Below are 82,189 nucleotides of genomic sequence, written 5' to 3'. Positions count from 1 at the left end.
GTCTAGTTGCCTAGAAAAAATATTTATTCAATTATCAAGCCAGAATATTCAACTTCCAACTTTTTGGGTACACGTCAGCTGCGACTCTGCTGAATAGCTCTTATTTCTTAAATTCAATCGTACCGGCAATGCGCTGATCATGGAGTTTACGTTGCTCTTCCCAGTATTGGTGGTCCTTCGCCGTCAACTGACGGAGCACCCGAGTCGGATTTCCCACCGCGATGACGTTATCGGGAATATCCTTGGTCACCACTGCTCCGGCACCGACAATCACATTATCGCCGATCGTCACGCCTGGACAAATAACTACACTCCCGCCGAGCCAAACGTTATTACCAATCGTAATCGGTTCGGCCGTTTCCAAATCCATCGGGTCATTGCGAATAGCAGAATCCAGGGGGTGGCCAGCAGTATACAAGCTGACATTGGGAGCTAGCATCACGTTATCCCCAATTGTAATCGGCGCCGAGTCCAAAAACGTGCAATTAAAGTTGGCATAGAAACGCTTGCCAACATGAATGTTAGGACCATAGTCAATGTGTACCGGCAAGTCAATGTAGGCATCCATCGAAGGCGCATCAATAATCTTCTCATTTAATAACTTCTCGGCCTTGGCCTGGTCACGAGGCGGCGTCTGATTAAATTCATATACGAGCTGGTGCCCAGTGTCACGTTCCTTGGATAGTTGTTCATCTTTGGCGATGTAGGGCTGCCCTGCAAGCATTAAATCTTTTTCACTTGTCATAGAAATCCTCCGTAAGCGTTTTCTTAAATTCTAGCAGATCGCCTTGCTCTTTGCAAACGCTTGCACAGAAAAGGAGGATCACTTCCACCATAATTTGATCAGCGCCTGGGTTCCATCGTCACTATCTCCTTGCTGCATCAACTGTTCATAAAGCCGTTTTGCCTGATCAGTTGCCGGTAATTGCAGATGCATTTTTGCCGCCTCATCCAATGCAATCCGCAAATCCTTAACGAAGTGTTTAACAAAAAAGCCAGGTGTATAGTCGTCTTTTAAAATGCGGGGCCCGTAGTTAGCAAGACTCCAGTTTGCCGCCGCCCCATTATTAACGGTCGCCAGTACCTCATCCAACTTTAAATGCGCCGCTTTAGCATAAGCCAAGCACTCACACATCCCGGTCATTGTCCCGGCAATCATAATTTGGTTAGCCATTTTAGCGTGCTGTCCACTGCCTGCTGGGCCAAAGTAGCGAACAGTTTGGCCAAAAGCATGAAAAAGAGCCAAGTGTTGGTTGAGTTGGTCGCGGTCCCCGCCAACCATCACCGTCAAAGTCCCTTTTTGCGCCCCGATATCGCCGCCAGAAACTGGGGCGTCCAACATAAATGCACCGCGTTGAGTTGCTTTAGCTGCCAAATTCTGGGCCAGCGATGGTTTGCTTGTCGTCAAATCGATCAACAATTGGTTGGGCTTAACGGCTTTCATAACACCGTTTTGCCCACAATAAACGTCTACTACGTCTTGGGGAAAGCCCACCATCGTCATCACCACGTCCGAAGCCCTGGCGACTTGGGCGGGAGAATCAGCCCATTTAGCGCCTAAATTTAGTACATCCTTGGCATGCTCCTTGGTTCGGTTATAAACAACCAGATCATAATCGTGCTTTAACAAATTTGCAATAATGCCGCTTCCCATTACGCCAGTGCCGATAAAGCCAATTCTCATCATTCATCGCTCCCTATCTAAAAAAAGCCGCAGTCGTCATGACTACGGCTTGCTTTATTTAAAATTCATGGTCCTTATGGTGTAATTCATTTAACAGCTGGTCGATTCGGTTTCCGTAAGCAATCGACGGATCGCGTTTAAAACTAATCTCAGGTGTCTTGAAAATATTCAGTCGACCACCCAGAATGCTTCGAATCATCCCGGTTGCCTTATCGAGACCAGCCTGCGCTTTTTCACCATCAGAAGCCTTGTCTGAGAGAATGCTGTAGTAAATGGTGGCCTGCTGTAAATCGCCTGTCACATCAACGCCGGTAATCGTCACTCCCTGAACCCGCGGATCCCGGATCCGTTTTAAGAGAATGTCGTCTACCTCCCGTTTGATCTCTTGCGATAAGCGGTCCACCCGATAATGTTTATTTGGCATTATAATGCCTCCTACTTCTTGTCAGCAGGGACCTGCTTCATCTGGTACGCTTCGATAACATCATTTTCCTTGATGTCATTGTAATTTTCGATCGTCAAACCACATTCGTAGCCCTGCTTAACTTCCTTGACATCATCTTGGAAGCGCTTCAGACTGCCAAGCTCACCTTCGTAAACAACGACCCCGTCACGAACCAGTCGCACTTTGGAATCACGAGTGATCTTGCCCTGCGTTACCATCCCGCCGGCGATGGTACCAACCTTGGATGCGTGGTAAAGCTGACGCACTTCAACCTGACCAAGGGTTTCTTCCTTGTAAACAGGTTCCAACATCCCCTTCATGGCATCCTCAACTTCTTCGATGGCGTCGTAAATGACCCGGTGAAGCCGGATATCGATATTGCTACGATCCGCTTCAGATTTAGCAATCGGGGTTGGCCGGACGTTAAAGCCGATGATAACAGCGTTGGAAGCCTCGGCCAGCGTAACATCGGATTCGGAGATGGCACCAACGGCCTTGTGAATAATATCAACCCGAACACCATCCACCTTAATCTTTTCCAGGGACTGGCTTAGGGCCTCAACAGAACCTTGAACGTCCGCCTTGATAATCAGCGGCAAGGTCTTCATTTCACCCTTCTTCATCGTCGCAAAGAGGTTATCCAGCGTGACGTGAGAAGTCCGTTGTCGTTCTTCTTCCAATGCCCGTTTTGCCCGCTCTTCACCAGCAGCCCGCGCAGTCTTTTCGTCATTAAAGACAACGAACCGATCACCGGCTTCTGGCACATCATTTAACCCAGTAATTTCTACTGGCGTAGATGGGGTTGCTTCCTTGATAGCATGGCCGTTTTCATTGTTCATGGTCCGCACCCGGCCGTAGGTGTTACCAACCACGATTGGATCACCGACGTGCATCGTCCCCTGTTGAATCAGGAGGGTAGCAACTGCCCCCCGTCCCTGGTCAAGCCGAGCTTCAACAACGGAACCCGCCGCATTCTGCTTCGGGTTGGCCTTCAGCTCCATCACTTCCGCTTGCAGAAGAATATTGTCCAACAACTCATCAATGTTCTTGCCGAACTTGGCAGAGATTTGGACGTAGATAGTGTCACCACCCCAATCTTCTGGGATCAGACCGTACTTGGTCAGCTGTTGGGTAACATGGTCCGGATTGGCACCAGGCTTATCGATCTTGTTAACGGCAACGATGATCGGCGTTCCGGCAGCCTTAGCGTGGTTAATCGCTTCGATCGTTTGTGGCATAACCCCGTCATCAGCAGCAACCACCAGCACCGTAATATCGGTGATGTTAGCGCCACGAGCCCGCATTTCTGTAAAGGCCGCGTGCCCCGGCGTGTCAAGAAATGTAATCAATTTGCCATCATACTTGACTTGATAGGCACCGATCGCTTGGGTAATTCCCCCGGCTTCATGAGCCGTCACGTGAGTATGCCGGATCTTATCCAGCAGGGTCGTCTTCCCATGGTCAACGTGGCCCATAACCGTAACAACTGGTGGCCGAGGAACCATGTTTTCTTCGTTATGGGATTCTTCTTCAAAGAACTTGTCCAGGTCGGCAACGTCTACTTGAACCTTTTCCTTTGCCTTGATACCATAGTCAGCCGCCAGAATTTCAATCGTGTCCTTATCCAGGGACTGGTTTTGATTGACCATGACACCTAACATAAAGAGTTTCTTAACGATTTCGGCAGTTGAACGATGCAAAAGCTTTGATAAGTCCTGAGCATTCATCCCGTCAGTGTATTCCAAAACATCAGGCAATGGCCGGTTTTTACGTGCCGTCGGCTGCTTGTGCGATACCTGGCGAAGACGCCGGTTCTTCCGTTCCTGCCGCCGTTGCTTACGGTTACGTTTCTTATTCTTGCGGCCTTTCTTGTCCTCATTATTCAGGCTACCGCCAAAACGCCCATTATTATTTGGACGCTCATTTTGCTGCTTATTCTGTCGGTTCGGATGCTCTTGTTTGTTAGCTGACTGGTGGTTCTTCTGGGAATCACGTTGTTCCTGAAAACCGTGTTGGCTTTGGTGGTTTTTATGCTCCTGTTTATGAAGTGGTTGCTGTTTTTTTGCAGTAGCTTTTTTCTGCTCTTTGTGGTCATGCTTTGCTTGTTGACTCGGGGCTGCCTGCTCTTTGGCACCGCCTTTTGCAACCGAACGCAACTTGCCTGCTTCTTCCGGGGTCACAGAAGACATATGAGTCTTTACTGACATTCCCTGGCGCTTGGCCAAATCAACCAGTTTTTTACTCGGCATCCCAAGTTCCTTGGCTAATTCATAAATTCGTTCCTTGGCCATACGTCCACGCTCCTTTACTAATTTAACTAAATGGTTTCATTTTTGATCATTTTCTTCATCTTATTGGCAAAACCAGCCTGCTTGACGCCGATGACTTTCCGTGGCATCCCGATGGCAGAACTTAACTGCGCGGCAGTAAAGTCCTGCACGAGACTAACGTGGTAATAACGGCACTTATTTTGAAATTCTTTACTCGTTGCATTGCCCGCGTCACTGGCTAAGAAAACTAAAAATACCTTTCTCTGGCGAACTGCTTTGAGAACCATCCCTTCACCAGTCACAATTTGCTGGGCCCGTCGAGCGAGGCCGAGCAATGACAAAACTTGTTTATTTATCATTGTGGAACAGTTTCTGCCGTGCCTGTTCATGATCAGCATACTCGATCAACTGGTCATAAAACTGGTCGTCAAGACTGACTCCAAAGACCTTGTCAAAAGTCCGTTCTGCCTTGGCCTCTTTAGCCACTTCGACATCGACCGCTACGTAGGCGCCCCGGCCCGGCTTTTTACCCGTTGGGTCCAAGCTAACCTCGTTTTGCTTATTGCGTACAACCCGGATTAGTTCCCGTTTGGGCTTCATCGTTCCGGTCACAACGTCTTTTCGCATCGGTATTTTTTTCTTTTTCATTATTTCACCCCGCTGCTCTTTTAAAAACTTAGTCGTCTACGTCTCCATTATCGTCCGTTGAGTCCGGATTGTCATCCTCAAGATCATTATTAGGCTCATTTTCCATCTCACTAGCTGGTTTAATGTCGATCTTGTAACCGGTCAAACGGGCAGCAAGCCGCGCGTTTTGTCCCGCTTTCCCAATGGCCAGTGACAGCTGGTCATCCGGAACGACCACCGTGCAGGATGGGTGAACTTCTGGCGCATTCTCGTCTGAGGCATTTTCCTCATCATTTGCCGGCTTTTGCTCAGCTGGATCAGAAGCAAAGATTACATCCAGGACGTCAGCAGGGTTAAGGGCATTAGCAATGTAGTTAGCTGGGTTTTCGTCGTATTCAACAATATCGATGTTTTCACCGCCCAGTTGGTTGACGATCGCCTGGACCCGAGACCCCCGGGGACCAACACAAGTCCCGACCGGGTCAACATTCGGGTCCGTTGAGTAAACAGCAACCTTCGCCCGGTCACCTGGCTCACGAACGATCTTTTTCAGTTCAACCGGACCATCAGCAAATTCTGGCACTTCTTTTTCAAATAGCCGCCGCAACAAATCTGGTGCCGTGCGGGAGACGAAAACTTGTGGGCCACGGGTCTTTTCACGCTCAACCCGGGTAATGTAGACCTGGAGATGATCATGAACCCGGTAATGCTCATTAGGCATCCGGTCGTGCTTGTTCATCGCCGCTTCTGTTCCATCTTCCAATTCGACGTAAACGTAACGGTTGTCTTCCCGTGAAACAACCCCATCGACAATGTCATCACGCAGTTTGTCGTAGCGATCAAAAACCACTTGCCGCTCTTCTTCGCGCAGCTTTTGCATCACAACGTTCTTGGCAGTTTGAGCGGCAATCCGGCCAAAGTTGGCAGGGGTGACTTCCTTGTCCACTTCATCGCCCAGTTCGTAACCGTGACTAATCTGGTAAGCGTCCTTCAAACTAATCTGTTCGAGGGGGTTTGTTACTTCGTCTACAACCGTCTTCCGCGAATAGACGTGAAAGGCGCCGGTGTTTTTGTCAATCGTCACTTTGACGTTGGTTTCTTTGTCGTAATTGCTCTTGTAGGCCGTTTCGAGGGCTTGAGTTAAAGCGTCAATAATGACTTCTTTTTTGATGCCCTTTTCCTTTTCTAGAACGTCCATGGCTTCGAGCAATTCCTTGTTCTGCTTTTTGTTGCTCATAATCTAACTCCTTTTAAAACTTAATCGCTAAACGTGCTTGGGCCACCTGCTTGCGTGGAATGACGATCGTCTTGTGACGGGTCTTATCCAGGTAATCGAGTGTCAACTCTTCATCAGTCAAATCTTTTAAGGTTCCCTCAAAGATTTTTTGACCCTTCATCCCCTTTAAAGGAGCGTATAAGGACACATGAATGTACTGTCCGAGAGCTCGCTGCCAATCGCGAGGCTTTTTTAACGGCCGCTCGGCGCCAGGGGACGAAATTTCGAGAAAGTAAGCCTGCGGAATCGGATCGGGATCCTGTTCGTCAAGCTTTTCACTCAGGGCGTCACTCACCGTTGAGCAGTCTTCAAGAGTGATGCCACCGTCTTTATCGATGTAAACCCGCAGATACCAGTTACCGCCTTCCCGGACAAATTCAACATCGTATAGTTCAAAACCATGATCATCTAAAATGGGCTGAACTAAATCAGTCACAGTCTGAACAACGTTTGCCAAATGATCACCTCCAGCTAATTGATTGCAATAAAAAGAGCGAGCATTGCTGCTCACTCAGAAACGAGTATTAACAAGTCTTAGTATACCATCGATGCTGTTTAGACGCAAACTAGAACAGCGAGAGCTGATTCTGGTCTGGTAAACCATCCAACACGTGCTGGTCAGTCATAAAGTCGATTAGGGTTTGGGAAACGTGGCCCCGGTTGGCCAGGTCTTCCTTCGAGAGGAACTCCTGTTCTTCTCGGGCCGCCACAATTTGCTTAGCTACGTTTTCGCCTAAACCAGGAATCGCCGCAAAGGGAGCAATCAAACTGTCGCCATCAATCAACCATTTTAAAGCGTCAGACCGCTTCAAGTCGACCATCTTAAAGCGGAAGCCGCGCTCAAGCATTTCGTTAGCCAGTTCAAGAATGGTCCGCAAATTCTTATCCTTGGCTGTAGCCTCGCGATTCTTTTCTTTCTCGTTAATCTCATCGATCCGCGCCTTGACAGAATTCTTCCCCTGACTCATAGCGACGACGTCAAAGTCATCGGCCCGAACTGAGAAAAAGGCACAGTAGTAAACCAGTGGGAAGTAGACCTTGAAGTAGGCAATCCGTAGAGCCATCAAGACATATGCCGCCGCGTGTGCCCGCGGGAACATGTACTTGATCTTCTCACAAGAATCAATATACCACTTAGGAACCTTATTAGCTTTGAGTTCATCGTTGTATTGTTCGGGGATTCCCCGACCATGACGAACAGATTCCATGATTTGAAAGGCACTTTCTGACTTGAGGCCGTAGTGAATCAGGTCGGTCATAATGTTATCCCGACACCCGATCACCTGTGAAATATCAGCAATATGATTTTTAATCAGCTCTTCGGCATTGCCGTTCCAAACATCAGTGCCGTGTGACAGCCCAGAGATCTGGAGCAGCTGCGAGTAGTTCTTAGGATGCGTCTCTTCCAGCATTCCACGAACAAAGCGCGTCCCAAATTCAGGCAAGCCCAATGTCCCGGTCTTGGAATTGATCTGCTCCGGGCTGACCCCGAGAGCCTTCGGACTTGAAAAGAGACTCATGACTCCTGGATCATCCATCGGAATCGTCTGTGGATTGATTCCGGACAAGTCCTGCAGTTCCCGGATCATCGTCGGGTCATCATGCCCCAAAATATCCATTTTCAGCAAGTTATCGTGAATCGAGTGAAAATCAAAGTGTGTCGTTTCCCAATCGGCATTCTGGTCATCGGCCGGATACTGCACAGGGGTAAAATCATAAATTTCCTTATCATCCGGTACGATGATAATACCCGCCGGGTGCTGACCAGTCGTACGTTTAACCCCCGTTGCCCCTTTAGAGAGGCGATCCTCCTCGGCTTTGCGAAATTCTCGGTTGGTCTCCCGTTCATAGGCTTTGACATAACCGTAGGCTGTCTTATCGGCAACCGTTCCAATCGTCCCCGCTCGGTAAACATTCTTTTCCCCGAAAAGGACTTTCATGTAGTTATGGGCAATCGGCTGGTAGTCCCCTGAGAAGTTAAGGTCAATATCTGGCACCTTGTTGCCTTTGAAGCCCAGAAAAGTTTGGAAAGGAATATCATGGCCGTCTTTGACCATTAGGGTCCCGCATTTCGGGCATTTCTTATCAGGCAGGTCATAACCTGAACTGTAGGAACCATCCGTAAAGAAATGCGAATACTTGCATTTTGGACAGCGGTAGTGCGGTGGCAAGGGGTTAACTTCAGTAATCCCCGAAAGGGTCGCCACCACTGAACTGCCGACCGAACCCCGGGAGCCCACCAAGTAGCCGTCCTTGTTAGATTTAGCCACCAGACGTTGAGCAATGAGGTAGTGGACCGCAAAGCCGTTCTTGATGATACTGTCTAATTCCAGTTTGACCCGGTCCGCCACTAGTTTAGGTAACGGATCGCCGTACCAGTCCTTGGCAGTCTTCATCGTCCGCTCCTCAATTTCTTCGTCTGCACCTTTCATGTGAGGAGCATAGAGCTTATCAGCAACCGGCGCGATCTCGTTCACTGAATCAGCCAGCTCTTGGGTGTTGGTGACCACGATCTTCTTGGCAACATCCTCACCTAGAAAATTGAACTCCTGCAGCATCTCATCAGTCGTCCGAAAGTGCACATCAGGCCGCTTAGTATGGTTAAGCGGGTTGGCCCCACCCTGGGAACTGATCAGGACTTTGCGATAATCTGCATTCTCTGGATTGAGGTAGTGTACATCCCCAGTCGCTACCACTGGTTTGCCAAGATCATCACCCAGCTTGACCATGTTGGCAATGATCGATTCCAAACGTGCCTGCGAACTGATGAGCCCTTCCTCCAGCAACGGTGCATAGTTTGCTTTCGGCTGCACTTCGATATAGTCATAAAACTTAGCTTTTTCTTTGGCTGCCTCGTAACCCTTCTGCATCATGGCAGTAAAGACTTCACCACGGAAACATGCCGTTCCAACCAGCAAACCATCACGAAACTTCATCAAAAGCGAACGAGGAACCCGCGGAACCCGTTGGAAGTACTTAACGTTTGACAAAGAGATCAGCTTATAGAGATTTTTGAGTCCTTGCTGAGTCTTTGTCATCAAGACAGCATGGAAGGGCCGCCCGTGACGCCAAGCCCCGTTGTCAGTCATATGATCATTCAACTGGTCGACAGTGGTGACATTCAGACGTTCTTCCGCATCCTTTAAGAAGTGGTGTAAGAGATGACCCGTAGCTTCGGCGTCGTAATTGGCCCGGTGGTGGTGTTCCAGACTAACCCCAAAGGTCTTACTCAATGAGTCCAGCCGATAATTGCGACGATTCGGGTACAAAATCCGCGCCAGCGGCAAGGTGTCAATTACCGGAGCACTGATTTCTGGCATGTGGTGACGTCGGTAACCAGTGTTCATAAAGCCCATATCAAAGGAAACGTTATGACCAGCAATCAGGCAACCCTTGCAAAAGTCGCGAAACATTTGAAAGACTTCTTCTTCCGACTTCGAACCGCGAACCATATCGTCTGTGATGCTGGTCAAGTTGATCGTCGTTTCTGACAAAGGAAAACCAGGATCGATGAACTGGTCGAAGTGATCCAGTACCTCGCCCTGCTTCATCTTCGTCGCCGAGAGTTCAATCACTTTATCGTAAATTGCCGACAGACCGGTTGTTTCAACGTCAAAAATGACGTAAGTGGCGTCAATCAAGTTGTCATGATTCGGGTTGTAGACAATTGGCACGCCGTCGTCAACCATATTGACCTCGACGCCATAGAGCATCTTAATGTCAAACTTTTTAGCTGCCTTATAGGCTTCGGGAAAGCCCTGCACATCAGCATGGTCGGTAATCGCAATTGCCGGCATCCCCCATTTATGAGCCTGACCTGCTAAATCAGTAATCGAATTGGTAGCGTCCATTTGACTCATCTTGGTATGAGCATGTAGTTCCACCCGCTTTTCACCTTCTGGCGCAGTATCTTGCCGAGCTTGGTGACTGACTTGGTTGATGTCATAAGCCATCATTGTCAAGTCGTGCATGTAGGTATCTTCCTGAATTGGTCCCCGAACCTTGATCCAATCACCCTCGTTGATCGCCGCAAAAAGGGCTTTTTCCTGGTCATTCTTGGAAAACTTCTTGATGGCAAAAGATGAAGTATAGTCTGTCACTTCCAAGACCAAAATCTGCCGACCGCTCCGGATATCCGTTACTTCTTTATTGAAGACATAACCTTCCAAGACCACATTGTTTTCTTCTTCAGTGATCTCTTCCATCCGCCGAATTGGTAATTTCGGATTAATCTTCTTTCCGATGATGATTGGTCCGGTCGGCACTTCTGCCTGGTGCTTCTGCTTTTTTGGTTGTTCTTGTAACTTGGCCATTGCTGCCTTGACTAATTCCTGATCATGGGCCGCCTGCTTAGCGTGCATCTGACGCTGTTTTTCCTGGGCCGCTTGCTGATCGACTTTGACCTTCATTGAAAATGAGGGAAATCCGCAATTGACATAGTTTTTGACCAACTTAGCTCGCAAATTATCGTCGAAATACTCCCCACTCTTTTCGGTGTTTACAATTAGGGTTACCTGGTGTCCATCGACGTGGGGCATCGCTTCAGCTGCTGCTTCCATTCCGAGGGGCGAATTGCCGATGGTTACTGAAGCTACCTGATTCCAATAAGCATTAACTTCTTCATCATTGAGTTCATCACTAGGTGTCGCGACCTTGAGAACAACTTTGGCAATCGGTGCGAAGGCCGTCTGCATTGCTTCCTGAATATCAGAGTACAGCTGGAACGGTAAAACATGCTTAAAGGTCAGGTGAAACTCCCATTCCCGTGATTGCTGGTGGACAATCACCCGCCGGATTTGCCCGCTTTTGAGGACAGGCTGAGCCGTGTCCTTCAACTTGATTTGCTCTAGCAACTTTTCAAACAATTCATGATGATTTAAAGCCACTTTTTATGCTCCTTCATAGCTGAAAAGGCGGTCCTCCGCAGTGAAAAGCACGGTGAACCACCTCTTTTTATTCCTTACTTGTTAACTGACTGTTCATCATTGGCGGCTTGCTTCAGCAAAATTCCGACCGTGTTAACAATCTCTTCTTTTTTCACTTCAATCGTTTCCCCGGTGCGGCGCAGCTTCAGTTCGACAATACCATCCTTGGCCTTGTTACCGACAGTGACACGCAACGGAATCCCAATCAAGTCTGAATCAGCAAATTTCACGCCGGCCCGTTCCTTTCGATCATCGATCAGAACATCGTAGCCTGCGTCTTCGAGTTCAGTCGTGATGCTGTTAGCTAGTGACATCTGCTCATCCTTCTTAACATTGACAGGAATGACGTGGATATCAAATGGTGCAATCGATGTTGGCCAAACGAGGCCGTTATCGTCCGCATTTTGTTCGACCACAGCGGACAGCAACCGGGAAACACCAATTCCGTAACAACCCATTACGACGTCGGTCTGCCGGCCTTGGTCATTTAAGACCTGAGCGCCCAGGATATCAGAGTAGAGAGTCCCCAGTTTAAAGATGTGGCCAATTTCAATCCCGTTGGTGAACTTAATTGGCATCCCGTCCGGAGCTATTTCACCTTCCTGAACGTTCCGGAAGTCGCCAAATTGATCAACCCGGAAGTCACGGTCGATATTGGCGTTGATGTAGTGATAGCCATCTTCATTAGCACCTAACGCCATGTTAACCAAGACCTTAACGTAATTGTCCGCCAAAATCTTAACATCCTTACCAACCCCAACTGGGCCAAGTGAACCAGGATGGGCGCCATTCAAGAGCTTGCTAATTTCCTCGTCGGTAGCTAAACGCAAATCATCAGCATCTAAGGCGTTCGTCACCTTTGTTTCGTTGACTTCGTCATTGCCGCGCATCAAAACCATCACTGGCTCGGGCTCATCCTCGCCGTCCTTGGTGGCCATGAAAAGCATGCTCTTCAGAATCTGCTTTGCATCAATGCCGAGGCTTTCAGCAGCTTCGTCGACCGAATGTGCTCCCGGTGTTGCCATCTTGGTTAATTCTTTTTCTTCGGCGATCTGCTGTTTGCCGTTGAACTTGCTCGTAGCCTTTTCCAGGTTAGCAGCGTAGCCGCCGTCAGTGTAGACAATCGTATCTTCACCAATCTTCGCCGGAGCAGAGAATTCCTGACTGCCGGTCCCACCGATGGTCCCAGAATCAGCAACGATCACTTTGTAGTTCAGACCCATCTGATCAAAAATGTTGTGATAAGCCTTGGCCACATTTTCGTATTCAGCGTCCAAGCCGGCACGGTCAACCGTGAAGGAGTAACCATCATACATGATGAACTCCTTTGTTCGCAAGAGGCCATACCGTGGCCGATCTTCATCCCGAAACTTATCCTGGATTTGGTACAACAGCAACGGCAGCTTTTTGTATGACTTAATGCTATCACGAATGATTTGGGTGTAGGTCTCTTCATGCGTCGGACCCAGCAACATTTCGTGCTTACGCCGATCCTTCAGCCGGAATAAGTTGTCCCCGTAAGTGTAGTAACGCCGGGTTTTTTTCCAGAGGTCAGCTGGCAAAAGAGCGGGCATCGTCGTTTCAACAGCGTCAATTTTGTCCATTTCGCGACGGATAATGTTGTTGATCTTATCCAGCACGCGCTGTGCCAATGGCAGGTAAGCCCAAATTCCGGCAGAAACTTGATAAATATAACCTGCCCGCACCATCATCTTATGGCTCAGCGCTTCGGCATCACTCGGTGCCTTACGTAAAGTTGGGATCAACATTCTTGATTGTTTCATCGTTCTATAACTCCTTTAATGTACAAAATATCTTTGAATATCATTCCAGGTGACAAGGATCATCAACAGCATCAGCAAAGCGAAGCCGATGAAATTGACAATGGCCTCAGTTTGTTCTGGAATGGGCCGCCGAATCACAGCCTCGATAATGTTTAACAGCAGTTTTCCCCCATCAAGTGCCGGAATTGGCAGCAGATTAACAATGCCCAAGTTAATGGACAACATTGCCAAAAACGATAAAACCCCGTTGATACCTAATTTTGTTGCTTGCGAGGTTCCCGCATACATGGCTACCGGACCGCCAAAATCATTGACGTTAAAGCCATGAGTTAGCATATGACCCAAGACTTGGAAAATCAAGGCCCCTGACTGGGTAAATTGACGCCAGCCAAATGATAAACGAGCTGCAGTACTGGTGGTTGTTTCCTCAACGATGCCAAGCCGGCCAACTTGCTGCCGGCCACTCCTAACACTCTGCGGGCGCAAAGTCAGGCGATGTTGTTTGCCTTGCCGTTGGTAGGTTATGCTGATCTTTTTGTCCGGATGTGAGCTGATTTGCGTCGAAAGTTCCTGCCAATTGCCAGTATGGTGACCATTAACGGCTGTAATTCGGTCGCCAGCCACCAAACCTGCCCGTTTAGCCACCCCGTTGCTAGTAACCTGGCCAATTTTGTTGGCCCCAGTCGGCACAGCGCTCAAAGTAAAGCCAAGCAGCACAAACACCAGTAAAGACAGGATAAAATTGTTAAATGGCCCGGCAAAATTCGTGAGCATCCGGTTGCCGAGACTGGCCGACCGAAATTGGACATCTCGCGGTGCAATTCGCACCTGGGTGCCGTCTTCTTCAATCAAAGTCGCATCATGGTCAACTGAATACTTTTGAACAGTCGATTCATCACCGTTAACGTAGCCTTTCAGCCACAGGCCATCCACCAGATCATGTCCCGTTAGCTGCAATGGAATCCCCTGAAACAAGGTTGACTGCGAACTAGCGTTAATCGTTGTGACCTTTTGCTGATCGTTCAACTGAAGACTAACGGCCGTTCCCGGACGCAATGTTTCTTCATCTTCATCATCACTACCAGCCAAGCGGACATAACCACCAAGTGGCAGAATCCTGACCGTGAAAGTGGTGCCGTTTTGGCCGCGATGCCACCATACTTTAGGCCCCATCCCGATTGAAAATTCTCGAACTAGGATTCCCGCTCGCTGAGCAAAAAAGTAGTGGCCATATTCATGAACCAAAACAATCACACCAAAGACGATGATGAAGGTAATGATTGTAACTAACAAATAATCGCCTCTTTGCTTCGCTTAGATAATCCCGATCAACTGCATCAGTGGCATCACAATTAACATACTGTCAAAACGATCCAAAATCCCACCGTGTCCCGGAAGAATTTTACCTGAGTCTTTGACACCATAGTGCCGCTTCAATGAAGACTCAATCAGGTCGCCAAATTGCCCACAAATTGACAGGACCAGTGTCCACAGAACCATCATTGGCCAGCTGTAGCCCACCGGGAAAAACTTCAGATAAATCGCACAGATCACGACGGCCGAGAGACTCCCACAGATAGACCCCTCCCAAGTCTTGTTAGGACTAACTCGGGGAGCCAATTTGTGTTTACCAAATTGACGGCCAAAAATGTAGGCCCCGCTGTCCGTAATCCAGACTACCAGCATCCCATACAATAAGGTCTGGAAATTAACAGCCCGCGCAGCAATAAAGGCGTTAAAACCGAAACCAACGTAGAGCATGCCCAAGGTGAGAACGCCAACATCATCAAAACTGAACTTGTTGATGTCGAAGACTGTGTACAGCAGCAATAAAATCACTAGAACATAAAAGGCTTCGAGCCGGTTAATTCCGTGTGGCAAAAATTTTAGCCAATTCTGTGGCAAAATTAATAAAATAACACCCAGAAAACTGATTAAAGCTGGAAAAGACGTCACAAACATCTTTTTCATCGTCGTAATTTCGCCAACTGCAACGATCCCTAAGACCAGCGCAGCAATCGTTAATGGCCAACTGCCAAAGATAATCAGCGGAATAAAAATGGCTAGTGCCACGACCGCTGTAATCACTCGTGTTTTCACTTTAATTACACACTCCCTACTTATTAATTAAGCCGCCAAAACGTCTTTTCCGCTGTTGAAACTTGATAATTGCCTTTTCCAAAGAATTCGCGTCAAAATCCGGCCAGAATTGATCCGTAAAGATAAATTCGGAATAAGCAATTTGCCACAGCAAAAAGTTGGATAATCGCAATTCTCCACTGGTCCGAATCAGCAGATCTGGATCAGCAAGCTCCTTTAACGGAGCCGTCATCAAATAATCATCAACCGTCTTCGCAGAAATTTGATCAAGATTTAGGCGCTTATTAGCGACGTCCGTGGCAATCCCCCGGACCGCCCGAACGATTTCGTCGCGGCCACCATAATTCAAGGCAAAGTTAAGAATCATTCCATCACAATCAGCGGTATCGTTAATAGCATCCCGCACCGCTTTTTGTGTCGCCTTTGGCAACTGACTCGTATCGCCCATTACCATTACCTTCACATTGTGTTTAACCAAATCTGGCACAAAGGTACTGAAAAAACGGATTGGCAACTGCATCAGGTAGCTGACCTCTGTCTTCGGTCGTTTCCAATTTTCGGTCGAAAAAGCATACAAAGTCAACACTTTAACTCCTAAATTGCTAGCCGCAATTGCCACCTTCTTGACGGTGTTCATCCCTTCCTTGTGCCCAGCAACCCGCGGAAGATGTCGCTTTTTAGCCCAGCGTCCATTGCCATCCATAATGATAGCGATGTGGTTAGGAATGCGAGATGGATCTAATTGCTCATTGAGCTCATTCTGCTCTCTATCCAAAGTAATTCCTCCAGAGAAAACATTCGGTATAATTATTATTTCCTTGCAACAATTGTTTGATTAAAAAATACATACCTCTCACATTCTAACAAATATTTAGCTTATTCTCTACCGACTCCCTTAAGAAGGCAATAAAAAAGAGTTGGGGAACGAACCCATCTGGAACGTTCGCCAACTCATGATCAAGTCGGAAATTAATTGTTCATCAAATCTTTTTCTTTATCGGCAGCAATGTTGTCCAAATTTTTGATCCCTGCATCGGTTTCCTTTTGGACTTTGTCTTCCAAATCGTGGAATTCATCGTCATTAAAATCGCCATCTTTATGGCCAGCTTTTAACTTATCCATCGCTTCGCGACGAACATTGCGCACTGCTACTTTAGCTTCTTCGGCCTCGTGTTTGACGTCTTTGACTAATTCCTTCCGCCGGTCTTCGGTCAGCTGTGGAATCACAATCCGAATGGCATCCCCGTTCTCCTGAGGAGTCAGCCCCAAATTAGCGGCGTAAATTGCCTTTTCGATGTCTTTGAGTGTTCCCTTATCATAAGGGGTAATCAACAGCTGCCGTGCTTCGGGAATTGTGATGGAGGCCATCTGGTTAAGAGGTGTTGGACTACCATAATAGTCGACCTTAACCGGATTGAGCAGGCTCGCGTTAGCCCGGCCCGCTTGAATGTCAGCCAAGCGCCGCCGCAAAGCGTCACCCGACTTTGCCATCTTATCTTTTGCTTCGCTTAAAATTTGTTTGCCATTAGCCATCGATTAATCACCTTCGATTGTAGTACCGATTTCTTCGCCCTTAACTGCCTTCAAGATGTTGCCAGGATGATTAAAATTAAACACAACCAATGGAATGTGGTTGTCCATCGATAAGGAACTAGCAGTAGAGTCCATGACGTGAAGATGCTTTTGCAGAATATCCATATGCGTCAGATGAGTATACTTCTTAGCCGAAGCATCTTTTCGCGGATCGGCAGAATATACACCATCAACGCCATTTTTGGCCATCAAAATTGCATCGGCATTAATTTCGGCCGCCCGGAGCGCAGCAGTAGTGTCAGTCGAGAAGTATGGACTACCCGTGCCCCCGGCAAAAATCACAACACGCTTCTTTTCCAGGTGACGAATAGCCCGCCGCCGGATATATGGCTCAGCAATTTGCCGCATTTCAATTGAGGTTTGAACCCGAGTTGGGACTTTAATTGCTTCCAGAGCGTCCTGGAGTGATAGGGCATTCATAATCGTCCCGAGCATCCCGATGTAGTCAGCCTGGGCCCGTTCCATTCCTAACTGTTCACCAGTTACACCACGCCACATGTTGCCACCACCGACAACAATGCCGACTTGGACACCCATGTCATAAATCTGTTTCAGTTCTTTGGCGACAACTTTAATTTCAGGAGGGTTAATCCCGAATTTTTGGTCACCTGCCAATGCTTCGCCGCTAAGTTTCAAAATAACCCGATTGTATTTAATATCTGACATCTTGTCCTCCTGTTTGGTAGTTAAGCACTTCTTTTGCAAAAGGACGTACCGTCACAGTACGCCCTCCACATTAACTACTTCAGTTGATCTTGAACTTCTTGGGCAATGTCGGATTGCTTCTTTTCAATCCCTTCCCCAACTTCGTAGCGAACAAAGCTCTTCAGCTTGCCGCCCTTTGATGCCACATATTCAGCAACTGTCTGATCAGGGTTCTTAACAAACTTTTGGTCAGCCAGGCAAATTTCGGACAAGAACTTGTTCAAACGACCTTCAACGATCTTGTCAACAATCTTAGCCGGTTTGCCTTCGTTGAGAGTTTCTTGCTTGAAGACTTCCTTTTCGTGGTCAAGACGTTCTTGGGAAACATCTTCCTTAACCATGAATTCTGGGTTGATTGCGGCAACGTGCATTGCGACATCCTTAGCAGTAGCTTCATCAGCCCCTTGAAGAACAACCAGAGCAGCAATCCGCCCACCTTGGTGCAGGTAAGGTCCAAAGACATCCCCGTCTTCCTTCTTAACGATTTGGAAACGACGAAGGCTTACCTTTTCACCAGTTTGTTGAGTCGTCGTGGCCAGCGCTTGCTTAACCGTTGTCCCATCATCAAACTTCAAAGCTTCAACCGCTGCAACGTCAGCCGGTTGTTCTTTAACCAGCAATTGTGCCAGCTTCTTCAGCAAATCCTTGAACGGATCACTAGCAGCTACAAAGTCGGTTTCAGAGTTCAATTCGAGGATAACAGCCGTATTACCAACTACTTCGATGTCGGTCAGACCTTCGGCCGCAACCTTATCACTCTTCTTAGCGGCCTTAGCCATCCCCTTTTCACGAAGATAGTCCATTGCCTTGTCCATGTCGCCATCACTCGCAACTAAAGCCTTCTTAGCTGCCATAATCCCAACACCGGACTTGTTACGTAATTCCATTACTTGTTTTGCACTGATTGCCATGGTTAAGTAACTCCTTTAAAAATATTTTTAATAAAAAAGGCTGTTTTGCACTCAGGCCAAAATGGTCGTCCTGCAAAACAGCCCAAGCGATAACTATTTATTCTGCGTCCTTGCCTTCAACATTCTTCTTCAGATTCTGAAGGTCTTCTGAAGAAACAGTCTTGTCGGCATCAGCGTCATCGTCAGTAGCTTCTTCTTGTTGAGCTGCGACCGCTTGTTGGTCGTCCTGGCCCTGCTTACCCTCAATGATAGCGTCTGCCATCTTAGAAGTGATCAGACGAACGGCACGAATAGCATCATCGTTAGATGGAATGATCACATCGATGTCGTCCGGGTCAGTGTTAGTGTCGACCATGGCAACAATCGGAATGTTAAGCTTTTTAGCTTCGTTAACAGCAATTGTTTCCTTGTGAGGGTCAACAATGTAGATGACGTCAGGAATATGTGGCATGTCTTCGATGCCGCCCAGGAAGTGTTCCAACTTTTCGCGTTGCTTCGTTAAAACAGAAACTTCCTTCTTTGGCAGACGGTCAAAAGTGCCGTCAGTTGACATCTTCTTCAATTCCTTGAGGCGAGCGATCCGTGACTGGATAGTCTTCCAGTTAGTCAGCGTCCCACCAAGCCAACGGTGGTTAACGTAGTAAACACCGGCGCGAGTTGCTTCTTCTTCGATGGAATCCTGTGCTTGCTTCTTCGTCCCAACAAAGAGTACAACGCCGCCCTTAGCAGCAACATCCTTCATGTAGTTGTAAGCGGAGTTGATCATCTTAACTGTCTTTTGCAAGTCAATGATGTAGATTCCGTTACGTTCAGTGAAGATGTACGGCTTCATCTTTGGATTCCAGCGACGAGTCTGGTGACCGAAGTGGACACCGGCTTCAAGTAATTGCTTCATAGTTACAACAGCCATAAAAAAACCTCCAAATAGTTTGTCCTCCCTGCTGTTCAATTGCAATAGGGACCAATTGGCACCGCCTATTTCATCGCAACAGGTGTGTTTTGTGCATTAGACACCAGCTAATAGTATACAAAAATGATGCCTAAGTCGCAAGTCCTACTTAGGGGATTTCATCAGCTTTTTTTGGAAATAACTCAACAAAACACCATGTGCTTTTAAAAAGGCTTCTTTTTTCTGATGGGTCTGATGCTTGAAATGATACTCAGCACTCAAAGCTGCATGCTTCGTCGTAAAGCGCTGATAAAAAGCCAGCTGTAGCGGATGGCGTGACTTCACCCTGGTATATTTAGCACCTTTATAATTCTGGTGTGCCGCAAAACGGCGGTGAACATCATTGGTAAAACCGCCATAAAGAGAGCCGTCAGCACAATAGAGCACATAAAAGAAATAATCTTTGCTAGCCATGGAGCATCGCCAGAACTTCCGAAGTATAGTTCCCGTTACTCTGCCCTACAATTAGTGGGGGCACAATCTTCAACCCCGCTGCCTTACCATCTTTGATGGTATCTATCACGACCATATTTGCATCAGTCCCGGGTTTGGGATACACAAATTGAATCCGTTTCGGAACGAGTCGGTGTTGGACCAGCGAGGCCATTATTTCTGGCAAGCGATCTGGACGGTGAACCAAGTAGCCATGTCCATTCATCTTCAACAACCCACTCATGCGGTCAAGGACAGTCGTCAAATTAGTTTTGATCTCGTGACGGGCGATCGCCAGGTAAGGATTAGGATTTTTTACGCTGGTCGTGCTGGTCGGAAAATATGGTGGATTGCAGACGACAACATCGGCACTATCTTTGGGAATCTGTTGGTACACGTTGGCCAAGTCATCATTAATCACCACGTAACGCGACGAAAGCTGATTCAACTGAATGCTTCGCTGGGCCATGTCAGCAAGGCGTGATTGAATTTCAACTTCGTAAAATTTTCCACCCAATTTATTATGGAGAAAAAGGCCAACCGCGCCGTTTCCTGCACAGAGATCAACCGTTTTAAGCCGGTGGCGATGGTTCGGACGAACAAAGTTTGCCAACAAAACCGCATCGAGTGAAAAGGCAAATACTGTTTTGCTTTGAATGATCTTAATATTCTGACTTGCTAATTCATCAATCCGTTCATCCGGGAGCAATTGAACTTTTTTTTCCATAAAAATCTCTCACCCTTGCAACTTAGATTAAAATTCGTCATACTAATGCCATGAACCACAACAATTAAGGATGATCATAATGCTCTATAATTTTCTCGTTCATATTGTGAACCCCTTTTTAAATTTAATCAACGGTCGATCAGAGATTAAACACCGCGACCGTCTGCCGAAAGGCAACTACATCCTGGTGGCTCCACACCGAACTTGGATGGATCCGGTGCTTCTCGCACTGGCTGTTTATCCGAAGCAATTCTCTTTTATGGCCAAAGAAGAACTCTTTCAAAATAAACTCGTTGCCTGGTTTTTAAAAACATTACACGCTTATCCAGTCAACCGCAAACACCCCGGCCCGTCTGCAATTAGCAAACCCGTGCGGCTTCTCAAAAAAAGCCCCTATTCAACTATTATTTTTCCCAGCGGTTCCCGTTATTCTGCCCAGTTAAAGGGTGGTGCGCTGTTAATCGCAAAAATGGCGGGGGTACCAATTGTTCCAGCTGTTTACCAGGGGCCGTTAAAGTTCAACCAGATGTGGTCACGGAAAAAAAGACGGATTGCCTTCGGTCAACCCTTTTTGGTTGACCGGCGCCAACGTCTTGATGAGGACACACAGCATATGTACGAGCAAAAGATGCAATCTGCTTTTGATCAATTGGATAAAGAACTGGACCCATCATTTAAATACGTGATGCCAGCTAAACCCAAAAATGATAACTTTTAAAAATAAAACCTGCCGGGATTGGTTGCCCAATTCCAGCAGGTTTTTCATCAGAAATGAAGCTTGCTATTTGGCTTTTTTGGCCTGAGCCTTCATCGTTTGCATCATCTGATGCAGTTTGCGTTCAGATGGTTTTTGCCCCATCTGCATCATCATCGTCCGCATCATTGACTCAGTAATCGGCGGGTTCTCGCGAATGTACTTTTCCATGTAGTGGCGAGCACCAAAATAGCCGATAACAATCCCAACTAATAATGCGATGATAATTAAAAAAATGGCTAAACCGGACACGATTCAGTTCCTCCTTGATAAACGTTTACTCAACCTATGTTACACATCTTCGTGACTTTGTGCAAAGCCTATTTAGCGCAAACCCTTTTTGCGTTGAACATCCTGCAGCTTTTTTGGTGTAACTTCTTTACCCTGCTTGTCATAAATACGCATGTGTTCAACATTGCTGCGAAAGGCTTCGCGAAAATTTTTAAGATATTCATCACGCAATTTTTTGCGCTCAGCTTTTTCTTCCGCTGTTAAACCCTCCGACTTATTTTTTTTTGCCAATTCATTAATGCGTTTGAGCAAACGGTCTTGTTCGTTTTCTGCTGCCAATCTCTTCACCCCGTTTTTCCCTAAGTTTACAAAAGCACTAAGCAGATTGCAAGAATGGCAAATCATTCGAACGTATGTTTGCAAGAAGAAGTTACATATGTTATAGTGGATTAGTATCAATAAAAGGATCCATGAGGTGTCACTAATGCCAAAATCAGCTTATAACAAACGAATGGCTGTCCTCAGCTTTATTAATCGTCAAGTCAGTGAGCATGGCTTTCCGCCAACTGTGCGTGAAATTTGCACTGCCGTTGGTCTTTCGTCGACCAGCACCGTGCATGGTCATATCACTCGTCTCATTAAAGAAGGCTATCTTCAAAAAGACCCTGCTAAACCACGGGCTTTAGAGATTACTCCGCAAGGCTTAGAAGTCTTGGGGATCCATCCCCAAAATGATAAAATGCCTTTACTCGGTGAAGTGGCAGCCGGCGAACCTATTCTGGCCGAGCAAAATGCCACTGACTATTTCCCGATTCCACCAACACTTAACAATCATGATGACCTGTTTATGCTTCAGATTCATGGTAATTCAATGATCAACATGGGAATTCTCAACGGTGACAAAGTGATTGTCCAACGGCAAAGTACAGCCGAAAATGGTGAAGTAGTGATCGCAATGACCGACGACAACGAAGCAACCTGCAAACGTTTTTACAAAGAAAAAGACCACTACCGCTTGCAACCAGAAAATGATCACATGGATCCGATCATTTTAGAGAAAGTCACTATTCTTGGCAAAGTCGTCGGTTTACTTCGCGACGACATTGAATAATTTCAGATAACGAAAATCTAAAACAGGTGTCCAACTAGCATTTGCCCCTTTACCTTCTGCATCATCCTTGATATAATACTGATGTTGCTTTATGGAGAGTTGGCAGAACGGTAATGCATCGGACTCGAAATCCGACGAACCGGTTAATCCCGGCGAGCAGGTTCGACCCCTGTACTCTCCTTTTTTAATGAATCTTGAACAAAATTCAAGAATAACAAAAACACCCTGAAATGTTGATTTAACAGCGTTTCAGGGTGTTTTATTGTTTTACTAAAATATTGAAAAACAACATAAAATAACAAGGTTGGCACACATTTGGCACACAAAATCACACATAAAAAGCCCTGCAAGCACGAGGCAAGCAAGGCTGACAACGTACATCTGATTGAGTGGCTAAGTTCAATCTTCTGCACATTTACGTTCATGTTCTTTATAGATAAATAACTGTGCTGAAGTCTTTAAGTACTTTATTAATAGAGTACTTGCATTTGTTTGACATCTATTTTACTATACTAATGTACAAAAAAAGTAACCACGCTTGTCTGTGACGTGATTACTTGACGTTAATAATTTTCTGTGTATCATTGCGTCTGCTGTACTGTCTAGCTTTTTAATAAGCCATTGGTTTTAAACTAATGGCTTTTTCTTTTTGGGTAAATATGGTCGAGATAGGCAATGCCAAAACGGTAAAGCAACACAATCATTACCAATACAACCAATAAAATACCCATGTTTACGATAATAGGCAGACCATGCATAGCCATAATAACTTTGGCAAAACCCTGCATCAGGTCTGGAATGTGCATAAGCATGTCCTTTGTAAATATTCAAAGAACGTTCAATTACTAAACGTACACACTTAGATACGCTCATGATAACCACGTCCTTTCTGTAGGTCCTTAGTTACAAGAAAAAGACAGTACATTTAGACGCTTAATCATTAACGACTCTCTGAGTATATCACATTTTTATTAAATTTATGAGCAAAAAACGCACCAGTTCCAGTATAAGAAGTTTTTCGCATCAAATGTGTAAAACACTACTTGCCAAAAAAAATGCTGAGAATGGCTGTCAACTGTCAATAATGAAGAATGGCTTTAAAAAAACTGATCCTACGAAAAAAGCCCCTGACCAGCATTTCTGCCGATCAGGGGTGTTGAAAAAATCCTTGTAATTCTTGCTTTAAGTCATTCGGCTATTGCGACAACAGTAACTTTTCTCGTCCATAATCGCCCCCTCCAATCAAGGAGGTAAAAGCACTAAGGAGGCGGTTAACTACCCCCCCACATAGGTGGCGACAATCTTTTCCAAATTACCAACTGAACATTCATTCAACGCTTTTATACGCCATTTGACAATGTCACTATCAATAAAAGTGTTAGCTGGAATTTTTGCCGTAATGGTTTTTATTAGTGTCTTACCCTCCACGTAGTTAGGCTGCATATTAGGCAATGTAATTGGAATATCTCCCTTTTCATCACTGTGGAAGATTAACTTGCTGTCGGTAGAACTCAAATATGAGACGCTTGAAACAGTGATTGATAAAGTAATCGGAACACTCATCTTAGGTGGGACTGCAACTATTTGAAAAGGCACGTCTGTATCTGATGGGTCTTCACCATCCAATTTGGATATGCCTAAGTGAACTGGCTTGCCACCCAGCAAGTCAGTCCCACTCGGAAAAGCAGGTGGCGTTACTAGCTTAGTCATATCTGCCAGTGTCAGAGTTTCCGTTTTGCCGTAACGCTTGCGGAAGCCGTCAGCCAGCAATTTCAGTTGTTGTGAAAGTGTAACCATGAACTCACTCCTTCCTATATAGAAAAATTTCCATCCTATCGAATGACACTTCGTTTACCATTTACCATTGAGAATTGCGTTTTCGATCCACTGCTTGATAGCGTCTTGGTCTGCTTGGGTCCAGTAGTCTTGTCCTCTTATCGGTGACTTGCCATCTTTTCCAGCAGGCCCCCGAGCCGGAACCTTTAAGTCGATGTCGCTAGGCAATTGATTGTCTGCCATAGGACCACCTCCTTAGTTAGTGGATCCGTCAGGGTTTACTAGCTTGATGTGCCAATTGCCATCGTCAGCGATGTAGGGTTCGTAAGTGAAGCCAACCGGTCCACGTTCACCGGTTGGGCCTTGTGCACCTGTAGTTCCCGGAATCCCTTGTTCGCCTTGAGGGCCTTGGTCACCCTTATCGCCTTTGATACCTTGTGCACCAGATAAGTCCGCCAAGAATTTCATCGTATCGTTAGACCGAATATAAAGTTTAGCGTTATCAGGGTCATCAACGTTGCTGGCGATCATTGCCATGTCGCCCTCTTTGATGTCATCGGCAAAATGGGCGTTCATTTCAGCAACCGAAGGATAAGTCTTATCAACATTGAATCCTTTACCGGCTGGGCCTTGTGGACCCGGAACCCCTTGTTCCCCTTGCTTGCCTTGAATTCCTTGCTCACCTTGAGGGCCTTGCTTACCTTCGGGGCCTTGAGGTCCGACAGGGCCAGTTTCACCCTTTGGTCCACGTGCGACAACGCCTAAATCAATATCTGCTTGTAATGCCATAATTAGTTTTCCTCACTTTCTGTTGGTTTATCTAAAAGTTTGATATGCCAGTGTCCATCGGTTGCAATGTAAGGTTTCCAGCTATCGCCATCTTTTCCTCGTGGAATGTGATAGTTAATCGTCACCGTTCCATCGTCAGCAGTTACCATCTCAACCGATGCTGGTTGATCAGGATCAACAGTGGTAACCTCGCCGGCTTTGAACTTCGGCGATTCAAAAGTGCCGGTTGAAATATGCTTAGCTAGGTCGGTAAACTGCTTTTTGAACTCGTCTAGTGTCAGTGATGAAACTTTACCTGTTGGTAAGTCCAGCGTGTTGTAAAGCACTTGAAACTTGAAGTCACGATCAGATGGAAAGATAGCGTGAATCGCATCGTTGATCATCTCATAGATTTCGAGCCGATAAACGCCTGCTGGCAAATCAAGAATCTGGTCAGAATCAAACTCGATTAATTCTTGATTAATTTTCATATCGACCTGCTTAACCAAAGAATCAGAAGTCGCAAAAGAAGCGACATACCGATATTTATCTTCTGGAAAAGCCGGCCGGTTATTTTGCATAAGTTGAAAGAGATAAGTCTGTACACCTTCAGTGCGCTTTTGGATTAGCGGTGACAATGCTTTAACGTCATTCATCTAGTCACCTCCCATTGTTAGCTAGTTCTTGCTTCACTACCTCTTGAATGTACGGTTTAAGATCGTTTTCGATTGCCTGACGATCAGCGTCTGACAACGTACTCTTTTTCACTGGGTTAGGATTTGGTTGAACCGGCTGTTGTTTTTGTCCTTGCAAAGATCCATTGTCTGCAAAGACATACTCAACGCCGTCAATGGTCTGTTTCCCAGTGACCGCCCAGCAGTTGCTCTTGTCGAAGTAGTATTTCTTGCCGTCGCATTCCTGCCAGCCAGTTAGGGCAGCACCAAAGGTACCATCATGTTTCGGATTCAAGTAGTACGTGTGACCGTTGATTACTTGCAAGCCGGACATCAGCCAAGCATTTTTGGTGTCAAAGTAGAACCAGCGATCGTCTAACTTCTGCCAGCCAGTAGCACACCAGGCATTCGTAGGGTCCATGTAGTACCATTTGTTATTAATGTTTTGCCAACTGGTTAAAGCACTGCCGTAGGCACCATCATGTTTATCATTGAAGAAGTACCAATGATCATTGATCTTTTGCCAACCTGTCTGCGCATTACCGTTGCCATCAAAGTGGAACCACTTGCCGTCAATCTTGCGCCAGTCGCTTTTAACTGCTGCACCTTTTTCATAGTATTGCCAGTTATCGCCAGAGCCTTGCCAGCCTGAATTGCCAGCCGGGTTAGCCAAGCGATTCCATTCTGTCGCATTAATGAAAAAGATTGACCGGTCCATATCACCACCGGTATACTGCCAGCCAGTCAAAGCGGCAAAGGCTCCGTGGGAAACGTTCATATTTGGCAAAACCCAACTGTTCCAATTCATAGAAGCATATTTTGCTACCCACACACCGCAGATGTTGGCACAATTGGCAACTTGCCAGAGCGCGGACTCTTGCACGTAGATCAGTGGCCAAACACCGGTCAAACGATGAACTTCATTCACAAAACGATAAGCCCAGCTGGTGTTACCCCAACTAGCGTTTTGGTATGATTCCCAGTCAAGAATCAGAATACCTTTGCCAACGTAGTTCTTGGTGTTATTGATGAAATACTGCGCTTCGCTCTCTGGATTGCCGCCACCAGCATAGTGATACAGACCACGTAGCTTGTTTAGAGAACCAGCTAAGTCCCACTGATGATTACATGCTGGATTGACATAGCCTGTCCCTTGAGTCGCCTTGATGATCACGCCTTGCGCGTGACTGTCACGAATAATACTATCGGAGCTTCCGGAATAAACATCTACTGTACAGATTGACATGACTGCGCCTCCTTACTAATATCATTGGCTCGGTTTGGAGCTGTCTTAATGGCTTCCAACACTGGGTCTTTTCCAGCTTCTGGTGTAGCCGTTGGCGTCAGTGGTGACTTTTCATAGGCCGCTTGTACAGCTGCTTCGATCTGCTTAACATCCACAGTTGTGAAGCCTTGTTTCTTAAGCGCGTCCTGGACCAGCTTCGTAGCATCTTCGAACTTCTGATCACCGGCCTTATCAGTACCCACCAGGGACGTCACAGCTGTTTCGGATACCTGATCAATAAATGACCAAAGTTCCTTTGACTGCACCGTTTTAGCGTGTAAAGCCTTGCCATGTACGTAAGTGCGAACATACTTAATTGCAAAAATAAAAACCGCTGAAATAACGGCGGTTAGTACATACTCCGGAATGGCATTGATAATTTCATTCATCATTAATTTCCTCCTCAGTTTTCTCTTCAACACGTGACAGCTTATTGACCTTTTGAATCAATGATTTGATTTGTTCATGTAGCCGATCATTCTGTGCTTGCAAAGTTTCTACTTGAAGTTGAAGATGATTAATCGTCGTTGTCTGCTGACTAATCATCTCATTTTGCTGATTAATCCGATCTACTAAGGTTTGGCTATACTTTGCGTATATGCCCTCCCGATCAGTAGCGTTCTTGCTTGATGTGCCGTAAAAATTAAAAAGCGCAGTAATCAAGGCACCGACACCAGCAATTAGTAGATCTTGAATGTAATTACCCACATTTACCGATGCCCCCTCCAATCATCACTAAACCAGGCAACCGTTAAAATCTCCACAAATACACCAAACGACAAAATTGTGGAAATTTTTAACTGTTCAAAGTCTAAATCGGCAATAAAAAAGGCTACCGAGTACAAGAACCATAACGCGCCTGCAAATATCAGGACATATGACATGAATCTTGTGCTACTGTAGCCAACTAGTGCTAAAGCAATAATCGCTGCTCCAAAAATAACCATTATTGCGGCCCAATTTGTGCCATTTAATTGGTGCATTGCATGAACCGCTGGACTGCGAGGGTCATCACGCATTGCCATATGGTCAAGGAACATATAGAAGCCAATTGCAATTGTCTCTATTCCGATCTCAATAAGATACACAGTTCTCCTCATAAGAATCATCCCTTAGGCGGTCGTGATGTAAGTCTTGTGCATGGAAAGCTCAGCATTAGCATATAGAGTATTGGTATCAGAAGTGCCAGCATTACCAAAATAAACCCAAACATTGTGGCCTGAAGGACCGTCCCAGTCGTCAAAGTAAGTTGCATTTTCACCTGCGAAGTACCAGGAGTGGACACGAGTATCAGGCTTGATGATATCTGGCCACTGTACAGCTAGAATTTCTTGCCCCTTTGGAATTGTTTTGTTAAAAGCAATGTGGACATTAAGTTCGACAAGCTTGAAACTGCCAAAATCAACGTAACGATAACACGTGTTAGCACCAGCTGTCCCGTGGTCCCAGTCATAAGCACCATTTTCGAAGGCAATACCATCTGTCATCCAGCCTGTAGCGGTTGGCATCATATTACTGGTAACAAGGTTACTCGGTTTGTTTTGCAAGATATTCCAGTCAGAAGCTGGGAGCAAAGTGTCGCCGCTATCATTTTTTAAGTAAACATCTTTATCAGCCATAATTTTATCTCCTTATCTGTTTCGATTACGATTAATCTGGTTTAGTTGATTTTCAATGTTTTTCAACCTTTGATTGATCGTTTTGAGTTGAGTGTCTAAGCCGATTACTGAAGCAGAGTCAGTTTCCGGTAGGACCTGGTCTTCATTTCCAAAGCTGTCAGCTTTCATTAGTTTTACATGTTTCATGCTTCATCCACCTCAATCTTACTAAGGGTAGTGATCTCCAGCCCACACATGGGAAGCTGAACTTTAAGGCCATCTTTAATAATCTGGTACTTTAGTTTTGCGCTTGTGGATGTCAGATCTTTAATCTGTAAAATCTCACTAATATCACTCTCGGCGTTTGGCATACCATACTCAGACGAATCAATAGTAGTAACACCGGCAAGCTGGTCCGCGTCCAAACGATCTTTTAGTAAGTTATATTTCTTACCGTAAGCATCGACGCGTGCATCAACCACTTCATTAGGCTGAGCAACACTATGGATCATGTTGGCCATTCGAATATCGTAGCCATTCAGGGCTTGATCAATTTGCTCAGCAACTGATGTCCATGAATTTCTCAGTACAGCCCAGTTGTGATTTTTCTGCTTATAAGCCTGGTCATTCTGAAAGGGTGTTGGCTCATTTTGCAGATCCAGATTTTTGACTTTGATCGCCATTATCTTTTGCCTCCTCCAATTGGACTTTCAACATTGTGTTTTCCAGTTCCAATTCACCAATACGAATGCCTAATTTTTTAACTAATTTATTCGCATCCATTTTTATCCTCCAGTTTCTTTAGTCGCTGATCAATCAATTGCACAGCAGCAGTCAAGTAAGCAAGTTGTGTCCCATCATCACGACCATCGCCTTCAGCACTAACAAAAGCCTCAGGCGTCTTCGTCTGGGGCTTTTCATGTACATCATCAATTACCAGTGAAGCGTAATGACGACCATCTTTGCCGTCACGCTTGTACTGATAATCGTAGATGTCAGTATTATTAATAGTGTCTAAAGCTTTTTGAGGATCCAGCTTTGTGAGGTTAGTCTTCTTAGAAAGCGTGGAGGTTTGAACCCAGCTACCGCCGTGAACCGTACCATCGACCCACAGATCAGTGTCTTTGATCCAAAAGCCGTTAGCGTCGCCGTTTTCATAAGTAGTGTAGTTCTCATTAAAATCAAAGCGGCCATGAGTAGTGCCGCCATTAAATACGATTAACTGGTCACCGCCAACCTGTTTTTCAGAGTACACATTATTTCTAAACCAAAAGCCACTTGTGGTTTCGTTGCTAATATCAACATATTTTTCTGCTAGTGTTCCATCAGGATGAGTATAAGTTGGATTCTCAGAAAGAAGAATCAACTCATCGTCATTGTTAGCTCCAAGTTGTAATCTTCCACTAGCATTAATATGCAAGTCAGTATCATAATAGTTTCCATCTTCAAAAGGCGTGCCATAAATGGACGATACATGTTCTGACCATTCAGCATTTTTCAGTGGATTGATAGAAGCACTAAATGACAAAGTACCATTCCAGAAACGAGAATTACGGAAATAATTCTGTGGAGCAATTGGACCACCAGGTGAGTCTATTTTACCTAAAACGGATTGATACGAAACCAATCCTTTTTTGTCTAACCGGGTCTCATTATTATCTCCACTGCTTAAAACTAAACTGCCCCCGAGAATTTGAGCATTATTAGTTTTTAACCCTGTGTCATCAATTAGAGTTGAGTAATTGTACTCCTCGCTCTTTTGAATCGTAGCGTCTTTCTGAGCTTTTGATAAGTCATCATTAAACTGCTTTTCGATTGCAGCTGTGCCATTATCCCCATCGACTTCATTAGCATAATCAAATGCTAAAGTCTTTGTGCCTTCTTTTTCCGGATTTTTGCCATGAGCTACTACAATTTTATAGCCAAACTTTTTTCCTGTAATTGGACTAATACCTGTCTTATAAACAATATCTTGATCATTCTTTGTTAATGTGTAAGTGGTAACACCATCGAGACCATGAATCTGTAAACTTACGCCATTTAAAAGGCCGGCAGTGATTTTATCAGCACTTAGTGATGCAATCGAAGCCCCCGGAATAAATGCCTTCCCAGAAAATACCGTACTATCAGCGTCCAAAAGCAACTCCCCCTTTCCGTTTGCTACTTGAATCAAGGTGTTGCCACCAGCTTCCTGATTGATCTGACTGATCACATCACCTTTAGAAACACGATCATTAATCGCATTGCTAAGTTGCGTGCGTTCAGTTTCAAAGTCTTTGCTAGAAACTTTAGAATCAACCACACCTGACAATTGCGTTAGTGCTGACTGGTCAGCTTTACCCTTTACATCAGTCCGCAGTCCATCGATAGACTGGTTAACGTTTGTGATTTTACCGTTCAGATCTACGACACTCTGATTAAAGCTATCAGCAGTTTGCTTGGCAGTAGTTTGGACGTATTTCTCCGTTGCATAACTACCGTCTTTCAGCATCCCCGAAACATCATCACGGGTAACCTTGCTGGTGATATTATCGGCGTTCGTCTTAATCGATGCAGTATTCTGCGACACAGCTCCCGACAAACTGTCAACTGTCGTTTGACTAGCCTTAGTAGCTACTTCACTGCTGGTTGCTGAAATCTCAGCGGCTTGGCTAGTCACTGTTTTCTTAACTTCGTCCACATCAGAAGAATTAGCTTTCAAAGCAATCTGCTTGCTGTTCTGATCAATTTCTGTGGTATGAGTATCAACAGTTTTCTTCAGTGCATCTACATCAGATTCATTAGCCTTTGTTTGCAACTCGTTAGCATTTTGACTAGCTAGTGTAGAAGTGCTAGTAACCTGTGACTTTACTACGTCTACTGCCGAAGAATCAGCTTTCAGTGCAATTGCACTGTTTGTCTTACTGATTTCTAAAGCATTAGAACTGGCGGCATTACTAGCCACATTAGCCGTCGACAAAGCTGTTGAAGCATTAGCTTTAGCCTTGTCAATTTCAGTTTCAGCAGAGTGAATTGCCCCGCTTGCTGTTGACAATGCCGCACTAGCATTGCTTTGTGCAGTTACCGCCGCTGAATGCGCATCAGAAGCTGTAGACTTAGCATCGCTGACCGCAGTACTTACTTCAGAAGCGGCGTTAGAAGCCACCGTGCTATTATCGATAGCCTTTTGGGCTTCACTATGCGCATCGTTGGCAGTTTTTTCAGCATTAGTAATATCCGCTTGGTGCTGCTGAACGATTTTTGAAACCTTATGAAGATCTTCACGGTCATTCATCTGTAACAAAGTGTTACTGATGTTATACCACTTGCCATTTGACATGACCGATGTTTGCAATGGCCGCTTATGGTCGGCAATGTTTTTAGACACTGTTTCATCACTATGCGGTTGCAAAATATCATTTGCCACTGTTATCACTTCCTTTTTCTTCATCATCAGTTACATCATCTTCTGCTGGTCGAACCCAAATGGCACCGTTAGAAACCTGCTGAGTGGCGGACGGATCAGACCTGGAGTAATAAATTTCCGGCATTCGATCAAGCACCTGGTTAGCAAGCTTTTCCAGGCGGGAATTGATATACGACGTGGTATTAGCGTGCAATATTGACGCTTGCAAGTTATCAAACGTAATATCTGTTCCCTGAGCTGAGTCAAATGGATACCAGGTAAAACCAACCGCAGTCACTGTGGTGTTATAAGCACTCTGTGTAGTAGACGAGGTAGTAGACGAGCTACCTGTTGCTAACGTTCCTCGCTCGGGAATCGTAAGATACGCCTGTTCTCCTGGGATTGGTTGGATATTAGTATGCATAACAACTTCCACACTAATTGTCGGATCAGTATTCAGCTGTTTTAATGCATAAGCTGCCATCGCATTTGGATCTTTGAAACGGTCGTCTTGAACATCTTCACCTGGGTGCAATCCCCATTGCTGAATCGAATGGTTGTCTTGAACGATAAACGGCTGGAAATAATACTCAGCTGTTGTTGAAACTTGTGAAGCACTGTAATCGTCATGATAAGTAATGTGTTCGCCTTCGACCGTTTCAGTCTTTTTAGTGTTGATCTTAGCTTGCATTTGATCATTCCGCCCAAACCAACTGGGTGAGTAACTGTCAATCGGCGCCGTTTTACAAGACTCCCCTGGCTGTGGTTCATAAATCATCGTAGAGTTATCCAGCATTAAGGCAATATGATAACTACTTCCATGTGACCCATAAAATCCGACATCACCAGCCTTGACTTGGGATCGTGGAATTGTATAGAAATCTGATTCCATCGACACAGTATAAGCTGGAATTTCAATACCAAAATCGTGATAAACCTGAGAAACATAACCAGAGCAATCCATGCCAGCCCAGGGATTAGCCTTATTATGACCACCCCAAACATACGGAACACCAAGATACTTCTTAGCGTCAGCTTGAAAGGTGGATGTATTATCCACTCCTGTCGTAATAGTTTCTACGGGGTGTGTAATTGATAAACTGCTGTTATCCGCAGACTCATTGTCAGTGTCTTCTTCTTTCGTAGCACCAATTGCCAGCACTTGATTAACAATGCCAGTGCTGTCTTCAGTCAATTTCATGTCAGAAGAATTGTACTTATATACGATTCGTCGTTGATAATTTTTAGCGAACGATCCAGGGGCAAACACGTTTAGCGTTTTCCAGTGTGGGTAAATAATCGTTCCTGGCCACGTTTCAATAATTTTAGAAACCATGTCTTTACCAGAGCAGGCACCGAGATTTTCAATTTGCTGTTTGTCAAAATCACCAAACACCTGATAGGTGAAACCAAACGGGTTGGCCACCTTATCATTTAAGAAATAGTCAAGCACATCTTGTACAGAGTAGGTCAGTACTCCGCTTCGCGTATTGCGTTGACGAACACGACCGATCTCACTATTGACATACTGCATCATCGTGACAGTGTACAAACCAATTCCCTCATCGTCCTCTTCAATGTTTTTGATTATGAAAAGGTCATTGTTAAACATTACTGTCGATTCATTAGCAATATATGCAAAAGACGGTGAGCCATCATCATAGGCCACAAACTGAATTTGATTCGTTTGATTATCTTCATATTGATACTCAAAGCTGTTTTTCATGTAGCAAGTCAAAGCAACTGGTGAATCGGCTTGAACACCTTGAATAGTCATTCGAGTGTCGAATTTTGGTAGGTCACTCAAATCTTCATCGGTTTTAGCGCTGACTTTTTCATTAACCAAAATAGACCCATGACGCATTGCAAAATGCGCATGAGTCTTAGCAACATCAGACCAATCAAAAAGATTATCTTTAGTTGCTGAGCGAAATACCAAGCCACTAGCAGTTTGGTCAGCGAACAGCCTTACACTGTCGCCGTCAACGAACATATCTGGCCCTTCGCTCCAATTAGCCAAATTACTATAATTTCGCCCGTATTTCTGAGGAGTAGCGGCAAAATTAGCAGGGAACTTTTGATAAGGCCCTAAATAATCAGGGGAGCTAAAAACATAGTTCCCGGCCAGCACTAAGTAATAAACTCCATCGATGAGCGTGATATCTGGGTCAATCCGCCAGGTATTTACATCGTCATCAGTGCGAATCTGAATTGGTGAGTTGGTCGTACCAATCGAATCCGTTGCCGGGTCAAAGTCAGTAACATAAACGCCAAAATCGCCGTCTAAATTACTACCAGCGCAGAATACGATATGCCAGTTGCCACTAATATCCTGGAAGAGTTCAGGTGCCCACACATTACGATACTGACTAACGCCATTAAGCCAGGAAAGCCTTTTAAATGATATCCAGTCGGTAGTCTTATAAAAATCATCAGTACCAATGATGTAATACACATCACCGATCTTTTTAACGTAGCCATCACGGAGATTACCAAGTTCTGGATGATGTGCAATGGTTTCCCACTGGACAAGATTATCTGAATACGCAGTAACCGGTGTTGCCTGCCAGGGGCTGTCTTCTGTGGGGTGTGATTCAAAGCCAAAGTAAAAGTAACGATGTTCTTCTAAGGCTTGCAATTCTGTAATCGCCAAATTCACACCTCCTTAGTTCAAATAAACAAAACGAAAATGGAAACGAATATCGACTGGATTGTAACCATAGATCGTAAACTCGTTCCACTTCGGTTGTAATCGAATCCACGCAAGATTTGTACTACCATTTGCTAGTTTCCCATTGACTCTGGTTTCCATTCCATTCAAAACCAGCTCGTCACTTGCCGACAGACTCTTATCATAAATAAATTCGTCACCAGTCGTTCGATTTACAATATCAAACAAGCCATTAAAACCCGTTACAATAATCTGCAACGGGTATCTTTGGCGTGGATCAATTGTAATATCACTGGCGTTGTACACTTTGAAACGATGCTGATCAACAAAGTGATACTTTAAGTTTTGGCCGTTTGGTAAGTTCATCCCTACCTGCCAAGCGTTGTTACTATAGTCCATCGCTTCATCAGAATAAGCGTACGACCATTTCACCCCTGATGGATTATCAAATGGAATAGAAAACTCCGCATTGGTTTTAGCCTGTGGAGTTTCAATCGTAAAATTGCCAGCTCGAACATATTTAACAATGCCCGGTTCAGCATCAGTCCTGATCCGGTACAATCCTTTTTGCATGAAGAAACGTGCAATTTCATGTTTCTTCATTTTATAGTCATACCAATCACTAAAATCAATGTTAAAGCGTGCAGTCACTACGTTATTACTAATTTGTGAGTAAGAATAAGACTGCCCATCAGTACCAGCATCATTGGTATAAGTATTAGTCATTACTGGATCCGAATCATCGCCTAGAAAGGTCAGCCCCGGTATCACATCAGACACATTCACTTCATCCCCTTGCGGAGGTTTAACAAAAAGTGAAGGCGTAAGTAAACTAATTTCACTTAAATCTAAATCTTTGCCAGCCATGATTCACCTCCTAAATAAATGATTGAATTTGTGCCAAGTTAACATCTCGTTGGGTACGTTTGTACCGAGCAGTTGGGTCGTTAGCTGAGTCAGTGACGCCAATCAACTTGTCCAGCAAATTGATCAACTGCTGATTTTGCGACAAGACAGTGTCGAACTTCTTACTAATGATCTGAATCTGTTGATTATCGCTATTAGCAGGTACTGAATCTTCGCTCTTAAACCGAGCAATGACTTGGCTCAACAAATCATAAGCACGGCCACGCTTCGACTGATCTAATGGAATGATCATTTCAGGATTATTGCCTTCAGCGACTTCATATAAACCATGCCGGCTGACCAGACCACCATCAGCATATCCACGAGGAGCGCCAGTTGGCCCCCAACCACCTGTATGGATATCTGATCGCCAGTTACTATCATTCAATAAAGCTAAGACTTGATCAAAAGCTTTCCAGATGTCGTGGTGTCCCTTAACAGCATAAGTATTAAAGGTAGGATCAATAAACTGTAAAACACCTTTTGACGGTGTACCGGCTTTAGCGTTTGAGTCCCAGTTATTTTGCACACCTCTAGAACGATTGCCAGATTCATGAACAGCAACATTAATGATTCTTTGAATTTCCGAATCAGAAACTGTTTCATGAACTAAAGCAGCGGCTTTACGAATCATTTCTGGTGTAATGGAATCGCCATTATCATCTTGCATCTGTTCCAACTGTTTCTTTAACCACGCTTGACCAATTCGAGCAAAATAACCTGGCAGGCTATTATGCAAATCTTGGCTAAATTCGTGGCCGTTGTCTTTTGACCCAGGTACTGCTTCTACAAAATGATGGAACAGCTCAGTACCAAATTCGACAACATTTTTAAGGGCCTTATCAACCCAGTCCATAGCATCTTCAGCAGCGTCCTTAGCAGCATTAAATACTCCACTAAAGAAATCACCAATTGCACCACTAGCATGTGGAATCGCAATATGCATGGCATTAGCTAGACGATGAGAATTTTCACCGTCAAGCACTTCATCGCCTTTTTCCAATGGCATGATGATGTTCCGCTTAGCAGGAAGCATAAAAGTCTTACCAGTAGCCGCTTTATGAACCATTTCTTGATAATGAGGGCCATCACCATCATTAAGCAAAGCGATTTGGTTATGTAAAATCCCACCATTTGGCGTACCTTTAGCAAAACCATTCAAGCTAAAATCAGCTGAAATATGGGAACCACCGATTTTATCGGCAATCCAATTAATCCCGTTAGCGATCCCTTTGATGATGTTCGAGAATGGCGTAGCAATACCACGCAGGACACCCATAAAGGCACTATGTACAGGATTCTGACTACTAGTAATCGTGCCAATAACATCTGAAAAATGCTTTTTCCAAGCATTAAGAATATCGCCAAGACGACCACCAGTAATACTGTTCAGTTTGTCATACATATCACTAAAAATTGAACGAGATTCATTGCTCATATCTTTAGCAATATCTTGAGTATCATCAGACAAACGGTTCCAATGCCCAGATGTCAGATCATGCCACATCTTGGAGCGATCTTCGATTGTCTTATACATGGCCTGGAATGTACGTGGATGTTCCCGAGCCATTGCTTGAACTGTCCGGCTGGTATTATTCCTTAAGCGTTCATACCAGTTGTGAACTCGATTACTCCCGTTTTGAGCGGCGCGTTCAACAGTCCGCCAGCCATTCGTAGCACCTCGCGATAACGCTCTCCACATCGTCTGTGAAGTACGGCCAACTGTGCGGCTCATGTTATTCCAGGTGCGTCTAACCGTTCGGCCACCATTATTAGCAGTACGAGTCAGACCACGCCAACCGTTTGAAGCAGTACGGCCAATGCCTCGCCACATATTAGAAACAGTGCGACTAGTCGTTCGACTGAAGCTGTTCCAGCTTCGTTGCATTTGCCGGTTAGCTTGTTCTTGCTGGCGAACTTGTTGGCGCTGGGCGCGTTGTTGAGTCTTCGTGTTGTTTTGCATAGCACGACCGATTGACCGGAATCCGCTAGTAAAGAAGTTACCAACTTTCTTCATGCCTGATTTAGCGGTAGAAGCCAAGCCATTAACGAAGCGGCGAAAAGTCTTACTGTGGTTATACAACGCGGAGAATGCAACACTAGCAAGCTGAATACCAGTAATTAAAGCACCAAGCGGATTAGCTCGCACTGCCATGCCAATCGCAGAAATAGAACTGACACCAGCCGCTTTAATTGAAGCAAAACTAATCTTTGAGGTTGTCGCGGCTGTTTTTGATGCCACGCCAACCTCTTTTATGTTTGTAGTAGCCTGGCGCGTATCTACGTTTACACGTGAAGTCTTAGTTCTAGGAATAGTCTCCAAACCACGCTTAGTAGTATTGACATTTGTATTAGCTTGACGAGTGTCAACATCGACCTTGCTTGTCTTAGTCTTAGGAACCCGATCCATAGTAGACTTCACGTCATCTACATTGCGCTTAGCCGTAGCAGTATCTGCTTCGACAGTGGTTTTCTTATGAATTGGGATTTTACTAATGACAGCACGTAAATTATCAATACGTTTGCGCGTTGTACCAATTGCATCAAGTAATTTAGCGGCCCCAAAAGCAGCTAGTAAAGCAGCACCAAATACTTTAACCGTAGTGGTATGCTTGCCAAGGAATTCAAGCATTGAAACAGCAGCATTTGCCACATCACCGATTCCTTTAGCAATCGTTTTTAAGCCCTGCTGAGTATCTTTCTTGGCAAAAGCATTAGCCATTGCGGCAGAAGCACGTGAAATGGCAGGTAACATGTTACGTCCAATTTCAATTTGAATAGCTTGTACAGCATACTTAAATCGATCAGATGAATTCTTAGCAGAATTCATATTCCGGCGTGCCATCTTACCAACGTAATCTTCTGAATATGCGGTCTTTAATTGGTCTTCCACATGCTGCAATGATTGGCTATTCTCACGGTTTAGCGCCGCCGTACGTGAAAGAATACCTGCTGCGTTTTGAGCAGTCTGCCCGAATACCTTGTTAAAGACTTCTAGTCGCTCGGCTTTCGGCACGTGAGCATTAATATCTTGGAAAATAGCGGAAATCGGTTTCAGCTGGCCACTCTTTGTTTTGAAGTCGTCAATAGACAAGTTATACTTCTTTAACTCAGCCGTAGCTGTTGAGGTTGGAGCGGACAACCGTGAAAGAATACGTTGTAACCCGGTACCAGCTTGAGATGCTTCCAAGCCATTGTTTGAAAGTACACCTAATGCAGCTGCTGTTTCACGCATTGAAACGCCAGATTGCTTGGCAGAAGATCCAGCATATTCCATGCCAACCCCAATACTTTTGAAGCTAGTTGAAGTAACATCAGCAGCTTTAGCCAGTACATCAGCGGCTTGGGCAGTATTCCGCATCATTCCCGCAGTAGTTTCGGAACGCATTCCAAAGGCTTCAAGCGTAGAAGTCGTGACTTTCATGGTGTCATTAAAGTCGTCTCCAGAAGCACGTGATGCTTCCAAAATCGACTTCATAGCACCTAAAGATTGCCGCCCATCATAACCACGTTTGATTAATTCTTGATAACCATCAGCGATTGTCTTTTGTGAAACACCATATTGGACGGAATATTTTTCACCGTCAGAATACATCTGATTCACTTCGCGTTGAGCGGCCGCTGATTTTTCACCAGCAGTGGTCATCAAATTCTGGTTTTCAACCATTGTTTTTTGAATCGCACCGGCTTTGCGAGCTGATGAAACCATAGCTGCGCCAATTGTGCCAATCGTACCGGCAATGCCCATAGCATTGTTTTTGATGGCATCAAATGCACTCCGCATCCGCGTACGCATTTGAGCAGTCTGATCATTCAGTTTAACTACTGCATTGTCAATTCGATTAATGCCAGTCGGTCGTAGTCGTGCTTCTTCACTAGATAATGACCGCATTTCAGTGCGTGTTTTGGCAATAGAAGCAGCAGTTTTATCTAGTTGCTCACGCTGTTTTACATATGCTTCTGAATCTTTCCCGGATTCGTTAGCTACTTGGCGCAACATGAATTCTTGTTTGCGGTACTGAGACTCCAAATTAATTAAGCTCGACCGCAACTGCCGGTAGCGCTCCACCGTCGCACTAGCCGAACGCCCTTCAGCAGTAAGACGAGCCACATATGCGGCAGAAGCGGATTGGGAACGTCGATAACTGGCTTGTAATTCTGCCAGTCCAGAGGCTTGATAACGCGCGGCATTGCGTGCTTTAGTTGCTTGGCTTTCATAGCTAGACAGCTGTCGATTAGCCTGTTGAATCTGCCGTTCCAACTTTAAGAACTGAGCGGCTTGCTTTTGATTAGAAGTATCCAAGCCTTCCTGGCGTTGCCGTAGTTCACTAACTTTAGCTTTTTGCAGGTCAATAACTTGGTTCAAGCCACGAATGCGGGCTGTGGCAGCTTCCGTGTAATTGCCAGAGTTACGTAGAGCAGTTTCTTGGGCACGCCAGGCATCACTAGCGCCCCGAATGGCGTTCCGAAATGCTGACATTGAACCAATTGCGGCAACCGCGTCCACACTGATTCGCGTGGACATCTCATTTTGAACTTTCAATGTTTTACCTCCTTTCCTTAAAAAAATCGAAAAAAAGACCGATATGAAATCGGCCAATTTATCTGAAAATTGCTCTCAAGATCCAAGCAACTATTTTACTTATCACATATAAAATCACTATTAATAATAAGGCGAACCACAAATGAAAGTGTTCTAAAAAAGCATATAGAATTGCAGTGCCAACAGCCAACAAGATGACTGCCGTCATGGGTATAAACCATCGGCTATTGTAAAAATTAAGCCATTTTTCTTTCACTATGCTCACTTACTTTCGCCCTAATTATACGCTAATTGCTAAACATTTGAGCGATTCTCTTATGAGCATCTCCAGCATTCATTGGCCGATCTTGACGTGGGCGAGCCTTCAGAACTTGCAAGAATGTTAAATAATTCTGCTTATCAATTTCTGATGGTGCTAATCCGCCTTTAAACAGCAATTGTTGTTTTAAATAGTTACGGTCTTCTAGTTCTTGCTGATAATGATCTACTGCTCTTTTGGCGTCTCCGACGGTTGCTCTTTTGGGGCCGAGGTTGTCTCCACGCTCTTCTTAAAATCGGCAAATGATTGTTCCGCAGCACCTTTAACCAATCCGCAAACATAGGAAATGTATAGATTCATGGTTTGACCATCAACTTTGTTAAAAACAACATTGGCCTCTTTGGTGTTAAGATGGAAAATATCTTTGAAGAATTCCATAGCCTTCTTCATCATTTCTCGTTCGGACTTCAATGACTTCACCATATCGCTCTGATCAGCATCAATACTGTACAGAGCAATCATTAATTCATCAGCTTTATCAACTTGGCCCCACGACCCTGCGACTTCAATGGAATTCTTACCAATGCCTAATGGCTTTGTGTCAATCTTCATTTAAAATCCTCCTATCACCCGCCGCATAAGCTACTGTTGACTTTCTCAGGCGAGTTTGCAACTTAAAATTAAGCGTGAACATCAGCACCAGAACCACTGCCATTCATAAATGACCCAGCAGTAGTCCCAGCAACATAATTGGCCATCGGATTATCACCAGTGTAGCCGCCGAAGACTTCCTTAAACATGTCTTCGTACTTGAAGCCCGTATCACCAGAGTTGTACATCTTGTAACTCTGTTGAGAGCCATCGTTGTTGACAAAGACATTATTCGGAATTGGTGCCAATGACTGGTAGGTGAAAGCCACGTTACTATCAGTTTCGTTTTTGTTGCTAGTACCATGATTCCGAGTAGGAATAATCATTTCACCGTTTGCAAAAGCATCGAAGAACCAATTCCCGTCAAAATCATGTGAAGCAATCATCAAGGCAACGTGCGGTTTATTGTTGCCTAACACAGCCCCACCGCCAATTTCTTGATAGCCAACGCACTTACGAGCAATGTCATAAGGCATGTCCAACATAGTCAAAGCAACCTGCGGAGATGGTACCCCGTGGTTAACCCGCTTCACCTTGTTGTTAGCGTATTGCTGTTGACCAGCTTCTTCGAGGGCTGTGATGTTAGCAGTTGTAGCACCATCGCCATCACCGTCAATCAATGCAATGCCAGTTTTATCCAGACCTTTATCAGCGTCTGCAATTAACTTTCCAGTATTGTCCGTAAGGCCGAGCATTACGAAGTCAATACCCTTAAGAGAAGTACCTGCCATGTTTACCTTTCCTCCTTTAGTAATTCATTTTTGGCAAAATAAAAGACCTTAGTCACTTGGTGCGTGTCAGGGTCTTGAATGTGATCATTAGATTGCTCAACAGTCCAATGATTTTTTACAAATAGTTTTGCTAGTGCAATCTCATTATTTAAAGTAGCGATGCCAGAATCAAACTTATAGAAAATCTGAACTTCCACACCAATTGTCCATCCTTTAAACGTTGCATTAGCATATCCAGTCGGTTCATTGAGCCATTCGCTAATTCGACAAATTGTTTGATCAGTATTACCGGCCATTTCACGTGGAATTGGGCCAACAATAATTTGATCAATCCAGTCAAATTTCCCTGACTTAATCAAGTCTTCGGCTTGGTTAGTCGGTAGATCCACGGCCCTCACCTCCAGAATCATAGACCGCCTTTTCAGCGGCTAATACCTTCGCGGCTTGATCTCGACGAGTGTTGTCAACAAAACTATCACCAGTAATGTATTTTGTACCGTCGTTTAAAAACCGAGCAATTCGGGCATGGTTAATGCCTGATTCTTTGCCTTGAAAGCCCACAACTGAATTGCCATTATCTTCACCGTTAACGTCCGTGTTTTGAAACGTTACCGAGTCAGCTAAGTGCTTAACTTTGCCAATCTTACGAATCCGATAGTGCTTATCACGGGTTTCTTCTTTTAAAGCCTTAGTTAGAACTTCCGCACCGGCAGCAGTCATAGCTTTACGCTTAGCTTGATCAGGCACAACTAGCTTTTCTGCTCGTTCCGCAAAGTTTTCCATCAGCTTATCCAAATCAGCCATTACCGTCACTTCCAATCTTCTTACTGTCACGAAGCGTAATCAGGTCAAAACCAATCGGATCACCTGTTGAATCGCGTGAGTAATTGATGATCTTGTAAATTGTATTTTGACCGACAATCCGCGCTAGTTGCTTATCATTCACGTGCTTGTTTTTACGCACAGCGATCTCAATCGTGTCTTGTAGGTGCATGCCAACAAGCTGGTATTGAAGCGCCTGAGCACGTTGATAATAAGCAAAATGAAGTTTCAGCTGTGGCACAAATGTTTCCTTAGACCCTTCGAGAGTGTGAGAAGAAACAGTTTTAGTCGTTCCAAATTCAATCAGATGGTTGAGTCTGTGCAGAGCTATTTTCATTCTTTCCACCCTCTTCAAAAGAATTCCGCATTACTCGTAACTGAGCAATGATGCTATCAACGGTAAAATCGACCGGATAAGTTCGAACATCTGACAAAGCTAAACGATTTTGGTAGTAAGTCGCAGCTAAAGAAACCACAGCGACTTCAACTAACGGTTCAACTTTGTCATTACTATAAAACTTGTTCACGTCCGTGCCCACAGCATTATGAACGAAAGCATCCGCAGCAGTGACATATGAGTGCAGTAACTCGTCATCATCATTGCCATCTAAGTAAAGAACTTCTTTTACTCGTTCGATAGGTACTTCTTGGCTACTATCACTCATCGTCATTCACCGCCTTACTTGGTAACTTCTGTAGTGGCTGGGGTTTGATTAGCAACTGTCTTGAATGAGCCGACCGCCATTGCACCAGTATCAGTAGCTTGAACGTCGAACCGATCAATTACACGTACCTTGTAAGTGTTCGTTTCATAAGCACCAGCACCGATATTAGTAGCCAAAATCTGCATATCCTGGCGGTCAAACAGAGTCACAGCTTGCTTGAAATCACCAAAGTACAACGGGTGAGACCCGGAAACATCTGGTAACCACTTATCAGCAATCCGAACAACCTGATGACCATCAATCTGATAACGCCCTGGCTGAGTAACGTCTGGTTGTAACAGGTAACGTCCTTCTGCGTCCTTAGCCTTGCTTAAAATGTTGTAGCCAGATTGGTTAGTAATAAAAATGGAGGTAGTTTCGATTGCTGGATCTAGCGTGTTGTTTGACAAGTCCTTAATATCATCAAACTTGGAAATCGTTGGCTTCTTAGGAGCAGCATTCATAACACCCAAAATAGCTACGTTCCGAGTAACTGCGTCTTGCTTAGCAATTTGAGTAGTCAGATAGTTCAACAATGCTTCAGCACTATCCATCAGCAAGTCGTTGGTCAAGGTGTACATAGCACCGTAATCACTGATTAAGTACTTGATCATGTGGAGCTTGGCAGGATCAGCGCCAGGGATTTCAGCACCTTCGTCCATCTTAGCCATTGGCTTGATAGTGTTTTCGTTTTCGTAAACGCGAGAACCACGGTTCGTACCAACAGATTCAACATTGACGTAATTTTGCAGAGTCGCAAAAGAACGAACCAGCTGGTGAATAGCGGTCTGAATGTCTTGAGGAATCGTCAAGCCAAAGCCGCCATCGCCATTATTATCGACCGTTGCATCAGATGAAATCGCATCAAAACGGCCGTGAACCATATTCTTAATATCCTTGACGAACTTATCCTTAAGGTTAGTTTCTTCCTTATTTAGCGGTTTCCGATTTTCCTTACCGTTGTCCATCTTGATAACTTCAGCCGCACGGGCTTCGTCAAGTTGGTCCTTAATGGCATCACGTTGAGCCTTAGCACTGTCACGTTCTTCCTTGAGCTTAGAAAATTCCTTTTTATCGAAATTGTCGTCAAGAACGGCAGTATTAATCTTAGCATTCAGATCTGATACCTTTTGACCGGCTTCGATCCATGCGTCATTCAATTTATTAATATTTTTAGGCATTATCATTTCCTCCTTTGCCTAATAAAATAGCCAATTTCTGGTCACGTAGACTAGGAATTGACTTTTCCTTTGTTTTGTTCTCAGTTGGTTGCTTCTTAGCTGACGAAATTAATGTCAACAACTTATTTACAGCAGCTTTGGGCACAATAGGCGAGGCGGCGTTAACCACCTGTGGCGTTTTCTCATCCACAAACATAATCTTATCGGCGAAACCCTTGTCTACCGCGTCTTGTGCGGTCATCCAAGTCTCGTCTTGCATCATCTTCAAAATATCCTCACGTTTCAACCCCGTTTTATCAGCATAGGCATTCACAATTGATTGATCGGTTTTATCCATCATTTGTGAATCGTGAGCCAAATCATCAGAATTACCAGCGGTATAAGTCCATGCTTTATGAATCATCATTTGAGCTGTCGGTGACATATTAATTACATTGCCAGCCATCGCAATGACACTAGCAGCAGACGCGGCCAAACCTTCAATATTAACCGTAACCTGACCTTGATAGGCTTTCAGCTTCGTGTAGATCTCAGAAGCGGCAAACACATCACCACCATTGGAAGCAATATCAACTTCCAGATCGTCGCCATCAGCAGAATCGATTGCGTTACTTACTGAAGCCGGAGACGTTGCTGGAATGTCAAAAAATGAGTAAAAAGATGCCGCTTCGTTATCAACAATGTCACCTTTCACTGGAATCTTCTTCGTCATCATTATCACCTCCTTCCGCTGAAGTATCATTACCGGAAACAACCTGCACTGGCTGAACTTGTGCTTGTGATTGTTCTTTCTTAGGCAAGTCATCTGGCAAGTAATTGTTTTGCTGTAATAGCCATGTGACTTGGTTAGCATCTAAGACACCTGACTTTTGCAAGTTAGCCACCGTTGAAGCATAGTCATCCCCCAGCGGATCAACCGCAGCACGCAAATCCATTGTGATATTTGCGTTAAGCTTGGTATTAAGCTCTCCCACAATTGCCTTAGCAAATCGTGACAGTGACTTAATGTAATCGCTGTTCATCATTTGTACAGACGACTGCTGATCGCCCTGGCCATTGATAATTGAATCAGAAACACCATAGACCTTTGCAATTTGCTGGCTGGTCCATTGAACCTGGTCCAGTAACTGTGCCACATTGTTTTTGATTTCCAACGGTGTGTACTCTTCCAAGTCATCTAAAACAATTGGTCCGCTGTTTGACTCATTCGTTTGCTTCATGAACTTGCGCGAACGTGCCGCTTTATCAGCATCACTCAGCAAACCACCATGTTTTACGGTCAGCACTCCAGGCGACATAATCGACCGAGCCAATGCTGAAAGAGTCAGCTTGTTAGATTGATTCTTGATTTGAAGTTCGTTGGCTAAAGCAGAGAGTGGACTAACACCAGTTTTCCCACCGTTTTTACTAAGCAAGCGGATATGAATCATATTCGACTGTGGAATAGCTTCAACACCAGTACCGGGTTCATCAAAAGTGACGTTATAAATTAAACCCGAACCGTCTTCTAACAAAAAAGGAGTAACCTGATCGGGTCTCAGGTACTCCCATGACATATCTGTTCCGTTTTCATTACGCCAACGGTATGCAAAGCATTCACCACCTAACAGTAACTGGGCAAACATTGATTGCCAAAACGCATGCCCATTGCTAGTTTGCGTAGGGTTATTTAAAATTCCCTGGGCGCGTGGCGCATCGGCTTTTAATGTACCATTAGCCAGATCGGAGCTTAACTGAAAAACGATTGAATAAACGTCAGAGTTTTTAAGAGCAGCTCGTGCGTCAACATAGCGATCGTCACCCTCGTTAGTCAGGAAATGCAACACATCACTATCATCGTTGATTGCCATTCCCTGGCTAGATGATTTTCTTACATTCAAAATCGGCAATAGCATTCACCTCCTTTCTTATTAAAGGCTGGACGCTATTTTTTCAGATAACCAGCCCAGTAAAAGCAAGCCTGCCGCAATGGCAAAAATGCCAGCAACAAAGCTCAGTAAAAAGCATCCCCATACCGCAAAAGCAATAGCGGCAAGAAAACATATGATATCAAAATACTGCCATATACTCTTAAAAAATTTGCTAATCAAGTAAACCACTATCCTTGCTTTCAAACCACTTCTTTACCTGCTCAGCTGTCATCCGATCAACCTGTTGACTCTTATCGTTAGCAATTCCAAAGTCCTCGAAGTGATACATGCCTTGATAAAGAGCATCAATAATTGCATCGACTACGTCAATCTTTAACGTGGCTTTGGCTTTATCAACCTGAATGCCAATCTTATCTTCGTATAATTCGGCATTAATCAAAGCCTTTTCCATAATCTTGTCATCTAAGCGAGTCACATTGCCTTCTACAAAGATCTTTTGCAAGAACTTAGTTGGGTCTTTTAGCTCAGAGGTCCGTTGACGAATAGCCTCCAACGGAAAGTCAGTGTTCAAATCCATCTGTTTGATCGCATTGGTAGCACCCCAGGCATCATAGCCAAAGAAAATGACATGGAGCCGATTCTCTTCAACATAAGTTAGCAACCAGTTGTACACCTGGTCATCATTGATTAACCCCTGTGGGTGGCTTGTAATCGTGCAATAGCCTTTCTTAACAAGTTCACGATACTCAATACCATCCTGTTTTTCTTTAGCTTGAATTGACCCTGCCTTATTCCAAGGAATAAAACTATGCTGTTCGATATGCCATTTTTGTTCACCATTCTCGTCTTGATACGGATAAACGAAGGCGATTGCCGTATTATCACTGAACATCGAGTAGTCAAACCCGATATATACGTCACGGCCGCGAATATCAAACTCAGGAATCACCGCTGACTCAATATCGGACAACTTCAGATAAGCGTTAGTGGCTTCCTGCAACCATAAATTGAGGTTCTTGTTCTGAAAGTCATCGACAGTACCAGCAAGCATGTCAGCATCACGTTTGTCACGTAAACCGTCCATCAGGACATCTTTCTGGCTTGGCAAATCCAGCAGCGGATTCGATTTTACCCAAGTGCCGGGCTTAAAAGTTTCATCCAGACTGTCCTGTGCCCAAATTAAACCAAGTGTCCGATCAGCTTCTCGGCTAAAGTCCTGCTCCATGACCTGTTGAATAGTTTTCTGCTCATCATGGAAAGGCACCGAAGGGTCAGGATAAGAAGTCGAAATCTCGATGTACTGGTGATTCGGCACCTTAACTTGTCCGGAAACAATCTTTTTCGTTCCTTCACGGCTGTTAATGTTCCCCACTTCATCAAAAACCGCTGTCGTAAAGTGATACGAGTCATACTTTCCGGCATTAAAAGACAGGGGTCGGAGATTGTTATTAAATTTGTTCATCACAATGCCAGTGTGGTCATGAATAATCAGATCGTCTTCTTTAGCCAGTTTGGCAAATACCGGCTGATCATCAATGATCTTTCTAAGCATGTTTTTAATATAACCATATAGCTTACCGGTTTGATCATAGTTCTCAGCAGTTACCAGGAAGTCTTGGTTAGATAGGCCCATCGACTCAATCAGAAACGAATAAGTCATGTAGATAGCCATTAAATAAGTTTTTCCTTGCCCACGAGCAACAGAAAGCACAACCCGTGTGAAGCGCTTCGTGTTTAATTCGTCACGCCAGCCAAACAACATTCCGAAAATGAACTGTTGCCAGGGCATCAGTTGAGTTGGCTTCCCAGTATCAACATTAGGAGCAATACCAGCAAACTTCAGAATTTTATTAACTTCATTTAAATCGTAATGAAATGAAAAATCGGTGTTTTCAGCGCGTTGTAAGTCACGAATATGACGTAAAGCCGCTAGTTTCATTAAGTATCCTGTGATGTATTTACCATCAAGCACATCAAAGGCGTACTTAGTTGCGGGGTCCGTATATTTCTTGCGAAGATCATTGACTTTTAAGGTGTGATAAGCACCCTCCACATCATGAGTCTGAGTTAAATCGATTCCTTGCACTCATTACACCTCCCGACTAAACCAAGCCAATATCTTTAAGCTGATCAGCAACAGACTTGCCTTTCTTGGAACTAGCAATCTTCATTAAGTCCTGCCGTGCTTTCGGTGATAGCCCTAGTTGAGAGCCAATTGCTTTTAACTGCTTTAGAGCATCATTCATAGTTGTCACAGCTGGATTCTTTCGTACACCTACAAAGTCCTTGCCAATGATTTCACCAGCGGAATTTTGCACTGACCGGAACAACTTATCCTGAATGCCATTCTTTGAAATGTCAGCATAAGCAATTCGGTACAGTTCGTACTCAGTACAATATTGCTCGACCAGCGAAGCATCGATTCGCTGTACTCGGCTAGTTGACTCGAGATAAGGCACAATCTTGCGCCAAGTTTGCTGAGCTAATTTGCCTAAATATTCAGGCGGTTTACTAGGCAATTGCCCGTTATTTTGCTTAAAATAGGCACTTTTTGCCATGTTTTTGGTCTCCTTTCGTATTGTTTACATCTGTAGTCAGCCCCGGACGCCCAAAATTTTTAAAAACACCGCTTGCATGCAAGACGACTGCAATGTGTGCGCTCTTCCTGGATGGGCACCAGGGCGGGGGATGTTTCAAAAATTATTTTATTTTTAAAATTTTAGCGATGGTCGGAATGTCTTGTATTTCAGCCACTTTTTTAGGAGTGCTATTTTTACCGGTTCCGTAATATTTTTGCTCCCACTGGGTTTTGAGATGGTGACACTGTCGGCAGGTAGTCGCGAGGTTGCTTAACGATGTCATCAATGCATCGTCATACTCGATCGGCACGACGTGGTCGACTGTGTTGCTGTTTGGTTTGCCACAGTACTGACAAACATAATGATCACGATCTAATGCTTGCTGTCTTAATGCTTGCCATTGCTGTGTGTGATAGAACTGATACTGCTTTGACTTAGTATCGTTACGATACCTAGTCACTGTGTTATATCTATGCTCATAGTCTTTACTATGTGACCGTGCCCAGCGTTGCCTATTCGCTAAGTACTCTGCTTCATGTACATGGTGCTTAGTACAGTAATGATCAGGATAAGCAACCATTGCATGGCAACCAGGATACCGGCAGCGTCGATACCTCATGAGTTCAATACCTCTACTACAAACACAATGATATAGATCAGTACTACCAATCCTAGATATATCCACACTGGTAACAGTACCAACCACCATGACCATGCAACCATGTGGGCTAACTTAGCGGCGGCAAACAATGCAGTTAAAACAATCATTAACCACTTCATGTCATTCACTCCCTATCAATCAGTGCAAGCATTAAATTATCGATGCGAAATCTGTAGAAATTGCACCAATAAAAAAAGCGGTGGTAAAAAACCATCGCCTTAACTTAACCTCTCATCAATCATCTTGCGTAGTTCTAACAAATCGTCTTGTGTCGCTATATCACGCACATACTTGCGAGCATAAGAACGGTAACGGTAAACACGTTGCTTATCCTTGTTTTTATCGTTCCACTTCTTATTAGCCTTTAATTGAGCTTCACTAACCATAATGTCGACCTTCTCACGTTAATATGGTATACTGAATATGCAAAAGGACAAGAGGTCCCAGCTCTCGTCCCTTTGCGTTCCGGAAATAAAGCTAACCCGCTAACCGCTATTTGCGATTAGCTTTTTTTATTATCGCATAAGCCTTAGCGAAGTTAATCGCGGCTACCGACAATAACCAAATCGTCAGTGCGATAACATGGCAGCCTCTCTTTCCGGAGTACTGTTATTTCCATCAGTATCATCCCCTTTCCGGATTCAGGGAATCACTTCCGGAACGCTGTAGTCTTTCAGGCGTCCCTTACTTGACTACATTTATATTATACATTATTAACGTGTAGATAACAACAGAATATTGAAAGAATCTCATTTATTTTTACGTAATTTAAAAGCCGACAGGTCAACGCTTGTCGGCTTTTTTCTTTTGATTCATATCCAAACATTTCAACTACTAGCCGCGCAAGGCTATCCTTATACTTGATTGCATCCTCCTGAATAAAAAAGACGGTAGCCAATGCTATCGCCTTAATTACTTATCCTGTTTTCTAGGGTCCTTAACCCCCGTGATGGCCTCCATGCCCTCGGTGGTCACAACCCAGGTCGTTCCAAATTTCCTAATCGACCCTGCCGGAAACTTATCCGGATTCTGCTTGTAAAATATGCGGACATAACTCTCGCTATGTCCCCATATCGTAGACGCTTCCTTAGCGTCCATGATGTCTGGGCTATCAAGGTTTACTTTAGACATAAGTGAAGCACCCCATCAATTGCCAACAGTACGAATCCAGCAACGATAGCCCATTTTGCTATGGTATAACGCTTCTTCTCTTTTCTAGTCATGATATAATTGGATATGGCAATAAGGGGAGTCGCTATCGGCTCAACCCTCGTTGTTAGTTATTTAAGAAAATGCTTGAGCAACCAATCAATGATATTTAGCAGAACGCCTATCGGGAAGGCTAACGCTGTAATCATTGCGTAGAGCGAAGTTCGATTTTTCAATCGTTCTTCCTCTAGCTCAAGCTTTTTCTTTTTATGCTTTGCCATATCCTTATCACCTCCTCGACTATTATAATATCACGTTTGCGTATTTATATCAATACTTTTGCGTGATTAGTTGAGGCTTTTTTTATTTATTTTTGTGTACTTTAAAAGCCGGCAAGCGTTGACCTGTCGGCTTTTTCTTCACCTTTCGTTTACGGGTATGCTCAGCATGATTGAGCATGTACAGTTCAGCACTGCTGCTAACCGTGCCCCAGTTCTTAGTCCATTTCATATTGTTCTCCAAAATAAAAAGCCAGCGTTAAGCTGACCAATACTCTTTCAATATATTCATTACTTTATGCCATACATCAGATCTCGCTCCACTATACCATTCTCCTTTTGGTGGCAGCGGTGGCAAGCAGTCCGCGTTATATATTTGGCTATCAAAATCTACAAACATCGGTTCAAAGCCCCACACACGAATGACTAGAATTGTGTCTTTGTATTCCGCCACAACATCATCGCTTATCTGATTTAATTTTGCTAATAAAGTTGCTTTATCCATTTTTGTCACTCCAATAAAAAAAGACGGTAGCCATTGCTATCGTCTTAATGCTTACTCAACTCAGTTCGTCGCTGATCAATATAATTTGCAAAATTATCCAGGTCTTTTTCACTAGCCATTTCTAAAATGAAATGCTTAGCGTTTGATCGGTACTGATAAAGCCTTTGCTTGTCTTTGTTGTTGTCGTTCCACTTTTTATTAGCTTTGCGTCGTGCCTCACTTATTTTTGCCACGATGGAGTCCTCCTAATATGTAGAGAGTAACAACTAACGTTGTTGCAATGCTGAATACATCGTTCTTAGTAAAACATGCAAGCCAAATTAAAACAATCATGAAACAGGAAATTATATCATACTTTGTCATGATAAATTGATACATGGTAGAATGATACACGAATAAGGGGTCATTTGGCCCCTCATTCTTAATAGTTATTTGCCGTTGTGACGATGTCTATCAATCATATCCCAGATTAATGCGATTGAGGAAACGATTGAAAAAATTGTTGCAGCGGCATCTTTTATATCACTCAAAATTCCATGCATCTTTATCCCTCCCTTCACTTATTATAATACACCTTATATAGGTACAAGTCAAGTTAACAGAGAGATTCTTTTATTAGCAAAAAAGGCTGTGCTTTATTCAGAAGAAAATTGATTGGGGTCTAACCTTCTTTCTGTATAATTTGCACAGTCTCAATATGGAAGCGGCAGGAATTGCACCTGCCAGCACAATGCTTGTGTCCCTCTAGGTCTCCATAACGACCGCCGCAGTTCTCGGACAATAAACCTATTGTAGGAAGTAAATTGATGAATGAATAGTGAATGCAATGTCAATTTGATTTTAAAGGGCTATTATTAACTGCGACGATTAATAAGCAGTTTAATGACATGCCCAGGTCGTAATGCTTTTCATTAATTCCACGATACTAGTATATGTTCATTTTGGGCCGATCGAGGGCCGATAAAAGGCCGACAAAAGGCCGATTTTTATTTATAAACATGTAGATCGTTTACGTCGAGGTGATTATGTGTTGTCTGATATAAGTAGCGATCAGCAAACTCACATAGTGCAATTCGCTTTAAGTCTTTATAACGGCTAAAGCTATACTGAAGCTCAACGGCAATCTTCCAATCCGGCAAACCATCAATATACTTCTTAGTTAAGATTGCATTGGAAAAAGCACGGCAATTGCTGATTGCTCTGCTTACACAGCACACTACCGACTCAGCATAAGCAACTTCAACATAATGTTGTTCATTCGTATTGCCTACTGGTGATCCTTTCGGCATTCCTGTAATCTGCGGGCTTTTTAAATCGATACGGTTAGTGCCAGCGATTTGCAAGTAGCGCTGTAAATCATTAGTAAGAAAACGCCGTACATTATCCGCAGTTGCTTTCGTATCGATGTCTAGCCCGTGTAAAATCATTTATCCACGCTCCTTACAATGATTACCCCGCATAGTGCAGACATAATTAAACTAATAATTACTGCTGCATGCGGTACGATTAATGCCAATACTATCCATAGCGACACGATGATTAAGATTGTTAATAAGTCTCCTAATGTCACGGCCACTCAACTCCTGCCTCAGCATATTCCTCGCGCAATTTCTTCAGTTTGCGCATTTCAGCCAGATAAGTATCAGCTTTAGCATTATCTAACTCTTTAGGAACTCCGGGTTTATGGCCTGCTCTTCGCTGATACTTGATAATATTAATCCTACAAAAGCCAATACACTGTTCATAAGGGAAATGACGATTTTCCATTTCCCAAAACAAATCATGACCACGTTTATTTTTATAGTAATTGCGTCTTAACATGATTCACCTCTTTGCTCCCCAACCTCTGCGTGTCTTTAGCCAGTTTTGATGGTTCAGCTCCGTTAACTCGTTTGATTGTGCTATCGTCCTTTTGACTCGTATATAACTTACGTGCATGCGTTTACCGATCTCAGTTAAGTTTTTACCTTGCTTCATATATCGAACCATTTGCGAGTACTTAACTGTGCCTTTAGCAATTGGCCGAATTCTTTTGGCACTTTTGCCACTAAAATCAGTCTTGCGGCGAAGTTCATAAAAAACTTGCAGTTCACTTTTGGGGATGAAATCTTCCAAACGGCTGTCGTTATTAGGCCGCCAAGCCTCTGGATATTTTTCCTTTAGTCGTTTAATCTCGTCCTGAATTTTTAGTTCCTTGATCCAGTTCGTCAATGATGTCACCCCACTTCTGAATCCCTTTAGGATTAAGCGACAAAATTGCGCCGTATAAGTACTGGTTAATCGACCAGCTACGACGATCGCCAGCTTCGGGGATGTTAGTTCGACGAATATCATACGAATGGAAATAATAGCGTTTCCCAGTCGGCTGAATGCGTTCTTGTTGTGCCCACTGGCCAAGTTCAACATTCGTGCCCACATTGTTGTTCGACACTTCAAAAATAATAATGTCTGACTTAGCCATTCCTTTGGTATCATGATCAAAGATTTTCTCAGCTAGGCTGTTATTGCTATCCTCAGTTTGATTCTGTTTGTCGTTGATTTCTTCATCATCCTGTGGTGAGTAAACATCATAACCAAGTCGGCGCAGCTGTTGATCCTCTTCCGCATGCTTAGCTTGATTAGCCACACTTAGCATGTCGCCACCGTTGTATACCAGTAGTTTTGGTGTTTTTGCCATTTTCTTAGCTTTCGCCTCAATTCTTTCTTGTGCTTGCTGTAATTCTTTCTCAAGCGCTTTATTCATTCGTCTTCCTCCACTGGTTCAAGTGCATCTTCCCAGTCAATATCTAAATAGGGTTTGAAACCTTCCATGATTCATGGGTTAGTACCCTAACCCGTCCTAAGTTTGAAACTTGATATAAGTTTTCATAGCCTTCTATATCTTTCCAAATTTCTTTCATTTTTCTTTTTCCTTCCAATCAGGATAACCATAACCAACTAATTCTTTATCAATTGTTTTTATAGCATCATCCACACTGCGAGCACAGCAATGAATAATATGATGTTTCATTAGCATCTTGTGAAAACGAATCTGGTCTTGTCTCAATTGGCCTTTTTCGTTTTTTACTTCGATGTAACAAATTTTTCCGTTTGACCATTTAAAGCAATATAAGTCCGGGTGTCCCTTAGGTAGTCCCGTATCGAACCAGCGCCCATCAGTAGTCTTAACCTTACCCACGTTGCTTCGGAAGATCGTGCAATGATGGGTTGAAACGGCAACCAAAATATCAGACTGGATTTTATGCTCTGGGGTCATCGTGTTTGCTCAATACTTTCCACATCCGATAGACGGAAAATAATCTGTCCCGTCGTGTCATCTGAATTAATGTAAGTTGCTTGCATTGGTACGTTCGACTTTCGCCAGAATAAGTCGATTAAGTCGACCAGCCCGTATTGATCACGGACGGTCTCCAGGTCAATCAGGCGAACGTCACCTGATTTGAAATTAATATATGTTTTAGTCATTGTTACCTCCTAATAATGGGCCTTTCACCCGTCCGGTGGATACAGTTCACTGACTTTTAGTTAGCAAGGGTGACACTAAAAATATAGTGTCACCATGTGTCACTCCTTACTCTCCCAAGGGATTGACCCTTAAAGTGACACATTTTTGATTTTTAAAAAAATTTCTCATGTGTGTGCTATATATAGATACATAACAGAACTTTTATATATAGTGGTAATGTCACCTTTACGGTGTAAACCCTTGGGGCTGTAAGGCTCAACCCGGTGACACATCGGGTGACACTATTTCAATGTGTCACCTTCTCAAATACCCTCGCTTAGTTTCTCCATGAATCTTCTTACGCCCTTTTCGCCATCCAAACCGATTAATCATAATGTTAGAGATTTGGTTTGATAGTTTTCGATTCTTAGCTAGATTCACACCAGCTGCCACTTTTAGACCGATGGTGTCACTGGATAAGAAATCAACGTTTTTCCAATCGTTGTCTAAAGCATCGGCAATGGAATCTTCCAGTGTGTCGGTGTACATGAAGTTCTTACGGTGGTCATCAAGCATGGCTTGCTGTTCAGCGGTTAAGTCAAAGCTATAATCGTCATTTTGATACATTTGAACGGCTTCACCCCACACTTGTCTAACATCCTCGCTCGTTAATTCAGTAACCGGGTTAAACTGCTGTTTATTCTTATCAACCAGTAATGGCAAGAATCTACGTTCGCCGGTTTTATCCTTTAAGTAGTACAAATTATTGGTTGTTCGAGCCATGATAAAGCCCTTTGGAAAACGTTCTGATTGATGGCCATATGGCTTTCGATATTCAAAAACCTGTAACGTAACAAACTTTTTAAGAATCTCAAAACTACTATTATTAGTCGCAGTCATTTCATCATCATTAACAATTAAATTTCTGCGCATTACAGCAAAATCATCTTTGTTATCGAAAGTAGAGAATTGATCCGTGTAATAACCACATGGTGCTAGTTTTTGCAAGATTGTTGTTTTCCCAGCGCCCTGGCCACCAACTAGATCTAACACGAAGTCGAATTTACAGGTTGGATCATAGGCTTTAGCTACTCCGCCAACAAACCAAATCTTTGCGATCAGCATTGTTACTGGTGTCGGTTCAACACCAAGCCATTTAGTAAAGAAATTTTCAATATGTGATTCGCCGTCGTAGTGTTTAACTGCATCATTAAAATAATCAGTAACTGGATTGTATTGATGCCTAGCCGCAACCACGTTCAAAGCGCTTCGAATATGTTTGTTATCAAACAGTACATTGCGGTAATCGTCTTTGTTTCTTTCAATGTATGAAGCGATTTCGTCAATGTAAGTGTCTTTTAATTGACCTGGCTTGATTAACATCTTTTTACTGCTTTTTACCACGTCAATTTCATTGGTAAATTCATTAAATTTGAACATCCCTTGAAGCTCAGGATCGTTTTCTAAAATCAGCTCAATGTTATATAAACTGTTGGCTTTTACATTGCCATTGCGATCAAAATGGAAGTGCAATTTTTGCTGTTCTTCCTTATCAACGTGGCTTTTTAGTTTGTTAGCATTTTTTTCAAAATCAATAATATCTTTGCTTTTATCCGTCGTTCTCACCTACCCTTCTGAGTTCCTTTTTGATCATACTGTCAACGGTCGTAATGACTTCTTTATCAGGTAATTTATCTGGAGTTTTACTGTTTGCAATTCTTGCCAGCTCTAACACACAATTAGGATCTACATTGCGGAACAATAGCCCACCAGCAAAAGCTGCCAATGCATTATTTCGGCCACCTGTTGGTCCCAAGCCTTTAACAATCTGTTCAAACAATTCGGACGTCTTGGTGTGTCCTTTTGGGTGATATTGAGTTAGCTGTTTATGGCTAACCTCAGGCTCGGCTTTTTTCTCAATCAATTGAATTAGCTCTTCGGGTGGTTCAATCATTGATTGATGGTTAACCCATTTGTAACGCTTATGATCGATCAATGACGGTGCTACAACCACGTAGTTATTCGGATGAGCTTTAATGTCTACTCCAGGCAGAAAACCAATGTTTTGCGTAATTCGCTCAGCTGGCTTTTTAAAAAAGAATTGGAATCCGTTGTGTGCAGTTTTCTGGCAAAGTGTCTTGAACCATTCTGGATGGTTCAAATCTTTAATCGCTTGAGTACCGTCATTCCCACCCGGATGCCGATCAACATCAACCACAAAAAACTGCTCGGTTTTTAATGCAATATTAATTGGCAAATATTTATTTTCCCTCCAAAACTTTCTTAGATTGTCTGGTGTCATAGCAGGCTGGTCAGCAAATTTAATCAGTGGTTTCTTGCCGATCGTTGGAACGACGCTAAAACCATGCTCAGCATATTGAATTGCATACTTTAATAGACTTTGCATTTCTAATCTCCTGTTGCTCCGTCAATGTCTGGGTCGAACCCGCCTGGCAAAGGTTCACTCCTAAGTGCTGTTAAATAAGTTTTCCTCAGACTTTTAAAAAGGCAAAGCATCATCATTAGCTGTGCCGTCATCACTGCTGTTTGAACCAGTTGGCAGATCTTCATCTTTAATTGTGCTTTCTGGAGTCTCAGCAAAGTCGTATGAACGGTAGGGATTGTCTGGGTCCTTCTTGTTTGGCCGTTCACTGATGTGCATTTTTACAGTGGCACCTTCATTTCCACGGAATTTTTCAACAATTTTCTCAATGACATCAGTGGTATTGCCATCAAAGTCGCTATCTTCCAGATTTACGTTAGATAGAGCTGCTACCTTAGCCACAGTTTTAATTGCTCGGTCAACTACAAAATCGGGCATTTTTGAACCATCTTTCTTAGTATCTGCTAAGTTAACGAAGACTCGTTCGTGGCGGCCAGCGTAGTCACCTTCAATTACTTGCATATCGAAAGTAAGAGCTTCAAAACCTGACTTTTTAGATACGAAATGTTCAGCTTTATTCATGATGGCAGTGTAATCACCTGCTGGGATATCTTCATATCCAGTGTTGATATTATCTTTCTTAGCGTCCCAGCCATTGGTTGCGTTCTTGTATGCTTTTAATAAACTCATTATTTATTCCTCCTAAAACATTCCCTTGCACGATTCCAATAATTGACGAACACGTTCGTTCTTAATATCTGCTGGTTTATACTTAGCTCGCCGATCAGTAACGGTCCGCGTATAGTGGTCTTTGCCAAACTTCTGTGTATGAATCACCAGATCACAGTTACCATTTACGATGTTGTAATACTTAGTTTTTAACGATGGCACTAACTCCGGAATACCACTGTTATCATCGTTAATCTCATTTTCACGGCTGATATAAATTACATTGAGCGGTAGAGACTTTAAGTCCATCACAAATTGCTGTAATGTCGTGTTGAAAATAGAAAAGCCTTTTCCATATCCCATGTCGCTAAGACTACGTACATTGTTTTCAATACAAATTGCTTGCTCAATCATGACGCAGATATCATCGATGACATCAATAATGATGGTCTGAAACGAATTATTCTCGTCCTGTAGCGCTGTTAGAATGCCATCTAGTTGATCAATACATGATTGCTTTAAACTGCCGTCCGAATTGCGTAGGTTCCGAATCTGGATGCTTGGCGCAGTTCCTTGTTCACTATTGCCATCAGTGTTTAGTGAGAGTGGATGTGGGAAGAAACTAGCGAAATAGCTTTTTCCTGACATTGGCGCTCCGTAGATAAAATAGTTATGCGGAGCTAGTACTGGTTTTACTGGTTTATCTGCTGGTAATGTAACTTTCATCTTTTCCTCCTGTTTTTCCATTGATAATAGGCCCAGCCTGGTTTGAAGCCATGCAGTTTTGCATAAGCTTGCAATTCAGCCAGGGATTTTAATTGCCCTGGTGATTTACCAGCTACGTTAGCCATCACATTGCTGGTCATGATTTTGTGAGCAATAGATTTCCTGTGTTGAATTTCCTGTAAATCGACATTAACAATCTTGTAGTCTTGCACAGTAGACCGTAGCTCGTGGCCACACAATGGACACCGATTGCCGTGCATATCTTTCCGATAAAAAACACCGAAGCAGTATTTGCACTGATATATTGCTGGGCCGTTGTCAGTGCCAGTTTTCTTACGCTTATCTCTAGTTGTCGCGGCTTTACGCCAATCATGATCATCATCAGGCAAACCGTGGGTTAAATAATTGTCAACGTGGTCAATGATGATGGCAGTTTTATCTTTTCGTGGATTAAGGCATCTCATCGAAAACTGGAGATAAAGTGATAGCGACGAAGTTGGCCGAGCCATAATCACGCAGTCAACATTTGGCAAGTCAACACCTTCCGTAAAAAGATTGACGTTGGCTAAAATGGTCAACTGTTGATTACGAAAATGCTGAACGATTACATCACGTTGTTTGGCTGGTGTACTACCGTCAACTTCTTCAGCCGTGATGTGAGCTTTACGAAATTGCTCGACAACTTGTTTGGCACTTTCAACTGAGTGGCAATAAACTACTGCTTGTTTACCACTTGCCAAACGTTGATATTGTCGAACAATATTGCCATAAATCTGATGGCTAATAGCTTGATCCATACTGTTTGTACTGTAATCACCATGTGCCTTACGTAGCTTTGAGCGGTCAATATCACTAAGAGCGTAATATTTAAAAGGCGCTAAGAAGCCATTTTTTGTTAGCCATTGAATTGATTGACCAACAACAATGTCATCACTGATTTGATCTAGTTGATTATGCCCAGTTCGTATTGGTGTGGCTGTAAAGTACAGTATGTAGGCACGTGGAAAAGCATCAATAATTCGGCGATAGCTTCTAGCTAAGGCATGATGGCCTTCGTCTATGAATATCAATGCTGGCGGTGGTAATTTATTAACTCGCCTAGTCAGCGATTGAACCATCCCCATAGTGGCCAAACTCATATCAACATCTTGTTGTTTGAATGCCTTAATAGCTTGATCTAAGACTTCGTGGCGATGAATAACAAACATTACTTGATTACCTTTGGCTGTTGCTCGCCTAGCAATCTCTGCCATGATTACCGTCTTGCCGGTTCGTGGTGGCTGTTGAACCACAATACGATGGTGGCCATGCAGCATCGATTGCTGGACCTGTTTGATGGTTTTAACTTGGTAATCTCTTAGCTTAAGCATCAATTTTCAGTTCCCGCATCTCGTCGTAAATCCTACTTAACGCTAAATCGCAGACAGCCGAATTAAGGTGCTTGGCCGCCTTGTCTTCGGCATTACGCATGCTTCCATAGCTTTGTGCTGAAAGCTTTTTGACATACCGAATCGCTTGGCCATAGGTCTGGCACTGTCCGTAAGCCTCTTTGATGAGCACGTCAGACTTTTCATTTACGGTTGAAGCAAAGTCAACCATCCAATCGTTATCTGTCATTGCGTCCCCAGCTTTCTATAGGTATGAATTGCTTTTTCCATTAACCAGCGATAGTCATAAAGTCGCTTCAAAGCTTGTATTTGATCTACTTGTGTATGAGCGATGGCATTCATGACCATTAAGTGCGACATCTTTAATTCATCGAATGTGGTACAATTGAACCAATCGAGAATTTTGTTTTGTTCGTCAGTTGTTGCAGCAGCTGGCGCTTTTTTTGTACTAATTTTCATAAATCTGAGTCCTCCTCTAAATCGGCTTTGTTTGCTTCCCACTCGTCTTTACTTAATCCAGTACCGCGATAGCCTTCATCCTCGTCCGGCTCCAGCCACTCATCTTCTAAGTGCGCTAAGGCTTCGTCATTGCGGCGATCAAGTTCATCTTGGTTCATGTGATCACTTCCTTTCTGATAAAATCTAAGTAGTCTAATATAAAGGTGGTGAAAATATTGGTTTATCTACAACTTTTATCGATTTGCGTGTCTTTTAGCGCCATATTTATTTCCAATTGGTTAGGCCGTAAGGATGAAGATAGAAAATTTAAACGCTCGCAGAAACTGAAACGTTACAATGATTTCTATATTCCATTCATCAAGTTTTTCTATGAAAACCGTCCTTCAGCCTATTTGTTCTTTTTCATGGTTGTAAATGGTTCATATAAAAACCTTTACAACTTAATCGTTAAAAATCTTGAATATTTAGATCCAAAATCCACTGAAGAGTTTTACCGTTTGAGCACTGATTCTGTAGATCAATTACAAGCTCCAGCCAACGAATTAATTAAAAAGTTGAATAATAAGGATCTAGAAGGAACGGAAATCAAATTCAATAATGAACAGCAAAAGTCATATAATCGGTTTAACGACTTTGTATTGTCAGTATTAAAGGAATCAGAATGCTTAGCAGAAGAGTTAGGCCTAGAACCAATTGGAAAATCTCTTTATGACATTTATTCAAAGTCCATACGTCGTCCTCAATAGCACACATAAGCAATGCTATTAAAGGGTCAACGCATCCAATGATTCCTAAATAAATTTCCATTAAGTCACCTCCGGGTGGCTTTTTCTTCTGCCACACCTGCCATCGTCCATATAAGGAACAGAAGTGAGAAAACTACGCCGCCGAGAAACATCTCGATGTTTTCGGTGTCATAAGCATGGACAGTAATGCCTACGCCAATGGCTTCTACAATCACTAGTGCGATTTCACTCATTGTGTTCCCTTCTTTTTAATTCCTTTACTCGTTCTGCCAGCCCCATCGTGGTGACTAGGCTTGCCAGTAGCAGAACCGCTACGATCACGCCAATGTATATCATGCTTTTCCTCTTTATGGTTGCGGTTGATTCCAGTCGATTTCTGATATATGATCTTGAATCCACTTCTTAGCGACTGGAAGATTGACTTTAATCGATCTACCTTTGCCTGGAAACGGAGCTGTTGACCACTTTCTTGTCTCCGGATAAGCGTCCAGGATAAAAAGCTGGATCCATGCTTTAGCCTTGTGACCAGGAATAAATTGTCTCAGCTCCTCAAGCGGAACCCATTTTTCTTCAGGCTCAGCTGGTTTGCTAATTAAATATGGTTTCAGCATTTCAGCTGCTGCCTTTCTATCCTCAGGCGGCGCTTCACGGATTAGCTCTAGTAGTGCGCTCATTTAATATCACTTCCTTTCTGATGTAAAATAAACATAAAAAACAAAGGAGTTTCTAAATATGAATAATCCCGATGCTCACTATCCCATCAATGCTCCAAAGTATTTCCCACAACAATGTCCTGTCTGTTTGCATGATATTGAATTAAAACCTGTATACAAAGAATTCGGAACAAACGGTCAGTTGTGGGTTTTTAAATGTCCTCGTTATCAATGTCAAGCTGTTTTCTCTGTTTTGCATACGGAACATAAAACCGTTCAGTTCCCGGGTGATAATCAATCACTTATGAACCAAGACGAGCTTCGTGCTATTTCAGAACGTTTTGTCACAACTTATAATCAGGCAATTAAGGCCGAACGACTTAAAATGACAGAACTTTATGGCGAAGGTTATCGAAAAGCAGTTGAATATCTTGTAAAAGACTTTTTGATTAAGTTTGGAAATCTTTCTAAAAGCGAGAAGCAAATATCAAAAATGCATCTTGGAGATGCCGTTAATAAGTTACCCGACGCTAGATTGGTAAATCTTGCAAAAGCTTCTACATGGCTTGGGAACGACCAATCCCACGTGCTTCAAAAACATCCTGAATATGGCGTAGAAGACTTAAAAAAGTTCATCGAGGCATTGGCTGCATTTTCAATTTATACAATGCGTGCTAAGCAAGCCGAAGAATTTGTCAATTCTGATGATTAAGCAATTTGTTAACCAACTCAGCATTTTTCTGGGATAAATCTTTCCAGAAAAGTGCTTCTTTTTTCGCCTTATCAAGTTCTTGTTTAAGCTTTTCTTCGCTCATGGTTGACCTCCTTTCTGTGGATGGAAAACTAAGCCGCAAGAAAGTAATTAGTGAAGTATTGCTGACCTTTTCCTGTAACTTTCGTAGTTTTATTAACTCGGGTAGTACCGTTGCTATCAATTGAGGTGCTTTCCTTAACTTTGAACAATCCCTTATCCATTGCCATTTGTGTTGGTGCATTGTAGTCAGTGCCGCGACGTTTGATCAGGTAACCATTTTCACGTAGCCATTGGAAGAAATGATTTTGTCCCATCGTTACTTTTTGACCATCAACAACGATGTAATCAACTCCATTAGCTTTTATAATCTTGGCCATCTCTCCAATTAGGATATTGGTTTTGGCGGTTGAAACTGCGTCAGCAAACAATGCCTTAGGCTTCATTTGTTCGATTTGAATGTCTTTCTGTTTTAATTGATCGGCAGCTTGTTGAAGCAAGTCTGCTAATCCTTGCGCATTATGAGTAATATCAAATGCTTTCTGATCAGTCATGTAGGCACCATGCTTACGAATCGTCGGTAAAACTTCGTGAGTAATCCAGCGTTTAAATTCATGGGCTTCTGGTTTACGGCTTGCAATAATTAATTCATAAAGCCCATATTCATTAACCACATTGGTTTCACCTTGACGCCCTAAGTTGAACTTAGACCGTTCATCATCATCTAATCGGCTCAAAGCAACCGTTGTGTTGGTAAGCCCGAGAATGCTGGTAATGTCAGTGGCAACAAAATATGGTTCACTATCGATGGTCAATGTGCGAACTTGATGCCCGCGAAAATTAAATAATTGTGGTTGCATTTGTTTGCCCTCTTTTTAGTTATTGTTTTCGAAACTTTTAATCTTAAGAAAAATCGCTGACTTGGATATGTAAATTATCAGCGATTAACTTAGCCTCAGAATAATAGAAATCTTTGCCATCAATTCGGTTCAGCTTCTGATTAAAGGTTGATCGGGAAACATGGATCAAACTGGCGAGTTCGGATTGAGTTTTGCCATTCTTCTTCATTTCAACCATTAATCCGTAATAAGGTTCTGCTTTATCCTTTACCATATGGCACCTCCTTGTTTAGTTTCGTAATCGCAACTCGATTACATGTATCATTTTACACGTCTATGTTTCGATGTCAATAACTTTTGACTATTTTTTTAAACAAATGTTGCTAAAATGAAACATTACTGATAATATATAGATGTTGAGAGGATATGATTGAAATGTCACTTGGAGAGAAAATAAAAAAATTACGAAAAGAAAATCATCTTACTCTAGAACAGATGGCTAATAAATTGAATGCAAATAATTCAAAAGCAGGTTTCAGCAAGGGCAGGCTGTCAAGGTGGGAAAGCGGAAAAGATGAACCTCGTCTTTCCTCCTTAAAACAAGTTGCTGACTTATTTAATGTTTCAATTGATTATTTCTTTGAAAATAAGCCTAGCAAACAAATTAAAGCTGATCTTTCCGATGATGATGTGTTATTCACCTATCAAGGTAAACCATTAACGGATTTAGAAAAGCAAATGATTAGGAGGTTGATGGATGGAAAATCTAATTAATTGGCTTCTTAATTATGCTTTCGATCATGGCATTGGTTATGTGCTGACTGATGAATTGCCATCATCTATTCCACACACTGCCAGTGCTAAACACAGAATGATTCTTATTAATAAACATTATGGTAATCCGCAAGAGATGCCATTTGCGATTGCTCATGAGATTGGTCACGTGATGGATGGTGACCTCGGTATTAGGTACTACTGCTCAGCTATCATCCACGACAAAGCTGAGTATCGAGCTAATGTCTTTGGCATTCAGCTAATCCAGCAGTACTGTGATCATGAAGATATCCACATCAGCAATGCCGTAAAATTCTGTGAAGTGTTTGGAGTGCCGTCAAGGCTTGATTATATTGTTGCTCTGAATTTGTCCAAATCCTGATGACGTTAAAAGCTGATTTTTAGGAGGTTATTTTAAATGGCTAAAAAGATTGTTGGAGAAGATGGCAAGGTTTACAAAAAAGTAGATAATTTGGCCGCATCTACACGAAGCCGTAAGCCAGAACTGATTATTGGCGGTATCGCCGGTGTAGTTTCTATCATTATGATCGCTAGTTCTTTCGGCTTAGCTGCTGTAGCTGATGCTTTCGGTGGAGGTGGCGCATATACTGGCAAGATGGCGCTTGGCATTGTCTTAGCAATAGTTGCTTTTTGTTTGCTATTTGCCATTAACAAGCATCGCAAACTGATTGGTACTCTAGTGCTGTTGTGTGGGCTGTACATTTTATTCTGTTGTGGCGTATTTGGTATAATTGGCGGAATCATTTATATCGTTGATGCCATTATGATTTTTGCAAGAAAGTAGGATTTAAAATGGCGAAAAAGATTACTGACCAAAATGGCGATACTTATGTAGAAGTAAAGCCTTGGTACAAACGTTGGTGGATTTGGGTATTAGCAATTATTGTTGTTCTTTTTATTATTGGCGCTTTATCTGGTGGACACAGTAGTAAAGGTAAGAAAGCTGGTTCTGCCACTACCGCTTCTACTCCATCATCAATCACTGTTGATTATGACGACTACAATGTCAAAGACAGCAAAGATTACAACGTTAATTACTCTAATAGTGATTGGAACGCTGCAAAGGTTTCAATTAATAAGATTACCGTTTACAAATTGAGCAAGCCTTATAAATTAGATACGGCTAATAATGGCAAGTACAATATCAACGGGTTTATTAAGATCCATATGAAGATTAAAGCAAATTCTGATATTTCTATCTATCCTCAACAAGGTACGGCTAACTTTAATAATGACCAGGAAGAGGCTATGGGAGAAAGCTGGGATGGTGATATTAACAAAGGGGCTGTAAAGTCTGGGAATGTCTATATTCCTGTTAAAAATTTGTCCAAAGCAACAGATATCAAAAATTTGCGATTTAAGTTTGATGCTAATGGCCAGGATAATTATGATGATTCCTATACATATGACATTACTTTGAACTTACAAAAATAAAAAATCCGTCCCCTGCTGACACAGAGAACGGACTATGGGTTGATAACTTTGGCGAGCATATCAACCCTTCAAGTATAGCATATTGGAGGGAATCACAATGGCACAATTTTTAAAGCGTGGCCGTGGCTGGCAAGCACGAATTCAGTGGCGTGATAGTTTTGGCAAGCGGCACACTAAGTCAAAATCAGGCTTTAAAACCAAAGCCCTGGCTAAAAAGTGGGCTATCACTAATGAAGAACAACTTAACATTGGCCTGAAAATTGATAGGGCTGTTAGCCTTGCTGATTATTATGAGCATTGGATTAATACTTATAAGCAAGACAAAGTCGCTGAAGTAACCATGCAAACATATCTAACTTTGGGCAAGGACCTTCGTGATTACTTTGGCAATACTGGCATCAAAAATATTACCAGAATGCAGTATCAGGAGTTTATCAATGGTTATGGTAAGGACCATGCGCCAACCAGTGTACAAAAGATCAATGGATTCATTCGTTCTTGTGTGCAGTCAGCTATTCTTGATGACTACCTAACAAAAGATTTTACTCAGGGTGTTGCTCTTGGTGGTAATAAGAACTTAGTTGTTAAGGTGCAATACCTCAACATTAAAGAGATTAAGGCCCTTTTACATGCTGCCAATACTCACTTAACACCCCATTTTACCAGCCGTTACATGATTATCACCGCAATCTACACAGGAATGCGTCTATCTGAAATTCAAGCACTGACGTGGAAGGATATTGATTTTCAGCAGCAAACCATTTCAATTAATAAATCTTGGAATTTTCATATTCGGCAATTTAAAGCAACTAAAAACCCGTCTTCAGTACGTACTATCCGGGTCAATCCTGAATTGCTGGCATTGCTTTCTCAGCTACGCTCTAACAGAGCTTCTACGATGGTTTTCACGAACCAGTATGGTACAATACCGACTAGCAACGCTGTAAATAAAACCCTGCGTAAATTGTTGAATGAATTAAATATTCATAAACGTAACTTTCACTTTCATAGCTTAAGGCACAGTCATGTTGCTTTGCTCTTAGCTAATGGCATTGACATCTATGCTATTTCGAAGCGTCTTGGCCACAGCAATATTAAAACTACAGCTAACACGTATGCTTATCTGATTGACGAGTACAAGGACCAAACAGATAAGCAAATCATTTCAGCTTTAAGTGTGCTATGAGCTTGGCACACATTTGACACACAAAGGTGTGAAAAACAGCGTCATATCAAGGGGAGTGCCGCCTGTACTCTCCTTTTATTACAAGCTCTAAAGCGTTGTTACTTTTCAACGTTTTAGAGCTTTTCTTTTAGGAGGATCTATGATGGATATCGGTATTGATAAAATGGCTTTTGCTACGACAAATTATTACTTAGATTTAGTCGACCTGGCTAAAGCCCGCAAAGTCGACCCGAACAAATATTTAATCGGCATTGGTCAAAGCAAACAAGCAGTTGTTCCAGCAAGTCAAGACGTCGTCACAATTGGTGCCGCGGCAGCAGAAAAATTGTTGACTCCCGCCTTAAAAAAAGAAATTACTAGTGTTCTCGTGGCCACGGAATCTGGAATCGACAACTCTAAGGCAGTCGCTACTTATATTCAGCATTTACTCGGGCTCTCCGCTTTCGTCCGGGTCGCTGAAATTAAACAAGCCTGCTATGGTGGTACCGCAGCACTCATGATGGCGCGTGGTTTAGTCGCAGCGAACCCACAAGAAAAGGTCCTGGTCATCGCTAGTGACATTGCTCGCTACGGGCTGAACACCCCCGGGGAAGTAACTCAGGGTGCCGGGGCGGTCGCTATGATTGTTTCTTCTCATCCCCACGTGTTAAAGCTAGGTCAAACTTCGGTAGCATATTCCCGAGACATTATGGATTTTTGGCGGCCGCTTTATTCAGAAAATGCGATGGTCGATGGCCACTACTCAACGCAAGTATTTATCGACTTTTTTAAAAATTGTTTCAGTCACTATCAACAGCAAACTGGCTGTCAGCTAGCCGACTTCTCGGCCATCTTGACCCACCTCCCCTTTACCAAAATGGCCACCAAGGGGCTTAATGGCTTGTTAGGTGAGCGCCAAGATGAAGTTGCCACGACTTTGCGTCAATCATTAAAAGCAAGTCAAGTATATTCCCGCATCGTTGGTAATCTCTATACCGGTTCACTCTATCTCGGTTTGCTTTCCTACTTAGAAAACGGCCAGCCAAAAAGTGGTGAATTAATCGGTCTCTTCTCTTATGGTTCGGGAGCCGCAGGTGAGTTCTTCACTGCAAGGCTTGTCGATGGTTATCAGGATTATATTAATGACGTTCGTACAGATTTGGCAAAGCGCCAGCAAGTTTCCGTTTCACAATATGAAAAGATGTTCAAACAACAACTAGGCCTCCAAAATGCAGATGTTACTTTCGACATTAGTCACGATCACAGTCGTTTTGTTCTGACAGGACAGAAAAATCATCAACGTCAGTACCAGAGACGATAAATGCTGAACTCGGCAATGATCAACTACTAGCAAATCGTCTCCAACCCAAAAGTAGCCCCTAATAACCCGACTTTAGCCGGACATTAGGGGCCACTTTTTGTTCAAATTATGTATTTGACTTATTTTTGAGTAAAGTCGTAAGTTGTCTTCCCATCCTTAACTGTATAAAGGACAGTCTTCGAACTGCCAGGCTTCATCAGACTGATCGAATAACCACTGCCCAATCCCGGTTCAATCTGAGACGAGGTCTGGCGAAGAGATTTGGTCAGGTTCGACCAACCAATTTGACTGCCCTGATCTGGATTCTGTACCAAATAATTGAGAGCCCGCTTGCTTTCCGAGTTTGTCGGCTTGATTTGATAAGTCTTGGTCGAGCTAACAAATTGAACATCACCCATCTTGCTGTAACCCTTCTGGAGCTGACGCAAAATGTACATTTCTTTTTCATTCTGACTCTGGCCATTGTTAGTAGTCATGCTCTGCTGATTTGAAAAGCTGCTGAGACTGCTGCGAGTCGTTTGCTGACTCGACTGACTGCTCGACGAAGCACTTCGCTGATTATTGTGCCAAACCGGCAGCCGCCAAATCCCGATAACTAACATCGCTAGACTGATGATTACCATAAAAGTCGGCCATTTCCATGTTCGGTACTCCATCCAGGAATTGGCCAGGTAAAAACCACTCAAGATCAACATTAATCCGCCAAATAGCGCCAAAAAAATCATAAAATATTTACTCCTCAGTTTTATCATTAAAACTTATTGTCGCTCAAACGAGCTTTAGTTACAATAGTTATATTAATTTTAGTAAGGAAGGTTTCTATGGACAAGCTGCATTCAGTTTATATCGTTAGTGCCGTCCGCACTCCGATTGGTAAATTTGGCGGCACACTGTCGTCACTAACCGCCGTTGATTTAGGCCAGTGCGCAGTAACGGCAGCTATCGATCGAGCACAAATCCCCCCCTCAGCAATCGATGCAACCTATTTTGGCAACGTCATCCAAGCAGGCAACGGACAAAATCCGGCCCGACAAATCGCAATAAAAAGTGGTATCCCTTATGAAGTTCCGGCCGTGACCCTCAATGCTGTCTGTGCATCAGGTCTCGAAGCCGTCAATATCGCGGCCCGCAACATTTGCCTTGGTGAATACCAGCTCGCTGTGGCCGGAGGCACTGAGAGCATGTCAAACGCCCCTTATTTGTTGAATCAGGCACGGTTTGGCTATCGCCTAGGTGATAGCGAAATCATCGATTCAGTGCAGCGAGACGGCTTGCAAGATGCCTTTCGTGGCTATTCAATGGGCATCACTGCCGAAAATGTCGCCAAACACTACCATATCAGTCGTCAGGAAATGGATCAATTTGCCCTATCCAGTCACCAAAAAGCGGTAGCCGCACAAGATCAAGGCCGTTTCGCGGATGAAATCATTCCTATTACCGTCAAACAGAAAAAGCGGACCTTCGTTGTCAATGAGGATGAGGCACCGCGTCGCAATACCAGTTCCGAGGCTCTTGCCAAACTTCATCCCGCTTTTTGTGAGGATGGACTGGTCACTGCCGGTAATTCTTCCGGCATCAACGATGGTGCCGCGGCAGTCATCCTAGCTAGTGAGGAAGCCGTTGAGAAATACGACTTACGACCATTGGCCCAGTGGCTGGGGGGAACACTGGTCGGCGTCGATCCAGCCTTGATGGGAACCGGGCCGATTCCAGCTACTAAACGCCTCCTCAAAAAGGCAACCATGTCCGTTGCCCAAATTGACCGCTTTGAGATCAATGAAGCCTTTGCTGCTCAGACCATCCCCGTTATTCGTGAATTGGGCATTGCTCCTGACAAGGTCAACCCTAATGGTGGGGCGATCGCCCTCGGCCATCCCCTCGCCGATTCGGGGACGCGCATCCTGGTAACCCTTATTCACGAAATGCGACGCCAGAATGATCACTATGGAGTGGCTACCCTTTGCGTGGGCGGTGGGATGGGCTGCGCCAGCTTGATCAAAACTGTCGATTAATTGAGAAAATCACCAACTAAATGAAAGGATCTGAATTTAATGACAAGAATTTACTTAGCAGGACCATTTTTTAGCGAAAAACAAATTGACCGGATTCACCGGGTAGAACAAGCATTGCAAAATAATGCAACAGTTGATAGCTTCTTCAGTCCAATGGAAACAAATACTACGGACAACGCCGGCAAACAAGGAACGCCAGAATGGGCACGCTTGGTTTATCAGCTCGACACCAAAGAAATCGACCGGGCGGACGTCGTTTGTGCTGTCAGCGACTTTACTCACCAAAATATGGATTCAGGGACGGCCTTTGAAGTTGGTTACGCTGCGGCCAGTCACAAGCCAATTATTGTTCTCCAGGAACTAGATGAACCGCTCAACTTGATGATTGGCCAAGCCCTACACTACTACACTAAATCGGTAGATCAAATCGCTAGTTATGACTTTAAGCTATTACCACAGCAAGCTTATACGGGTAAAACCTTCTAAGAATTTTTTCAGCCAAAAATTGTTTGGCAAAAGTCTAATAACACTGTAAAACGGCCGGTGAAGAAACTTTCACCAGCCGTTTTTGATTTAGCTTTGCAGGACCGTTAACCGGACCCGCTTTAATATTCCATCAACGTCTTGATATCGTAGCCCTTGAGCTTGTCGCGCCCCTTCAGTGCCTTCAGTTCGATCAAAAAGGCACAACCAACCACTTTACCACCGAGCTGATGAACCAGGTCGATCGTCGCACCGATTGTTCCGCCCGTCGCCAAGAGGTCATCAACCACGAGTACTCGTTGACCGGGTTTGATCGCATCGTATTCCATCTGCAAAGTTGCAGTGCCATATTCCAAATTATAGGTCGCACTAACAGCCTTCCGCGGCAGTTTGCCAGCTTTCCGTGCTGGTGCATAACCCACACCCAGTTCGTAGGCAATCGGACAGCCAACGATAAAGCCCCGGGCTTCCGGACTAACCACCATGTCAACCTGCTTGTCAATCGCGTAGTGAACAATTTCATCGGTTGCGGCGCGGTAAGCTGCTCCATCAGCCATTAGGGGAAGAATATCCCGAAAGATAATCCCCTTTTCAGGAAAATCAGGAATGCTTTTCACGTACTTCTTGTAGTCTAGACTCATCTTGCTAGCGTCTCCTTGTCTAATCATTCGTTAGGTGTTTTTCGACCCAGTGCAAAAGCGTCATCGTACTGCTGCCGAGCAATAAATTTTCAGCATCAATTTGTGCAACCCGCTGCCGATAATGCGGTTGCTGGGTCAGGTCTGTTCGCGCCGGTTTGGTAACTAAACGCAAGAAACCATCTTCTATTGTAACAAATCCAGCATCTAAAAACACACTTACCATAAATTTTACTAAACGGCCACTCAGACGCAAAGTCTTTGCCAAGTCGGTTTGCGCTGCCGGCCATAGTAATTTTTCTTGTTTTTGCAAGAGGTAAAATAGCTGAGCAAAACTTTGTCGGGACGGCAAGCCTTCCACCGCTGCGGGGTGGCCTGACCACAGGAGCAAGCGCAAGGAAGATGGCATCGCGGAACTCTTCAAATCCGCTGCTAATTCACGAAGACTCGGTGGACAGTCAACGATCGTCAATTTACGATCGGCAAAATCCGTCTGGCGGGCCTGCTCAGGTGTCAATAATCGACCGTTAATATGACCTGCCACGTTTTTACGCAGGCGTTCCCCATAGATGAGATAATCACTTTCCATCGTAAACATCTGCGGGGTCAGTTGCCGTGTCCGTTCATCAACAATCGGTGATGGTGTAATCAAGATATCCTTGAGCATCAATTCGCAGCGACGTTGTCCTTTCCACTCGTTGATCCCGAGGGTGACCGCTAATTTCACGTGGTCGGCTCCGGCTTGTTGGATTGCCGGTAAGAGTTTAGCTTGGTTAAACGCCACCACATTAACCCGCTGCTCTGAATCGGCAACGGTTAGCCGTAAATGCTCATTTCCTTTTCCCATCGTACGGGCCAAAACAACCTGAGCCGGTGCTAATTCAAACACGGGCTGGGAGTTGCCTGGACCAAAGGGTGCCAAACGTTTTAATTGTTCGGCCAAAGTTAAGTTAATGGCTTGTGGCGTCAAGCGGCCAGCAATCAGCAACGGCTGTTTATCATTTTCATCAAGCTTTTGGTCGGTTGCGGCCTGTTCCAGAACCGCTGCTAAGTCATCGGCTTGGTCAGGCGCAAATGATAAACCACAAGCAGCCGGGTGCCCCCCAAAACTCACCATTAGATCCCGGTGCTTATTTAATGCCGAAAAGAGATTAAAACCCGCTGGAGCGCGTCCTGAAGCCTTGACAAGGGTTTCACCACTATTGATACTAGCAACAATTGTCGGTTTGCCAGTTTCTTCAACAACCCGCGCTGCGGCGATACCAAGGACTCCCTGGTGCCAATCCTTGCCCCGTAGCAAGAGGGTATGACGACGCAGGTTTTGCGAAGAATGGGCCTGCGCAAGGGCTGCTTTCGTAACTCCCTTGACTAATTGCCGTCGTTGCTGATTGATTTCGTCGATATGTTTTGCCAGAGCATCAGCCTTCTCCGGTTCTGGTGTCGTCAGCAGCTGCACCCCATCATTGGCGTCAGCAATCCGGCCGAGGGCGTTCAAACGCGGTGCCAACTGAAAAGCGATATCCTCATCACTAAGTTGGCTTTCGTTAACTCCCGCCAGTTTTACCAATTCATAAATGCCCGCTCGTGTACCCGTGCGCAGTTGTTGAATGCCGGCACTGATTAAAGCCCGGTTTTCACCGCTGACATTAACCACATCCGCAATTTCACCAATCGCTACCAAGTCGAGCAACTCAGTCGGAAACTCTTCCAGCAGTTGCCAAGCCACTTTAAAGGCCACCCCAACACCGGAAAGATCACCACCATCGTATTCTGCTCCTGGATAATGGGGATGGACGATTGCGTAGGCATCAGGCAATTCTTCTGGCAAGTCGTGGTGATCGGTAATAATCACGTCAACTCCCTGCTTCTTCGCCAGGGCAATGGCGTCCTTGCCGGAGACCCCGTTGTCGACAGTAACGATAAGCTGAGTTCCCGCATCAATAAGGCGTTGGTAAGCGTCCACATTCGGCCCATACCCATCTCGAAAACGATTGGGAACATAGTAATTAACTTTGGCACCGACAGTTAAGAGCGTTTCGTACATCAAAGACGTACTGGTAATACCGTCCGCATCATAATCACCATAAACCGTAATTTGCTCGTCGTTGGCTAAGGCTTCTTCAAGTCGTGCGACTGTCTTCTTCATATCATGCAAGTGATCCGGTGGTAAGATATCAGACATCTGAGGGTTAAGAAATTTCTCCGCGTCCGCCACTGACTTGCATCCGCGCTCAACTAAAATCTGTGCCAAGATAGTTGGCAATTCGGTCGACTGGGCAATTGATTCAACCAGCTGATCATCAGCTTTCGTGGCCAGCTGCCATCGATAATGCGCCATCATAACCTCCTTACTTCACAACGAAACGGCCCTGATGATCTACACCATGGCCGCTTCGTTAATTAAACACCGTTTTACAAATTTCTTTTGTCTTGTTGAAAGTCAAAGATCTTCTTAATCGTCCAGTCGCCCATCCCTGGAATCAGCTGATAAATCCAGCTGAGAATGGCCGTATACCCCGGCACGTTGATTTCCCGCGTCTTATAGCCAACATTATCCCAAACCGTTTGGGCAAGCTGGGCAGCGCTGATCATCATACTCTTCGGCAGATGTGAGAGGTAATTGCCACTTGGATCGGCCGCCTTAAAGAAGTGAGTGTCAACCGGTCCTGGATTGACGGTCAAGACTTGAATTCCGTAATCAGCAACCTCCATCCGCAAAATATTGCTAAACTGGATTACCCCCGCTTTCGTGGCCGAATAGGCGGCGGCATTCGGTGTCGGAATTTTTCCTGCTAGGGAACCAATGTTGATGATGGCACCATAACCCTGATCCATCATCTCTTTAGCAACCGACCGGCTTAAATACATTGTGGCCAGCAGGTTGACATTAACCATCGTCGACACTCGTTGCCGAGGCTGTTTGACCACTTCACGCATATCGCCAATACCCGCGGAATTAATCAAAACATCAATATCGCCGACTTCGTGCCGAACTTTGTCTAGCATTTTGTCGACCGCATCAGGATCGGTAACGTCACACTGAAAGGCAAAAGCGGGCCGGCCCGAAAGAACAAGGCAACGCTTAGCAACCCGTTCCAACCGATCTAAATTCCGTGCCACCACGATGACGATTGCACCGCGATGAGCCGCCTCAATCGCAAGTGCGGCACCAATTCCCCGGGAACCGCCAGTGATCAACACAATCTTGTTCTTTAATTTTCGTAGAGATTTGATTCGCCGTAACACGAAAAACCCTCCCATCTATCCATTAAAAGGAATGTCAATGTCATCGAAATCATTTACAACCCGGGTGTTTGAAAAAATATCGCGCACCTGGTAGGCAAGCTGGTAAGCAGCTTTGCCGGTGTAGCGAGCGGAGATATGGGTCAGCAACAAACGCTTGGCATGAGCTCTTTTTGCCAGTTGGGCAGCTTGTCTGCTGGTTGAATGGTAATAACGATGAGCCATCTTTTCTTCGCCCATCGCAAAGGTCGCTTCATGAACCATTACATCAGCATTTTTGGCCAAGGCCACACTGTTATCGACCGGTCGCGTGTCGCCCATAATGGCAACGACTCGTCCCGGTTGCGCTGGGCCGATAAAATCGTGACCGTCTAAAATACGGCCATCTGCCAAGGTCACCTTGTGACCAGCTTTTAATTGCCCATAGACTGGACCAGATGGCACACCTGCCTGCCGTAATTTCTCAACCTGCAATTCGCCCGGATGATCAGCTTCCACAATCCGATAGCCAAAACAAGCAATTTTGTGATCCAGTGCTCGTGCATAAACACTAAAAGTCTGATCCTTGAAAACCAGGCCATCGTGGTCCACCGTGACAAACTTTAACGGGTAGGAAAGACGGGTCCCCGACACCTTCAAAGAGGTCATCACAAAATCACGAATCCCGTGGGGCCCATAGATCGTTAAGGGGCCGGCATTACCTTGAAAAGAACGGGAACTGATCAAACCTGGCAACCCAAAAATATGGTCACCATGAAGGTGTGTGATAAAAATCTTTTCAATTTTTCGTGGCCGAATCGAAGTCCGCAGAATTTGGTGCTGGGTCGCTTCGCCAACGTCAAATAACCAGACAGCGTTTCGTTCATCTAATAATTTCAACGCCGTGCTGGTAACATTGCGCTGCTTGCTAGGTGAACCAGCGCCGGTCCCTAAAAATTGCAGTTCCATTCCCTAATCCTACTTTCTAAAATCATTATTGAACAAATTCAAAGGCAAAATCCCGAATCCGGACGGTGTCGCCATCCTTAATGCCGCGCTTGCGCAATGCCGCATCGACTCCCATGCGCCGTAACTGCCGGGCAAACCGTAACTGTCCTTCCTGGTGATCCATGTTGGTCATCACCAACAGTTTTTCAAGTTTCGCACCCGAAACGACCCAGGTGCCATCGTCATCACGGCTAATAGTAAAGCTATCAGTTTTGGATTGTCCTTCTGGCGTCGGGTGAAATTCGGTTGTCGTCGCTTCATCGTGGCTTTCCGCGTCAAAGGCCGGCGTTTGATCAAGTAGATCTGCCGTTGCCGTCATCAAATCCTTCACACCCTGGTGAGTGACCGCCGAAATTGGAAAGATCCGAGGATTCTGTGCCAACGTGTCGTCCTTGGCAAGAGCCGCTTTAAAATGGGCCAAATTATCAGCCGCGTTAGGCAGATCCATCTTCGTTGCCACGATAATTTGTGGCCGCTTTAATAACTGCGGATCGTAAGACTGCAGTTCGTGGTTGATCGCGTGGAAACGTTCCAAGGCCTGATCCGGATCCTGACTATCCATCGCAATCAAGTGCAACAGGACCCGGGTCCGTTCGATATGACGCAGGAATTTCAAACCGAGACCCACGCCCTTGGAAGCCCCACTGATCAGACCTGGCATATCAGCCATCGCAAAATCGCGCCCGTCATCGAGCATCACCATCCCCAGATTCGGAACCAGGGTTGTAAATTCATAGGCCGCGATTTTTGGTTTGGCACCAGTGACAACTGATAACAGGGTTGACTTGCCGACCGATGGAAAACCGACGAGACCGACGTCAGCCAACATCTTCAGTTCTAATTGCAGGTGGCGTCCCTCGCCAGGTTCACCATTCTCCGCAATTTCAGGTGCCGAATTGCGGGCCGTCGCAAAGTGAACATTGCCACGGCCCCCACGACCACCGCGGGCAACCACTAGTTCCTGACCATTTTTTGTTAAGTCTCCCAGCAGTTGGCCGCTGTCGAGGTCTGTGACGGTCGTTCCTGCCGGGACAGGTACAACAAGATCATCAGCGGCCGCACCACTCATCTTTTTGTTCATCCCGTTCTGACCGTTCTTGGCCCGGAAAATCCGGTGGAAACGAAAGTCCATTAAAGTCCGTAAACCCGGATCGACGCGCAGGATGATGCTGCCACCGCGACCACCATCGCCACCATAAGGGCCGCCCATCGGGACGTATTTTTCGTGACGGAAGGAAACCATCCCGTCGCCACCCTTTCCAGCGTAAACTTCAATTCTGATTTGATCGACAAAGGTATTCATTATTAATCTCCGTTCAATTGATAAAACTAGTATAGGCGATTGGCCCTGGATCGTCAAAATCAGTCATGACTGCTGCCCCGGTTAACGGCAGCATTCCCCTGCAAGGAAACCTTGACCAGTTGCGCCGTTGCCATTGGCACACCAAGTTTGTGAATTTCATCAACACTGGCATCGGCAATTTTAGTAATCGACCCGAATTTACGCAACAGTTTATCACGGGTCTTCGGACCGACACCGTGAATTTCGTCTAACCGGCTGCTTAAGGAATGCTTGGTGTGCACTTGACGATGATAAGTGATCGCAAAACGGTGCACCTCGTCTTGAATCCGCTGCACCAGATAAAAACCCTGGCTGCGCGGGTTGAGGTTAACAGGAGCATCATTTGGGCCAAACAGCAAATCTGCCGTTTTATGCTTATCATTTTTAACCATCCCCACCACCGGAATATGTAGGTCAAGTTCGTTGATGAGCACGTCCTTGACCGCATTCATCTGAATCGATCCACCATCCATAAAAATCATGTCCGGCATCGGCTTGTATTCTTTTAGCAAGCGCGAATAGCGTCGCCGAATGACTTCCCGTGTGCTGGCCGCTTCATCAGCGTGGTCGACCGTTTCCAACTTGTACTTCCGGTAAAGCTTCTTATTGGGTTCCCCATTTTCAAAAACCACCATTGCCGAAACCAGGTCGGCGCCCTGAATATGCGAGTGGTCGAAAGCCTCGATTTTGTGGCCTTCTGGCAAACCGAGCGCATCGGTGATTTCCTTCATTGCCCCGGTCGTCTTTTTCTTATCAAGCTCCAGGAGGCGGAATTTCTCATCAAGAGAGAGGCGAGCATTTTCGCCTGCCATCTTGAGAAGGTCACGTTTTTCGCCCCGCTGGGGGGTCCGAACTGGAACGCCCAAAATATCACTGATTTCTTGATTGGGCAGTCCTGCTGGCAGCAAAATTTCCCGAGGCTTCAAATTATTGCGCCGGTTATAAAACTGCAGAATAAAGCTTGTCATTTCTTCTTCAGCCGTATCAACAATCGGGAAAAGTCGTTTTTCACGCTTCATCAACCGTGATTGCCGAACAAAAAAGACTTGAATCGACAGCCAGCCCTTGTCCATATAAAAATTAAAGAGATCGCGAGGTGTTTTATCGTTGCTGATAATCTTTTGCTTTTCGACCGTTACTTCAATGTAGTGGAGCTGATCGCGAATCTCGGCTGCCCTTTCGTACTCCATCGCCGCGCTGGCTTTCTTCATCTGAGCGGTTAAATGGCGCTTAACTTCAGTAGTATTGCCATTGAGAAAAGATTTAATGCGCTTGATTTGGGCATCATACTCCTCTTTGGGGACCGTTTTAAAGCAAGCGCCGAGGCACTGACCAAGATGATAGTACAAGCACGGACGCCCTTCGTTACCATGGCAACGACGTAGCGGGTAAACTTTCTGAATAAATTTAAGTGTTTCTTCGGCTGCGTAAACATTCGGGTAAGGCCCAAAATAATAAGCACCATCATGGTCTACCTGACCAGTGATCACAGTGCGCGGATCACGTTCGTTAGTGATCTTAATGTAAGGATAGCCCGTCCCCTTCTTCAGCTTAATGTTGAAGTAGGGCTGATGCTTCTGAATTAGGGTGATTTCAAGCAGGAACGATTCTTTGTTTGAATCAGTAATGATAGTGTCAAAATCGGCCACTTCTGACACCATCTGGGCAACTTTACCCGTGTGGCTGCTCTTAAAATAAGAGCGCACACGGTTTTTAAGATTCTTGGCTTTGCCAACATAAATAATATGGCCATTGGCGTTTTTCATCAGATAACAACCGGGACGGTCCGGCAGCAGCTTCAACTTATGCTCAATATGCTCGCTTGCCAATCATCTTCACTTCCTTAGTTATATCAGTTAACTCTTATTTTATAACAAAGCCAGTAACTGACGCAAAAAAAGCGCCTGCTAGGTAGCAGACGTTGTTCTTCAATCAATGGATCATGCATCCAAAATTTTCTTCATAAACTCCTGAGCCCGTTTAGTCTTTTGGTGAGCAAAGAAGTCCTTTGGCGCTCCACTCTCGATAATGCCGCCATCAGCCATGAACCAAATCTGGTCAGCTACGTTTTTGGCAAAACCCATTTCGTGAGTGACAACAACCATCGTCATTCCTTCATTGGCCAACTCTTGCATAACTTTAAGCACTTCACCGACCATTTCGGGATCGAGGGCACTCGTCGGTTCGTCAAAGAGCATCACTTCTGGCTTCATTGCCAGGGAGCGAGCAATGGCAACCCGCTGCTGCTGACCACCTGACAGTGATAAAGGATAGGCATCGGCTTTGCTCTTCATCCCGACCCGATCAAGCAATGCTAAGCCCTCTTTTTTCGCAGCTTCATCGCTTTCGTTACGAACTTTCTTGGGTGCCAATTCGATGTTTTCCAAAACGCTCATATTGGGGAAGAGATTAAAACTTTGAAACACCATTCCCATCTTAGCCCGCATCTGCTGAACTTGTTTATCATCCAGACTGGTGAGGTCGGTACCTTCAAACAGTACCTTTCCTGACGTCGGCTTTTCGAGCAAGTTTAGGCAGCGCAAGAATGTTGACTTACCAGCACCAGAAGGACCGATAACACAAACCACTTCTCCCTTTTTCACCATGCCATTAACGTGATCAAAGATGACGTTCTTGCCAAAGACCTTTTTGAGGTCCTGTATTTCAATCATTGTCTCTGAATCTGCCATTATAGATCCTCCGTCCGTTAAGTTAATGCTGTTATTATACCTAACAATGTTTGAATATGCAACCCTTTCACGAATTTTTGACTGTTTATGCAACAATAATGCATAGTTGCGTCTAGCCAACTGAAATGCTAACATGAAGCAAATACTAAAGGGGGTAAATATCGATGGGATTAGTAACCCGGCAGAGTCGTTCGCTCGACGACCTCTTCAAAAAATTTGCTAATTTGCCAGAAGACAGCAAAAAACGCAAAATGAAGGGTGTAGAAATCAAAGACCCTGAGAAAAAGTCTGACAACAAGAAATAAAGTAAAAAGAACGGGTGATAGGCCAAACAGCTTACCATCCGTTCTTTTATCAGCTATCAGCACATTTTTTCGATCCACTGCCAAATAGCATCTTGACCCCGCTTGGTCGGAGCTGCGAACATCACCAGCCCCGTTTTCCGATCCAGATCAAGTGTCTTTTCAATCGTTTTCTTAGCCCTGGCCAGCTGGCTGGGTTTCAGTTTATCGCTCTTGGTCCCCACCACAAGAGTCGGTAATTGATAGTACTTTAAGTAATTGTACATCGTGACATCATCATCGGTCGGCTGATGACGGGCATCGACCAAAAGAACTACCCCGCGCAACTGCTGACGCTTAGTCAAATAGGCTTCAATCATCCTCCCGAACCGTTCTCGCTCTTTTTTAGAGACTTTCGCGAAGCCATAACCGGGAACATCAACAAAATAAAGTTGATCTTCCACGTGGTAAAAATTTAGAGTCTGCGTTTTACCAGGCTGGCTTGAAGTATGAGCATAGTTGCGGCGGTTGATTAAAACGTTGGTAAGACTCGACTTGCCGACATTGGAGCGCCCAACAAAGGCAATCTCAGGTTGATCACCGCTCGGGTACTGATCAGCCCGCACCGCACTGATTGTCAATTCAACATTATGGACTTGCATTAGTCTTCACCTCGCTAGCATTCTAAGATGCCTGTTCATCTTTGAGAATGTAACGCGGTTCACGATGATCACCGACACAACGCTTATCAATCACCACCGTTGCCACATCCTGGCGGCTTGGCAGATCAAACATCACATCTCGCATGACATCTTCAATAATCGAACGCAAGCCCCGTGCACCGGTTCGCCGCTGGATCGCCATCCGGGCCATCGCCCGCAAAGCACCATCAGTAAACTTCAATTTGCTGCCGTCCAATTTGATTAATTCCTGATATTGCTTGACCAAGGCGTTCTTCGGCTCCGTCAGAATCCGGACTAAATCATCCTCATCCAACTTTTGCAAAGCAGTCAAAACTGGCAGTCGGCCGATAAATTCAGGAATCAGGCCGAAACGGCGCAGATCCTCAGGAATGACATGCTGAAGCACATTCTTATCATTAACCTGCACAGCTTCCTTAGAATCCGTCCCAAAGCCAATCGTCTTGTCGCCAAGTCGTTCCTTAACGATATTTTCAATGCCATCGAAGGCTCCACCAACGATAAAAAGAATGTTGGTCGTATCAACCTGGATGAATTCTTGTTGCGGATGTTTGCGTCCTCCCTGCGGCGGCACGTTAGCAATGGTTCCTTCAAGAATCTTCAGCAGTGCTTGCTGAACCCCTTCCCCGGAAACATCACGAGTAATCGAAACGTTTTCACTCTTCTTGGCGATCTTATCAATTTCGTCAATGTAGATAATGCCGTGCTCAGCTCGCTGAACATTGAAGTCCGACGCTTGCAACAGCTTCAAAATGATGTTTTCGACGTCTTCACCAACGTAACCGGCTTCAGTCAAGGTCGTCGCATCGGCAATCGCGAAGGGTACATTCAGGATCCGTGCCAAGGACTGTGCTAGATAGGTCTTCCCAGAACCAGTTGGCCCGATCACCGCGATGTTACTCTTGGCCAACTCGGTATTGTCAGTCTCGTTCTTATCCATCGCTGTGATGCGCTTATAGTGATTATAAACGGCAACAGCCAAAGTTTTCTTAGCATCCTCTTGGCCAATGACGTACTGGTCGAGCTGGTGAACGATTTCTTCCGGAGTCGGCACCTTGAGGTCTTCGACTGGATGTTCCTGAGCCAATTCTTCGTCAATAATCCGCTTGCACAGATCAACGCATTCATTGCAAATATAAACGCCAGGACCAGCGACAATTTTCGCTACTTCGTCCTGGGATTTGCCACAGAATGAACAGTGAATGGTCCCGTTGTTGTCAGTCCCATTTGTATCTTCAAACATGGTAATATCCTCCCCGTTATTAATTGTGTTTACATTCTAGCAAAGATTTCTCAATTTTTGAAACATTTGAATCCGACGAATTGTCAAACTAAGTGCAACGGTTCTTCAAAAAATATCTCAAACGGTGTTTGATAGTTTAATATTTTTCTAGGACGTCGATTCAGTTGATACTGACAGAATTCGACGTCTTTTTCTGTGTAATTATCAATGTCGGTTCTTTTGGGAAAATACTCTCTAATCAGCCCATTAGTGTTTTCATTGGTACCTCGTTGTT

The 82,189-nt window shown here is 44.3% G+C and carries 98 protein-coding genes, 1 tRNA gene and 3 pseudogenes; 14 read left to right on the top strand and 88 right to left on the bottom strand.

All coding sequences use genetic code 11. The features are described 5' to 3' along the window. Nucleotides 1–100 precede the first annotated feature (100 nt). The 20 genes and pseudogenes from QOR82_RS01315 to QOR82_RS01225 all read right to left on the bottom strand — a co-directional run bounded on the left by QOR82_RS01315 (nt 101) and on the right by QOR82_RS01225 (nt 20,428). Complete coding sequence (locus tag QOR82_RS01315) at nt 101–745, bottom strand: sugar O-acetyltransferase (protein ID WP_283582962.1); 645 nt, start codon at nt 743–745, stop codon at nt 101–103. A gap of 78 nt (nt 746–823) precedes the next feature. Further along, nucleotides 824–1,684: an NAD(P)-dependent oxidoreductase gene (locus QOR82_RS01310; protein WP_283582966.1), complete on the bottom strand. Its 861-nt coding sequence runs from the start codon at nt 1,682–1,684 to the stop codon at nt 824–826. Between the two features lie 58 nt (nt 1,685–1,742). After that, nucleotides 1,743–2,108: a 30S ribosome-binding factor RbfA gene (gene rbfA, locus QOR82_RS01305; protein WP_283582961.1), complete on the bottom strand. Its 366-nt coding sequence runs from the start codon at nt 2,106–2,108 to the stop codon at nt 1,743–1,745. 11 nt (nt 2,109–2,119) lie between these two features. Further along, nucleotides 2,120–4,048: pseudogene (infB, locus tag QOR82_RS01300) on the bottom strand (translation initiation factor IF-2); the annotation flags it as partial. Between the two features lie 207 nt (nt 4,049–4,255). Beyond that, nucleotides 4,256–4,420 (bottom strand): annotated as a pseudogene (locus QOR82_RS09470) (translation initiation factor IF-2 N-terminal domain-containing protein); the annotation flags it as partial. Nucleotides 4,421–4,446: 26 nt separating this feature from the next. Next, entirely contained in the window at nt 4,447–4,758 is a 312-nt protein-coding gene (locus QOR82_RS01295) for a L7Ae/L30e/S12e/Gadd45 family ribosomal protein (RefSeq protein WP_283582959.1), read from the bottom strand. After that, a complete protein-coding gene (gene rnpM, locus QOR82_RS01290; protein WP_283582958.1) occupies nt 4,748–5,047 on the bottom strand; it encodes an RNase P modulator RnpM in 300 nt (99 codons plus the stop codon). The genes QOR82_RS01295 and rnpM overlap by 11 nt, the downstream gene beginning before the upstream one ends. A 28-nt stretch (nt 5,048–5,075) precedes the next feature. Continuing rightward, nucleotides 5,076–6,263, bottom strand: coding sequence for a transcription termination factor NusA (gene nusA, locus QOR82_RS01285; protein ID WP_283582957.1), 1,188 nt, complete (start codon nt 6,261–6,263; stop codon nt 5,076–5,078). Nucleotides 6,264–6,276: 13 nt separating this feature from the next. After that, on the bottom strand, nt 6,277–6,759 hold the full coding sequence (gene rimP / locus QOR82_RS01280; protein WP_283582956.1) for a ribosome maturation factor RimP: 483 nt from the start codon (nt 6,757–6,759) through the stop codon (nt 6,277–6,279). 109 nt (nt 6,760–6,868) lie between these two features. Continuing rightward, complete coding sequence (locus QOR82_RS01275) at nt 6,869–11,188, bottom strand: PolC-type DNA polymerase III (RefSeq protein ID WP_283582955.1); 4,320 nt, start codon at nt 11,186–11,188, stop codon at nt 6,869–6,871. Between the two features lie 74 nt (nt 11,189–11,262). Then, the gene (locus QOR82_RS01270; protein ID WP_283582954.1) at nt 11,263–13,011 is read right to left on the bottom strand and encodes a proline--tRNA ligase; all 1,749 of its coding nucleotides are present in this window, start codon (nt 13,009–13,011) and stop codon (nt 11,263–11,265) included. Between the two features lie 15 nt (nt 13,012–13,026). Then, nucleotides 13,027–14,304: an RIP metalloprotease RseP gene (gene rseP, locus QOR82_RS01265; protein ID WP_283582953.1), complete on the bottom strand. Its 1,278-nt coding sequence runs from the start codon at nt 14,302–14,304 to the stop codon at nt 13,027–13,029. A gap of 21 nt (nt 14,305–14,325) precedes the next feature. Further along, nucleotides 14,326–15,111 carry a phosphatidate cytidylyltransferase gene (locus QOR82_RS01260; protein WP_283582952.1) on the bottom strand — a complete coding sequence of 262 codons (786 nt, stop codon included), beginning with the start codon at nt 15,109–15,111 and terminating at the stop codon, nt 14,326–14,328. 16 nt (nt 15,112–15,127) lie between these two features. Beyond that, complete coding sequence (locus tag QOR82_RS01255; protein WP_283582951.1) at nt 15,128–15,886, bottom strand: isoprenyl transferase; 759 nt, start codon at nt 15,884–15,886, stop codon at nt 15,128–15,130. 194 nt (nt 15,887–16,080) lie between these two features. Then, nucleotides 16,081–16,644, bottom strand: a complete 564-nt coding sequence (gene frr / locus QOR82_RS01250) for a ribosome recycling factor (RefSeq protein ID WP_283582950.1) — start codon at nt 16,642–16,644, stop codon at nt 16,081–16,083. 3 nt (nt 16,645–16,647) lie between these two features. Continuing rightward, nucleotides 16,648–17,370 carry a UMP kinase gene (gene pyrH, locus QOR82_RS01245; protein ID WP_283582949.1) on the bottom strand — a complete coding sequence of 241 codons (723 nt, stop codon included), beginning with the start codon at nt 17,368–17,370 and terminating at the stop codon, nt 16,648–16,650. A 74-nt stretch (nt 17,371–17,444) separates the two neighbouring features. Further along, the gene (gene tsf / locus QOR82_RS01240) at nt 17,445–18,320 is read right to left on the bottom strand and encodes a translation elongation factor Ts (protein WP_283582948.1); all 876 of its coding nucleotides are present in this window, start codon (nt 18,318–18,320) and stop codon (nt 17,445–17,447) included. A 97-nt stretch (nt 18,321–18,417) separates the two neighbouring features. Then, complete coding sequence (gene rpsB / locus QOR82_RS01235) at nt 18,418–19,230, bottom strand: 30S ribosomal protein S2 (protein WP_283582947.1); 813 nt, start codon at nt 19,228–19,230, stop codon at nt 18,418–18,420. Between the two features lie 144 nt (nt 19,231–19,374). Continuing rightward, the gene (locus QOR82_RS01230; RefSeq protein ID WP_283582946.1) at nt 19,375–19,683 is read right to left on the bottom strand and encodes a GIY-YIG nuclease family protein; all 309 of its coding nucleotides are present in this window, start codon (nt 19,681–19,683) and stop codon (nt 19,375–19,377) included. Beyond that, nucleotides 19,676–20,428: a tRNA1(Val) (adenine(37)-N6)-methyltransferase gene (locus QOR82_RS01225; RefSeq protein WP_283582945.1), complete on the bottom strand. Its 753-nt coding sequence runs from the start codon at nt 20,426–20,428 to the stop codon at nt 19,676–19,678. The genes QOR82_RS01230 and QOR82_RS01225 overlap by 8 nt, the downstream gene beginning before the upstream one ends. A gap of 79 nt (nt 20,429–20,507) precedes the next feature. Here QOR82_RS01225 and QOR82_RS01220 point away from each other — a divergent pair, with 79 nt between their 5' ends. Then, nucleotides 20,508–21,146 (top strand): lysophospholipid acyltransferase family protein, encoded by a 639-nt coding sequence (locus QOR82_RS01220; protein WP_283582944.1) that lies wholly within the window; start codon nt 20,508–20,510, stop codon nt 21,144–21,146. Nucleotides 21,147–21,209: 63 nt separating this feature from the next. Here QOR82_RS01220 and QOR82_RS01215 read toward each other — a convergent pair whose 3' ends face one another. Next, nucleotides 21,210–21,434, bottom strand: coding sequence for a YneF family protein (locus QOR82_RS01215; RefSeq protein WP_408612896.1), 225 nt, complete (start codon nt 21,432–21,434; stop codon nt 21,210–21,212). A gap of 72 nt (nt 21,435–21,506) precedes the next feature. Further along, nucleotides 21,507–21,752, bottom strand: a complete 246-nt coding sequence (locus QOR82_RS01210) for a DUF896 domain-containing protein (RefSeq protein WP_283582943.1) — start codon at nt 21,750–21,752, stop codon at nt 21,507–21,509. A 145-nt stretch (nt 21,753–21,897) separates the two neighbouring features. Here QOR82_RS01210 and lexA point away from each other — a divergent pair, with 145 nt between their 5' ends. Next, nucleotides 21,898–22,524, top strand: a complete 627-nt coding sequence (lexA, locus tag QOR82_RS01205) for a transcriptional repressor LexA (RefSeq protein ID WP_283582942.1) — start codon at nt 21,898–21,900, stop codon at nt 22,522–22,524. Nucleotides 22,525–22,617: 93 nt separating this feature from the next. Continuing rightward, nucleotides 22,618–22,705 (top strand) — tRNA-Ser (locus QOR82_RS01200). 446 nt (nt 22,706–23,151) lie between these two features. Here the strand turns inward: QOR82_RS01200 and QOR82_RS01195 are convergent. From QOR82_RS01195 to QOR82_RS00950, 51 genes and pseudogenes are all read right to left on the bottom strand, one after another. Then, a complete protein-coding gene (locus QOR82_RS01195) occupies nt 23,152–23,397 on the bottom strand; it encodes a hypothetical protein (RefSeq protein ID WP_283582941.1) in 246 nt (81 codons plus the stop codon). A 402-nt stretch (nt 23,398–23,799) separates the two neighbouring features. Beyond that, a complete protein-coding gene (locus QOR82_RS01190) occupies nt 23,800–24,321 on the bottom strand; it encodes a hypothetical protein (RefSeq protein WP_283582940.1) in 522 nt (173 codons plus the stop codon). Nucleotides 24,322–24,375: 54 nt separating this feature from the next. Then, a complete protein-coding gene (locus QOR82_RS01185) occupies nt 24,376–24,543 on the bottom strand; it encodes a hypothetical protein (protein ID WP_283582939.1) in 168 nt (55 codons plus the stop codon). 12 nt (nt 24,544–24,555) lie between these two features. Next, nucleotides 24,556–25,089 carry a collagen-like domain-containing protein gene (locus tag QOR82_RS01180; RefSeq protein WP_283582938.1) on the bottom strand — a complete coding sequence of 178 codons (534 nt, stop codon included), beginning with the start codon at nt 25,087–25,089 and terminating at the stop codon, nt 24,556–24,558. A 2-nt stretch (nt 25,090–25,091) separates the two neighbouring features. Next, nucleotides 25,092–25,724 carry a hypothetical protein gene (locus QOR82_RS01175; RefSeq protein WP_283582937.1) on the bottom strand — a complete coding sequence of 211 codons (633 nt, stop codon included), beginning with the start codon at nt 25,722–25,724 and terminating at the stop codon, nt 25,092–25,094. A 4-nt stretch (nt 25,725–25,728) separates the two neighbouring features. Further along, nucleotides 25,729–26,988 (bottom strand): GH25 family lysozyme, encoded by a 1,260-nt coding sequence (locus QOR82_RS01170; protein WP_283582936.1) that lies wholly within the window; start codon nt 26,986–26,988, stop codon nt 25,729–25,731. Beyond that, a complete protein-coding gene (locus QOR82_RS01165; protein ID WP_283582935.1) occupies nt 26,970–27,419 on the bottom strand; it encodes a phage holin, LLH family in 450 nt (149 codons plus the stop codon). The genes QOR82_RS01170 and QOR82_RS01165 overlap by 19 nt, the downstream gene beginning before the upstream one ends. Beyond that, on the bottom strand, nt 27,409–27,735 hold the full coding sequence (locus tag QOR82_RS01160; RefSeq protein ID WP_283582934.1) for a hypothetical protein: 327 nt from the start codon (nt 27,733–27,735) through the stop codon (nt 27,409–27,411). Before QOR82_RS01160 ends, QOR82_RS01165 begins: the two co-directional genes overlap by 11 nt. 2 nt (nt 27,736–27,737) lie before the next feature. Then, nucleotides 27,738–28,115, bottom strand: coding sequence for a hypothetical protein (locus QOR82_RS01155; RefSeq protein WP_283582933.1), 378 nt, complete (start codon nt 28,113–28,115; stop codon nt 27,738–27,740). Between the two features lie 24 nt (nt 28,116–28,139). Beyond that, nucleotides 28,140–28,646 (bottom strand): hypothetical protein, encoded by a 507-nt coding sequence (locus QOR82_RS01150; RefSeq protein WP_283582932.1) that lies wholly within the window; start codon nt 28,644–28,646, stop codon nt 28,140–28,142. 182 nt (nt 28,647–28,828) lie between these two features. Continuing rightward, nucleotides 28,829–29,308: an alpha-amylase gene (locus QOR82_RS01145; RefSeq protein ID WP_283582931.1), complete on the bottom strand. Its 480-nt coding sequence runs from the start codon at nt 29,306–29,308 to the stop codon at nt 28,829–28,831. After that, nucleotides 29,271–29,408 (bottom strand): hypothetical protein, encoded by a 138-nt coding sequence (locus tag QOR82_RS01140; RefSeq protein WP_283582930.1) that lies wholly within the window; start codon nt 29,406–29,408, stop codon nt 29,271–29,273. Before QOR82_RS01140 ends, QOR82_RS01145 begins: the two co-directional genes overlap by 38 nt. Continuing rightward, nucleotides 29,395–32,058 carry a hypothetical protein gene (locus QOR82_RS01135; protein WP_283582929.1) on the bottom strand — a complete coding sequence of 888 codons (2,664 nt, stop codon included), beginning with the start codon at nt 32,056–32,058 and terminating at the stop codon, nt 29,395–29,397. The genes QOR82_RS01140 and QOR82_RS01135 overlap by 14 nt, the downstream gene beginning before the upstream one ends. Beyond that, the gene (locus tag QOR82_RS01130) at nt 32,021–34,663 is read right to left on the bottom strand and encodes a phage tail protein (RefSeq protein ID WP_283582928.1); all 2,643 of its coding nucleotides are present in this window, start codon (nt 34,661–34,663) and stop codon (nt 32,021–32,023) included. Before QOR82_RS01130 ends, QOR82_RS01135 begins: the two co-directional genes overlap by 38 nt. 12 nt (nt 34,664–34,675) lie before the next feature. Beyond that, the gene (locus QOR82_RS01125; RefSeq protein WP_283582927.1) at nt 34,676–35,548 is read right to left on the bottom strand and encodes a phage tail domain-containing protein; all 873 of its coding nucleotides are present in this window, start codon (nt 35,546–35,548) and stop codon (nt 34,676–34,678) included. 10 nt (nt 35,549–35,558) lie between these two features. Beyond that, complete coding sequence (locus QOR82_RS01120) at nt 35,559–40,130, bottom strand: phage tail tape measure protein (protein WP_283582926.1); 4,572 nt, start codon at nt 40,128–40,130, stop codon at nt 35,559–35,561. A gap of 484 nt (nt 40,131–40,614) precedes the next feature. Further along, on the bottom strand, nt 40,615–41,001 hold the full coding sequence (locus QOR82_RS01115) for a phage tail tube assembly chaperone (RefSeq protein WP_283582925.1): 387 nt from the start codon (nt 40,999–41,001) through the stop codon (nt 40,615–40,617). A 68-nt stretch (nt 41,002–41,069) separates the two neighbouring features. Beyond that, nucleotides 41,070–41,771, bottom strand: coding sequence for a phage tail protein (locus QOR82_RS01110; protein ID WP_283582924.1), 702 nt, complete (start codon nt 41,769–41,771; stop codon nt 41,070–41,072). Between the two features lie 2 nt (nt 41,772–41,773). Further along, nucleotides 41,774–42,160, bottom strand: coding sequence for a DUF806 family protein (locus tag QOR82_RS01105; RefSeq protein ID WP_283582923.1), 387 nt, complete (start codon nt 42,158–42,160; stop codon nt 41,774–41,776). After that, complete coding sequence (locus tag QOR82_RS01100) at nt 42,144–42,575, bottom strand: HK97 gp10 family phage protein (protein WP_283582922.1); 432 nt, start codon at nt 42,573–42,575, stop codon at nt 42,144–42,146. Before QOR82_RS01100 ends, QOR82_RS01105 begins: the two co-directional genes overlap by 17 nt. Continuing rightward, entirely contained in the window at nt 42,568–42,930 is a 363-nt protein-coding gene (locus QOR82_RS01095; protein ID WP_283582921.1) for a phage head closure protein, read from the bottom strand. Before QOR82_RS01095 ends, QOR82_RS01100 begins: the two co-directional genes overlap by 8 nt. Then, nucleotides 42,893–43,258, bottom strand: a complete 366-nt coding sequence (locus QOR82_RS01090; RefSeq protein ID WP_283582920.1) for a head-tail connector protein — start codon at nt 43,256–43,258, stop codon at nt 42,893–42,895. Before QOR82_RS01090 ends, QOR82_RS01095 begins: the two co-directional genes overlap by 38 nt. Before the next feature lie 14 nt (nt 43,259–43,272). Then, nucleotides 43,273–44,484: a phage major capsid protein gene (locus QOR82_RS01085; RefSeq protein ID WP_456298557.1), complete on the bottom strand. Its 1,212-nt coding sequence runs from the start codon at nt 44,482–44,484 to the stop codon at nt 43,273–43,275. Next, nucleotides 44,471–45,190, bottom strand: a complete 720-nt coding sequence (locus tag QOR82_RS01080) for a head maturation protease, ClpP-related (protein ID WP_283582964.1) — start codon at nt 45,188–45,190, stop codon at nt 44,471–44,473. Before QOR82_RS01080 ends, QOR82_RS01085 begins: the two co-directional genes overlap by 14 nt. Then, a complete protein-coding gene (locus QOR82_RS01075; protein WP_408612899.1) occupies nt 45,162–46,328 on the bottom strand; it encodes a phage portal protein in 1,167 nt (388 codons plus the stop codon). Before QOR82_RS01075 ends, QOR82_RS01080 begins: the two co-directional genes overlap by 29 nt. Nucleotides 46,329–46,388: 60 nt before the next feature. Continuing rightward, the gene (locus tag QOR82_RS01070) at nt 46,389–46,568 is read right to left on the bottom strand and encodes a DUF1056 family protein (RefSeq protein WP_283582917.1); all 180 of its coding nucleotides are present in this window, start codon (nt 46,566–46,568) and stop codon (nt 46,389–46,391) included. Next, the gene (locus QOR82_RS01065; RefSeq protein ID WP_283582916.1) at nt 46,561–48,435 is read right to left on the bottom strand and encodes a terminase large subunit; all 1,875 of its coding nucleotides are present in this window, start codon (nt 48,433–48,435) and stop codon (nt 46,561–46,563) included. The genes QOR82_RS01070 and QOR82_RS01065 overlap by 8 nt, the downstream gene beginning before the upstream one ends. A gap of 16 nt (nt 48,436–48,451) precedes the next feature. Then, nucleotides 48,452–48,907, bottom strand: coding sequence for a phage terminase small subunit P27 family (locus tag QOR82_RS01060; protein ID WP_283582915.1), 456 nt, complete (start codon nt 48,905–48,907; stop codon nt 48,452–48,454). A 142-nt stretch (nt 48,908–49,049) separates the two neighbouring features. Next, a complete protein-coding gene (locus tag QOR82_RS01055; protein ID WP_283582914.1) occupies nt 49,050–49,508 on the bottom strand; it encodes an HNH endonuclease in 459 nt (152 codons plus the stop codon). A gap of 35 nt (nt 49,509–49,543) precedes the next feature. Then, nucleotides 49,544–49,651, bottom strand: coding sequence for a hypothetical protein (locus QOR82_RS09465; RefSeq protein WP_408612898.1), 108 nt, complete (start codon nt 49,649–49,651; stop codon nt 49,544–49,546). A gap of 156 nt (nt 49,652–49,807) precedes the next feature. Continuing rightward, nucleotides 49,808–49,975 carry a hypothetical protein gene (locus QOR82_RS01050; RefSeq protein WP_283582913.1) on the bottom strand — a complete coding sequence of 56 codons (168 nt, stop codon included), beginning with the start codon at nt 49,973–49,975 and terminating at the stop codon, nt 49,808–49,810. A gap of 526 nt (nt 49,976–50,501) precedes the next feature. Then, nucleotides 50,502–50,720 (bottom strand): helix-turn-helix domain-containing protein, encoded by a 219-nt coding sequence (locus tag QOR82_RS01045; RefSeq protein WP_278930918.1) that lies wholly within the window; start codon nt 50,718–50,720, stop codon nt 50,502–50,504. A 149-nt stretch (nt 50,721–50,869) separates the two neighbouring features. Beyond that, nucleotides 50,870–51,019 carry a hypothetical protein gene (locus QOR82_RS01040; protein ID WP_278930919.1) on the bottom strand — a complete coding sequence of 50 codons (150 nt, stop codon included), beginning with the start codon at nt 51,017–51,019 and terminating at the stop codon, nt 50,870–50,872. Between the two features lie 82 nt (nt 51,020–51,101). Continuing rightward, nucleotides 51,102–51,248: a hypothetical protein gene (locus QOR82_RS01035; protein ID WP_283582912.1), complete on the bottom strand. Its 147-nt coding sequence runs from the start codon at nt 51,246–51,248 to the stop codon at nt 51,102–51,104. 27 nt (nt 51,249–51,275) lie between these two features. Beyond that, nucleotides 51,276–51,521, bottom strand: coding sequence for a hypothetical protein (locus tag QOR82_RS01030; RefSeq protein WP_283582911.1), 246 nt, complete (start codon nt 51,519–51,521; stop codon nt 51,276–51,278). 44 nt (nt 51,522–51,565) lie between these two features. Continuing rightward, nucleotides 51,566–51,754 (bottom strand): hypothetical protein, encoded by a 189-nt coding sequence (locus tag QOR82_RS01025; protein WP_283582910.1) that lies wholly within the window; start codon nt 51,752–51,754, stop codon nt 51,566–51,568. A gap of 753 nt (nt 51,755–52,507) precedes the next feature. After that, nucleotides 52,508–52,948 (bottom strand): ArpU family phage packaging/lysis transcriptional regulator, encoded by a 441-nt coding sequence (locus QOR82_RS01020; RefSeq protein ID WP_283582909.1) that lies wholly within the window; start codon nt 52,946–52,948, stop codon nt 52,508–52,510. Nucleotides 52,949–53,087: 139 nt separating this feature from the next. After that, nucleotides 53,088–53,342, bottom strand: a complete 255-nt coding sequence (locus QOR82_RS01015) for a DUF3310 domain-containing protein (protein ID WP_283582908.1) — start codon at nt 53,340–53,342, stop codon at nt 53,088–53,090. A gap of 3 nt (nt 53,343–53,345) precedes the next feature. Continuing rightward, complete coding sequence (locus tag QOR82_RS01010; RefSeq protein WP_283582907.1) at nt 53,346–53,732, bottom strand: hypothetical protein; 387 nt, start codon at nt 53,730–53,732, stop codon at nt 53,346–53,348. Next, nucleotides 53,689–54,264 (bottom strand): nucleoside 2-deoxyribosyltransferase, encoded by a 576-nt coding sequence (locus tag QOR82_RS01005; RefSeq protein ID WP_283582906.1) that lies wholly within the window; start codon nt 54,262–54,264, stop codon nt 53,689–53,691. The genes QOR82_RS01010 and QOR82_RS01005 overlap by 44 nt, the downstream gene beginning before the upstream one ends. A gap of 70 nt (nt 54,265–54,334) precedes the next feature. Next, nucleotides 54,335–54,421: pseudogene (locus tag QOR82_RS01000) on the bottom strand (NUMOD4 domain-containing protein); the annotation flags it as partial. Then, complete coding sequence (locus QOR82_RS00995; RefSeq protein WP_283582905.1) at nt 54,418–54,777, bottom strand: VRR-NUC domain-containing protein; 360 nt, start codon at nt 54,775–54,777, stop codon at nt 54,418–54,420. The pseudogene QOR82_RS01000 and the gene QOR82_RS00995, both read right to left, overlap by 4 nt. Further along, nucleotides 54,774–54,986 (bottom strand): hypothetical protein, encoded by a 213-nt coding sequence (locus tag QOR82_RS00990; protein ID WP_283582904.1) that lies wholly within the window; start codon nt 54,984–54,986, stop codon nt 54,774–54,776. The genes QOR82_RS00995 and QOR82_RS00990 overlap by 4 nt, the downstream gene beginning before the upstream one ends. Nucleotides 54,987–55,281: 295 nt before the next feature. Further along, entirely contained in the window at nt 55,282–56,592 is a 1,311-nt protein-coding gene (locus QOR82_RS00985; protein WP_283582903.1) for a virulence-associated E family protein, read from the bottom strand. Beyond that, nucleotides 56,576–57,373, bottom strand: a complete 798-nt coding sequence (locus QOR82_RS00980) for a bifunctional DNA primase/polymerase (protein ID WP_283582902.1) — start codon at nt 57,371–57,373, stop codon at nt 56,576–56,578. Before QOR82_RS00980 ends, QOR82_RS00985 begins: the two co-directional genes overlap by 17 nt. Before the next feature lie 93 nt (nt 57,374–57,466). Continuing rightward, nucleotides 57,467–58,039 carry a DUF669 domain-containing protein gene (locus QOR82_RS00975; RefSeq protein ID WP_283582901.1) on the bottom strand — a complete coding sequence of 191 codons (573 nt, stop codon included), beginning with the start codon at nt 58,037–58,039 and terminating at the stop codon, nt 57,467–57,469. 12 nt (nt 58,040–58,051) lie between these two features. Next, nucleotides 58,052–58,744, bottom strand: coding sequence for an AAA family ATPase (locus tag QOR82_RS00970; RefSeq protein WP_283582900.1), 693 nt, complete (start codon nt 58,742–58,744; stop codon nt 58,052–58,054). Then, nucleotides 58,741–60,114, bottom strand: coding sequence for a DEAD/DEAH box helicase (locus tag QOR82_RS00965; RefSeq protein ID WP_283582899.1), 1,374 nt, complete (start codon nt 60,112–60,114; stop codon nt 58,741–58,743). Before QOR82_RS00965 ends, QOR82_RS00970 begins: the two co-directional genes overlap by 4 nt. After that, a complete protein-coding gene (locus QOR82_RS00960; protein WP_283582898.1) occupies nt 60,107–60,361 on the bottom strand; it encodes a hypothetical protein in 255 nt (84 codons plus the stop codon). The genes QOR82_RS00965 and QOR82_RS00960 overlap by 8 nt, the downstream gene beginning before the upstream one ends. After that, the gene (locus tag QOR82_RS00955) at nt 60,358–60,591 is read right to left on the bottom strand and encodes a hypothetical protein (protein ID WP_283582897.1); all 234 of its coding nucleotides are present in this window, start codon (nt 60,589–60,591) and stop codon (nt 60,358–60,360) included. The genes QOR82_RS00960 and QOR82_RS00955 overlap by 4 nt, the downstream gene beginning before the upstream one ends. Next, the gene (locus QOR82_RS00950) at nt 60,588–60,749 is read right to left on the bottom strand and encodes a hypothetical protein (protein ID WP_283582896.1); all 162 of its coding nucleotides are present in this window, start codon (nt 60,747–60,749) and stop codon (nt 60,588–60,590) included. Before QOR82_RS00950 ends, QOR82_RS00955 begins: the two co-directional genes overlap by 4 nt. A 57-nt stretch (nt 60,750–60,806) precedes the next feature. Here QOR82_RS00950 and QOR82_RS00945 point away from each other — a divergent pair, with 57 nt between their 5' ends. Then, nucleotides 60,807–61,337 (top strand): hypothetical protein, encoded by a 531-nt coding sequence (locus tag QOR82_RS00945; RefSeq protein ID WP_283582895.1) that lies wholly within the window; start codon nt 60,807–60,809, stop codon nt 61,335–61,337. A gap of 65 nt (nt 61,338–61,402) precedes the next feature. On the opposite strand, the gene QOR82_RS00940 is transcribed toward QOR82_RS00945, so the two are convergent. Both QOR82_RS00940 and QOR82_RS00935 read right to left on the bottom strand, forming a co-directional pair. Beyond that, complete coding sequence (locus tag QOR82_RS00940; RefSeq protein ID WP_283582894.1) at nt 61,403–61,570, bottom strand: hypothetical protein; 168 nt, start codon at nt 61,568–61,570, stop codon at nt 61,403–61,405. A 114-nt stretch (nt 61,571–61,684) separates the two neighbouring features. After that, nucleotides 61,685–62,011, bottom strand: a complete 327-nt coding sequence (locus QOR82_RS00935) for a hypothetical protein (RefSeq protein ID WP_283582893.1) — start codon at nt 62,009–62,011, stop codon at nt 61,685–61,687. Between the two features lie 58 nt (nt 62,012–62,069). On the opposite strand from QOR82_RS00935, the gene QOR82_RS00930 reads away from it, so the two are divergent. Beyond that, on the top strand, nt 62,070–62,702 hold the full coding sequence (locus QOR82_RS00930; protein WP_283582892.1) for a hypothetical protein: 633 nt from the start codon (nt 62,070–62,072) through the stop codon (nt 62,700–62,702). Nucleotides 62,703–62,833: 131 nt separating this feature from the next. On the opposite strand, the gene QOR82_RS00925 is transcribed toward QOR82_RS00930, so the two are convergent. Both QOR82_RS00925 and QOR82_RS00920 read right to left on the bottom strand, forming a co-directional pair. Beyond that, nucleotides 62,834–63,601: a phage antirepressor gene (locus tag QOR82_RS00925; protein ID WP_283582891.1), complete on the bottom strand. Its 768-nt coding sequence runs from the start codon at nt 63,599–63,601 to the stop codon at nt 62,834–62,836. A 43-nt stretch (nt 63,602–63,644) separates the two neighbouring features. Further along, nucleotides 63,645–63,854 carry a helix-turn-helix domain-containing protein gene (locus QOR82_RS00920; RefSeq protein WP_283582890.1) on the bottom strand — a complete coding sequence of 70 codons (210 nt, stop codon included), beginning with the start codon at nt 63,852–63,854 and terminating at the stop codon, nt 63,645–63,647. A gap of 152 nt (nt 63,855–64,006) precedes the next feature. Between QOR82_RS00920 and QOR82_RS00915 the strand changes: the two genes are divergently transcribed. The 6 genes from QOR82_RS00915 to QOR82_RS00890 all read left to right on the top strand — a co-directional run bounded on the left by QOR82_RS00915 (nt 64,007) and on the right by QOR82_RS00890 (nt 68,295). After that, a complete protein-coding gene (locus QOR82_RS00915) occupies nt 64,007–64,354 on the top strand; it encodes a helix-turn-helix domain-containing protein (protein WP_283582889.1) in 348 nt (115 codons plus the stop codon). Next, on the top strand, nt 64,338–64,736 hold the full coding sequence (locus tag QOR82_RS00910) for an ImmA/IrrE family metallo-endopeptidase (RefSeq protein ID WP_283582888.1): 399 nt from the start codon (nt 64,338–64,340) through the stop codon (nt 64,734–64,736). Before QOR82_RS00915 ends, QOR82_RS00910 begins: the two co-directional genes overlap by 17 nt. Nucleotides 64,737–64,772: 36 nt before the next feature. Beyond that, a complete protein-coding gene (locus QOR82_RS00905) occupies nt 64,773–65,159 on the top strand; it encodes a hypothetical protein (RefSeq protein ID WP_283582887.1) in 387 nt (128 codons plus the stop codon). A gap of 8 nt (nt 65,160–65,167) precedes the next feature. Continuing rightward, the gene (locus QOR82_RS00900) at nt 65,168–65,809 is read left to right on the top strand and encodes a hypothetical protein (protein WP_283582886.1); all 642 of its coding nucleotides are present in this window, start codon (nt 65,168–65,170) and stop codon (nt 65,807–65,809) included. 97 nt (nt 65,810–65,906) lie between these two features. Next, nucleotides 65,907–66,995, top strand: coding sequence for a tyrosine-type recombinase/integrase (locus tag QOR82_RS00895; RefSeq protein ID WP_283582885.1), 1,089 nt, complete (start codon nt 65,907–65,909; stop codon nt 66,993–66,995). A gap of 142 nt (nt 66,996–67,137) precedes the next feature. Further along, the gene (locus QOR82_RS00890) at nt 67,138–68,295 is read left to right on the top strand and encodes a hydroxymethylglutaryl-CoA synthase (protein ID WP_283582963.1); all 1,158 of its coding nucleotides are present in this window, start codon (nt 67,138–67,140) and stop codon (nt 68,293–68,295) included. A gap of 119 nt (nt 68,296–68,414) precedes the next feature. Here QOR82_RS00890 and QOR82_RS00885 read toward each other — a convergent pair whose 3' ends face one another. Further along, the gene (locus tag QOR82_RS00885; protein WP_283582884.1) at nt 68,415–69,020 is read right to left on the bottom strand and encodes a DUF308 domain-containing protein; all 606 of its coding nucleotides are present in this window, start codon (nt 69,018–69,020) and stop codon (nt 68,415–68,417) included. 96 nt (nt 69,021–69,116) lie between these two features. Between QOR82_RS00885 and QOR82_RS00880 the strand changes: the two genes are divergently transcribed. After that, nucleotides 69,117–70,307 carry a thiolase family protein gene (locus QOR82_RS00880; protein ID WP_283582883.1) on the top strand — a complete coding sequence of 397 codons (1,191 nt, stop codon included), beginning with the start codon at nt 69,117–69,119 and terminating at the stop codon, nt 70,305–70,307. A 39-nt stretch (nt 70,308–70,346) separates the two neighbouring features. Further along, complete coding sequence (locus QOR82_RS00875; protein ID WP_283582882.1) at nt 70,347–70,793, top strand: nucleoside 2-deoxyribosyltransferase; 447 nt, start codon at nt 70,347–70,349, stop codon at nt 70,791–70,793. 119 nt (nt 70,794–70,912) lie between these two features. On the opposite strand, the gene QOR82_RS00870 is transcribed toward QOR82_RS00875, so the two are convergent. The 7 genes from QOR82_RS00870 to QOR82_RS00840 all read right to left on the bottom strand — a co-directional run bounded on the left by QOR82_RS00870 (nt 70,913) and on the right by QOR82_RS00840 (nt 79,690). After that, nucleotides 70,913–71,431, bottom strand: coding sequence for an adenine phosphoribosyltransferase (locus QOR82_RS00870; RefSeq protein WP_283582881.1), 519 nt, complete (start codon nt 71,429–71,431; stop codon nt 70,913–70,915). Between the two features lie 19 nt (nt 71,432–71,450). Continuing rightward, entirely contained in the window at nt 71,451–73,766 is a 2,316-nt protein-coding gene (gene recJ, locus QOR82_RS00865) for a single-stranded-DNA-specific exonuclease RecJ (protein WP_283582880.1), read from the bottom strand. Nucleotides 73,767–73,840: 74 nt separating this feature from the next. Next, nucleotides 73,841–74,674: an SDR family NAD(P)-dependent oxidoreductase gene (locus tag QOR82_RS00860; RefSeq protein ID WP_283582879.1), complete on the bottom strand. Its 834-nt coding sequence runs from the start codon at nt 74,672–74,674 to the stop codon at nt 73,841–73,843. A 15-nt stretch (nt 74,675–74,689) separates the two neighbouring features. Beyond that, complete coding sequence (rnz, locus tag QOR82_RS00855; RefSeq protein ID WP_283582878.1) at nt 74,690–75,619, bottom strand: ribonuclease Z; 930 nt, start codon at nt 75,617–75,619, stop codon at nt 74,690–74,692. Nucleotides 75,620–75,644: 25 nt separating this feature from the next. Next, a complete protein-coding gene (obgE, locus tag QOR82_RS00850; protein ID WP_283582877.1) occupies nt 75,645–76,961 on the bottom strand; it encodes a GTPase ObgE in 1,317 nt (438 codons plus the stop codon). A gap of 59 nt (nt 76,962–77,020) precedes the next feature. After that, the gene (gene uvrC / locus QOR82_RS00845; protein ID WP_283582876.1) at nt 77,021–78,829 is read right to left on the bottom strand and encodes an excinuclease ABC subunit UvrC; all 1,809 of its coding nucleotides are present in this window, start codon (nt 78,827–78,829) and stop codon (nt 77,021–77,023) included. A gap of 111 nt (nt 78,830–78,940) precedes the next feature. Beyond that, nucleotides 78,941–79,690 carry an amino acid ABC transporter ATP-binding protein gene (locus tag QOR82_RS00840; RefSeq protein WP_283582875.1) on the bottom strand — a complete coding sequence of 250 codons (750 nt, stop codon included), beginning with the start codon at nt 79,688–79,690 and terminating at the stop codon, nt 78,941–78,943. Nucleotides 79,691–79,854: 164 nt separating this feature from the next. On the opposite strand from QOR82_RS00840, the gene QOR82_RS00835 reads away from it, so the two are divergent. Continuing rightward, entirely contained in the window at nt 79,855–79,995 is a 141-nt protein-coding gene (locus tag QOR82_RS00835) for a hypothetical protein (RefSeq protein ID WP_283582874.1), read from the top strand. 56 nt (nt 79,996–80,051) lie between these two features. Here the strand turns inward: QOR82_RS00835 and yihA are convergent, their stop codons facing one another. From yihA to QOR82_RS00820, 3 genes are all read right to left on the bottom strand, one after another. Continuing rightward, nucleotides 80,052–80,633: a ribosome biogenesis GTP-binding protein YihA/YsxC gene (yihA, locus tag QOR82_RS00830; RefSeq protein WP_283582873.1), complete on the bottom strand. Its 582-nt coding sequence runs from the start codon at nt 80,631–80,633 to the stop codon at nt 80,052–80,054. 22 nt (nt 80,634–80,655) lie between these two features. Continuing rightward, the gene (gene clpX, locus QOR82_RS00825) at nt 80,656–81,915 is read right to left on the bottom strand and encodes an ATP-dependent Clp protease ATP-binding subunit ClpX (protein ID WP_283582872.1); all 1,260 of its coding nucleotides are present in this window, start codon (nt 81,913–81,915) and stop codon (nt 80,656–80,658) included. Nucleotides 81,916–81,998: 83 nt separating this feature from the next. Then, nucleotides 81,999–82,189 (bottom strand): transposase (locus tag QOR82_RS00820; RefSeq protein ID WP_408612895.1); only part of this gene is annotated, 191 nt, incomplete at its 5' end.

This window comes from Limosilactobacillus difficilis, from assembly GCF_947387495.1.
GTDB lineage: Bacteria > Bacillota > Bacilli > Lactobacillales > Lactobacillaceae > Limosilactobacillus > Limosilactobacillus difficilis.
This window is presented reverse-complemented; position numbering and strand designations above follow the sequence as displayed.

Excerpts from the sequence above, each read along its gene's own strand:
- QOR82_RS00875 (WP_283582882.1), top strand. The coding sequence starts at position 70,347 with ATGACAAGAATTTACTTAGCAGGACCATTTTTTAGCGAAAAACAAATT.
- QOR82_RS01225 (WP_283582945.1), bottom strand. The coding sequence starts at position 20,428 with ATGGAAAAAAAAGTTCAATTGCTCCCGGATGAACGGATTGATGAATTA.
- QOR82_RS00840 (WP_283582875.1), bottom strand. The coding sequence starts at position 79,690 with ATGGCAGATTCAGAGACAATGATTGAAATACAGGACCTCAAAAAGGTC.
- QOR82_RS00835 (WP_283582874.1), top strand. The coding sequence starts at position 79,855 with ATGGGATTAGTAACCCGGCAGAGTCGTTCGCTCGACGACCTCTTCAAA.
- QOR82_RS01020 (WP_283582909.1), bottom strand. The coding sequence starts at position 52,948 with ATGATTTTACACGGGCTAGACATCGATACGAAAGCAACTGCGGATAAT.
- rnz (WP_283582878.1), bottom strand. The coding sequence starts at position 75,619 with ATGGAACTGCAATTTTTAGGGACCGGCGCTGGTTCACCTAGCAAGCAG.
- QOR82_RS01015 (WP_283582908.1), bottom strand. The coding sequence starts at position 53,342 with ATGTTAAGACGCAATTACTATAAAAATAAACGTGGTCATGATTTGTTT.
- QOR82_RS00975 (WP_283582901.1), bottom strand. The coding sequence starts at position 58,039 with ATGAGTTTATTAAAAGCATACAAGAACGCAACCAATGGCTGGGACGCT.
- QOR82_RS00900 (WP_283582886.1), top strand. The coding sequence starts at position 65,168 with ATGGCGAAAAAGATTACTGACCAAAATGGCGATACTTATGTAGAAGTA.
- QOR82_RS01060 (WP_283582915.1), bottom strand. The coding sequence starts at position 48,907 with ATGGCAAAAAGTGCCTATTTTAAGCAAAATAACGGGCAATTGCCTAGT.
- QOR82_RS00950 (WP_283582896.1), bottom strand. The coding sequence starts at position 60,749 with ATGAACCAAGATGAACTTGATCGCCGCAATGACGAAGCCTTAGCGCAC.
- QOR82_RS01090 (WP_283582920.1), bottom strand. The coding sequence starts at position 43,258 with ATGAGTGATAGTAGCCAAGAAGTACCTATCGAACGAGTAAAAGAAGTT.
- QOR82_RS00910 (WP_283582888.1), top strand. The coding sequence starts at position 64,338 with ATGGAAAATCTAATTAATTGGCTTCTTAATTATGCTTTCGATCATGGC.
- QOR82_RS01170 (WP_283582936.1), bottom strand. The coding sequence starts at position 26,988 with ATGTCAATCTGTACAGTAGATGTTTATTCCGGAAGCTCCGATAGTATT.
- recJ (WP_283582880.1), bottom strand. The coding sequence starts at position 73,766 with ATGGCGCATTATCGATGGCAGCTGGCCACGAAAGCTGATGATCAGCTG.
- QOR82_RS00970 (WP_283582900.1), bottom strand. The coding sequence starts at position 58,744 with ATGAAAGTTACATTACCAGCAGATAAACCAGTAAAACCAGTACTAGCT.
- QOR82_RS01035 (WP_283582912.1), bottom strand. The coding sequence starts at position 51,248 with ATGAAATGGACTAAGAACTGGGGCACGGTTAGCAGCAGTGCTGAACTG.
- QOR82_RS00995 (WP_283582905.1), bottom strand. The coding sequence starts at position 54,777 with ATGACCCCAGAGCATAAAATCCAGTCTGATATTTTGGTTGCCGTTTCA.
- QOR82_RS01165 (WP_283582935.1), bottom strand. The coding sequence starts at position 27,419 with ATGATGAATGAAATTATCAATGCCATTCCGGAGTATGTACTAACCGCC.
- QOR82_RS01185 (WP_283582939.1), bottom strand. The coding sequence starts at position 24,543 with ATGGCAGACAATCAATTGCCTAGCGACATCGACTTAAAGGTTCCGGCT.
- QOR82_RS01175 (WP_283582937.1), bottom strand. The coding sequence starts at position 25,724 with ATGAATGACGTTAAAGCATTGTCACCGCTAATCCAAAAGCGCACTGAA.
- QOR82_RS01110 (WP_283582924.1), bottom strand. The coding sequence starts at position 41,771 with ATGGCAGGTACTTCTCTTAAGGGTATTGACTTCGTAATGCTCGGCCTT.
- QOR82_RS01040 (WP_278930919.1), bottom strand. The coding sequence starts at position 51,019 with ATGGCAAAGCATAAAAAGAAAAAGCTTGAGCTAGAGGAAGAACGATTG.
- QOR82_RS00955 (WP_283582897.1), bottom strand. The coding sequence starts at position 60,591 with ATGAAAATTAGTACAAAAAAAGCGCCAGCTGCTGCAACAACTGACGAA.
- rpsB (WP_283582947.1), bottom strand. The coding sequence starts at position 19,230 with ATGGCTGTTGTAACTATGAAGCAATTACTTGAAGCCGGTGTCCACTTC.
- QOR82_RS00960 (WP_283582898.1), bottom strand. The coding sequence starts at position 60,361 with ATGACAGATAACGATTGGATGGTTGACTTTGCTTCAACCGTAAATGAA.
- rnpM (WP_283582958.1), bottom strand. The coding sequence starts at position 5,047 with ATGAAAAAGAAAAAAATACCGATGCGAAAAGACGTTGTGACCGGAACG.
- QOR82_RS00930 (WP_283582892.1), top strand. The coding sequence starts at position 62,070 with ATGAATAATCCCGATGCTCACTATCCCATCAATGCTCCAAAGTATTTC.
- QOR82_RS01270 (WP_283582954.1), bottom strand. The coding sequence starts at position 13,011 with ATGAAACAATCAAGAATGTTGATCCCAACTTTACGTAAGGCACCGAGT.
- QOR82_RS00905 (WP_283582887.1), top strand. The coding sequence starts at position 64,773 with ATGGCTAAAAAGATTGTTGGAGAAGATGGCAAGGTTTACAAAAAAGTA.
- QOR82_RS01180 (WP_283582938.1), bottom strand. The coding sequence starts at position 25,089 with ATGGCATTACAAGCAGATATTGATTTAGGCGTTGTCGCACGTGGACCA.
- QOR82_RS01080 (WP_283582964.1), bottom strand. The coding sequence starts at position 45,190 with ATGACGAAGAAGATTCCAGTGAAAGGTGACATTGTTGATAACGAAGCG.
- QOR82_RS01050 (WP_283582913.1), bottom strand. The coding sequence starts at position 49,975 with ATGGTTAGTGAAGCTCAATTAAAGGCTAATAAGAAGTGGAACGATAAA.
- QOR82_RS01045 (WP_278930918.1), bottom strand. The coding sequence starts at position 50,720 with ATGTCTAAAGTAAACCTTGATAGCCCAGACATCATGGACGCTAAGGAA.
- QOR82_RS01295 (WP_283582959.1), bottom strand. The coding sequence starts at position 4,758 with ATGATAAATAAACAAGTTTTGTCATTGCTCGGCCTCGCTCGACGGGCC.
- QOR82_RS01315 (WP_283582962.1), bottom strand. The coding sequence starts at position 745 with ATGACAAGTGAAAAAGATTTAATGCTTGCAGGGCAGCCCTACATCGCC.
- QOR82_RS00885 (WP_283582884.1), bottom strand. The coding sequence starts at position 69,020 with ATGATTTTTTTGGCGCTATTTGGCGGATTAATGTTGATCTTGAGTGGT.
- QOR82_RS01115 (WP_283582925.1), bottom strand. The coding sequence starts at position 41,001 with ATGAAGATTGACACAAAGCCATTAGGCATTGGTAAGAATTCCATTGAA.
- QOR82_RS00990 (WP_283582904.1), bottom strand. The coding sequence starts at position 54,986 with ATGACTAAAACATATATTAATTTCAAATCAGGTGACGTTCGCCTGATT.
- nusA (WP_283582957.1), bottom strand. The coding sequence starts at position 6,263 with ATGAGCAACAAAAAGCAGAACAAGGAATTGCTCGAAGCCATGGACGTT.
- QOR82_RS01220 (WP_283582944.1), top strand. The coding sequence starts at position 20,508 with ATGCTCTATAATTTTCTCGTTCATATTGTGAACCCCTTTTTAAATTTA.
- QOR82_RS01055 (WP_283582914.1), bottom strand. The coding sequence starts at position 49,508 with ATGGTTGCTTATCCTGATCATTACTGTACTAAGCACCATGTACATGAA.
- QOR82_RS01075 (WP_408612899.1), bottom strand. The coding sequence starts at position 46,328 with ATGGCAATCAACGATGATAGTGATGTGTTGCATTTCCTGACTAACGAG.
- tsf (WP_283582948.1), bottom strand. The coding sequence starts at position 18,320 with ATGGCAATCAGTGCAAAACAAGTAATGGAATTACGTAACAAGTCCGGT.
- QOR82_RS01100 (WP_283582922.1), bottom strand. The coding sequence starts at position 42,575 with ATGGCTGATTTGGATAAGCTGATGGAAAACTTTGCGGAACGAGCAGAA.
- QOR82_RS01150 (WP_283582932.1), bottom strand. The coding sequence starts at position 28,646 with ATGGCTGATAAAGATGTTTACTTAAAAAATGATAGCGGCGACACTTTG.
- QOR82_RS00890 (WP_283582963.1), top strand. The coding sequence starts at position 67,138 with ATGGATATCGGTATTGATAAAATGGCTTTTGCTACGACAAATTATTAC.
- QOR82_RS00940 (WP_283582894.1), bottom strand. The coding sequence starts at position 61,570 with ATGAGTGAAATCGCACTAGTGATTGTAGAAGCCATTGGCGTAGGCATT.
- QOR82_RS00895 (WP_283582885.1), top strand. The coding sequence starts at position 65,907 with ATGGCACAATTTTTAAAGCGTGGCCGTGGCTGGCAAGCACGAATTCAG.
- QOR82_RS00915 (WP_283582889.1), top strand. The coding sequence starts at position 64,007 with ATGATTGAAATGTCACTTGGAGAGAAAATAAAAAAATTACGAAAAGAA.
- pyrH (WP_283582949.1), bottom strand. The coding sequence starts at position 17,370 with ATGTCAGATATTAAATACAATCGGGTTATTTTGAAACTTAGCGGCGAA.
- QOR82_RS01005 (WP_283582906.1), bottom strand. The coding sequence starts at position 54,264 with ATGAATAAAGCGCTTGAGAAAGAATTACAGCAAGCACAAGAAAGAATT.
- QOR82_RS01230 (WP_283582946.1), bottom strand. The coding sequence starts at position 19,683 with ATGGCTAGCAAAGATTATTTCTTTTATGTGCTCTATTGTGCTGACGGC.
- QOR82_RS01135 (WP_283582929.1), bottom strand. The coding sequence starts at position 32,058 with ATGATGAAGAAAAAGGAAGTGATAACAGTGGCAAATGATATTTTGCAA.
- obgE (WP_283582877.1), bottom strand. The coding sequence starts at position 76,961 with ATGAATACCTTTGTCGATCAAATCAGAATTGAAGTTTACGCTGGAAAG.
- QOR82_RS01145 (WP_283582931.1), bottom strand. The coding sequence starts at position 29,308 with ATGGCGATCAAAGTCAAAAATCTGGATCTGCAAAATGAGCCAACACCC.
- lexA (WP_283582942.1), top strand. The coding sequence starts at position 21,898 with ATGCCAAAATCAGCTTATAACAAACGAATGGCTGTCCTCAGCTTTATT.
- rbfA (WP_283582961.1), bottom strand. The coding sequence starts at position 2,108 with ATGCCAAATAAACATTATCGGGTGGACCGCTTATCGCAAGAGATCAAA.
- QOR82_RS01140 (WP_283582930.1), bottom strand. The coding sequence starts at position 29,408 with ATGGATGCGAATAAATTAGTTAAAAAATTAGGCATTCGTATTGGTGAA.
- yihA (WP_283582873.1), bottom strand. The coding sequence starts at position 80,633 with ATGCAAGTCCATAATGTTGAATTGACAATCAGTGCGGTGCGGGCTGAT.
- QOR82_RS00925 (WP_283582891.1), bottom strand. The coding sequence starts at position 63,601 with ATGCAACCACAATTATTTAATTTTCGCGGGCATCAAGTTCGCACATTG.
- QOR82_RS01310 (WP_283582966.1), bottom strand. The coding sequence starts at position 1,684 with ATGAGAATTGGCTTTATCGGCACTGGCGTAATGGGAAGCGGCATTATT.
- QOR82_RS00935 (WP_283582893.1), bottom strand. The coding sequence starts at position 62,011 with ATGAGCGCACTACTAGAGCTAATCCGTGAAGCGCCGCCTGAGGATAGA.
- QOR82_RS01190 (WP_283582940.1), bottom strand. The coding sequence starts at position 24,321 with ATGGTTACACTTTCACAACAACTGAAATTGCTGGCTGACGGCTTCCGC.
- clpX (WP_283582872.1), bottom strand. The coding sequence starts at position 81,915 with ATGTTTGAAGATACAAATGGGACTGACAACAACGGGACCATTCACTGT.
- QOR82_RS00920 (WP_283582890.1), bottom strand. The coding sequence starts at position 63,854 with ATGGTAAAGGATAAAGCAGAACCTTATTACGGATTAATGGTTGAAATG.
- QOR82_RS01125 (WP_283582927.1), bottom strand. The coding sequence starts at position 35,548 with ATGGCTGGCAAAGATTTAGATTTAAGTGAAATTAGTTTACTTACGCCT.
- QOR82_RS00980 (WP_283582902.1), bottom strand. The coding sequence starts at position 57,373 with ATGCAAAGTCTATTAAAGTATGCAATTCAATATGCTGAGCATGGTTTT.
- QOR82_RS00870 (WP_283582881.1), bottom strand. The coding sequence starts at position 71,431 with ATGAGTCTAGACTACAAGAAGTACGTGAAAAGCATTCCTGATTTTCCT.
- QOR82_RS01085 (WP_456298557.1), bottom strand. The coding sequence starts at position 44,484 with ATGATAATGCCTAAAAATATTAATAAATTGAATGACGCATGGATCGAA.
- QOR82_RS09465 (WP_408612898.1), bottom strand. The coding sequence starts at position 49,651 with ATGGTTGCATGGTCATGGTGGTTGGTACTGTTACCAGTGTGGATATAT.
- QOR82_RS01095 (WP_283582921.1), bottom strand. The coding sequence starts at position 42,930 with ATGAAAATAGCTCTGCACAGACTCAACCATCTGATTGAATTTGGAACG.
- QOR82_RS00965 (WP_283582899.1), bottom strand. The coding sequence starts at position 60,114 with ATGCTTAAGCTAAGAGATTACCAAGTTAAAACCATCAAACAGGTCCAG.
- QOR82_RS01030 (WP_283582911.1), bottom strand. The coding sequence starts at position 51,521 with ATGGATAAAGCAACTTTATTAGCAAAATTAAATCAGATAAGCGATGAT.
- QOR82_RS01195 (WP_283582941.1), bottom strand. The coding sequence starts at position 23,397 with ATGAGCGTATCTAAGTGTGTACGTTTAGTAATTGAACGTTCTTTGAAT.
- QOR82_RS00880 (WP_283582883.1), top strand. The coding sequence starts at position 69,117 with ATGGACAAGCTGCATTCAGTTTATATCGTTAGTGCCGTCCGCACTCCG.
- frr (WP_283582950.1), bottom strand. The coding sequence starts at position 16,644 with ATGGCTAATGGCAAACAAATTTTAAGCGAAGCAAAAGATAAGATGGCA.